This is a genomic window from Pseudarthrobacter sp. MDT1-56, from assembly GCF_059383555.1.
Window position 1 is genome coordinate 1 of the sequence record NZ_JBWZCK010000003.1, and the last position, 115,343, is coordinate 115,343.

93 protein-coding genes, 4 tRNA genes and 1 pseudogene (1 of these 98 running past the window's edge) are annotated in these 115,343 nt (G+C 66.7%); 30 read left to right on the top strand and 68 right to left on the bottom strand.

The window, feature by feature from the left end:
- From AC50YC_RS05025 to AC50YC_RS05070, 10 genes are all read right to left on the bottom strand, one after another.
- A partial coding sequence (locus tag AC50YC_RS05025; protein WP_494952500.1) for a fibronectin type III domain-containing protein occupies window positions 1-847 on the bottom strand: 847 nt, incomplete at its 3' end.
- Window positions 848-1,112: 265 nt separating this feature from the next.
- Window positions 1,113-2,627 (bottom strand): glycosyltransferase, encoded by a 1,515-nt coding sequence (locus AC50YC_RS05030; protein ID WP_494952501.1) that lies wholly within the window; start codon window positions 2,625-2,627, stop codon window positions 1,113-1,115.
- Between the two features lie 16 nt (window positions 2,628-2,643).
- On the bottom strand, window positions 2,644-4,530 hold the full coding sequence (locus AC50YC_RS05035) for a glycosyltransferase (protein ID WP_494952502.1): 1,887 nt from the start codon (window positions 4,528-4,530) through the stop codon (window positions 2,644-2,646).
- Window positions 4,531-4,617: 87 nt separating this feature from the next.
- Complete coding sequence (gene wecC / locus AC50YC_RS05040) at window positions 4,618-5,898, bottom strand: UDP-N-acetyl-D-mannosamine dehydrogenase (protein WP_494952503.1); 1,281 nt, start codon at window positions 5,896-5,898, stop codon at window positions 4,618-4,620.
- Window positions 5,879-7,786 (bottom strand): glycosyltransferase family protein, encoded by a 1,908-nt coding sequence (locus tag AC50YC_RS05045; RefSeq protein ID WP_494952504.1) that lies wholly within the window; start codon window positions 7,784-7,786, stop codon window positions 5,879-5,881. The genes wecC and AC50YC_RS05045 overlap by 20 nt, the downstream gene beginning before the upstream one ends.
- Entirely contained in the window at window positions 7,786-8,673 is an 888-nt protein-coding gene (locus tag AC50YC_RS05050) for an ABC transporter ATP-binding protein (RefSeq protein WP_494952505.1), read from the bottom strand. Before AC50YC_RS05050 ends, AC50YC_RS05045 begins: the two co-directional genes overlap by 1 nt.
- Window positions 8,660-9,547: an ABC transporter permease gene (locus tag AC50YC_RS05055; protein WP_494952506.1), complete on the bottom strand. Its 888-nt coding sequence runs from the start codon at window positions 9,545-9,547 to the stop codon at window positions 8,660-8,662. Before AC50YC_RS05055 ends, AC50YC_RS05050 begins: the two co-directional genes overlap by 14 nt.
- Entirely contained in the window at window positions 9,547-11,121 is a 1,575-nt protein-coding gene (locus tag AC50YC_RS05060; protein ID WP_494952507.1) for a glycosyltransferase family 4 protein, read from the bottom strand. The genes AC50YC_RS05055 and AC50YC_RS05060 overlap by 1 nt, the downstream gene beginning before the upstream one ends.
- Window positions 11,122-11,294: 173 nt before the next feature.
- A complete protein-coding gene (locus AC50YC_RS05065) occupies window positions 11,295-12,557 on the bottom strand; it encodes a glycosyltransferase family 4 protein (RefSeq protein WP_494952508.1) in 1,263 nt (420 codons plus the stop codon).
- Between the two features lie 8 nt (window positions 12,558-12,565).
- On the bottom strand, window positions 12,566-12,991 hold the full coding sequence (locus tag AC50YC_RS05070) for a hypothetical protein (protein ID WP_494952509.1): 426 nt from the start codon (window positions 12,989-12,991) through the stop codon (window positions 12,566-12,568).
- Between the two features lie 413 nt (window positions 12,992-13,404).
- On the opposite strand from AC50YC_RS05070, the gene AC50YC_RS05075 reads away from it, so the two are divergent.
- Window positions 13,405-13,908 carry a DUF3515 family protein gene (locus tag AC50YC_RS05075; protein ID WP_494952510.1) on the top strand — a complete coding sequence of 168 codons (504 nt, stop codon included), beginning with the start codon at window positions 13,405-13,407 and terminating at the stop codon, window positions 13,906-13,908.
- Window positions 13,909-13,911: 3 nt separating this feature from the next.
- On the opposite strand, the gene AC50YC_RS05080 is transcribed toward AC50YC_RS05075, so the two are convergent.
- From AC50YC_RS05080 to murA, 4 genes are read right to left on the bottom strand one after another with little or no spacing between them, the layout of a single operon-like run.
- The gene (locus AC50YC_RS05080; RefSeq protein ID WP_494952511.1) at window positions 13,912-15,057 is read right to left on the bottom strand and encodes a D-alanine--D-alanine ligase family protein; all 1,146 of its coding nucleotides are present in this window, start codon (window positions 15,055-15,057) and stop codon (window positions 13,912-13,914) included.
- A gap of 2 nt (window positions 15,058-15,059) precedes the next feature.
- Complete coding sequence (locus AC50YC_RS05085) at window positions 15,060-16,112, bottom strand: NAD(P)H-dependent glycerol-3-phosphate dehydrogenase (RefSeq protein ID WP_494952512.1); 1,053 nt, start codon at window positions 16,110-16,112, stop codon at window positions 15,060-15,062.
- A complete protein-coding gene (locus AC50YC_RS05090; RefSeq protein ID WP_494952513.1) occupies window positions 16,109-16,903 on the bottom strand; it encodes a lysophospholipid acyltransferase family protein in 795 nt (264 codons plus the stop codon). The genes AC50YC_RS05085 and AC50YC_RS05090 overlap by 4 nt, the downstream gene beginning before the upstream one ends.
- Window positions 16,904-16,913: 10 nt before the next feature.
- A complete protein-coding gene (gene murA / locus AC50YC_RS05095; RefSeq protein WP_354349988.1) occupies window positions 16,914-18,239 on the bottom strand; it encodes a UDP-N-acetylglucosamine 1-carboxyvinyltransferase in 1,326 nt (441 codons plus the stop codon).
- Window positions 18,240-18,728: 489 nt separating this feature from the next.
- Between murA and AC50YC_RS05100 the strand changes: the two genes are divergently transcribed.
- Window positions 18,729-20,825, top strand: a complete 2,097-nt coding sequence (locus tag AC50YC_RS05100; protein ID WP_494952514.1) for a PIG-L family deacetylase — start codon at window positions 18,729-18,731, stop codon at window positions 20,823-20,825.
- Between the two features lie 166 nt (window positions 20,826-20,991).
- Here the strand turns inward: AC50YC_RS05100 and leuD are convergent, their stop codons facing one another.
- Together leuD and leuC are read right to left on the bottom strand one after the other, a co-directional pair.
- A complete protein-coding gene (gene leuD / locus AC50YC_RS05105; protein WP_494952515.1) occupies window positions 20,992-21,594 on the bottom strand; it encodes a 3-isopropylmalate dehydratase small subunit in 603 nt (200 codons plus the stop codon).
- 55 nt (window positions 21,595-21,649) lie between these two features.
- Entirely contained in the window at window positions 21,650-23,104 is a 1,455-nt protein-coding gene (gene leuC, locus AC50YC_RS05110; RefSeq protein WP_494952516.1) for a 3-isopropylmalate dehydratase large subunit, read from the bottom strand.
- Between the two features lie 124 nt (window positions 23,105-23,228).
- On the opposite strand from leuC, the gene AC50YC_RS05115 reads away from it, so the two are divergent.
- Complete coding sequence (locus AC50YC_RS05115; protein WP_056426387.1) at window positions 23,229-23,948, top strand: IclR family transcriptional regulator; 720 nt, start codon at window positions 23,229-23,231, stop codon at window positions 23,946-23,948.
- A gap of 118 nt (window positions 23,949-24,066) precedes the next feature.
- Here AC50YC_RS05115 and AC50YC_RS05120 read toward each other — a convergent pair whose 3' ends face one another.
- Window positions 24,067-25,641: an HNH endonuclease signature motif containing protein gene (locus AC50YC_RS05120; RefSeq protein WP_494952517.1), complete on the bottom strand. Its 1,575-nt coding sequence runs from the start codon at window positions 25,639-25,641 to the stop codon at window positions 24,067-24,069.
- Between the two features lie 109 nt (window positions 25,642-25,750).
- On the opposite strand from AC50YC_RS05120, the gene AC50YC_RS05125 reads away from it, so the two are divergent.
- Window positions 25,751-26,287, top strand: coding sequence for a DUF1697 domain-containing protein (locus AC50YC_RS05125; protein WP_494952518.1), 537 nt, complete (start codon window positions 25,751-25,753; stop codon window positions 26,285-26,287).
- A gap of 69 nt (window positions 26,288-26,356) precedes the next feature.
- Here AC50YC_RS05125 and AC50YC_RS05130 read toward each other — a convergent pair whose 3' ends face one another.
- The 23 genes from AC50YC_RS05130 to AC50YC_RS05240 form a co-directional block, all read right to left on the bottom strand.
- The gene (locus AC50YC_RS05130) at window positions 26,357-27,973 is read right to left on the bottom strand and encodes a GTPase (RefSeq protein ID WP_494952519.1); all 1,617 of its coding nucleotides are present in this window, start codon (window positions 27,971-27,973) and stop codon (window positions 26,357-26,359) included.
- Window positions 27,970-29,715, bottom strand: coding sequence for a dynamin family protein (locus AC50YC_RS05135; RefSeq protein WP_494952520.1), 1,746 nt, complete (start codon window positions 29,713-29,715; stop codon window positions 27,970-27,972). Before AC50YC_RS05135 ends, AC50YC_RS05130 begins: the two co-directional genes overlap by 4 nt.
- Before the next feature lie 95 nt (window positions 29,716-29,810).
- Window positions 29,811-29,886, bottom strand: a tRNA-Glu gene (locus tag AC50YC_RS05140).
- 130 nt (window positions 29,887-30,016) lie between these two features.
- Window positions 30,017-30,088: transfer RNA gene (locus tag AC50YC_RS05145), tRNA-Gln, on the bottom strand.
- A 309-nt stretch (window positions 30,089-30,397) separates the two neighbouring features.
- On the bottom strand, window positions 30,398-31,144 hold the full coding sequence (locus tag AC50YC_RS05150; protein ID WP_494952521.1) for an HAD family hydrolase: 747 nt from the start codon (window positions 31,142-31,144) through the stop codon (window positions 30,398-30,400).
- Window positions 31,145-31,146: 2 nt separating this feature from the next.
- Window positions 31,147-32,679, bottom strand: coding sequence for a glutamate--tRNA ligase (gene gltX, locus AC50YC_RS05155; protein WP_494952522.1), 1,533 nt, complete (start codon window positions 32,677-32,679; stop codon window positions 31,147-31,149).
- Between the two features lie 35 nt (window positions 32,680-32,714).
- Window positions 32,715-32,948 (bottom strand): hypothetical protein, encoded by a 234-nt coding sequence (locus AC50YC_RS05160; RefSeq protein ID WP_494952523.1) that lies wholly within the window; start codon window positions 32,946-32,948, stop codon window positions 32,715-32,717.
- Window positions 32,949-32,966: 18 nt separating this feature from the next.
- The gene (locus tag AC50YC_RS05165) at window positions 32,967-33,743 is read right to left on the bottom strand and encodes a fumarylacetoacetate hydrolase family protein (RefSeq protein WP_494952524.1); all 777 of its coding nucleotides are present in this window, start codon (window positions 33,741-33,743) and stop codon (window positions 32,967-32,969) included.
- Between the two features lie 27 nt (window positions 33,744-33,770).
- On the bottom strand, window positions 33,771-34,544 hold the full coding sequence (locus AC50YC_RS05170; protein WP_494952755.1) for an MBL fold metallo-hydrolase: 774 nt from the start codon (window positions 34,542-34,544) through the stop codon (window positions 33,771-33,773).
- A 66-nt stretch (window positions 34,545-34,610) separates the two neighbouring features.
- Window positions 34,611-34,985 (bottom strand): DUF1304 family protein, encoded by a 375-nt coding sequence (locus AC50YC_RS05175; RefSeq protein ID WP_494952525.1) that lies wholly within the window; start codon window positions 34,983-34,985, stop codon window positions 34,611-34,613.
- Window positions 34,986-35,137: 152 nt separating this feature from the next.
- Complete coding sequence (locus AC50YC_RS05180; protein WP_494952526.1) at window positions 35,138-36,250, bottom strand: branched-chain amino acid aminotransferase; 1,113 nt, start codon at window positions 36,248-36,250, stop codon at window positions 35,138-35,140.
- A gap of 126 nt (window positions 36,251-36,376) precedes the next feature.
- Window positions 36,377-37,429, bottom strand: coding sequence for a 3-isopropylmalate dehydrogenase (locus tag AC50YC_RS05185; RefSeq protein WP_494952527.1), 1,053 nt, complete (start codon window positions 37,427-37,429; stop codon window positions 36,377-36,379).
- Window positions 37,430-37,514: 85 nt separating this feature from the next.
- Window positions 37,515-38,294: a class F sortase gene (locus AC50YC_RS05190; RefSeq protein ID WP_494952528.1), complete on the bottom strand. Its 780-nt coding sequence runs from the start codon at window positions 38,292-38,294 to the stop codon at window positions 37,515-37,517.
- Window positions 38,295-38,382: 88 nt separating this feature from the next.
- Entirely contained in the window at window positions 38,383-39,024 is a 642-nt protein-coding gene (locus tag AC50YC_RS05195) for a hypothetical protein (RefSeq protein ID WP_494952529.1), read from the bottom strand.
- Window positions 39,025-39,469: 445 nt separating this feature from the next.
- Complete coding sequence (gene metG / locus AC50YC_RS05200) at window positions 39,470-41,029, bottom strand: methionine--tRNA ligase (RefSeq protein WP_494952530.1); 1,560 nt, start codon at window positions 41,027-41,029, stop codon at window positions 39,470-39,472.
- Window positions 41,030-41,038: 9 nt separating this feature from the next.
- Window positions 41,039-41,806 carry an ABC transporter ATP-binding protein gene (locus AC50YC_RS05205; RefSeq protein WP_494952531.1) on the bottom strand — a complete coding sequence of 256 codons (768 nt, stop codon included), beginning with the start codon at window positions 41,804-41,806 and terminating at the stop codon, window positions 41,039-41,041.
- Entirely contained in the window at window positions 41,803-44,592 is a 2,790-nt protein-coding gene (locus tag AC50YC_RS05210) for an ABC transporter permease (protein WP_494952532.1), read from the bottom strand. Before AC50YC_RS05210 ends, AC50YC_RS05205 begins: the two co-directional genes overlap by 4 nt.
- A gap of 204 nt (window positions 44,593-44,796) precedes the next feature.
- Window positions 44,797-46,392, bottom strand: a complete 1,596-nt coding sequence (gene serA / locus AC50YC_RS05215) for a phosphoglycerate dehydrogenase (RefSeq protein WP_494952533.1) — start codon at window positions 46,390-46,392, stop codon at window positions 44,797-44,799.
- Window positions 46,393-46,528: 136 nt separating this feature from the next.
- Window positions 46,529-47,554 carry a ketol-acid reductoisomerase gene (gene ilvC / locus AC50YC_RS05220; protein ID WP_354350005.1) on the bottom strand — a complete coding sequence of 342 codons (1,026 nt, stop codon included), beginning with the start codon at window positions 47,552-47,554 and terminating at the stop codon, window positions 46,529-46,531.
- An 83-nt stretch (window positions 47,555-47,637) separates the two neighbouring features.
- Window positions 47,638-48,150: an acetolactate synthase small subunit gene (gene ilvN, locus AC50YC_RS05225; RefSeq protein ID WP_069952167.1), complete on the bottom strand. Its 513-nt coding sequence runs from the start codon at window positions 48,148-48,150 to the stop codon at window positions 47,638-47,640.
- A 2-nt stretch (window positions 48,151-48,152) separates the two neighbouring features.
- Window positions 48,153-50,051: an acetolactate synthase large subunit gene (locus AC50YC_RS05230; protein ID WP_494952534.1), complete on the bottom strand. Its 1,899-nt coding sequence runs from the start codon at window positions 50,049-50,051 to the stop codon at window positions 48,153-48,155.
- Between the two features lie 354 nt (window positions 50,052-50,405).
- On the bottom strand, window positions 50,406-52,127 hold the full coding sequence (ilvD, locus tag AC50YC_RS05235) for a dihydroxy-acid dehydratase (RefSeq protein ID WP_494952535.1): 1,722 nt from the start codon (window positions 52,125-52,127) through the stop codon (window positions 50,406-50,408).
- A 129-nt stretch (window positions 52,128-52,256) separates the two neighbouring features.
- Complete coding sequence (locus AC50YC_RS05240) at window positions 52,257-53,195, bottom strand: LysR family transcriptional regulator (protein ID WP_494952536.1); 939 nt, start codon at window positions 53,193-53,195, stop codon at window positions 52,257-52,259.
- A gap of 104 nt (window positions 53,196-53,299) precedes the next feature.
- Between AC50YC_RS05240 and AC50YC_RS05245 the strand changes: the two genes are divergently transcribed.
- From AC50YC_RS05245 to AC50YC_RS05255, 3 genes are all read left to right on the top strand, one after another.
- Window positions 53,300-54,373, top strand: coding sequence for a sunset domain-containing protein (locus AC50YC_RS05245; protein WP_494952537.1), 1,074 nt, complete (start codon window positions 53,300-53,302; stop codon window positions 54,371-54,373).
- 48 nt (window positions 54,374-54,421) lie between these two features.
- The gene (locus tag AC50YC_RS05250) at window positions 54,422-55,582 is read left to right on the top strand and encodes a PQQ-dependent sugar dehydrogenase (protein WP_494952538.1); all 1,161 of its coding nucleotides are present in this window, start codon (window positions 54,422-54,424) and stop codon (window positions 55,580-55,582) included.
- A 116-nt stretch (window positions 55,583-55,698) separates the two neighbouring features.
- Window positions 55,699-55,774, top strand: a tRNA-Lys gene (locus AC50YC_RS05255).
- Window positions 55,775-56,161: 387 nt separating this feature from the next.
- Here the strand turns inward: AC50YC_RS05255 and AC50YC_RS05260 are convergent.
- Window positions 56,162-57,697: an alkaline phosphatase D family protein gene (locus AC50YC_RS05260; protein ID WP_494952539.1), complete on the bottom strand. Its 1,536-nt coding sequence runs from the start codon at window positions 57,695-57,697 to the stop codon at window positions 56,162-56,164.
- 287 nt (window positions 57,698-57,984) lie between these two features.
- On the opposite strand from AC50YC_RS05260, the pseudogene AC50YC_RS05265 reads away from it, so the two are divergent.
- Window positions 57,985-58,143 (top strand): annotated as a pseudogene (locus tag AC50YC_RS05265) (hypothetical protein); the annotation flags it as partial.
- A 224-nt stretch (window positions 58,144-58,367) separates the two neighbouring features.
- On the opposite strand, the gene AC50YC_RS05270 reads toward AC50YC_RS05265, so the two are convergent.
- Window positions 58,368-59,267 (bottom strand): hypothetical protein, encoded by a 900-nt coding sequence (locus AC50YC_RS05270; RefSeq protein ID WP_494952540.1) that lies wholly within the window; start codon window positions 59,265-59,267, stop codon window positions 58,368-58,370.
- A gap of 402 nt (window positions 59,268-59,669) precedes the next feature.
- Here AC50YC_RS05270 and AC50YC_RS05275 point away from each other — a divergent pair, with 402 nt between their 5' ends.
- Complete coding sequence (locus AC50YC_RS05275) at window positions 59,670-60,212, top strand: hypothetical protein (protein ID WP_494952541.1); 543 nt, start codon at window positions 59,670-59,672, stop codon at window positions 60,210-60,212.
- A 114-nt stretch (window positions 60,213-60,326) separates the two neighbouring features.
- On the opposite strand, the gene AC50YC_RS05280 is transcribed toward AC50YC_RS05275, so the two are convergent.
- Complete coding sequence (locus tag AC50YC_RS05280) at window positions 60,327-60,467, bottom strand: hypothetical protein (RefSeq protein WP_494952542.1); 141 nt, start codon at window positions 60,465-60,467, stop codon at window positions 60,327-60,329.
- Between the two features lie 106 nt (window positions 60,468-60,573).
- Window positions 60,574-61,056: a MarR family winged helix-turn-helix transcriptional regulator gene (locus AC50YC_RS05285; RefSeq protein ID WP_494952756.1), complete on the bottom strand. Its 483-nt coding sequence runs from the start codon at window positions 61,054-61,056 to the stop codon at window positions 60,574-60,576.
- Between the two features lie 117 nt (window positions 61,057-61,173).
- Here AC50YC_RS05285 and bcp point away from each other — a divergent pair, with 117 nt between their 5' ends.
- The 6 genes from bcp (at window position 61,174) to AC50YC_RS05315 (ending at window position 69,736) form a co-directional block, all read left to right on the top strand.
- Window positions 61,174-61,647, top strand: a complete 474-nt coding sequence (bcp, locus tag AC50YC_RS05290; RefSeq protein ID WP_494952543.1) for a thioredoxin-dependent thiol peroxidase — start codon at window positions 61,174-61,176, stop codon at window positions 61,645-61,647.
- Between the two features lie 155 nt (window positions 61,648-61,802).
- Window positions 61,803-61,884: transfer RNA gene (locus AC50YC_RS05295), tRNA-Leu, on the top strand.
- A 294-nt stretch (window positions 61,885-62,178) separates the two neighbouring features.
- On the top strand, window positions 62,179-62,853 hold the full coding sequence (locus AC50YC_RS05300; protein ID WP_494952544.1) for a fasciclin domain-containing protein: 675 nt from the start codon (window positions 62,179-62,181) through the stop codon (window positions 62,851-62,853).
- Between the two features lie 350 nt (window positions 62,854-63,203).
- Window positions 63,204-64,832 (top strand): ABC transporter substrate-binding protein, encoded by a 1,629-nt coding sequence (locus tag AC50YC_RS05305; RefSeq protein WP_494952757.1) that lies wholly within the window; start codon window positions 63,204-63,206, stop codon window positions 64,830-64,832.
- Between the two features lie 79 nt (window positions 64,833-64,911).
- Entirely contained in the window at window positions 64,912-66,417 is a 1,506-nt protein-coding gene (locus AC50YC_RS05310) for a malate:quinone oxidoreductase (RefSeq protein WP_494952545.1), read from the top strand.
- Between the two features lie 70 nt (window positions 66,418-66,487).
- Window positions 66,488-69,736: an efflux RND transporter permease subunit gene (locus tag AC50YC_RS05315; RefSeq protein ID WP_494952546.1), complete on the top strand. Its 3,249-nt coding sequence runs from the start codon at window positions 66,488-66,490 to the stop codon at window positions 69,734-69,736.
- Window positions 69,737-69,761: 25 nt separating this feature from the next.
- On the opposite strand, the gene AC50YC_RS05320 is transcribed toward AC50YC_RS05315, so the two are convergent.
- The 4 genes from AC50YC_RS05320 to AC50YC_RS05335 form a co-directional block, all read right to left on the bottom strand.
- Window positions 69,762-73,994, bottom strand: a complete 4,233-nt coding sequence (locus AC50YC_RS05320) for a Pls/PosA family non-ribosomal peptide synthetase (RefSeq protein ID WP_494952547.1) — start codon at window positions 73,992-73,994, stop codon at window positions 69,762-69,764.
- A 105-nt stretch (window positions 73,995-74,099) separates the two neighbouring features.
- Window positions 74,100-75,497: an aspartate kinase gene (locus AC50YC_RS05325; RefSeq protein WP_494952758.1), complete on the bottom strand. Its 1,398-nt coding sequence runs from the start codon at window positions 75,495-75,497 to the stop codon at window positions 74,100-74,102.
- Window positions 75,498-75,704: 207 nt separating this feature from the next.
- Complete coding sequence (ectB, locus tag AC50YC_RS05330) at window positions 75,705-76,976, bottom strand: diaminobutyrate--2-oxoglutarate transaminase (RefSeq protein ID WP_494952548.1); 1,272 nt, start codon at window positions 76,974-76,976, stop codon at window positions 75,705-75,707.
- A 325-nt stretch (window positions 76,977-77,301) separates the two neighbouring features.
- The gene (locus AC50YC_RS05335; RefSeq protein ID WP_494952549.1) at window positions 77,302-78,318 is read right to left on the bottom strand and encodes a M20/M25/M40 family metallo-hydrolase; all 1,017 of its coding nucleotides are present in this window, start codon (window positions 78,316-78,318) and stop codon (window positions 77,302-77,304) included.
- Window positions 78,319-78,492: 174 nt separating this feature from the next.
- Between AC50YC_RS05335 and AC50YC_RS05340 the strand changes: the two genes are divergently transcribed.
- The 3 genes from AC50YC_RS05340 (at window position 78,493) to AC50YC_RS05350 (ending at window position 81,410) form a co-directional block, all read left to right on the top strand.
- Complete coding sequence (locus AC50YC_RS05340; protein ID WP_494952550.1) at window positions 78,493-79,623, top strand: LLM class flavin-dependent oxidoreductase; 1,131 nt, start codon at window positions 78,493-78,495, stop codon at window positions 79,621-79,623.
- Complete coding sequence (locus AC50YC_RS05345) at window positions 79,623-80,084, top strand: MarR family winged helix-turn-helix transcriptional regulator (RefSeq protein ID WP_494952551.1); 462 nt, start codon at window positions 79,623-79,625, stop codon at window positions 80,082-80,084. Before AC50YC_RS05340 ends, AC50YC_RS05345 begins: the two co-directional genes overlap by 1 nt.
- Before the next feature lie 225 nt (window positions 80,085-80,309).
- Window positions 80,310-81,410 (top strand): helix-turn-helix transcriptional regulator, encoded by a 1,101-nt coding sequence (locus AC50YC_RS05350; protein ID WP_494952552.1) that lies wholly within the window; start codon window positions 80,310-80,312, stop codon window positions 81,408-81,410.
- Here the strand turns inward: AC50YC_RS05350 and AC50YC_RS05355 are convergent.
- From AC50YC_RS05355 to AC50YC_RS05375, 5 genes are all read right to left on the bottom strand, one after another.
- A complete protein-coding gene (locus AC50YC_RS05355; protein ID WP_494952553.1) occupies window positions 81,328-82,293 on the bottom strand; it encodes a carbohydrate kinase family protein in 966 nt (321 codons plus the stop codon). The genes AC50YC_RS05350 and AC50YC_RS05355 overlap by 83 nt on opposite strands.
- Before the next feature lie 24 nt (window positions 82,294-82,317).
- The gene (locus tag AC50YC_RS05360) at window positions 82,318-83,379 is read right to left on the bottom strand and encodes an NAD(P)-dependent alcohol dehydrogenase (protein ID WP_494952554.1); all 1,062 of its coding nucleotides are present in this window, start codon (window positions 83,377-83,379) and stop codon (window positions 82,318-82,320) included.
- Window positions 83,380-83,455: 76 nt separating this feature from the next.
- Complete coding sequence (locus tag AC50YC_RS05365) at window positions 83,456-84,370, bottom strand: carbohydrate ABC transporter permease (RefSeq protein WP_494952555.1); 915 nt, start codon at window positions 84,368-84,370, stop codon at window positions 83,456-83,458.
- Entirely contained in the window at window positions 84,367-85,335 is a 969-nt protein-coding gene (locus AC50YC_RS05370; RefSeq protein WP_494952556.1) for a carbohydrate ABC transporter permease, read from the bottom strand. Before AC50YC_RS05370 ends, AC50YC_RS05365 begins: the two co-directional genes overlap by 4 nt.
- Window positions 85,336-85,358: 23 nt before the next feature.
- Window positions 85,359-86,708, bottom strand: coding sequence for an ABC transporter substrate-binding protein (locus tag AC50YC_RS05375; protein ID WP_494952557.1), 1,350 nt, complete (start codon window positions 86,706-86,708; stop codon window positions 85,359-85,361).
- Between the two features lie 275 nt (window positions 86,709-86,983).
- Here AC50YC_RS05375 and AC50YC_RS05380 point away from each other — a divergent pair, with 275 nt between their 5' ends.
- Complete coding sequence (locus tag AC50YC_RS05380; protein WP_494952558.1) at window positions 86,984-87,907, top strand: AraC family transcriptional regulator; 924 nt, start codon at window positions 86,984-86,986, stop codon at window positions 87,905-87,907.
- A gap of 19 nt (window positions 87,908-87,926) precedes the next feature.
- On the opposite strand, the gene AC50YC_RS05385 is transcribed toward AC50YC_RS05380, so the two are convergent.
- On the bottom strand, window positions 87,927-88,733 hold the full coding sequence (locus tag AC50YC_RS05385; RefSeq protein WP_494952559.1) for a transglutaminase-like domain-containing protein: 807 nt from the start codon (window positions 88,731-88,733) through the stop codon (window positions 87,927-87,929).
- 73 nt (window positions 88,734-88,806) lie between these two features.
- Window positions 88,807-89,637 (bottom strand): hypothetical protein, encoded by an 831-nt coding sequence (locus tag AC50YC_RS05390; RefSeq protein WP_494952560.1) that lies wholly within the window; start codon window positions 89,635-89,637, stop codon window positions 88,807-88,809.
- A gap of 77 nt (window positions 89,638-89,714) precedes the next feature.
- On the opposite strand from AC50YC_RS05390, the gene AC50YC_RS05395 reads away from it, so the two are divergent.
- Both AC50YC_RS05395 and AC50YC_RS05400 read left to right on the top strand, forming a co-directional pair.
- Window positions 89,715-90,389, top strand: coding sequence for a DUF1684 domain-containing protein (locus tag AC50YC_RS05395; protein ID WP_494952561.1), 675 nt, complete (start codon window positions 89,715-89,717; stop codon window positions 90,387-90,389).
- Between the two features lie 4 nt (window positions 90,390-90,393).
- Window positions 90,394-90,894 (top strand): GtrA family protein, encoded by a 501-nt coding sequence (locus tag AC50YC_RS05400; RefSeq protein ID WP_494952562.1) that lies wholly within the window; start codon window positions 90,394-90,396, stop codon window positions 90,892-90,894.
- Between the two features lie 122 nt (window positions 90,895-91,016).
- On the opposite strand, the gene AC50YC_RS05405 is transcribed toward AC50YC_RS05400, so the two are convergent.
- The 6 genes from AC50YC_RS05405 to AC50YC_RS05430 form a co-directional block, all read right to left on the bottom strand.
- Window positions 91,017-92,174, bottom strand: coding sequence for a cysteine desulfurase family protein (locus AC50YC_RS05405; RefSeq protein ID WP_494952563.1), 1,158 nt, complete (start codon window positions 92,172-92,174; stop codon window positions 91,017-91,019).
- Window positions 92,171-93,148, bottom strand: a complete 978-nt coding sequence (gene nadC / locus AC50YC_RS05410) for a carboxylating nicotinate-nucleotide diphosphorylase (RefSeq protein WP_494952564.1) — start codon at window positions 93,146-93,148, stop codon at window positions 92,171-92,173. Before nadC ends, AC50YC_RS05405 begins: the two co-directional genes overlap by 4 nt.
- Window positions 93,145-94,902 carry an L-aspartate oxidase gene (gene nadB / locus AC50YC_RS05415; protein WP_494952565.1) on the bottom strand — a complete coding sequence of 586 codons (1,758 nt, stop codon included), beginning with the start codon at window positions 94,900-94,902 and terminating at the stop codon, window positions 93,145-93,147. Before nadB ends, nadC begins: the two co-directional genes overlap by 4 nt.
- Window positions 94,899-96,212, bottom strand: a complete 1,314-nt coding sequence (nadA, locus tag AC50YC_RS05420; protein ID WP_494952566.1) for a quinolinate synthase NadA — start codon at window positions 96,210-96,212, stop codon at window positions 94,899-94,901. Before nadA ends, nadB begins: the two co-directional genes overlap by 4 nt.
- Window positions 96,209-96,919, bottom strand: a complete 711-nt coding sequence (locus AC50YC_RS05425; RefSeq protein ID WP_494952759.1) for an NUDIX hydrolase — start codon at window positions 96,917-96,919, stop codon at window positions 96,209-96,211. The genes nadA and AC50YC_RS05425 overlap by 4 nt, the downstream gene beginning before the upstream one ends.
- 215 nt (window positions 96,920-97,134) lie before the next feature.
- Window positions 97,135-97,608 carry an Lrp/AsnC family transcriptional regulator gene (locus AC50YC_RS05430; RefSeq protein WP_494952567.1) on the bottom strand — a complete coding sequence of 158 codons (474 nt, stop codon included), beginning with the start codon at window positions 97,606-97,608 and terminating at the stop codon, window positions 97,135-97,137.
- A gap of 176 nt (window positions 97,609-97,784) precedes the next feature.
- On the opposite strand from AC50YC_RS05430, the gene AC50YC_RS05435 reads away from it, so the two are divergent.
- From AC50YC_RS05435 to AC50YC_RS05455, 5 genes are all read left to right on the top strand, one after another.
- Entirely contained in the window at window positions 97,785-99,197 is a 1,413-nt protein-coding gene (locus AC50YC_RS05435) for an amino acid permease (protein ID WP_494952568.1), read from the top strand.
- Between the two features lie 137 nt (window positions 99,198-99,334).
- On the top strand, window positions 99,335-100,423 hold the full coding sequence (locus AC50YC_RS05440) for a thiamine pyrophosphate-dependent enzyme (RefSeq protein ID WP_494952569.1): 1,089 nt from the start codon (window positions 99,335-99,337) through the stop codon (window positions 100,421-100,423).
- The gene (locus AC50YC_RS05445; RefSeq protein WP_494952570.1) at window positions 100,416-101,507 is read left to right on the top strand and encodes an alpha-ketoacid dehydrogenase subunit beta; all 1,092 of its coding nucleotides are present in this window, start codon (window positions 100,416-100,418) and stop codon (window positions 101,505-101,507) included. The genes AC50YC_RS05440 and AC50YC_RS05445 overlap by 8 nt, the downstream gene beginning before the upstream one ends.
- A complete protein-coding gene (locus AC50YC_RS05450; RefSeq protein ID WP_494952571.1) occupies window positions 101,500-101,829 on the top strand; it encodes a biotin/lipoyl-containing protein in 330 nt (109 codons plus the stop codon). The genes AC50YC_RS05445 and AC50YC_RS05450 overlap by 8 nt, the downstream gene beginning before the upstream one ends.
- 4 nt (window positions 101,830-101,833) lie before the next feature.
- A complete protein-coding gene (locus AC50YC_RS05455; protein ID WP_494952572.1) occupies window positions 101,834-102,661 on the top strand; it encodes an alpha/beta fold hydrolase in 828 nt (275 codons plus the stop codon).
- 39 nt (window positions 102,662-102,700) lie between these two features.
- On the opposite strand, the gene AC50YC_RS05460 is transcribed toward AC50YC_RS05455, so the two are convergent.
- Both AC50YC_RS05460 and AC50YC_RS05465 read right to left on the bottom strand, forming a co-directional pair.
- Window positions 102,701-103,108 (bottom strand): hypothetical protein, encoded by a 408-nt coding sequence (locus AC50YC_RS05460; RefSeq protein WP_494952573.1) that lies wholly within the window; start codon window positions 103,106-103,108, stop codon window positions 102,701-102,703.
- 104 nt (window positions 103,109-103,212) lie between these two features.
- Window positions 103,213-104,520, bottom strand: a complete 1,308-nt coding sequence (locus AC50YC_RS05465) for a WXG100 family type VII secretion target (RefSeq protein WP_494952574.1) — start codon at window positions 104,518-104,520, stop codon at window positions 103,213-103,215.
- Between the two features lie 193 nt (window positions 104,521-104,713).
- Here AC50YC_RS05465 and AC50YC_RS05470 point away from each other — a divergent pair, with 193 nt between their 5' ends.
- Entirely contained in the window at window positions 104,714-105,370 is a 657-nt protein-coding gene (locus tag AC50YC_RS05470) for a phosphoribosyltransferase (protein ID WP_494952575.1), read from the top strand.
- Between the two features lie 124 nt (window positions 105,371-105,494).
- Here AC50YC_RS05470 and AC50YC_RS05475 read toward each other — a convergent pair whose 3' ends face one another.
- The 3 genes from AC50YC_RS05475 to AC50YC_RS05485 all read right to left on the bottom strand — a co-directional run bounded on the left by AC50YC_RS05475 (window position 105,495) and on the right by AC50YC_RS05485 (window position 109,123).
- Window positions 105,495-106,850 (bottom strand): MFS transporter, encoded by a 1,356-nt coding sequence (locus tag AC50YC_RS05475; RefSeq protein WP_494952576.1) that lies wholly within the window; start codon window positions 106,848-106,850, stop codon window positions 105,495-105,497.
- Window positions 106,851-107,042: 192 nt separating this feature from the next.
- Entirely contained in the window at window positions 107,043-108,497 is a 1,455-nt protein-coding gene (gene hpaB / locus AC50YC_RS05480) for a 4-hydroxyphenylacetate 3-monooxygenase, oxygenase component (RefSeq protein ID WP_494952577.1), read from the bottom strand.
- Window positions 108,498-108,586: 89 nt separating this feature from the next.
- On the bottom strand, window positions 108,587-109,123 hold the full coding sequence (locus AC50YC_RS05485; RefSeq protein WP_494952578.1) for a flavin reductase family protein: 537 nt from the start codon (window positions 109,121-109,123) through the stop codon (window positions 108,587-108,589).
- 193 nt (window positions 109,124-109,316) lie between these two features.
- Here AC50YC_RS05485 and AC50YC_RS05490 point away from each other — a divergent pair, with 193 nt between their 5' ends.
- The 3 genes from AC50YC_RS05490 (at window position 109,317) to AC50YC_RS05500 (ending at window position 111,942) form a co-directional block, all read left to right on the top strand.
- Complete coding sequence (locus AC50YC_RS05490; protein ID WP_494952579.1) at window positions 109,317-110,033, top strand: IclR family transcriptional regulator; 717 nt, start codon at window positions 109,317-109,319, stop codon at window positions 110,031-110,033.
- 115 nt (window positions 110,034-110,148) lie between these two features.
- A complete protein-coding gene (gene hpaE, locus AC50YC_RS05495; protein WP_494952580.1) occupies window positions 110,149-111,651 on the top strand; it encodes a 5-carboxymethyl-2-hydroxymuconate semialdehyde dehydrogenase in 1,503 nt (500 codons plus the stop codon).
- A gap of 57 nt (window positions 111,652-111,708) precedes the next feature.
- Window positions 111,709-111,942 (top strand): VOC family protein, encoded by a 234-nt coding sequence (locus tag AC50YC_RS05500; RefSeq protein WP_494952581.1) that lies wholly within the window; start codon window positions 111,709-111,711, stop codon window positions 111,940-111,942.
- A 53-nt stretch (window positions 111,943-111,995) separates the two neighbouring features.
- Here AC50YC_RS05500 and AC50YC_RS05505 read toward each other — a convergent pair whose 3' ends face one another.
- Both AC50YC_RS05505 and AC50YC_RS05510 read right to left on the bottom strand, forming a co-directional pair.
- A complete protein-coding gene (locus AC50YC_RS05505; protein WP_494952582.1) occupies window positions 111,996-113,399 on the bottom strand; it encodes an MFS transporter in 1,404 nt (467 codons plus the stop codon).
- A gap of 133 nt (window positions 113,400-113,532) precedes the next feature.
- A protein-coding gene (locus AC50YC_RS05510) for an AAA family ATPase (protein WP_494952583.1) crosses the window boundary here: on the bottom strand, window positions 113,533-115,343 show its 3' portion. Its footprint extends 1,294 nt past the window's final position; only the last 1,811 of its 3,105 coding nucleotides appear in the window; the start codon falls outside the window, past its right edge; the stop codon is at window positions 113,533-113,535.

Here is a 115,343-nt window from a genome sequence, read left to right on the forward strand (position 1 = left end):
TGAACCGGTAATACACCGCATCACTCATATCCGGCTTCGTGTACACCTGCACCCGGTACCGGGGCACATTCGCCGACTTCACCCAGGACAAACTCACCGTCGTATCCGTCTGCCCCGTGCTCTTCAACCCCGTCGGCACCGCATAGGTCGGCGCGGACGAAGTAGATGCGGTGACCGCCGCGGAATAGGCCGTCAGGGACACCAGCCCGTCGGCACTGATCCCCCGCACCCGGAACTTGTACTCCGTACTCTTTACCAGGTTGGGAATCACCACCGCCGAATCAGTGAACCGGTAGTACACCGCATCACTCATATCCGGCTTCGTGTACACCTGCACCCGGTACCGCGGAACATTCGCCGACTTCACCCAGGACAAACTCACCGTCGTGTCCGTCTGCCCCGTGCTCTTCAACCCCGTGGGCACCGCATACGTCGGCGCAATGTAGGCGGGCGCGGCCGCAGTGGACGCGGTGACCGCCGCGGAATAGGCCGTCAGGGACACCAGCCCGTCGGCACTGATCCCCCGCACCCGGAACTTGTACTCCGTGCTTTTCACCAGGTCGGGAATCACCACCGCCGAATCAGTGAACCGGTAGTACACCGCATCACTCATATCCGGCTTCGTGTACACCTGCACCCGGTACCGGGGCACATTCGCCGACTTCACCCAGGACAAACTCACTGTCGTGTCCGTCTGCCCCGTGCTCTTCAACTCCGTCGGCACCGCATACGCGGGATCGTAGGCAACCGCTGCGGGAGCAACCGCAAGGCCGGAGAAGAGCAGGAGCGCTGTCAGTCCCGCGACAGCGGACTTCCGAAGCGCTTGGGTCAAGCCTTTGGTCTGCATCTGACACCCTTAAATAGGGATCACCCTCGCCGGAATCCTGTCCCGAAGTGATCCATCGTCCAACTTCTGACGACGTTTCAGGAAGGACCGGGCAGGTCCTTTCCCATCAACCGTCGGCAGGCAGCCAGATGATGCTATCGACCGCGGGCCCAGAGGAGACGCAGGGAAGGCGCAAATTTTGCGCAGGCTAGTGTGAGCGGGGGGTCAGTCGCGTCTGGCGCAACCCAAACCGGCGTCGGCCAGTCGCGGGCGGATCATGCAGCGCCTAGTGTGAGTCCTTTGAAACAGGGACAGGGGCCGCCCACAGCTTTCGTTCTATCGCGTCCCGCATGGCCGTCCCCCACTTCTTGACGACCATCTCGTCGTTGAAGGCGTGGGCTCTGGCCACCGCAGCCCGGCGCATGTTCCGGACATCTTCCCCGCTCATGGTGCTGAGTTGACGTATCCTCTCCGCCAGCGCCGAGATGTCGCCCGCCTTCACGAGGAATCCATTGACGCCATCCTCGATAATGTCAGCAGGCCCGTAGGGAACGTCGTAGGAGATGGGAATACATCCCGCGCTCATGGCCTCAATCAGAACCAGCCCTTGCCCCTCCAGTTTGCTGGTCAGGAGCGTAAATGAAGCACGCTCGAATTCCTGCCGGGCATCAATGGAGTAACCCCGCAAGGCGACGTGGTCCTCCATGCCGATCGAGTCAATCAGCTTCAAGAGTGCGGCCTGATCTGGTCCTTGGCCGTAGATCTCCAACTTGTACCCAACGTCAGAAGATTTTCCTGCCTCTGCTACGGCGCGGATGGCGTGGTCAAGCCTCTTGCGACCGGTCAAGCTGCCCAGGATGATACCGAGTTCCGGCGTGTGGCCGGCTTCCGGATCCGACACCGTGGGAAGAGATCTGCTGTTCGGGATGACGCAGGTGTTCCGGGGATTATCGAAGACCAGATCCACGTCCTTCTTCTGGTTTTCGGTCAGGAAAACCACGGAGTCGAAGGAACCCAAACGCTCGAACACGTACCGCCGGGTCGGGCTGAGCTCCCCGTACGGGGGAAGGGCACCGCTGGCCATGTGCGAATTGTGCACCAAGTGCATAGTCACGACGTTGTCGCGACGGTAGCGGGTCATGAAATTGGCGGTCGACTTGCTGTCAACAATCATGAAGGACTCGCGGCCTTCGACCACGCAGTCAAGCCAGAAGAGGTAGAGCGGCCAGATCTGGTTCCAGGAAGCCACGGGACGGCCGTCGATACCGCACAGGGTTACCAGCCGCCCGCCCTCGACTCCCCTGACGGAGACGTCGCGGCGATCAGAGGCCACAACAGTTCCCTCCGCGCGGAAATAATCCACTTGGAGGACCGTCTTCCCGTCGGAGGCATACCGGACCCGGCGGCGCAGGACCCCGCCGCTCGATTCGTCCGTTGACTCCTCCGCCGTGCCAATCGCCGAAAATTCGCCGACGACGTTCTTGCCGGGTTTCGCCGATGCCAGCTGGCTTTCCGTGAGCTGGCCCAGTTCTTCCCAGAGGTTTCGCAGCCGCAGCCCCGGTATCAATTCACCGGCAGCTTCAAGCTCGCAACGGATATCACCGTAGTCAAGTGACCAGGCAAAGGTCAGGACGTCCACGGGCACACCTGCCTCCTGGATAAACGCCCGCGAACGGTGCAGGAGGGCATTCGTCATTCCGCCGTACTCCGTGGGTATCCCCCAGGTGATGGCACAGTGATACCCCTCGGGCAGGGACGGGTGGCTGCGGGCCCGGTCATCGCGCACGTCCTGCTTATTCATAACGATCTCCGAAAACTTAGACTGCATTGGCTGTGGATGTGGAGGCTGCGGGCTTCAACGGGCGAAGGCTCAGGTTTCCGTGCACCGTTCCATACACGTCCATCGGTGTGGGGACAGCGGCACGAAAGGGCAGCCGCGACGACACGCGGCGGCCCAGAAGGTGGGTCTCAAGGGTGGCATCCACCACGGATTCACCCAGCGCCCGCATCACGTCCGGGGCGAACCGGAAGACGCTCGAGAACACGCCGTCGGCAGTTTGTCCCGTCAGCTCACCCGACGCCCTGAAGAAGGACTCGGTGCCCCGAATTCTGAGTCGGCACAAGAAACGCGGCGTGGAGGCATCGAGGCTGTCGCTCTCAGCGGTCAACCGGGCGGTTACCCGCAGATCGAGTGCCCCATCAGACCATATTCCCCAGGCAGTGTCCGTTACTGCCACGGAAAGTTCCGGGGCGGGGATGGCCTTCATGGCCGCCGCGGAAGCCAACGCGTCGGACCACATGGAGACGACGGGGGCGTCGGAGAAATCGACGGCCCTGGAAATCGCGGCTTCCCGCATTTCGGCCTTTTGTTCGGCCGGCAATGCCAGGAATGCTGCCACACACTCGGCCAGCGCCTTCTCGTTCCCGTATTCAACGATGTAGCCGTTGACGCCGTGCGTGATGATGGACGACGGGCCGTAGTGGATGTCGTAGGCGATGGGCACACAGCCGGCGGACATGCTCTCCAGAATCACCAGGCCAAACGATTCGGACGAACTCGTCAGCAGCGAAAACGAAGACTCACCGAACACCTTGGCCGGCGAATGGGTGTGGCCCTTCAGCTGGACGAGTGAGGAAACGCCCAGCCGCTGGATGAGGCTTTCCAGCCTGGAACCCTCATCCCCCTCGCCGTAAACGCCCAGGGTCGCGGGTGTCTGGAGCCGGTGGTTCACGTCGGTGATTGCCCGGATGGCGTGATCTATCTGCTTGAGGGGCCGCAGTTGCGCCAGCAAGACCCCGGCAGTCGGGTCGCGGTCACCTTCCACGGGCTGGACGGGCACCGCCCGGCTGTTGGGTATGACATGGATGTTGCCGATGTCCCCAACGCGTGCCCTGATGTCCTCTGCCTGCATCCGGGTCAGGATTGCCACCCCGTCGAAGTTGTCGAAGCGAGGGACGACCACCTCGCCGGAACCCGAGAGCGGCGAGGCCGGCCCGTTTACCGCTGTGGCGAGGTGGGAATCATGGACCATCAGAAAGACGGTCGCCGATGGCCGCCGATAGGTCTTCATGAACGTCGCCGCGTGCTTGTTGTCCACGATGAAGTATGAGTCGTTACCGTCCGTCAGGTGATCCAGCCAGGACCGGTACATGTCCCAGGATGAACGCCACTGCTCCACCGGCAGGCCCTGGGCGTTGCAGAGGGTGAGCGACCTGCCCCCGTGCTGGCCCGGGGTGTCAACGTCGTTGCAGTCCGAAAGGAAGAGTGTCCCGTCCTCCCGCAGGTAGTCCGTCTGCAGCAGCGTGGTGCCGTCAGCGGCAAATCTCTGGGTTCGCCCGCTCGGGCCGCCTTCCACCGTGGTGACAGGCTTTCCCGCCTCACCGAGCGGACGGAAGCCCGCCAGGTCCTCCGCCGGGAGGACGGGGACGTCGCCGGCCAGATGGGCCAGGTCTTCCCAGATGTTGCGGAGAGTGACGCCGTCGGTCAGTTTCCCCTGCTCGGTGAGCGTCTTCCGGATGTCAGGGTAATCCCGGAAATTGTCGAACGTAAGAATTTCCACCGGCGCTCCACCTTCGGCGGCAAAAGCCCGGGAACGGTGCAGCATGGAGTTTGTCCTACCGCCGTGCACCACCGGCACGCTCCAGGTGACGGCAAAATGCTTGCCGGCGGGCAGCCGCGCTGATGTGTCACTTCGGTTCTGCATTAGTCTCCCCTGGGCCGGCCGCTGTCAGCGGCCTGGACCCTCATTTTTCGTTTATTTCAAACACCCGCAGCGGTGGGGGCGCCGTCTTCAGCGCCAGAAACCGCGGGTGTCAATGATCTTCTTGCCCTCAAGGCTCGACGGCTCAATCTCACGGAACTTGTCGTGATCGACCAACAGCACCACGACGTCGGCCGCCTCGACCGCTTTGTCCGTATCCATCAACCGGACGTTGGCACACTCAGCCAACGCCTGCGGCAGCTGATTCTTGTGCGGCGCCGCGACAAGAATATCCGCATCGGGCTGCAACGTGGCCACCCGCCGGACGATCTCCACTGCCGGAGACTCCCGGACGTCGTCGATGTTGGCTTTGAAGGCCAAGCCCAGGCAGGCAATCACCGGACGGCTGAGACCGCTGGCAGCCTTCCGGACCTGTTCCACGACATGACCAGGCTTGCGGTCATTGACTTCGCGGGCAGTGCGGATCAAGTCGGAATTCTCCGGATCCGCGGCCACAATGAACCAGGGGTCCACAGCAATGCAGTGGCCGCCCACGCCGGGGCCGGGTTGAAGGATGTTGACCCGGGGATGATGATTGGCCAGGCGAATGAGCTCCCAGACGTCAATGTCGAGGTTTTCGCTGATGACCGACAGTTCATTCGCAAACGCAATGTTCACATCGCGGTAGGCGTTCTCCACCAGTTTGGACATCTCAGCCGTTGCAGCGTCCGTGAGGTGGATTTCGCCCTGGCAGAACACTCCGTACAGCGCAGCCGCGGCTTCGGCAGCCTCTGCCGTGAGGCCACCCACCACACGGTCGTTCGTCACCAGCTCGATCATGATCCTGCCCGGCAGCACCCGTTCGGGACAGTGCGCCACTAAAAGGGCAGGCTTGCCGTCCAGGCCGTCAAGGCTCAGATCGGGGCGGATCCCCAGAATGAGTTCGGCGAGCCGGCGGGTGCTCCCGGGCGGTGACGTCGATTCCAGGATCACCAGCTCACCACCGCTCAGCTGGGGCGCGATGGCCCGGGCGGCGGCGGCAATGTAGGACATGTCCGCGGACTTGTCGGCATTGAACGGCGTCGGCACGGCCACGATGTAGGCATCCGCGGCGGGAGTCTCGAGTTGGGCTCTAAGCCTTCCCCTGCTGACCGCACCCGCGACGTGGATGCCCAGGTCAGGCTCCACAAACGGCACGTCCCCGTTGTTCACGGCGTCCACGGTGCTCTGGTTTAGATCAACCCCGATGACCTCCAGACCGTTGGTGGCCAGGATAGCCGCTGTGGGAAGCCCGATGTAGCCCAGCCCGACGACGGCGACCGTCCTGATCGTCGCGCCCGTCTCGGCACTTCTAGATGTCAACATGTCCATGTAGCTTTCCGTAGAATTTTATGTCGCCCGAAGCCAGCAGTTCGGCATCTTCTACCTGCCAAGTGTGTCCATCACCGGTGCGTACCTGGAAGTAGTTGAAGCGGTCCGACGAATAGATGACCTTACCGGCGGCATGGACAGAGCGAAGAAATCCGGTGTCCTCGCCGACCGTGACAGGCTGGAACGGGTGGTCCGTGAAGACGTCCCGGCGGGCCATGATGGTCGGTCCCATGACGAAGTCCGTGAACCGGTGCTCCCTGGCCGCAAACCTCAGGATGGCTGCGTTGGACGTCTCAAGGTGCATGTAGTGCGCCTGCTTCCCGACAACGTCCGCCCCCGAATAAGACAAAGCATGAAGCTGGTCGCTCAGGTAGTGCGGGCCGTAGTGGTCGTCGTCGTCCATCTTGGTGAGGACCTGGCCGCTGGAGGCGGCGACACACCTGTTCAGGCACTCCCCCAACGAAACCTCCCGCGGCGCCTCCAGGAGCACCACGTTCCGCAGCCCGGAACGCTCGGAGAGCTCCGCCAGTCGTTCGGTGGATAGCCGGAAGCCGTGGGTGAGCAGCACCAGTTCCAGCTCCACGCCGTGCTGTCCCGCAAGGGTCCGGAAGACATGCTCAAGGTTCTGGGGCCTGATAGTTGGCAACAGCACCGAGAGCGACGGCCGCCGCACACCGGCGTTTAGGCCCGGGAGGGCGTACTGCAGGACGGTCTCCGCCCGGTGGGCGTACGTGTGGCCCGCCCAGATGGCGCGCTGGGCCAGGTGGGCCGTGCGGTCATTCAGCTCCGGATTGGACACCAGCGCGCGGGTAAGGTGTTCGGCTTCCTTGCGGGTGGCGGCAACCGGAACCGCTGCGGGAGGAAAGAACTGCTCCATGGCCAGGCTGGGCGCCGTCACGACCGGAGTTCCGGATGCCGTGATTTCAAAGATGCGCCGGGCACACATGCTGGGCGAGTCAACGACGGAATTGACGTTGAGGAAGACCTTGTATGCCTTGTAGGCGGACAGCGTCTGAGGGTAGCTCAGCGAACCGACGACCCGTGAATCCAGCGGTGCCGGGAACTGGTACTCGGCGTTCCCGCCGAGCTGGCGCGAGAAGATTTCCAAACCCGTTCGCATCCTGGTGGACGCGTCCAGCGCCCCGCCGAGGAGGTAGTCCATCTGTGCCCGGCGCTCGGGATACTTGTGGGCAAAGTACATTCCCGCGAAGGCCACGTCCCTGCTGTGCCGGCCGTGTCCCGGCCTGACGGGGTTGTGGATGGCGGGCTGGGCGGCGAACGGAAGGGACCTGACCCGTTCGTGGCCGAGATCCACCCTGTACTGGGGAATACGGCCGGAATCGGAGGTGAAGACCTGGTCAAAGAGCCGTGCGGCGGGGAGGAAATCGTCATAGTGGGGCGGGTCCTCCTTGTTCCAGAAGACGGTGGCGATGCCCTGCTCCCGGCACCAGCTGACGAGTTCGCGGAACTCGGCACTGGGACCCTTCGGGCCGGCCAGTTTGCCGCGCCACAGTCCCCCGTTTCCCGCCCACGCCGATTCCACGAACAACAGGTCAATAGCGCCGGTTGCCAGGTCACTGCGCCACGTGTGCGGATGGACCGGGATGGTGGACCATTCGTAGCCGAAAGCCAGCGCCGAAAAGTCATCCAGGATCACAGCGGCACGCACATCCGGCCGGGTTGGCTGCTGCTGCGGCAGGTTCGCCGGCAGGAGCGAGAGCCGCCGCTTGTGTCCGCGGCCGGTCCAGGCCGCTTCGACGCCCTGGACGTTGCGCGGCGCGGCGAAGCCCCGTTCAATCCGCTGGCGGGACCGCCAGGACTTGAACTGGGCCGGGCCGCCCCTTCGCAGATGCCACAATCCTGTCCGGATCTCCCGGAGACCCGCCATCAGCCCCGGCTCCGGCGTGAGGACCGCCCGCGGACCTCGGTGGCCACGAGGTTCGCTTTGGCGTCGTCGAGGATCCTGGTGGCCGAAATATTGTTGCCCTTGGAGAGGTGGCGGGTGAACTCCTGGTACGCCTTGATGGCGACCTCCGGCTCACCGTCCATGATCAGGTCGCCCTTGTCCAGCCAGATCACCCGGGTGCACATGTCCTTGATGGTGTCCAGGCTGTGGCTGACCAGGAACACGCAGCCCGCCTGTTCACGGAGTTCATCCATCCGCAGTTTGCTGCGGTCCGCGAACTGGGCGTCACCGGTGTTGAGCGCCTCATCCACCAGGAGGATCTCGGGGTCGACGCTCGCTGCGATGGCAAAGCGGAGGCGCGACGCCATACCGGATGAGTAGGACTTCATCGGCAGGTGGATGGACTTTTCAAGTCCGGACAGTTCCACGATGCTGTTGAACTTTCTGTCCACCTCGGCCCGGCTCATGCCCATGGCGAGGCATCCGAGGATCACGTTCTGGTCGCCGGACAGGTCCTGCACGAGCGCCGCATTCACGCCGAGCATGATGGGGGTGCTGGAGGCATACACGGCACCCTTGGAGGGTCTGGTCTGCCCGCTGATGATCTTCATCAGCGTGCTCTTGCCCGAACCGTTACGGCCGATGATGCCCACGGACTCGCCGCGTTCAACCACGAGCGACAGCCGGTTCAGGGCGTGCACGGTAACCATGTTGGGTTTGCTGACGGCGCGGCGGAAGAGGCGGGGTGTGGCCTCGTCGGCGTCCGTGTCAGAAGCCGCGCTGGATGCCACGCGGTACCGCATTTCCACGCTGTCTACCACCACGCAGGGGTGACCCTCGATGTAAAGCTCCTGGTCATCCGCGTCCATAGGATTCCTCCCCCTTCCAGAAGTAAACCAGGCCCACGCCCAGCGCCCCGAGGGCCCAGGCGGTGAGAATGGCCCAAGACTGCCACTGGGGCACCGTGGCATAGAGAACACAGTCCCGGACGATGTCGATCACGTTGAACAAGGGATTGAGCTTGATGACGGCGAGGATTTCGGGATGGGTGACGAACCGGTCATAGGAGAAGAAGATGGCGGAGCCGTACATCCACGCCCGGAGTGCGAAGGGCAGCAGGTGCGTGACGTCGTGGACTCGGGAGATGATGCGGGCCAGGATGAGTCCCACGCCCAGGTTGAAGAGCGCCTGCAGCATGATGGCCGGTAACACCAGAATCCAGAGCCAGGTGATTTCCTCCCCGGGAGGCAGCACCACCACGATCAGCAGCATAGCGAGGATGAGGGGAACCGCCCGGAGCAGCTCCCGCACGTTGGCGCCGATGGGAAGCGCTGCCCGTGGGAAATTGAATGCCTGAACCACGGATTTGTTGTTCCGGATGGAGCGCGCGCCGGACGTGATGGCACCTGAACTGAACTGGAACACAAAGATGCCCACCACAAGGTAGCCCACGAAGTTCTCGATACCGCGGCTGGTGTTCAACAGCAGCCCGAAGATCAGGAAGTACGTCAGGCCGTTGAAGACGGGGTTCAGCAGCAGCCAGGCGCTGCCCAGGCGGTCGCGGCGCGTTCCGCTTTGAATGCGGGCGCGGGCGTCGTAGAACATGAACTCGCGGAAGTCCCAGAGCCGGACGAGATAATCCAGGAAGGATGGCCGCGAACCGACACGGGTCAGCCGCCGCATGTCCACGGAGAGCGGCTGAACTGCCACCGGCTCCGGGTCTATTGCACTATCTGCGGACACTACTCGTTCTCCTCATGGTCATGGTGCAGCCCAGCGTAGCGGGTGGTCAGGGTCGTGGCGTTGGCCGCCCAGGTCCTCCCGGCCAGCACCGCAGCGCGGCCCGCCTGTCCCAACGCCGCCCGGTAGCCGGCGTCGGAGAGCAGTGTGGAGATCGCCTGGGCGAGCTCACCGGGGTCTTCGGCGGGGGTCAGTAGCCCGGTACCGCCGTCGTCTATTATCTCCCGAAGTGCGGGCAGGTCGCTCCCGACCACTGGCCGGGCACTCGCCAGGGCCTCGACTGGCTTGAGCGGAGTGACCGCACGGGTCACGTCCAGGTCCTTGCGCGGGACCACGAAGACGTCGAGAGCCTGGTGGTACAGGGGGGCGAGGTCCCGCGGTACCCGCCCCGTGAATATTGCCCGGTCCGAGAGTCCCAGGGCGCCGATCTGTTCCTCCAGGGCGGGCCTGGAGACGCCGTCACCGACGATCAGCAGGCGCAGCTGGGGGTGTTCCGGCGCAAGGAGCGCGAAGGCCCTCACGAGGTCATCCAAGCCTTCATAGGCCACAAGACTGCTGACGGTGCCAATGTAGAGTCCGTCCTCCGGCAGTCCCAGCTCGCGGCGGGCGCCGGCCGGATCCAGCGGCGTCTCGAGGAAGGCCCCGCCCACTGCGTTGGGGGCGATGAGGACCTTCTCCTCGGGGATTCCTGCCGCGACAATATTGGCCTTCATGGCATGGCCCAGCGTCACGACGAGATCGGCGTCGCGCATAACGTCGCTTTCCCGTTCCCGGAACAAGCGGTACTTCTGGCTGGCCCGGGCCTGGGGTCCGTGCGTGGCTGCCCACGTGTCCGCCAGCTGCCCGCGGACCTCGTAGACCCAGGGAATCCCCAGGGCCTCAGCCACCGCCCGGACCACAAGACCGTTGACGAAGTGCGTGGTGGTGTGGAGGATGCCGGGCTTGAAGTCCAGCACCACTTTCAGCAATTCCTCGGCCTGTTGCTGCAGGCGCGCGTCCATGGTCGACGCCAGCCCCGACGGGAGCAGGCGTCGGTATTCAACCCCGTCCACGACGTCTCTGCCGTGGGCCAGGAGCTTTCCGACCTGCACGGGGTAGGCGAGGCGGGTGACGGCCAGCACGTCCCAGCCCGCCTCCTGCTGGGCCGCCATGACCGAGTGGGACCGCTGGGCGTAGCCGCTGGCGGTGTGGGGCAGGGAATTGGTCAACAGATGCAGGACCCGGCCGGGTACCGGGGTGAACGCCTGCCGGCTCAAGGAGGGTCCGGCGCCGGTATACACGGCTGCCTCGCCGGCAAGCCGTGCCTGCTGCTGGCGCCCGGCCCGGTTGGACCCATCGAGGACGGCGACGGCGCCGCTGAGGTCCCCGGCATACCAGAGCCTGCGTGCCTGCGCCGACTTGAGGCCCGGCGCATTTCCTGCACCGGCCAGCAGGAGGTCCGAGAGCTCCGGCTGATGGGCTACGAGCGCGATGTCCGCCAGCTTCCTGGCTTTCTCACCGGCGACGTGGCGGTCCGCGGCGAGCCGCAGACGCCGCGAGACGTCGTCGTCGTCGCCGCGCATGAGGGATGCGAGCACCACGGGTACGGCAACGGAACCCCGGGGGGCCGCCAGAACGGCGAGTCGGGCCAGAGGACGAACCACCGGGGACGGCACGCGCCGCGATATTTGGAGGAGAAGCAGCATCGGATCGTCCGTTAGGTGCTGTCCTGCCGTGTGTGCGGCGAGCCGCAAGTTTCTGAGGACCTGGATCATCGGGTGTCTACGGATGCCTTGCCCAGGAGTTCAGCGATGATGTCCACGTACCGGCTGGCCAGCAGCCCATACTCGGCGTGGGTTTTGACCCACTGCCGGCTGTCACCGTTGCGGACAAGCCGCCCCCGGTCGGCGGCCAGTTCACGCCACAAAGCTGCCAGGACCTCCGGGTCGCTGGCCACGATATCGCCGGCATCCGCGTCGGCGATGACACGCGCCGCCTCGCCGCGCACCATGGCGGTCACGTGGCGGCCAACGGCCAGGACTTCATAGGTCTTGGATGGAACGGTGGTTTCGAAGGACTTCCAGTCGTCGCGGAGGGAAACGAGGCAGGTGTCCGCAGACGCGTAGCGTTCCATCATGGCGTCGCCGTGAAGCGGCGCGTGAAAGGTCACCGGGGCTTTCAAGTCCCGGGCGAGCTTCTCCAGGGCCCGGCGCCGCGTCCCGTGTCCGACCATGTGCAGGTGCATCGAGTCGCCCACCAAAGCGCTGGCCCGGATCGCCACCTCCAGCCGCTGGCTCTCGCCGTGGTTCCCGAGGTACAGGGCTTCAAAAACCGGACGCTCCAGGTCCGGTGCATCGAGGACCGGGATGGCGTCCAGATGTAGGCCGTTGCTGATGGTGGCCACCCTGCGGACTCCGCGTGCACGAAGGGTTTCAGCGAAACCCTCGGTCACCGTGACCACGAGGTCTGCCCGGTGCTGGACGAAATCGACGACGTGCTCAACGACGCTTTTGACGCTTCCCTGGACGAGGCGGGCATCGCGCGCAAGGTCGGGCCACGCATCCCGCATTTCGACAATGAGCGGTACTCCACGCAGTTTCGCGAGAGCGTATCCGGCGAGCAGGGACGGCAGCGCCGGCGCGGTGACTATGACGACGTCGGGCTTCCGGAGAAGCAGCCCGGCGGGCACTGAGAGCGCTGCCGAAAAGCACTGGTCCACCAGACGGGCGGCGCGGGAGTTGCCGTGACGAAGATACGGCACCCGGAGGATTTTCTCGGTGAATTGTCCATCCTGCAGCCGGAAGGGCCTGCCCGCCAACCGCCGGGGCAACGCCCGCCGTCCGAAGGGGTAGTGCGCTACGGGCGCCACTACGTCGACGTCCCAGCCGGAGCGCGAGAATTCCTTGATCATGGCGGTCCAGCGTCGCTGGGGCGGGCTGTGCTCCGGCCAGTATGAGTGCGTCAGCAGCGTGATTCGGACCGGGGAGGTTTGTGGTTCAGTGCGGGCAGAGTTGGGCCGGGCGTGTTTTTGCATCCGGGTTCTTACTCTCCGGCCTTCGGGGCGAAGCTGGCGCTCTTCCCGCTGAGGAACCTGTTGTACGCGAACCCGGCGGCGAGCAGAATCAGGACAGTCAGCACCTGGACCGCCAGCGGGCTGCCGGTGGCGACGGCCACGGCGGCCTGGATTTGTGCCTGCATAACGGCCGGAGGCTGAGCGGGCTGGGCAGCGACGGCGGGTGCCGTTGACTGCGCGGGCGCGGGAGTGGGCGACGGCGACTCCGTCGCCTCGGCTGGGGCCTTGTCTGTTTCTGTGATCCCCGGCGCGGGGGGCGGGGTGATCCGGGGAGCGTCCCGCGGAGCGACGACGGCGCCCGGCACCGGGGCCGGTGCGGGTGGGGGCGTCTCTGCGGCCGGCGGCGCGGGGACGGCCGGGGGCTCCGCCGTCACGGGGTCGGAAGGCTGCTCCACTGGATCTGCCGTCTCGGAGGGAGCCGGTGACGGCACGGGCTCCGCCGTCGGCGGCGCCAAAGTGGGCAACACGATTTCCGGCACCGGGCCTGGTGAAGGCTCATCCTGAGCCTGCGCGGCAGGGACCGCCGCCGACAGGGCGAGGGCTACCAGCAGTGCTGTGAGTCCGGTGCGTGCGATGTTGAATTTCAGGCTGCGCGACGTGATGGCCGTCCCTCCCCCAGATACATGAGCTAAACGAGTGTGCGTGGTTCTGGCCAGATAGGACGTCATTGCCGGCAGCGCCCCAGAGTTGCACGATTTTCCCAGTCTACTCGACTGCCGACTCGGGCCGTTCATCTTACGTTCATCCGGCATGCCAGTGAGCGCACCGCCATGCCGCAACGCCGGGCGGGCCGGGATAGGCTTAATCAATGCACCAGTACCGTTTCCAGGCTTCCGCACGTCCACTCCGCCTGCTGGCCACGGCGGCGGCCGCAGGGATCGTGCTGGGCGCCTGCTCTCCGGTGGTCGACGTCCCGCCCGCCACGGACGCGGCGAACGCGGCCTGTGCCCCCATGATGGTGGCGTTGCCGGATGCGATCGGCGAAGCCAAACTCCGAAAGACCAACAGCCAGGGAACCGCGGCCTGGGGCGACCCGTCTCTGGTCATCCTGCGCTGCGGGGTAAATGTTCCGGGGCCGACGACGGACCGCTGCGTCAGCGTGAATGGCGTCGACTGGGTCATCAAGGAGGGCGACCCGGTGTGGACCCTGACCACATTCGGGCGCGAACCCGCCACTGAGATCCTGATGGACCCGGACAAGATCAGTTCCGCCACGGTGCTCGCAGACCTCGCCGCCGCCGCCGCGAAGGTACCGGCGGCGCGGAACTGCGTAGGCCAGGCGGACCTGCAGAACCTGCCGCCGAGCCAGTAGGCCCTAGCGCAGGCCGGTCTTGCGGTGCAGCGCCAGGTAGATCAGTTCGTCGATCAGCTCCGCGTAGCCCAGCCCCGAGGCCTTCCACATCTGCGGGTACATGCTCTTCGGCGTGAACCCGGGCATGGTGTTGATCTCGTTGATGATCAGCTCACCCTCAGGGGTGTAGAAGAAATCGACCCGGCTCAGGCCCTCGGCTCCGACGGCGTCGAATGCGACGGCGGCCAGCTCGCGGACCCGGGCGGTGGCTTCGTCCGGGAGGTCGGCCGGGCAGCTGAGGGCCGCCGCGTCGTCCACGTACTTGGCGTTGAAGTCGTAGAACTCGTGCCCGCCGCCTGCGACGGAAATCTCGCCGGGCATGGACGTCCGGGGAGCGTCGGTCCCCCGGCCTTCCAGCACGGCGCATTCGATCTCGCGGCCGACGATGCCGGCCTCGATGACGAGTTTCGGATCATGCTCGCGGGCGGCCTCGACCGCGGCGTCCAGGCCTTCGAGCGAGTCCACCTTGGAAATGCCCATGGACGAACCTGCCCGCGCGGGCTTGACGAAAACCGGGAAGCCGAGCTGGTCCACGCGCTTGCGCACCGTCTCGGGGTCGTTGCGCCACTGCCGGTCCGTCACGGCGATGTAGGGACCCACGCGGAGCCCGGCGGATTCGAACACCACCTTCATGAAGTGCTTGTCCATGCCCACAGCCGACGCCAGCACACCGGCACCCACGTAACGGGTGTCGGAGAGTTCCAGGAAGCCCTGGACGGTGCCGTCCTCGCCGAACGGACCGTGCAGCAGCGGGAACACCACGTCCACGGCGCCCAGTTCCTGCGGGACCTCGTTCGGGGAGGCCACGATCAGCTGGTGCTCGCCGCCGATTTCGGTCAGCGCCACGGTCCGGGCCGAGGACGCGACCTCGGGCAGGGATGAAGCCGAGAGCGACCAGTCATGGGTGTCCCCGGAGGCCAACACCCACTGGCCGGTCTTGGCGATCCCGATCGGAATGACCTCGTACTTCGTCTGGTCGATCGCGCCAAGGACCCCGGCAGCCGTCACGCAGCTGACGGCGTGTTCGCTGGAGCGGCCGCCAAACAGCACCGCCACCCGGGGCCGTACCTGGCCGGATCGGCCCGCTGTGCTCACGTTTTCTTCAGACACGCTTAGTAATCGCCTTCAGGTTTCAGGTCCCGGGACAGGAGGAGCGGCCCCAGTTGGTCGACGGACAGTTTTCCCGCCAGCACGGCTACGACCGCTGCGGTGATGGGCATCTCGACGCCGAGCTTACCGGCCAGCTCCTGCACGGCCTGGGCGGACTTGATCCCCTCGGCCGTCTGCGTCATTTCGGCGGCGACCTCGTCCAGGGTCAGACCCTTGCCCAGCAGCCGCCCGGCCGTGTGGTTCCGGGACAACGGCGAGGAACAGGTCGCCACGAGGTCGCCGAGGCCGGCGAGCCCGGCCATCGTCTGTGCCTCGCCGCCCAGGGCGAGCGACAGCCGGGAGGTCTCTGCGAGGCCACGCGTGATGACCGAGGCCTTGGTGTTGTCCCCCATCTGCTTGCCTTCGCAAATGCCGACGGCCAGGGCGATGATGTTCTTGACGATCCCGCCGATTTCGACGCCGACGACGTCGCCCGTGGTGTAGGGGCGGAAGTACGGGGCGGTGCAGCTGCGGGCGATCCAGCCGGCCGCAATCGGGTCGGAACAGGCCACGACGGAGGCGGTGGGTTCTTCCCGGGCGATCTCCATGGCCAGGTTGGGTCCGGATACCACCGCGATCCTGTTGGCGGGAATGCCGAGCTCCTCGGAGATGACTTCGCTCATCCGGGCGTCGGAGTGCAGTTCGAGTCCCTTCATGAGGGAAACCACCAATGCGCCGGGCGCCAGGAGGTTCTTCCACTGGCGCAGTTGCGGCCGCAGGGTCTGGGCCGGAACTGCAAGGACAACAAGCTCAGCGCCGGCGAGGACCTCGGCGACGTCCGTGGAAGCGGTGATGCTGGGCGGAAGGGCAATGTCCTTGAGGTATTGCTCGTTCCGGTGCTTCAGGTTGATCTGTTCAACGACTTCTTCACGACGGCCCCAGAGCCGGATGTCGCGTTCGATGCCGGAAGCAGTCGCAGCGTCAGCGAGGATCTTCGCAAACGTGGTCCCCCAGGATCCGGCGCCGAGTACAGCAACTCTCGTGGCCGACAGTCCTCGCGTTTGATCGAATGTCATTCGTCGCTATCCCCAAGTTTCTTTTCTGGTGTTGCAGAACCGCCAGTTTTGCCGCCTCGCTCAATGAAGCGGCCGTGGGTGGACTGGTTGTGGGCCGAAGGGTCCCAGCGGACCAGCGGCGGCTGTCCCCCGCGGAGGGTGGCCAGCAGTTCGGTGATGGCCGCCATGATCACGCTGGTGGCCTCGGCGAGGGTGGCCTTGTCCAGTGGCCGCCCGGCGAAGGCGCTGAGGTCCACCGGATCGCCGACCACCAGCCGCGAGGTCTTCCGCGGGAAGAGGTGGAGCCGTTTGGCATAGCGCGGCAACACCTCGTGGGCGCCCCAGTGAGCCATCGGCACCACCGGGATTCCACTTTCGAGCGCCATCCGCGCGGCACCGGTGTGGCCTTTCATCGGCCACAGCTCGGGGTCCCTGGTCAGCGTGCCCTCGGGGTAGATGATGATGGCTCCGCCCTCGTCCACCACTTCCTTGGCGATCTGCAGCGAGCGGTTGGCGCCCGCCGTCGAGCGCTCCACCGGGATCTGTTTGGTGGCGCGCAGCACGAATCCCAGCACGGGCACCTTGAAGAGTCCAGCCTTGGCCAGGAAGCGCGGCATCCGCTGCTGGTTGTAAAGCATGTGCGCCACAACCAGGGGATCGATTTCGGTGCAGTGATTGGGTGCTGCGATGAAGCCGCCGGCGGGCAGCTTCTCCAGGCCGATCCATTCCTTCCGCATCAGGAGGTTCATGACCGGACGGACAATCGCGGCCACAACAACAAAAGTGATGTGGCTCTTGGCCGACTCATTCACGTGGTACCCGCTACTCGGCCGAGGTGATGTCGAAATCGGCGCCCAGGCCCGCGAGCTTCTCCGTGAAGCGCTCGTAACCGCGGTTGATGATGTCGATGCCGGTGACCCGGGAGGTGCCGTTGGCCGCCAGTGCCGCGATCAGGTGGCTGAATCCGCCGCGCAGATCCGGCACGTCAATGTCGGTGCCGGTCAACTGGGTGGGGCCGGAAATCACGGCTGAATGCAGGAAGTTGCGCTGGCCGAACCGGCAAGGGACACTGCCGAGGCATTCGCGGTGGACCTGGATGTTGGCGCCCATCCGGATCAGCGCCTCGGTGAAGCCAAAGCGGTTCTCGTACACGGTTTCGTGGACAATCGACACACCCTCCGCCTGTGTCAGGGCCACGATGAGCGGCTGCTGCCAGTCCGTCATGAAGCCTGGGTGCACGTCCGTTTCGAGGACCAGCGGGTTGAGCTTGCCGCCCTTGTGGTAGAAGCGGATGCCGTCGTCGCCGATGTCCATCCCGCCGCCGACCTTGCGGTAGGTGTTGAGGAAGGTCATCATGTCGCGCTGGGTGGCGCCCTCGACGAAGATGTCGCCGCGGGTGACCAGCGCCGCGGACGCCCACGAGGCCGACTCGTTGCGGTCCGAAAGGGCGCGGTGGTTGTAGCCGCCGAGGTCCGGGACACCCTCGATCCGAATTGTGCGGTCCGTCTGGACACTGATGATCGCGCCCATCTTCTGCAGCACTGCGATCAGGTCGACGATCTCCGGCTCCGTGGCCGCTCCGGAGAGCTCGGTGATGCCCTCGGCCCTCGTTGCGCTCAGCAGCACCTGCTCGGTGGCGCCGACCGACGGGTACGGCAGAGAGATCTTGGCGCCCTTGAGGCCGCCGGGCGCGGAGATGTGGATGCCGCCGGGGCGCTTCTCCACCACGGCACCGAACTGCCGCAGCACGTTCAGGTGGTAGTCGATCGGGCGGTCACCGATCTTGCAGCCGCCCAGGTCCGGGATGAACGCCTCGCCGATCGCGTGGATCAAGGGACCGCACAGCAGGATCGGAATGCGGGAATCGCCGGCGTGCGCGTCGATCGCCGTGTGGGAGGCGGTCTTGGCGTTGGTCGGATCGAGGGTCAGATCCCCGGTGATGGGGTCCTTCTCGACGGTGACGCCGTGGAGCTGGAGCAGGCTGGTGACAACCTCGACGTCCTTGATCTCAGGGACGTTGCGCAGCACGGATGGCTCGTTGCCCAGCAGGGCGGCCACCATGGCCTTTGGGACCAGATTTTTGGCCCCCCGCACGGTGACGCGGCCAGTCAGCGGGACGCCTCCGCGGATTGTCAGAACACTACTCATATACCGGTTTCCTCACGACTACTCGCCCCCAAATCCTTAGAAAGGCTCCTGCTAAGCATAGGAGCTTGCGTTACCGATCTGAAATACGGGGCGCGCCGGGTCGTCGTCACCGCCGCAGTTCCTGTCGTCGCAAACCATGCGGCGCCAGTCCGCCGCTACCTGCTTTTCTTTGCCCCGAGGCCGAGTAGCCGGCGCCAAAAGACGGGTGCTCGTGCGGACTAATCGGGTATCCCACCTCATGGTGTGAGGTGCCACACGGCCACCATCCTCGACAGTAAGGGCTCGTCAAAGAGCCGGCGGCAACGGGCAGTGCGGTTGTCACCAAAAGCAACTGCGTGACGACCAGTGAGGGTGAGTCAAATGGCATTTCACCGGCCTCGAAGAGGATCCCTGGTCCTGCTTGCGTTCGCGGTAGTGGCCGCGCTCACCGGAAGCATGGCGACCGCACCCGATGCCAACGCTGCTGCCGGGTGCCCTGCGGGAACTGCAATGAACATCGTTGCCCACCAGGATGATGACCTGATATTCCAGAGCCCTTGGCTCCTCTCGGCCATCCGCGACGGGCTGTGCGTGCGCACCGTCTATCTCACGGCCGGCGACGCCAATGACGACGCGGACTACTGGAGCGCGCGCGAGGACGGGGTGAAAGCCGCCTACGCCCACCTCGCCGGGACCGCCGACTCCTGGACCACAGCGGATGCCGGGATCGCCGGCCACCCGATTCCGGTGGCCACCCTGAACGGGGCATCGCAACTCTCGCTGGCCTTCATGCGGCTGCCCGACGGGCACCGCGATGGAAGAGGCGGATCCAACTACGGTTACGAAAGTCTCCAGAAGCTCTACAGCGGAGCGATCAGCACCATCACTGCCGTCAACGACTCATCCTCGTATTCCCTCCTGGCGCTTCAGAACACCCTGCTGGCGTTGATGAACAGCTACCAGCCGGACCAGATTTCCACCCTGGACTTTGCCGGTACCTACGGCGACGGTGACCACAGCGACCACCACTCCGTCGGCTACCTCGTACACGCCGCCCAGCAGCAGTACGCCCTCGCCCACACGATCACCGGCTACCAGGGCTACGGCACCTCCCAACGCCCGTCCAATGTGGTCGATCCCGACCTGACAGCCAAGACCGATGCGTTCCTGGTCTATGCCCAGCATGATTCCAAGACCTGCACCACAGCCCTTGATTGCTCCAACAACTCGATCGGCAAATGGCTTTCCCGCTCCTACACCGTCTCCCCGACCGCAGCGGTGCCGGCTGCCGGCCCCGACCCCGCCAATGTCGCGGCCTCAGCGTCGGTCACCGCCAGCTCCCAGAACACGGCCGCGGGCCAGACCGCCGTGAAAGCCGTCGACGGCGTCATCGCCGGGCACCCCATCGACGCCACCCGGGAATGGGCCACCGTCGGCGGCAAAGCCGGCAGCTACCTCAACCTCGTCTTCCCCGCCGCCGTCACCCTGAACCGGGTCGTGCTCTATGACCGCCCCAACAGCAACGACCAGATCACCGGCGGCACCCTGACCTTCTCCAACGGAACCACCGTCCCGGTACCAGCCCTGGACAACGCCGGCCAGGCAACCAGCATCAGCTTCCCCGACCGCGCCACCACCAGCCTGCGCCTGACCGTCACCACCGTCAGCGGCACCACCAGAAACGTCGGACTTGCCGAACTCCAGGCCTACCCAGGCACCGCGGCCCCCGCCCCCACCGCCAGCAACGTTGCGGCATCGGCGTCGGTCACCGCCAGCTCCCAGAACGACGCGGCGGGACAGACCGCAGTGAAAGCCGTCGACGGCGTCATCGCCGGCCACCCCATCGACGCCACCCGTGAATGGGCCACCGTCGGGGGCAAAGCCGGCAGCTACCTCAACCTCGTCTTCCCCGCCGCCGTTACCCTGAACCGGGTCGTGCTCTACGACCGGCCCAACAGCAACGACCAGATCATCGGCGGCACCCTGACCTTCTCCGACGGCACCACCGTCCCGGTACCCGCTCTGGACAACGCCGGCCAGGCTACCAGCATCAGCTTCCCCGACCGCGCCACCTCCAGCCTGCGCCTCACCGTCACCACCGTCAGCGGCACCACCAAAAACGTGGGGCTCGCCGAACTCCAGGCCTACCCCGGCACGGCAGCCCCCGCGGCGGCCCCAGCCCCCACTGCCAGCAACGTTGCGGCCTCGGCGTCGGTTACCGCCAGTTCCGAGAACACGAGCTCGGGCCAGACCGCCCTGAAGGCTGTTGACGGCGTCATCGCCGGCTATCCGGTCGACGCCACCCGGGAATGGGCCACCGTCGGCGGCAAAGCCGGGAGCTACCTCAATCTCGCATTTGGCACCGCCGTCACCTTGAGCCGGGTGGTGCTCTATGACCGGCCCAACAGCAACGACCAGATCACCGGCGGCACCCTGACCTTCTCCGACGGAACCACCGTCCCGGTACAAGCCCTGGACAACGCCGGCAAGGCCACCAGCATCAGTTTCCCCGTTCGCGCCAGCTCCAGCCTGCGGCTGACCGTCACCACCGTCAGCGGCACCACCAGAAACGTCGGGCTCGCAGAACTCCAGGCCTACGCGAACTGAGGCCCCTCGCCGTCGAGCTGGGCTTGGTGTAAATCGCAGTCTCCGCAGTTGAAAACAAAGCAGTTCAAAACAAAGCAGCTCATAACAAAGCAACGCGGCGTCTCCTGCGGCATGTCCCACTGGGGACGCGCCATAGGAGACCCCGCGTTGCAGTGGGGCGTGCCGGTCAGGACAGCTTGGCCGGAAGAGTCTTGGGCATAAACGCCGGCCGGGTGGCCTCGAAGGCGGTGATGTCTTCCTCGTGTTTGAGGGTCAGTCCAATGTCGTCCAGGCCCTCAAGCAGGCGCCAGCGGGTGTAGTCGTCGATCTCAAACGGCGCAACGATGTTGCCGCACTGGACCGTCTTGGAGAGGAGGTCCACGGTGACCGCGATGCCCGGGGCGTTCTCCAGTTCCTTCCAGATGAGTTCGATGTCATCCTGGGCCAGTTCCGCGGCGAGCAGACCCTGTTTACCGGAGTTTCCTCGGAAGATATCGGCGAAGCGTGAGGACAGCACGGTCTTGAAGCCGTAGTCCTTGAGCGCCCAGACGGCGTGCTCTCGGGAGGACCCGGTGCCGAAGTCAGGCCCGGCCACCAGGACGGAGCCCGCGTTGAACGGCTCCTGGTTCAGGATGAATGCCGGGTCCTTGCGCCAGGCCGCAAAGAGCGCGTCCTCGAAGCCGGTGCGCGTGATGCGCTTGAGGTAGACGGCCGGGATGATCTGGTCGGTGTCGACGTTGCTTTGGCGCAGCGGGACGCCGATGCCGGTGTGGGTGGTGAACTTTTCCATGGCGGATCCTTCTAGGCTGTGTGGATCTGAACAGTGTGGATCTGGGCAGGGCCCACTAGGCTGCGTCGGAACGGACCGCGGCGGACCCGGGCGCGGGGTCCAGGTCCGACGGCGAGCTCAGGGTGCCGCGCACCGCCGTCGCCGCTGCCACCACCGGGGAGACCAGGTGGGTGCGCCCGCCCTTGCCCTGGCGGCCCTCGAAGTTGCGGTTCGAGGTGGAGGCGCACCGCTCCCCCGGTTCCAGCTGGTCCGGGTTCATGCCCAGGCACATGGAGCAGCCGGCGAAGCGCCATTCGGCCCCGAAGTCCTTGAAGACCTTGTCCAGGCCCTCGGCCTCGGCCTCGAGGCGCACGCGGGCGGAGCCGGGAACCACGAGCATCCGGATGTTGGGGTCCTTGGTGCGGCCGCGGATGATGTCCGCGGCGGCGCGGAGGTCCTCCATCCGGGAGTTGGTGCAGGAGCCCAGGAAGACCGTGTCCACCCGGATGTCCTTCATCGGCGTGCCGGCTTCCAGCCCCATGTACTGCAGCGCGCGTTCCGCCGCGGCCTTGGCGTTCTCATCGCCGAAGTCCTCGGGCGAGGGCACCTTGGCGGACAGCGACACGCCCTGGCCGGGGTTGGTCCCCCAGGTCACGAACGGTTCCAGCGTGTCAGCGTCGAGGTCCACCTCGACGTCGAACGTCGCGTCGTCCGCGGAGCGCAGTGTGTTCCAATACTCGACGGCGGCATCCCACTCGGCGCCCTGCGGCGCGTGCGGGCGGCCGAACATGTAGTCGTAGGTGGTCTGGTCCGGTGCGACGAGCCCGGCGCGGGCGCCGGCTTCGATGGACATGTTGCAGATGGTCATCCGGGCTTCCATGGACAGCGCCCGGATCGCGGAGCCGCGGTACTCGAGCACGTAGCCCTGGCCTCCGCCGGTGCCGATCTTGGCGATGACGGCCAGGATGATGTCCTTGGCGGAGACACCGGGGCGCAGGGTGCCCTCGACATTGATGGCCATGGTCTTGAAGGGCTTCAGGGACAGCGTCTGGGTGGCCATCACGTGCTCCACCTCGGAGGTGCCGATGCCCATCGCCAGGGCGCCGAACGCCCCGTGGGTGGAGGTGTGCGAATCGCCGCAGACCACGGTCATGCCGGGCTGGGTGAGGCCCAGCTGCGGGCCCACGACGTGGACAATCCCCTGTTCGGCGTCGCCGAGCGAGTGCAGGCGGACACCAAATTCCTGGCAGTTATTGCGGAGGGTCTGGATCTGCGTGCGGCTGGTCAGATCGGCAATTGGCTTGTCGATGTCCAGCGTGGGAGTGTTGTGGTCCTCAGTGGCGATGGTGAGGTCGGGCCGGCGCAACGGGCGCCCGGCAAGCCGGAGGCCTTCAAAGGCCTGCGGCGAGGTCACCTCATGCACCAGGTGGAGGTCGATGAAGAGAAGGTCTGGCTGCGCGTTGGCTCCTTCGCCGTCGCCTTTGCGCACCACGTGCGCGTCCCAGACTTTCTCGGCCAGTGTCTTTGCCACGGCCATCTCCCTTCACTGCGGTGTTCGTACTTGCCGGCTTGTTCTCTCCACTGAATCAGCACTCCCGCGTAATGCGCCAGCGAGTTGACTTGCATCTCAGATAATGAGACGGCAATATCATTACATGGACAATTCTAGTGGAGTCGGTGTCATCGATAAAGCGGCCCATGTGCTTGACGCACTTGAGGCTGGCCCTACCACTCTGGCGCAGCTTGTCGCAGCCACGGGACTGGCGAGGCCCACCGTGCACCGGCTGGCGCTGGCGCTGGTCCATCACCGGCTGGTCAGCCGCGATATCCAGGGCCGCTTTGTCCTGGGCAGCCGCCTCGTGGAGCTTGCCTCCGCGGCCGGCGAGGACCGCCTGATCGCGTCCGCCGGACCTGTCCTGATGCAGCTGCGCGACGCCACGGGCGAAAGCGCCCAGATCTTCCGCCGGCAGGGTGACTGGCGCGTCTGCGTAGCGTCCGCCGAACGGCCTATCGGCCTGCGCGACACCATTCCGGTAGGCACCCAGTTGTCCATGAAGGCCGGCTCCGCCGCCCAGGTGCTGCTCGCCTGGGAGGACCACGACCGGCTCCTGGAAGGCCTGCAGGCCGCCCGCTTCACCCCCACCGTCCTGGCCGGAGTGCGACGCCGGGGCTGGGGCCAGAGCCTGGGCGAACGTGAGCCGGGGGTCGCCTCCGTGTCGGCGCCCGTGCGCGGTCCGTCCGGCCGGGTGATCGCCGCGGTGTCGATCTCCGGGCCGATCGAACGCCTGACCCGCCAGCCGGGCCGGCTGCACGCCGAAGTGGTCTGCAACGCGGCCCGGGTGCTGACCGAGGCGCTGCGCAAGACCAACGACTAAACCCGTCTCCGGTCGCCATCGGACCGCACCAGGGCTCGGACCCGCGGATCTTCCAGCACATCTTTGACGGCTGGCCCTCCGGTCGCTGGTCGTGATGAAACGGCACGCAACTGGTGGATCAGGCACATTGGATTTGGACGTCCAGGTCCACGTCTTCGTCCGTGCGCAGGAGATGTCCCGACCAGTCGGGTGGATCCCAGTCCTGCTGTTCGCTGGGGTAGTGCCGTCCTGTCGGTGAGGTCCAGCCCGGCGGGCTGTGTTCGCTTGCCCCGGATGGTGTCCAGGCCGTGCCGTGCTTCAGGCGGTGGTGCTTGGGGCAGGGCTGGCCGAGGTTGGTGATCCCGGTGGTGCCGCCGTCGGCCCAGGCCAGGAGATGGTCCGCCTCATTGTCCAGGGAGTGGTTGTTGCAGCCGGGGAACGGACACCTGCCGTCGCGGAGCCGGAGCCAGTGGCGCTGAGCTGTCGTGAGGCGGTAGCTGGTCCGGCCGATTTCCAGCGGAGCCCCGTCCCGCGGATCCGTCAGGACCCGGTAAAAGGAACCCGCACCGTCGGCGACCAGGCGGCGGGCCATCGACGGCGGGATCGGCCCATACCCGTCCAGGACGGCCGGTTCCTCCCCGGCACCGAGGAGGGACAGGACCGGGACGGTGACCAGGACCTGCGCCCGCGGGACCGGCACACCCCCACCCAGGCCGCTGACATCCGTGCCGGTGCCGGTGCCGCCAGCCAGACCGTGTCCTCCCTCGCTTATGCCGCCGATGGTCCCGGTGCCGCCTTCGGCCAGTCCAGTGCTGAGGAGCCAGGTGGCGGCGACGTCGGCGCGGAGCTGGGTCAGAGTGCGGGCCTCCTCCGGGCCCTGCAGGGCGCGGGCGGCGGCGGTGGTCCGCTCCCAGATCCCCGCGGCGGTGTCGGCCGGGAGGTACGCGGAGAGCCAGGCCATCCCGTCCCGGTCCGGGCAGTACTCGACCCGCCGGTCCGCAGCACACTTGGTGTGGCGTTCCTCGATGCTGACCGGGTGGTGGCGTTCCCGCCAAACACGGGCCTTGGCCCGGAACCGTCCCGGGACGAGATCCCCGGCCGGGCACCCCCTGGCCGGGTTCGGCGCGTCCGGGTCCAGGAAGTGCGCCTCCAATGCCGCCGCCCCGGCCGGATCCAGATTGCTGGTCTCGTCCACCATGATCCGGGCATGGGCCCACGAGATTGTCCCGGCCTCCAGGGCCGCCAGGGTCAGCGGCAGCGAAGTCGTCAGGGCCTGGCACTCGGACAAGAAGGCGCCGGCGGCGTGTTCGCTGACCCTCAATGCACACGCGACCTCGGCCACCAACGCCATCTCCCGGACGGCGCGGTCCTGCGGGGACGCCGCCGGCGGCGCCAGCGCCCGGGTCGCCTGCACGTAGTCCGCGGCGAACCTGACCTTCAACGCCGCCGTCCGTGCCTCCCGGCGGGCCACCCCGGCCATCCCCTCCAGGCACGCATCCGCCAGATCCCGCAACGGATCAGCCCACAGCGGATCAGACTCGGCATCGCGGACTGAACCACTGCCCGAAGGATCAGCGTCCCGCAGCCCACCGCTGCCGGGGGCATCAGGACAGTCCGCGCCGGCGCCCGTGAAGGCACCAAGCGCAGCAACGGACGCGGCGACGGCCTCCCAGGCCTGCCTGCTCTCCGGACTCCACGCTGTCCTGCTATCCACACTTTCAGGATCTCAGGAGCCACCGACAAAATTGGAAGATCTCCTGCGTTGCGGCCCGACACCGGAGCTGACCGACAACCGGAGTGGGGTCACGGCATAGGCTGTCCGCATGAGCAGTTATGCGGTGTTCCTGCGCGGGGTCAACGTCGGCGGCATCACCATCAAGATGGCCGAGCTGAAGGCCGCCTTGACGTCACGTCCATTTTCGGGCGTGAAGACGCTTCTGGCCAGTGGAAATGTGGTGCTCTCGAGCGAATTGTCCCCCGCCGGCGTGAAGAAGGAATTTGAGGCGTGCCTCCGCGAGGCCTTCGGCTATGACGCCTGGGTGGTGGTTCTGCCGGCAGACCGGGTGGGCGAACTGGTGGCGGCGTGTCCCTATCCTGCGGACGACGCCTCCACGCACACCTACCTCACGCTCGGCTCGGACGCCGCGGTGCTTGCTCAGTTGTATGAGGCCGGCAGCGCCCTGGACGGTGCGCAGGTGACCGCGCTGGGGCCGGAGGCCCTGGCGTGGCTGGCGCCCGCCGGCGGCACGCTGGACAGCCCGTTCAGCAAGCTGTCCGCGAGGCCGAAGTACAAGTCCGTAACCACCACCCGAAACCTGCGCACCATGATCAAGGTCCGCGACGCCGCTGCGACGGCGTAGGCGCAGCCCGGCTGCAGACGCTGCACTGCTGCAGCCGCGGCACGGTTGCGCGTAGCAGCCCGGTACGGGTCAGCGCGCCGCTGCCTGCAGGGCCTTGTTGAAGGACGCCAGACGGCTGACCTCGAGCGCCACGGGCTCCACCACAAAATCTTCCGCCACGGCCGCGACAGACGCCTTGAGCCGCTTCCGGGCCGCCGCGCCCCGGGCCCGGGCAGCGGCTCCCGCGATGAGCTTCGCCAGGATGGCCAGGACGATCCCGAGCAGCGCGCCGCCGGCGATCAGGACAGTCGGCACGGGCCAGCCCTGCACCAGCGGGACCTCCGGCACGGGAAGCTGCAAATAGCCCAGCGCGGCAAGCACCCCGAGCCAGGCGAATCCACAGAGGGCCGCCAGCAGTGCCAGCCACTGCACAACGTTGAACGGCGTCCACCACCAGGCCTTGCCCGCGGCCTTCAAATCTGTGGACGCGATGGCCTGGTCCAGTGCATCCGGCAACTGCTCGCGGCCCTCACGGGCGGCGCCGCGGATAACGGCCCGCCAGGGCCCGGGGGCGCCGTCGGATGCTGCATCGGCAAATTCCCGGACAGCGGCATCGGTGCGGGCCCGCTCCGGGGCACCGGCAGGCGGCAGCGAGGTGCGGTTCAGTTCGGGCCGGGATCCCTCCCTGCGCAGGTTGAGCCGCCTCAGCGGGTCAGGCCGGAAGCGGACCAGCCAGCGCGTGACGGGCCACCCGGTGCGGCGGGTCGATTCCAGCTGGAATGACCGGACAACGGCTTCCACCACGAGCGGGACGTTGGCCGCACTCGCCAGTTCCTCGGCCAGCCGGCCTTTAGAGGCCGCTTTGACCCCGGCCGCCGCGCCGGCTCCGGAAGCCTCGGCGAGCCGGGCGGAGGCCTGCGTGACGTCGGCCCCGAGGCGCTGCGATTGGGCCTGCCGCTGCGTTGCCACCTGGCGGATGGCGGCCCGGACCTTGTCCACGCAGGTGCCCACGAGGGCGGAGGCGCCAATGACCTGCACTTTGCCCAGCCCGTCCCGCGCCAGGATGCCTTTCAGCGACTCCAGCACCGGGGGAATGTCCCGGTCCGGGAGCCGGTCGATCTGGTTGAGCACCACCAGGGTGACAGCGCCATGGGAGGCGAGTGGGGTGAGGAAATCGTTGTGCACCGCGGCGTCGGCATACTTCTGCGGATCGAGCACCCACACCAGGACATCAACGAGTCCCACCATCCGCTCCACGATCTCGCGGTTGGCGGCATGGGTGGAGTCGAAGTCGGGAAGATCCAGGAGGATCAGGCCGGTGCCGTCGTCGGCGAAACCGGGCACCGGGCTGGCGTGGTGCCGGTTGCGGACTTCCAGCCAGTCCAGCAGCTGCTCGCTGCCCTCGGCGCCCCAGACGCCGGCGAGCGGCTCAGAGGTCGTCGGCCGGCGGGCAGCTGCCGTCGCGATTTCCGCTCCGCTGACAGCATTGAACAGGGACGACTTTCCACTGCCCGTGGCCCCGAAGAATCCGACGACGGTGTGGTCAGCCGAGAGGGAGCGCCGGGAACTGGCCCGGTCCAGCACCTGGAGAACGCCGTCCAGGACGTCGTCCGGGAGCGCCCCTTCGGCCAGTTCCCGGGCCTCGTTCAGGGCCTCAAGGCGGCGGTCCAGCCGGGTGGCCTCGGCGGCGGCACCATGGCGGCTCACGAGGTGGCCGCCAGCCGGTGCAGCGCCGCGGCATGGCCGGAGAGCACCGCCGGGGTGACCCCGCCGGAAATCTCGAGCCGGGCCAGGAATCGCTGCTGTTCAGCCTCAAGCAGCTTCTGGCAGCGGGCATGGAGATCCTCGCGGGCCGTCTTGGCGAGCCGGCGCACTGCGTCCTCGCCGAACACCGCTTCCAGCAGCCGCTGCCCGGCGACGGCAGTGCCCCCGGCGACGCCGACCTCCAACCCGGTGAGTCCGGCTGTCATGGAGAACACCACGATCATCAGGGCGGCGCCGAGGCCGTTGATGCCAAAGGACAGCCAGCGGGCCTGGGTGCGCTTGCCCTGGCCCTCGGTCCGGATCAGCTCCATAAGGCTCCCCTGCCAGGCCCGGATCTCGGCAGCAGCCTTCTCGGCGAAGCCGTCGGAGGTTCCGGAAAGGTCGTCGCTGCCCAGCAGTTGGCGGCCGGCCGGATCGGAGCGCCAGCGACCGTCCGTATCTTCGGCCGCGTTGGCGGCCTCATCGATAATGACGGCCTGCAGGCCGGTTTCGATCGCCGTCTCCACCCGCACCGCCGGTGCCGGTTCGCCCCGGAAGAAGGCACCGACCCGGTCTCGGAAGCGGCCAATGTTCTGCTCCATGGCCCGGAAGAACTCGCCGGTGCCTACGAAGTCCTGCCAGCGGGCAAGGACCTCGCCCCGCAGCAGGGCGCCATCCCGAGTAGCCTCCAGGATCCTGGCCACGGCGTCCCGGTAAGCGTCCCGGGCATCCCCGGCCAGGACGTCGGCGGCGTGTTCCTGGTCTCCGGCGGCCTTCGCCACCACCTCGACGCGGCTCCCGAGGGCCTTGACAGTCCCGTTGAGCGTCCGGCGGGCGATGTCCGCGCGACCGGCGGCGTCCGCGGCGAGCTCCTGCAGCCAGAACCGCAACGGTTCCACGGCGGCGGGAGGAAGCATCCCCATCCCATCCAGTGCCACCTCCGGGACGACGAAAAGGCGGGCTTCACCCAGGCCCTCCCTGCCGAGCATCGACTGCAGGTCGGCACTGACCTCGGCCTCGGCGGCGGCGGGCACCCGGTCCAGGACCACGGCCACCATGATGTCCCGGGAGGCCGCGTCCAGCAGCAGGCGCCACGGAACGGCGTCGGCATAGCGGTTGGCGGTGGTGACGAACACCCACAAGTCGGCGGCAGCCAGCAACTGCCCGGCGAGCTTGCGGTTGTCGGCGGAAATCGAGTCGACGTCGGGAGCGTCCAGCAGCGCGATTCCCTGCGGCACGGCTGGATCGCCGACCAGTACCAGGGACGTGATCGCGCTAGGGTCAGGCGTGGGACCGGCCTGGCTGGCGGGCAGCGGCTCGCGGTTCACCGTGCCGCGGATCCGGCTCAGGCTCGGCAGGACCCGCTGGTCCTCGAACCAGCGCCCGTCGGCGGGATGGTGCAGCAGGATGGGCTGGCGCGTGGTGGGCCGGATGGCACCGGCCCGGGTGACAGCGTGCCCGACGAGTCCGTTCACGAGGGTCGATTTTCCGGCGCCGGTGGAACCGCCCACTACGGCCAGCAGGGGCGCGTCCAGGCTCCGGTAGCGCGGCAGGATGTAATCCTCGAGCTGGGCAAGGGCGTTGCGGATGTCCCGCCGGGCGTCGTCCGAGCCGGGCAGGGCCAGGGGCAGTGCGGTGGCAGCCAGGTCGCGGTGGACGGCTTCCAGCAGTTCAACGGCCTGGCCGGTGGTTTCGTCGGAGCTCACCGCAACATCATGCCAGTTCCGGGCCGTGCCGGTTCAGCGGCGCGGGGTGCGGACAACGAAAAACGGCCCCGGGCTGATGCCCGGGACCGTTTCATTGGTGACCCCAGCGGGATTCGAACCCGCGTTACCGCCGTGAGAGGGCAGCGTACTAGGCCGCTATACGATGGGGCCGCGTACTCTCCAGAACAGCATTTCTGCCATTCACGCTAAGCGATTATTTCATACACTCAGCAAGTGTTTCAAATCGGCGAACCGGTCTGAAACCCCTGATCAGCCGCGTAAATACGCGGATTTTTCAGAGCTGGGATACCAGGACTCGAACCTAGAATGACGGTACCAGAAACCGTAGTGTTGCCAATTACACCATATCCCAATGGAACTTTCGGGCCGGATTCGTGGGTCTAAACCCGCGCTCCCGGCGCCTCAGCACGAGTAATTACTTTACCCGAGAGTTTTCGTCTGCACAAATCGAGCCGTCCGGCCCTCCGGATGAGTGCACCCCGTCGGCCGCGGCGGGCTCCCATCGTTGCGGGGGGCAGAAAATCCCCGCGGATCCGCCGCCGCGGCCAGGACCGCAACCCGGAACGGGGTGCGCCGACGGTCCTCCGCCATGGCCGAGCCGGCAGTTTGCGTGCCGACTGCCGGCGTTATCTGCATCACAGCCACGGGGTGTGCCCTGGAGTCAGGCCAGCAGCTCCAGCAGGGAACCAATCTCGCGGCCGGCAAAACCCGGGGCCGGCTCCCCGCCGCGGTTGAGCCAGACGCCCAGGAGTCCGGCCGCCGTCGAGCCGTCAGCGTCGAGGAGGCGGTTGTCCCCCACATAGAGCGTTTCGCCGGGGCCGGTGCCAAGGCGTCGGACGCCCTCCAGGTAGATGGCCGGATCCGGCTTGGCCGCACCGACAGTGTCTGTGCCCACCAGCACGCTGATCCGTTCCAGTCCGGCGGCGTCCAGCTTGACCCGCTGGTAGTCGTGGACGTTGTTGCTCACGGCACCGTAGGGGATGCCGGCGGCATCGAGGGCGTCCAGCATCGGGGTGACGTCGTCGAAGGCACGGATGTAGCCGTGCTGCCGGCTGGCGTAGGAGCTGACCCAGTGGTGGGCCACCTCGCCTTCCTCCAGCTCCACGCCGAAGTGCCCCAGGGCGGCCCGGCCGCGGAGCAGGCGCTGTTCATTGAAGCTCAGTTCACCGGCCAGGTATCGGTCGTAGAAGTGCGTGGTCTCGCGGGTGAAGATCCGCCCGAACTTCTCCCACCCGGCCTGGTCCAGGCCGGGCAGGAGGTGTTCGCTGACGTCGCGCAGTGCCGCCGTCATGGCGAACTCGAGGTCCACCAGGGTGTCGTCAATGTCAAACAGCACGCCGCGGATACTGCCCAGGCTGGCGGCCAGGGCGCTGGTCCTGACGTTGTTCTGCGCTGAGGGCGAGCTCATGATCAGCCGCGGAAGGCGCGCAGCCGGGCCAGGGACGAGTCCTTGCCCAGGATCACCATGGATTCGAACAGCGGCGGGGAGATCCGGCGGCCGGAGATGGCCGTGCGGACCGGGCCGAAGGCCAGCCGCGGCTTGACGCCGAGGCCCTCGACGAGGGCTTCCTTGAGCGCGGCCTGGATGCTCTCGGCATTCCAGTCGGCAAGGGGCTCCAGGGCGGCCAGGGCGGCGTCGAGCACCTCCGTGAGATTCTCCGGTAGCCCCTTGCGGGCGTCGTCCGCGACGTCGATCGCGTCGTCGTTCTTGAACAGGAAGGCGAGCATTTCGGGGGCCTCGCCCAGCAGCGAGATGCGCTCCTGGATCAGCGGGGCCGCCTCGGCGAGGATCTCCTCCTGGCGCGCGGTCAGGGTGTCGCCGACAAACCCGGCGGTGCGCAGGTACGGAACCAGGCGGCCGCGGAAGTCCTCGGCGTCGAGCATCCGGATGTGCGTGCCGTTGATGGCCTCGGCCTTCTTGATGTCAAAGCGGGCAGGGTTGGCGAGTACGTCGTTGACGTCGAAGTGCTCGATCAGCTGGTCCACGGTAAAGATGTCCTCATCGGCGGAGAGGCTCCAGCCGAGCAGCGAGAGGTAGTTGAGCAGGCCCTCCGGGATGAAGCCGCGGTCCCGGAGCAGGAACAGGTTGGACTGCGGGTCCCGCTTGGAGAGCTTCTTGTTGCCCTCGCCCATGACGTACGGCAGGTGGCCGAAGACCGGCAGGTAGCTGGCTACGCCGATGTCCATCAGCGCGCGGATCAGCACCACCTGGCGCGGTGTGGAGGAGAGCAGGTCCTCGCCGCGGAGCACGTGGGTGATGCCCATCAGCGCATCGTCGACGGGGTTGACCAGGGTGTACAGCGGGGATCCGTCGGCGCGGACGATCACGTAGTCCGGGATACTGCCGGCCTTGAAGGTGATCTCGCCGCGGACCATGTCGGTGAAGGTGACGTCCTCATCGGGCATCCGCACGCGGAGCACGGGCTGGCGGCCCTCGGCCTTGAAAGCGGCCAGCTGCTCCTCGGAAAGTTCGCGGTCGAAGTTGTCATAGCCCAGCTTGGGGTCGCGGCCCGCCGCTCGGTGGCGCGCCTCCACTTCCTCCGGGGAGGAGTAGCACTCGTAGGCGTAGCCGGCCTCGATCAGCTTGGCGACGACGTCCTTGTACAGGTCGAGGCGCTGCGACTGGCGGTACGGCTCGTGCGGCCCTCCGACCTCCACGCCTTCCTCCCAGGTGATGCCGAGCCATTTGAGGGCCTCGAGAAGCTGCTGGTAGCTCTCCTCCGAGTCCCTTGCCACGTCCGTGTCCTCGATGCGGAACACGAAGGTGCCCTTCGTGTGGCGGGCGTGGGCCCAGTTGAACAGCGCCGTGCGGATCAGGCCGACGTGCGGGGTTCCGGTGGGCGAGGGGCAGAACCGGACACGGACGGGGGTGTCGGCTGTGACTTCGCTGGTCACACTGGGGGCGGAGCTGGAGACGGCGTCGGGCGCTGAAGGAGTAGTCATAGTGACTCCAACTTTACCGCCTGCCGCCAGAGGCTTTACCGCTTGCGGCCGCGCGACGGTTGCGGGCGGGACAGCGCCTTCCACAGGTAAAAGCCTGCCAACACCAGGCCCGCCGCAACGAACGCCAGCGCCAGCCAGAGCGGCCCGTCCAGCCAGTTGACGGCGCGTGCCGCCATCGAGAACGTGCCGATCGAGCCGAGGGCAAAGAGCAGGAAGGAACGGCGGCTCCGGGAACCCTGCAGCGCGCGAATCAACCCACGAAAAATCATCAAGTGCTTCTCCGGTCCCTAGCGGCGGACTACCGGGTTGGAGAGGCGGCCGATGCCCTCGATCTCGACCTCGAAGCGGTCACCGGCCTGGACGAGGCCAACGCCGGCCGGGGTACCGGTCATGATGACATCGCCGGGCAGCAGGGTGAAGGCCTGCGAGACGATGGAGACGAGTTCGCGGACGCCGCGGATCATCTGGCTGGTGCTCCCGTCCTGTCGCAGCTCGCCGTTGAGGCGGCCCTGGATCTGCAGGTCCTCGGTGTTCAGTTCGGTCTCGATCCAGGGGCCCAGGGGCGCGGAGGTGTCAAAGCCCTTGGCCCGGGCCCACTGCAGGTCCGTCTTCTGGACGTCGCGGGCGGTGAGGTCATTGCCGCAGGTGTAGCCGAAGATGACGTCGTCGACGCGCTCCTCGGGGACGTCCTTGCAGATCCGGCCGATCACCACGCACAGTTCGGCTTCGAAGGACACTTCCTCGGAGAACTCCGGCAGGACGATCGGATCGTTGGGCCCGATCACGGAGGTATTGGGCTTGAGGAAGAGCAACGGCTGCTTGGGGACCTCATTGCCGAGTTCCCGGGCGTGTTCCACGAAGTTGCGGCCGACGCCGATGACCTTGCTCCGCGGGATGATCGGGGCCAGCAGGCGCACATCCTCCAGCTTGTGCCGCACGGCGGTTCGTTCCACGCCGTGGAAGAAAGGGTCGCCGTTGATGACAGTGACTTCCTCACTGCCGGGCTCACCTTCAACAATGCCGTAGAGGGGATCAGAATCGACAACAAACCGGGCGATACGCATGGCTCCAAGCGTACCGTCTCCGGCGGGCTAGGACGTGCCGCTGTCCAGGCGCAGGTAGTGCAGCTGGGCGGCCACGGAGAGTTCAGCCGCGGGCCGCACGGCGGGATCGACGGCGGCGTACACGGCGTCGGCCACATCGGCCACCCCGGCCCCGGATCCGAGGGTTTCGAGGGCGGACCGGATTTGCCCGAGGCGGTCCTCGCGGTGGTCCCGGTAGGCGCGGACGATCGTGTCCAGGGCGGGCAGTATGGGTCCGTGGGCCGGGAGGACAGTCGCGGGGCCCAGGCGTTCCAGCCGGTCCAGTGAGGCCAGATAGTCACCCAGGGTGCCGTCCGGATAGTCCAGGACCGTGGTACCGAGGCCCAGAATCGTGTCGCCGGTGAGGACAGAGCCTCCGGCGCCGTCCTGCGGCAGGTGGAAACAGACGGAGTCTGAGGTATGGCCCGGCGTCGCCAGGACGCGGATCTCGGCCCCGGCGGCGTGGATCACTTCGCCGTCCGCGAGGGGGCTTCCCCCGTGGCAGTGCGCCGGGTCCTTGGCGCGCACCGGCGCTCCGGTCAGCTCGGCGAACCTGGCGGCGGCCGCGGTATGGTCCGCATGCCGGTGCGTAATCAGGATGAGCTCGACGGCGCCGGCCTGGGCCAGTTCCTGCAGGTGCGGCTCATCCAGCGGGCCGGGATCCACCACGACGGTGCCGGCCGCTCCGGGGGCCGCAATCACGTAGGAGTTTGTCCCGTGCAGGCTCATCGGCCCCGGGTTGGGGGCCAGCCTGAAGCGGGTCAGCTCTGTGCTGCGCACCATGGCGCGGGGGTCGTCAGGGATCACAGTTCCATCTTCCCACCGAAGCGGCACCCGCACGAGCGGGCGTCACACGAGCAACAGTCCTGCGATGACCGCCGGCAGGAGGGCCTCGGCGAGGGCACTCGCCCACAGCCGCCGCTCCGACAGCACCAGAATGATGCCAAGCAGCACGTGGCCCAGGCTCGTGAACAGCAGCAGCACCCGCCCGGCAGCCGGCTCCGCCCCGGTGAGCATGAGGGCGCCAACGATCGCGCCCACTCCCCAGATCATGTTGTAGAACCCAAGGTTGAACGTCCACATCCGAACGGCGTCCGTGTCCTCCGGTTTGATCAGGAACAGCCGGTGCAAGCGCTGGTCCCGGAAGAAGAACGACTCGAGGATTCCCACGAGGATTAGCACCACCCCGAAAATGACACCCAGAACCTGAATGAGTCCAGTCATGCGCAGTATTGTGCCCCCTGATCCGGGGTGCGGCTAGGGGCTTCCGGCCGGTCGCGCCTGGCCATTTTTGCGTGGCGTCTAAAGACGACGGCGGCCCGCACCGGGAGGTGGGCGCCGCCGTCGAACGCTGACTCGGGCTGAGTCGCTGCCGCCTAGGCCAGGCGGGTCAGCCAGCCGTGGGTGTCCTCGATGGTTCCGGTCTGGATGCCCAGGAGTTGCTCGCGGATGGCCATGGTGGTCTCCCCCGCCGTCGCGTCCTCGGAGCCGATGAATTCGGTGTCGTCCTTGAGCACGCCGATCGGGGTGATCACGGCGGCCGTGCCGCAGGCGAAGACCTCGGCGATCTCGCCGGAGGCCACTCCATCGCGCCACTCAGCCAGGGTGATCTTGCGTTCGGTGACCTCGCGGCCCATGTCCTTGGCAACCTGGATGACGGACATCCTGGTGATGCCCTCCAGGATGGTTCCGCTCAGCGCGGGGGTGACCAGTGAGCCGTCCTTCATCACGAAGAACACGTTCATGCCGCCGAGCTCTTCCACGGCGTTGTCATTGAACTGGTCGAGGAAGAGCACCTGCTTGCAGCCGTGCGCCTCGGCTTCCTGCTGCGCGATCAGGGATGCGGCGTAGTTGCCGCCGCACTTCGCGGCGCCGGTGCCGCCGCGGCCGGCGCGGGCGTATTCGCGGGAGATCCAGATGGAGACCGGCTTGAGCTCGCCGCCGAAGTAATTTCCGGCCGGGGACGCGATGACGCGGAAAGACACTTCGCGGGCGGCGCGGACACCGAGGAAGGCTTCGGTGGCGATCATAAACGGCCGCAGGTACAGGGCCTCGCCGTCGCCGGAGGGGACCCATTCCTTGTCCGCCGCGACGAGTTCGCGGATGGCGCCCAGGAAGTACTCCTCCGGCAGCTCAGGGAGCGCCAGGCGGCGGGCGGATTTGTTCAGGCGGGCGGCGTTGGCCTCGGGGCGGAACGTCCAGATGGAGCCGTCGGCGTGGCGGTAGGCCTTGAGCCCTTCGAAGATTTCCTGACCGTAGTGGAGCACCGCGGCGGAGGGGTCCAGCGAGATGGGACCGTAGGCCTCAACACGGGCATCGTGCCAGCCCCCCTTGCCCTCGGCGTCGACGCTGTAGTCGACGACGGCAGTGTGGTCGGTGAAATAGTTGCCGAAACCCGGGTTCGCCAGGATGGCAGCACGTTCTTCAGCGGACTTCGGGGTTGCCGAAAGATGCTGGGTGAATTCGACGCCATGGGCAGTCTGAGTCATGGTTCCTCCACGGTCGGCTGCCTGGCGTGTGAACGTGGTTCAGCCTCGGACCACGGCAGCATATTGGTGATTCGAAACAAGCTTACGCCCGTTGGCGGAGCCGCCGGCCCCGAGTTGGAGAGGCGCCTACAGTGCGGCGGCGATGGCGTCGCCGATCGCGCTGGTGCTGCGGACCGCGGTGCCGCGGCCCGCGACGTCGGCAACCACGGCCGCTTCGATCTTGCGGGCGGCGCCGCCGTAGCCGAGGTGGTCCAGGAGGAGCGCGGCGGAGAGGATGGTCGCCGTCGGATCCGCCTTCTGCTGGCCGGCGATGTCAGGCGCTGAGCCGTGGACCGGTTCGAACATTGACGGCGCGGTGCGTTCCATGTTGATGTTTCCGGATGCGGCGAGGCCGATGCCTCCGGTGATCGCGGCGGCAAGGTCGGTGATGATGTCGCCGAAGAGGTTGTCCGTGACGATCACGTCGAAGCGCGCCGGATCGGTGACCATAAAGATCGTGGCGGCATCGATGTGCAGGTAGTCGTGGGTAACCTCGGGGAACTCCTGGGCCACAGCCTCCACGGTGCGCTTCCAGAGGTGGCCGGCGAAGACCAGGACGTTGTGCTTGTGCACCAACGTGAGCTTCTTGCGCGGGCGGCCGTTGGCGCGGCGGAAAGCATCCCGGACCACGCGTTCCACGCCGTGGGCCGTGTTGAGCGAGACCTCGGTGGCGACCTCGTGCGGGGTCCCGGCGCGCAGTGTGCCGCCGTTGCCCACGTAGGGGCCCTCGGTGCCTTCGCGGACCACGATGAAGTCGATGTCACCGGGGTTCGCGAGCGGGCTGCTGACACCCGGGTAGAGGCGGGACGGGCGCAGGTTAACGAAGTGGTCCAGGCTGAAGCGCAGCTTGAGCAGCAGTTCACGCTCGATGATGCCGGAGGGGATCCGGGTGTCGCCCGGGGCTGCCCCGACCGCACCGAAGAGGATGGCGTCGCGGGTACGGAGATCGGCGAGGGTTCCCTCCGGCAGGGTCTCCCCCGTTTCGAGCCAGTGCTGCGCGCCGAGCTTGTAGTAGGTCTGCTCCAGCACAATGCCCTCGGCGGCGGCAGCCTTCTCAAGGACCTTCACGGCCTCGGCGGTGACCTCGGGGCCAATGCCGTCGCCGGGAATAACGGCCAGATCAATCGTGGATGCGCTCATGTTTTCAGCGTAGCCAAGAGATCCACATGCTGGTCAAGTTGTCTCATTATTCGAACAGGCGAGTCTCCCCGTTACGGCTCCGAGGTCAGGGCCCCCGGGCCGGCGTGGCAACCACCACGACGTTCTTTCCCCAAGGATCCTCCGTATAGCAGCTGATCAGCACCACGCGGTTCGGGACGGCTTCCCAGACGGGGCTGTCCTTGAGGGTGGACTTTGTGTACGTGGTGACTGACTCCACGGCGTAGCGGATTACGCCCGCCTCCGTGGCCACGGTGAATTCGTCCCCCGGTGCGGCGTCCGAGCTCAAACGGTTGAACGGTGCGTCCAGCCCTTCCCAGCTATGGCCGATGACGTAGGTGGTGTTATCGGAGCCGGCCCCGGGGGTTCCGAAGGGCGTGAGCCAGTATCCGTCCATTGTCTCCGGCGGCACAATGCTCCGGCGTTCAGCGGCGCCGCTCCCCGGCTCCAGGGGGTGAACCACCACGTCCATGCCCGCCGCCGGGAAGGTGATGCGTTGCGGGACGGAAGCCGCGCGACCCTGCGCCGCGGGCTCCGGAACGGCGGGCGCGGGTACTGCAGGCGGGGCGGCGGGGTCCCCGGCCGGAAGCAGCGCCGCACTCCCCTCGGCCGGGGCAGCGGAGGGAGACGTGGCCGACGGCGGCGCGGAGGTTCCGGTCAGGGACGCCGCCTCCGCCGGCTCCAGGCCGTGAGCCGCCGGCGAGTGCCCGGGCCCGGTTGCTGCGTAGAACAGCCAGGCGGCGAGGAGTCCCAGCACACAGGCGGCCAGCAGCAGCCTGTCCCTGGGGCTGAGCGCCAGTCCACGGATACCGCGCGCCCGGCGGCGGACCTGGCGGTGACTGCTCATGGGGCCTCCTGTTGACGTGCCTGCGCTCGGGAATCGGAACATCCGGGCGGGCGCTGCGACCGCAGCACCCGCCCGGTACTGCTTCTTCTTAGCCCTCGCTGTTCCCGGCGCGCCGTCCGCCCTGCCAAAGCACCATGGCCGCCACGGCGGTGAACACGCCGGTCAGCGCCATCAGCCAGACTGGAACGCCGGTGTCCGGAGTACGTCCCACGGCAGTCTGGACGTTGTAGCCGACATTCGTCTTCGGGGCGGCAGCTGCGGATTTAACAGCCGGGACGGCCGCTTTCGGGGCCAGGACGGCGGGTGCCGGTGTGGTGGCCGAGACGGGCGTTGAGTCCGCTCCCGGGGTTTCATCGACCGGATCCGGGGTTTCCTCGACCGGCGAGTCCACCGGAGGATCAACGGGCGGGTCGACCGGCGGGTCAACCGGAGGAACGACGACGGCGACGGCGAGGCAGTTGTTGGCCAGCAGCGCGAGATTGGCGGCAGTCAGGTTTTGGCCATTGGGGTAAATGTCCCCGTCGTTGGCCGGCACGATGTCGAGCGTGTCATCCGCGTGTGCCCGCAGCGCGTTGAGGTTGATCGTCTCCATAACAAACGGGTTCCCTGCCGCGCTTGTTGCATGGCAGATCGTAATCTTCTTCTCCTCGGCGGGAGCCGCGTTGGCAGTGGCCGCGGCAGACATGATCCCCAGCCCCACAACCCCCAGTGTGGCAATTGCTTTTTTCATGTGTCCGTCGCTCCGTCCAGTCAGATGTACAAACTGGCTTGTCCGCGCGGAGTAACCATCATCGAGACCCAGGAACAATCACCATTTGAGACCTCCAACAGCGAATTGATTGGTGACAGTTACTCCCCAGCGGTGTCGTCAGTTCGCTTGCCTTTTCAGGCTAGGCGGGACGCCCCGGCCGGGTCGTGAGTAGGGGGTACCCGTCTAATCGATGGACTAATACCCAGTTTCCGCGTCGGGTACTCAGTCCTGGGGTGATTAACTACCTGCCGGTAGCTTGCGGCCGCGGCCGGGGCGCCCGACGGGACGTTAACCCGGCTTAACTACTTGGAAAAGTCGCCCGACCCCCGCGAGTAGAACGCGAACGCTCCCCCACCCTGTTTCCAGGCTGAGGGAGCGTTGAGCGGAGAGCCGCCGGGTCTGCTGGAGCGTTGGGCAGCGGCGGTCAGGCCTCCGCAGGCTCCTCGTACTTCGGGAAGACGGGCGCGGGGGCGGGCAGCGACGTTCCGGCTGCGATCGGGGTGCCGAGGGCGGCGAACTCGCGTGCGTCCTCTTCCGGCTGGCCCAGCGTGTCCAGGATGGCCGCCGTCGCCGCCGGCATGACCGGCTGGGCGAGGATGGCCACGATCCGCAGCACCTCGAGGGTGACGTACAGGACGGTGTTCATACGTTCGACGTCGGTCTTCCGCAGCACCCAGGGCGCCTGCTCGGCGAAATACGCATTCGTGTCGCCCAGGACGTTCCAGATCGCTTCCAGGGCGCGGCTGAACTCCTGCTTTTCAAACGCGGCGCGGGAAATGCCCAGCAGCCCGTTCGCCTGGCCCAGCAGCGCGGCGTCCTCCGCGGTGAAACCCGCGGGGACGGGGACGGCGCCGCCGCAGTTCTTCGCGACCATGGAGAGCGAACGCTGGGCCAGGTTGCCGAAGTTGTTGGCGAGGTCCGCGTTCATCCGGCCCACCACGGCGTCGTGGCTGTAGGAGCCGTCAGCGCCGAAGGGCACCTCGCGGAGCAGGAAAAAGCGCACCTGGTCCAGGCCGTACTGGGCAACCCAGTCCGCCGGAGCCACCACATTGCCAAGCGACTTGGACATTTTCACGCCCTGGTTGTGCAGGAAGCCGTGGATCATGACGCGCTTGGGCAGTTCCAGCCCGGCCGACATCAGGAAGGCCGGCCAGTAGACGGCGTGGAACCGGGAGATGTCCTTGCCGATCACGTGGACGTCCGCCGGCCAGTACTTCCGGAAGGACTCCGACTCGGTGTCGGGGAAGCCGACGCCGGTCAGGTAGTTGGTCAGTGCATCGACCCAGACGTACATAACGTGGTCCGGGTTCCCCGGGACGGGGACGCCCCAGTCGAAGGAGGTGCGGCTGATCGACAGGTCCTCGAGGCCGCCCTTGACGAAGCTGACCACCTCGTTGAAACGGTTGTGCGGGGCGCCGAAGGACGGGTGGTCCGCGTAGAGGGCCAGCAGCCTGTCCTGGTAGGAAGAGAGCTTGAAGAAGTAGCTCTCCTCTTCGGTCCAGGTCACCTCGGTGCCGGTTTCGGACGCGTAGCGCAGCCCGTCGGCCTGCACCTCGGTTTCGTCCTCAACGAAGTACCGCTCGTCGCGGACCGAATACCAGCCGGCGTACTTGGAGAGGTAGATGTCGCCGTTGGCTTCCATCCGCTGCCAGAGCGCCTTGGCCGCCTCGTAGTGGTCCGGGTCCGTGGTGCGGATGAAGCGGCTCAGGGAGATGCCGAGGTCATCGCTCATCTGGCGGAAGGCGGCGGAGTTGCGGTCGGCGAGCTCCTTGACCGGGATGCCTTCCTTTTCCGCCGTCTGCTGCATCTTGAGGCCGTGCTCATCCGTGCCCGTCATAAAGAAAACGTCGTAGCCGTCCAGGCGCTTGAAGCGCGCCATGGCGTCGGTGGCGATGACCTCGTAGGCGTGGCCGATGTGCGGCACGCCATTGGGGTAACTGATGGCCGTGGTGATGTAGAACGGGGTTTTTTCAGAAGTTGTCACAGCTTTAACCTAAATCAGTTCGGTGAGGGTATCGCTCTGGCGGACAAGTTCGTGGTCATGTGAAGCCACCAGCACGGCGATGCCGTCCGAGGTGGTGTCCTTGAGGATGCTGATGATGCGGTTGGCCGAGGCACGGTCGAGGCTGGCGGTCGGCTCGTCGACGATCAGCACGCGCGTGCCGAGGATCAGGGCCCGGGCGATCGCCACGCGCTGGCGTTCACCGCCGGAGAGCTGGGCCGGGCGGTGGCGCATGCGCCTGCCCAGGCCGACAAGGTCAAGGAGGTCTTTGGCCATATCGCGGCGCTGGTCCACTTCGCCGTCGGGCACGGCGGGCAGCAGCACGTTCTCGAGCGCGCTCATGCCGTCGATCAGGGCACCGCCCTGGTCGACGTAGCCGATCAGGGCACGGCGGCGGTCGGCAATTTCGTCGTCGCCCATGGTCTCGAGCGAATCGCCCTCCCAGAACACCCGGCCCGACGTCGGTAGCGTCAGTCCCGCGCCGACCGTCAGGATGCTGGTCTTGCCCGAGCCACTGCGGCCGGCGACGCAGTGCATCTCCCCGGCGTGGAGCGTCAGGTTGAAATCATCCACCACGTTGACGGCCTCGGCGCCGCCCTTGCCGCCGCCATAGTGGATCGTGATGTTGCTGAGCTCCAGCGGGGTGGCGTGGTCCGTGGCCTTCACGATCGTGTTGGCGCGCGTCTGGTGGGCACCGCGGCGGGTGCTCTCCGTCATCCGCTCGTGAGCCTCACGGTCAAGGTTCAGGTCGTTGTTCATCGGACCACTTTCGTTGCAATTGGAATCCAGCAAAGTACAGCCACGAGCCCGGCGATGGCGGCCCAGAGCGCGGCATAGGGGGCGAGGAGGAGACCGACGCCCAGGGCGCCCAGGACGCCCAGCGGCAGCGCGACCGTCCCCACCATGGCATTTTCGAAGAACCGGACCTGGCCCAGCATGTCCGGGTTCCAGCCCATGGCCTGCAGCGTGCCCAGGTACTGGCGCTTGGCCTGGAGTTCGAACCGGCCGGTGACCATGGTCAGCAGCAGGCCGACGGCCACGCCGGACAGACCAAGAATGATGCTCGGCAGCGCGATGGACGTGGCAGCCAGTCCGCTGAGCGCGCTCGCTCCCGCGGCCCGGGGAATGTCGATCAGCAGGGCTACCATTCCGCCGACCGCGGCGGCGAAGACGCCGACGGCGACGGCCAGGGAAATGGTGTTGAACTTGTTGGTGCTCAGCTGCCGGTTGGCGAAGGTCAGCGGGGAGTCCACGGCGATGAGCCGTTCATCGTGCTGCGGCTCCTGGTCCACCACGTCGCGGTGGCGGAGCTGCTGGGCGGCGAAGAAAGCCGCCCCCGCGTAGAGCGCCAGCACGGCGGCCGAGACGATTGCCGTGGCCGGGTTCCAGCTGAGCAGGCTGAGGACGATTCCGGCGGTGGCCAGCAGCGCCGCGCCGACACCAAACTCGGCAAGCACCCAGGACCGGATCCGGCCTTGGGTCCAGCCCATGGCGCGCAGGGTTCCGGCCTCGCTGCGGCGCTTGCGGACGTAGCTGACAGTGGAGGCGCCGGTGAGCAGGGCGGCCCCGCAAAGCGTCAGGAAGAGCAGGGTCAGGTTGGTGCTGGTGAGGGAACCGGAGACGGCGTCCGCGGCGTCCTGGCGGACCCACGATTGCTGCACGGTGCCGAGCGGGGATTCCTTGCCGGCGTCGTCCTTGGAGTAGCCGGGGACAAAGATGCTGGCGTCCTCGCGGGCCGAGCCGGCCACAACCGTTGCCTGCAGGCCCATGTCCCGGATTTCGTTGGCGAGCTTCTCCACCTCGGGCTGCGCCTCTTTCCAGCTGCCGGGCACCTTGGCCCGGACCCGGACGGCGTCGATCACCGAGGCGTTGTCCTCGTAGCCGCGGGCGGCGGCGAGGCCGTAGTAGTCGGTGATGGCGCCGGCGGACTGGCTGGCCAGCCCCGTGGCGCTCAGCGAGGGCTTGAGCTCGGTGTCTTCGACGTCCTTGCCGGAGGCGTCCTTGGTGAGTGTGAATGGCGTGGGATCATATCCGCCCAGGGGCAGCCGGTTGACGTCGCCGGCCACCTCCTTGACCTGCTCGGCGTCGAACGTTCCGTAGACCATGGCGAGCGGTGTGGCGAGCTTCTTGCCGGTCTCGAGGTCTTCGCGGTAGGCACGCTCGTCCACGGGCTTGCGCTGCGTCTGGTCCACGGGGGCGCCGCTGGCCGATTTCTCCGGGAGGCGGTTCACGGTGACCCATTCGCCGGGGGTGGCGCTCTTGTCCACGGCGCCGTTGCCGGCGGTCTCGCCATCCTGGTACTTCGGGGCGGCGGCGAAGTCGGTGCTCCAGGTCGCGGGGTTGTAGAGGCCCTGGCTGAAGCTTCCGGTGTCACCGAGCAGTTGCGTCAGGTCCTTGGACCCGGGCCAGGCAAGGGCGAACGGGGACTTGGAGACGAACGGAAGGTAGTCCTTGTCCAGCGAGCGGGACACGGTCCCGACGTCTTTGACGACGTTGCCGGAAGCGTCAATTTCCTCGATCTTGACCGAGTATTTAAGGTCAAGGGACGTGCCGGAGCGGACGATCAGCGGGATCGCCTGGGAGTTCTCGGTCAGCTGGCCGTCGCGCTTGGCCTGCTGGTACTGGCTCATCAGCGGGGCCCAGTACTTGAGCTTGACGCCGAGGAAATCGGGGCCTTCCTTGAGTTCGTCCATGCCGATGCCGGTGGTGAAGAGGCTTTCGAAGTGGCGGCCTATCGCGCCGGCGTTGCGGGCGTCGGCGGGCGGTGCCTTCTCCAGCGGGGCGAGGAAGTCGCCGGCGCTGCCCAGCAGGGCACGCTCGGCGATGGGGTCGACGGCGACGACGGATTCCGTCACCTGCGGAGCGAGCGGCAGGGAGACGGAGAGGTTGAATAGATTGTGCTCGGAGCCGCCGGCCGGGGCCGGGAACTTGATGCCGGTCTCCGCCTCCGGGCCCGCGATGCGGACGTTCTTGCCGCCGGCGACCTGCTCTTCAATGAGCTCGGCCTTGCCAAGGGATCCTTCGGCCATGGTGTTGAACAGCGTGTGATCGGACTGGCCGTCGGAGCTGACGGCGCTGGCGGTGAGCCGGTAGTTCTTCGGCGTGTCGGAGAGGACCGATTCCGCGGCCGGCCATTTGCTCGGATCAGTGGCGCTGGGGTCCCCCGCGGTGCCGGCGAGCCCGGCGTTGAAGCCGAGGTAGTCGGTGGCATCCAGGCGCGGGGACTCGAGGTTCTGGGTGACGCGGGAGACGAGGCTGATGGGGGCTGCCACGGAGGTGCCGGCGAGCTTGCGGAGGGCGTCCAGCTGGTCGAAGCTGATCCCGCCCTGGCCGGTGGCGATGTCCGGCTGCATGAGTCCGCCGTTGTCGTCGGCCTTTGCCTGGACAAGAATGTCGTAGAGCCCGCGGGAGTTCTGGTCGACCGTCCGATTCAACGCGGCCTGCGACTGTCCCTGCACGAGGACCGACAGGCACATGGCCGCGATCAAAATGGACGCGGTCAGCAAAAGCACTCGGCTTCTGATGAACCTCTGGACGGCGTTCATTGGGCTCCTGAAAGCTGGATTGCGTGCGCACACCTAAGTTCATTCCATGCGGAAGTGAAGGCGTCCCCTGCCGGGTGTGCAAAAGTAAAGGCCGGGCTGCCGGCCGGATCCGAAATTCGGACGTAGCCATTGTACGCAGACCAGCCATGTGTTCGCGGACACCGGCGGCGGTCAGATCCGCCGCCGGTGTCCGCGGAGAAGACGTCAGTCCTCGAGGTCGACTTCGCGCACCATGTCAGCGCCGATTCCGGCCTTGATGGCGTCCAGGACCTGCTGCGGGACGGAGCTGTCGATGGTCAGCAGGGCGAGCACCTGGCCGCCTTCATCCTGCCGTGCAACCTGCATTCCGGCGATGTTGATGTTGTTCATGCCCAGGATGTGGCCGATGGTGCCGATCACGCCGGGGCGGTCCGAGTAGGCGACCACAACGAGGTGTTCGCTGATCGGGATCTCCACCTCGAAGCCGTTGATCCCGACGAGCTTCTGGACCTGCTTGGGCCCCGTCAGGGTTCCTGCGACGGAGATCTGCGTGCCGTCGCTGAGGGCGCCGCGCAGGGTCAGGACGTTGCGGTAGGACTCGGTCTCCGGGGTCGTGATGAGGCGGACGTTGATGCCGCGCTGCTCGGCGATCACGGGGGCGTTGACGTAGGAGACCTGCTCGGTCACGATGTCGGCGAAGATGCCCTTGAGTGCGGCGAGCTCGAGCACCTTGACGTCGAGGGAGGAGATTTCCCCGGCGACCTCGACGTCGAACTGGGTGAGCGAGGCGTGCGTCATGGCGGTGAAGATGCGGCCCAGCTTCTCCATCAGCGGGATGCCCGGGCGGACGTCCGGGGCGATCACGCCGCCGGCGACGTTGACCGCGTCGGGAACCAGCTCCCCGGCGAGGGCCAGGCGGACGGACTTGGCCACGGAGACCCCGGCCTTTTCCTGCGCTTCGTCGGTGGACGCGCCCAGGTGCGGGGTGACCACCACGTTGTCGAGCTTGAAGAACGGCAGGTCGGTACTGGGTTCCTTGACGAAGACGTCGACGCCGGCGCCGGCAATTTCGCCGGACTCCAGGGCTGTGTACAGCGCCTCCTCGTCGACGAGGCCGCCGCGGGCGACGTTGACGACGTACGCGGTGCTCTTCATCTTCTTGAAGGACTCGGCGCCGAGCATGCCGACGGTCTCCGGCGTCTTGGGCATGTGGATGCTGATGAAGTCCGACTGCGCGAGCAGTTCATCCAGGGTCACCAGCTGCACGCCGAGCTGGGCGGCGCGGGCCGAGGTGATGTAGGGGTCGTAGGCGAGGATCTTGGTGTCGAAGCCCTTCAGGCGGGCGGCGACGAGGGCGCCGATCCGGCCCAGGCCGATGATGCCGATCTTCTTCTCGAAGAGTTCGATGCCGGTGTACTTGGAGCGCTTCCACTCGCCGTCCTTGAGCGCGGCGCTGGCCTGCGGGATGTGGCGGGCGAGGCTCAGGATGTGGCCGACCGTGAGTTCCGCGGCGGAGACGATGTTCGAGGTGGGGGCGTTCACCACCATGACACCGGCCTGCGTGGCGGCCTTGATGTCGACGTTGTCCAGGCCCACGCCGGCGCGGGCGATCACCTTGAGGTTCTTCGCGGCGGCGATGGCTTCGGCGTCCAGCTGGGTGGCGGAGCGGACCAGGATCGCGTCGACGTCGGCGATCGCAGAGAGCAGCTGGGAACGGTCGGCGCCGTCGGTCTGCCGGATTTCAAAGTCCGGGCCAAGGGCCTCGATCGTGGCGGGCGAAAGTTCCTCAGCGAGGAGTACTACAGGTTTGGTGCTTGTCACCGGTGACCTCTTTAGCTCTCTTGTATATCAGGTGGGGATTTTGGTGCAACGGGGTGGCGCGGATGGTGCGGGTGGTGCTCAACAGCAGGGAAGCCGGACCCCAGAAATGGTGTCCGGCTTCCCTGCCGGTCAGTGCCTAGCGGGCTACTGAGCCTTCGGTGTAGTCGTCTTCGTTCTTGATCCAGGAGAACAGCTTGCGCAGTTCGCGGCCGGTGGCCTCGATCGGGTGGTCCTCACCCTTCTTGCGCAGCGCCTTGAACTCGGGGGCTCCGGCGTCCTGGTCGTCAATGAAGCGCTTGGCGAAGGTGCCGTCCTGGATGTCCGCCAGGACAGCCTTCATGTTTTCCTTCACGTCCGGGGTGATCACCCGCGGGCCGGAGACGTAGTCGCCGTATTCAGCGGTGTCGGAGACGCTCCAGCGCTGCTTGGCGATACCGCCCTCCACCATGAGGTCAACGATGAGCTTGAGCTCGTGCAGCACCTCGAAGTAGGCAACCTCGGGCTTGTAGCCGGCTTCGGTGAGGACCTCGAAGCCGTACTGGATCAGCTGGGAGGCGCCGCCGCAGAGGACAGCCTGCTCGCCGAACAGGTCCGTTTCGGTCTCTTCGGTGAAGGTGGTCTCGATGACGCCCGCACGGGTGCCGCCGATGGCCTTGGCGTAGGACAGGGCCAGTTCCTTGGCCTTGCCGGACGGGTTCTGCTCGACGGCGATCAGGTCCGGCACGCCGCGGCCGGCTTCGAACTCGCGGCGGACGATGTGGCCCGGGCCCTTGGGGGCAACGAGGGCGACGTCGACGTCTGCCGGGGGCTTGATGTAGCCGTAGCGGATGTTGAAGCCGTGGCCGAAGAACAGGGCGTCGCCCGGCTGCAGGTTCGGGGCGATGTCCTCTGCGTAGACGTGGCGCTGGACCTGGTCCGGGGTGAGGACCATGATCAGGTCGGCTTCGGCGACGGCGTCCGCGACGTTCAGGACGCGCAGGCCCTCGGCTTCGGCCTTGGCGCGGGACTTGGAGCCTTCCTTGAGGCCGACGCGGACGTCAACACCGGAATCGCGCAGGCTGAGGGCGTGGGCGTGGCCCTGGGAGCCGTAACCGATGACGGCGACGGTGCGGCCCTGGATGATCGACAGGTCGGCGTCGTCGTCGTAAAACATTTCAGTCACTGGGGTGTCTCCTTTTGAGTGGATTCGTAGGTGGTGCTTGTCGGTAAAAATCTGTCTGAAGCTGGTGGTGCTGCGGCAGTGCCTTACGCGCTGCGCAGGGCCCTGTCGCTCATGGAGCGGGATCCCCGCCCAACGGCCAGAGTGCCGGACTGCACGATTTCGCGGATGCCAAAGGGCTCGAGCACTGAGAGCAGTGCGGTGAGCTTTTCGGGGTGGCCCGTTGCCTCAATGACCACGGACTCTGTGGAGACGTCGACCACTGATGCGCGGAACAGGTCTGCAGCCTGGGTGACCTGCAGCCGTGTTGCGGCATCCGCACGTACCTTGACCAGGATGTGGTCGCGCTGTACGGAAGATTCGGAGGTGAGCTCAACGATTTTGATCACGTTCACCAGCTTGTTCAGCTGCTTGGTGATCTGTTCGATCAGCTCACCGTCGGCGTCGACGACGACGGTCATCCGGGACATGCCCGGAACTTCCGTCGGCCCGACTGCCAGGGAGTTGATGTTGAAGGCCCGGCGCGCGAAAAGGCTGGCGACGCGGGTCAGTACACCGGGCTTGTCTTCGACCAGAACAGACAATGTGTGGCGGGTCATGTTCAGTCCTCCTCTTCCCATTCCGGGGTCATGTTGCGGGCAACCTGGATCTGGTCATTGCTGACTCCGGAGGGGACCATCGGCCACACCATGGAGTTGGGGCTCACGACGAAGTCAATGACCACGGGGCGGTCGTTGATCTCCAGGGCCTTCTGGATGGTGGCGTCGATGTCCTCGTCGCGGTCGCAGCGGAACGAGGCGCAGCCGTAGGCGTCCGCCAGCTTGACGAAGTCCGGGATCCGGACGGTGTCGTGGCCTGTGTTGAGGTCAGTGTTCGAGTAGCGGCCCTCGTAGAACAGGGTTTGCCACTGCCGCACCATGCCCAGCGAGGAGTTGTTGATGATGGCAACCTTGATCGGGATCTTGTTGATCGCGCAGGTGGCCAGTTCCTGGTTGGTCATCTGGAAGCAGCCGTCGCCGTCGATGGCCCACACTACGCGGTCCGGGTTGCCCACTTTGGCGCCCATGGCGGCCGGTACGGCGTAGCCCATGGTGCCGGCCCCGCCGGAGTTCAGCCACGCGTGCGGGCGTTCGTACTTGATGAACTGCGAGGCCCACATCTGGTGCTGTCCCACGCCGGCGACGTACACGCCTTCGGGGCCGGTGAGGGCGCCGATGCGTTCGATCACGCGCTGCGGGGCGCTGAGGCCGTCGTCGGGTTCGGTCCAGCCCAGCGGGTAGGTCTCCTTGAGGTTGTTCAGGAAAGCCCACCAGTTGGTGTAGTCCGGGGTGCCGGAGACGGCGAACAGCGCGCGCAGGGCCTCGCTGAGTTCCGGGATGATCTCCTTGACGGAGCCCACGATCGGCACGTCGGCGGTACGGTTCTTGGAGATTTCGGCCGGGTCGATGTCCGCGTGGATGACCTTGGCGTTCGGGGCGAAGGACTTCAGGACTCCGGTCACCCGGTCGTCGAAGCGGGCACCGAGCGTGATCAGCAGGTCCGACTGCTGCAGCGCGGTCACGGCGGAGACCGTGCCGTGCATGCCTGGCATCCCGACATGCTGCGGGTGCGAGTCCGGGAAGACTCCGCGGGCCATCAGGGTGGTGACCACGGGGACCCCGGAGAGTTCAGCGAGCTCCAGCAGTTCCGCCGAGGCGTGCGCCTTGACGACGCCGCCGCCTACGTAGAGCACGGGCTTGCTGGCTGCCGCGATAAGCCGGGCGGCCTCGCGGACCTGCTTGTTGTGGCCCCGGAGCACGGGGTGGTAGCCGGGCAGGTCGATCTTGGGCGGCCAGGAGAAAGTCATCTGACCCTGCTGGGCGTCCTTGGCGACGTCGACCAGGACGGGACCCGGGCGGCCGGTCGAGGCCAGGTGGAACGCCTCGGCCATGACGTGGGGGATGTCGTTGGGGTCGGTTACCAGGAAGGAGTGCTTCGTGATCGGCATGGTGATGCCGACGATGTCCGCTTCCTGGAAGGCATCGGTGCCGATGACTCCACTGGAGACCTGGCCTGTGATGGCCACCATCGGCACGGAGTCCATGTGGGCATCCATGATGGCAGTGACGAGGTTGGTGGCACCCGGACCCGAGGTGGCGATGCAGACGCCGACCCGTCCGGTGACCATGGCGTAGCCTTGCGCGGCGTGGCCGGCTCCCTGTTCGTGACGGACCAGAACGTGGTTCATTCGGGAAGCCATCAAGGGGTCATAGGTGGGCAGGATTGCGCCACCGGGCAAACCAAAAATATCCTCCACGCCGAGTTCTTCGAGTGAGCGGACAATTGCTTGTGAACCGGTCATCACCGTCGGGGGTACGACGTTGTTCGGCCCAAGGACAGGAGAGACGGCAGCAGTGTCCACGCCGGCGTCAGCCGGACGCTCGACGCGTTCCGAAGCCTTGGTGGCTCCAGCGGACTTAGTGGCCATCAGCGAGGGGCTGATCGGCGATCCTTTGCTCATCGGACTCTTCCTTTGTGGATCTTCGGTTGGATCTTCAGTGATCGTGAAACGGCTGGTGCTCAGTGATGCTGGTGTACCGGTGGTGCTGAAATAAAAAAACCCCTCAGCCTGGCGGCTCTTCGAGGGGTTTGCGCGTGACGGTTCGTTACCAGTGGAGGCTATGGAGCCACGCGCTTGGTAAGTACGACGGAGACACCTGCAGTGGCGCCAGCGGTAACGAATGCGATCATGCGTTCAGTTTTCCCTCTTAGTGAGACGCGTGTCAACGAGCCTGCGTCCTGTCTCACTATCTGGACTTCATTGTCCATAATCTGGTCCACAGGAGCGGCTAAGGCCGCCCCTGCGGACCAGGAATCACCCGCAGTAGGCGCCGGTTGAGGCGCTGTGGACGAGCTTGGCGTACTTGGCGAGCACACCCTTGGTGAACTTGGCCGGGATTGGCTCCCAGCCGACCTTGCGGGATTCGAGCTCCGCCTCGTCAACCAGGAGGTCGAAGCTGCGGGCAGCGATGTCCACGCGAATCCGGTCGCCGTCCTGAACGAAGGCGATGGGGCCGCCGTCGACGGCCTCCGGGGCGACGTGGCCGATGCAGAGGCCGGTGGTTCCGCCGGAGAAGCGCCCGTCGGTCAGCAGCAGCACGTCCTTGCCCAGGCCGGCACCCTTGATGGCGCCGGTGATGGCGAGCATTTCGCGCATCCCCGGTCCGCCCTTGGGGCCCTCGTAGCGGATGACGACGACATCGCCGGCCTTGATCTGGCCCTTGTCGAGCGCATCCAGCGCACCCTGCTCGCGTTCGAAGACGCGGGCGGTGCCCTCGAAGACGTCGGCGTCAAAGCCGGCGCTCTTCACAACGGCACCCTCGGGAGCCATCGTTCCGTGCAGGATGGTGATGCCGCCGGTCTTGTGGATCGGGTTGTCCATGGCCCGGAGGATCTTGCCGTCCAGGTCCGGCGGGTTGATGGCCGCCAGGTTCTCCGCGACGGTCTTGCCCGTGACGGTGAGGCAGTCGCCGTGCAGCAGGCCGGCGTCGAGCAGCGCCCGCATGATGACCGGCACGCCGCCGATCTTGTCAACGTCGGTCATGACGTAGCGGCCGAACGGCTTCAGGTCCCCCAGGTGCGGGATCTTGTCGCCGACGCGGTTGAAGTCATCCAGCGTCAGCTCGACCTCGGCCTCGCGGGCGATTGCGAGCAGGTGCAGCACGGCGTTCGTGGAGCCGCCGAAGGCCATGGTCACGGCGATCGCATTCTCGAACGCCTTCTTGGTCATGATGTCGCGGGCGGTGATGCCCTTGCGCAGGAGGTTGACCACCGCTTCACCGGACTTGCGGGCAAACTCGTCACGGCGGCGGTCGGCCGAGGGCGGGGCGGCCGAGCCGGGCAGGGACATGCCAAGCGCCTCGCCGATGCAGGCCATGGTGTTGGCGGTGTACATGCCGCCGCAGGCGCCTTCGCCCGGGCAGATGGCCTTTTCGATGCGGGTCAGGTCTTCGAGGCTCATCTTGCCGGCGGCACAGGCGCCCACGGCTTCGAAGGCGTCGATGAGGGTGACTTCCTTTTCGGAGCCGTCCTCAAGCTTGACCCAGCCGGGCATGATGGAGCCGGCGTAGAGGAAGACGGCGGCGAGGTCCAGGCGCGCGGCTGCCATGAGCATGCCGGGGAGGGACTTGTCGCAGCCGGCCAGCAGCACGGAACCGTCGATGCGCTCGGCCTGCATGACGGTTTCCACGGAGTCGGCGATGACTTCGCGGGACACCAGGGAGAAGTGCATGCCCTCGTGTCCCATGGAGATGCCGTCCGAGACGGAGATGGTGCCGAACTGCATGGGGAACCCGCCGCCGGCGTGCACGCCTTCCTTGGCGCCCTGGGCAAGCCGGTTCAGGGAAAGGTTGCAGGGAGTGATTTCGTTCCAGGAGCTGGCCACACCAATCTGCGGCTTGGCGAAGTCGTCGTCGCCCATGCCGACCGCCCGGAACATCCCGCGCGCGGGCGCGGCGTGGATTCCGTCGGTGACGACCCGGCTGCGGGGCTTGATGTCCGGTTTGGTGTCTGTCGCTGTTTGGGTGTCCTCACTCATGGGTCAAAGTCTAGGGCTCCGTCGCGGGGCCCAACGACCCGGAAGGGTCCATTAAGCGTAAAACCGGGATTGTTGCGACCAAATAGTGGACTTCCGTCTCACTTGGTGGACAAGTACTCGCAGGGCGGGTCAATTCAGGTGAGCGGCGTCACGCAGTTCCGGGGCTTCGGCGACGGACTGCGCTTCGGCTTTGAGCAGGGTGAGCACCTGCTGGATGGTGGTCCGGGCGGCCACGTCGGGCCGGGCGAGGGCGACAATGCTGCGGCTGGCCTTGACCCCGGCCAGCGGGCGCAGCACGAAGCCGCGGCCCTGGTTTTTCAGTGCCGTGTAGCGCGGCAGCAGGCTCAGGCCGTGCCCGGCGCTGACCAGGGCCTCAAGGACCCGCAGGTCGGGAAAGGTCTGGGCGCGGACCGCAGGTGAATCGGCCTGCACTTCGATCTGGCGGAGCACGGTGTCGAAGGGGAACCCCTCGGGAACTCCCATCCACGGGAAGCCGATGACGTCCTCCGCCCGCAGCGTTGCCTTACCCGCGAGCGCATGTCCCTCGGGGATGGCGACGTCGAGGGGCTCGTCAAGGAGCGGCACGACCGTCAGTCCCAGCCGGGCGAAGACGTCCGGCCCGTCGACGCTGTGCGCCAGCACGATGTCATAGTCTGACGTCAGGCCCGCGAATCCGGCGACGTTGGGGTCCTCGAAGTGAGCCTGGAAGCGGAGACCGTCAATCGATTTGACGCGGTGCAGGAGCCCGGGGAGGAACATCTCGGCGGCGCTCGGGAAGAACGCGGCTCTGACGTGGGTCTGCCAGCCGCGCCGGTACGTGTCGATGGTGGCCTCCGCGCGGGCCATGGCGGTGGAGACCTCGGCAGCCGCTCCCGCCATCGCGAGTCCAGCCTCGGTCAGGCGCACTCCCCGGCCGGACTTCTCCACCAGCACGACCCCCAGCTCCTCCTGCAGGGTCTTGAGCTGCTGCGAGACGGCGGAGGGCGTCACCTTCATGGCCTCCGCCGTGGCGCCGACCGTGCCGCGGTCGGCGAGCTCGCGGAGAATGCGCAGTCTCTTGAAATCCATGAGGAGAGGCTACAGGGCGGCGACTTGGAGGCTGGACAGCCCCCTTGACGCAGACGTACGGTCAAGCGACGGCAACCTTGCCTCATGGACTGAAAGGCTCTGCTATGGATTGGATAATCTGGCTCGTCGTCATCGTGGCGATTGTCGCGATCGTCTGGTGGCTGCTTAGCCGCAACAGCTCCCGCGGCAGCTCCGGCTCCGCTGGCACCGGGACCGCCGCCACCCACGATTCCACCCCGCCCCACGTGCACGACGCCGACCACGATGCCGGCCACCGCGGCGCCCTTTCCGGCGGCGGGTCTGCCGCTTCAGCGTCGGCAGCGGGCCTCGCCTGGATGCCGACGGCTGCCGGTTTCAACCAGGCCGAACCCGAAGCCGAACCGGAGCCCAAGCCCGACCCCGTCGCGGCCGCCGAGGATGAAGCAGCCGCTGAGGCGCGTGCTGCGGCGCGCACGGCGGCGGCACGCCCTTCACCCACCCCCGCAGCCGAGCCCGCCGCAGAGCCGGCAGATGAGGCGGCCCCGGCCGGGGCGAGCCCGGAGTGGGAAACGCAGTGGTCCGAGACACCGCCGGCCGAGACGCATGCCGAGCTCCATCAGAAGCCCGGTTCCGGCAGCCATGGCGACCACACGGCGACGGCCGCCGCAGGCGGTGCGGCCGCAGCGGCAGGCGTCCCGGTGCACCACCCTGAATACACCGAGCCACACGCCCCCACCCTCCCCGGCGCCGAATCCGCCGCGGCCGAGACTGAGCCTGCTCCCGGCGTTGACGCGACGGCCGAATCAGGCCGGACCGGCGAGCCGGCAACACCGACGGCGCCGGCAGCGGCAGCGGAGCAGGCAGCGGCACCGGCGCAGGCAGCGGCTGGAGCCAGCCTTGCCGAGGCCGAGACCCGGCAGACGGCCATGTCCTCGGCTTCGTCCGAGACGGCAGTGGGCCACACGGCCGAACCCTCCGGGCACCTCGCCGTCGACCAGCCGTATGGCGAGGGATCGGCAGCACCGGCCCCCGATGGCAGCGGTCCCGAGGGCTTCACAGTCAAGGGCAGCGCCTCCTCGATGGTCTACCACGAAGAGACCAGCCCGGCCTTCGAGGAAACCCTCGCCGAGGTCTGGTTCCTGTCCGCGGCGCACGCCGAGGCTGCGGGCTTCCGGCCGCCGCGACGGACACGGCAGTAGCCCGGTGAACGGCCTGCTGGGAAACGGGGAACGGAAGCCGGGGCACCGATGATGAGGACGAGGGCAGGACGATGGGCGGGCCTCCCCGTTGCCGTCGCGGTCGTGCTGAGCGGCTGCACCCCGGGCGCCGGGGGCGGCAGTTCCACACCCGCCGCCACCGCTCCCCCGGCCAGCGGCAGCACCGCGACAACCCCGGCCCCGGAGGGGTCCGCCCTCACCGGGAACCGGCCGGGCGTCGACCAGCCGACCGTGGTCGAAAAGATCGACGCCGGGCTGCAGGTGCCATGGTCCACGGTTTTCCTGCCGGACGGCACAGCCGTCATTTCCGAACGCGAGACCGCCCGGCTCCGGGCCATCGCTCCGGGCTCAGGCAATGGCAAGGCCGGCACGATCGGAAAGGTGCCCGACGTCGTCGCCGACCGCGAGGGCGGGCTGTTGGGGCTGGCGCTGTCCCCGGACTTCGCGAGGGACCGGTACCTTTACGCCTACTTCACCTCCGCGAGTGACAACCGGATCGCCCGGCTACGGCTCGAGGAACGTGCCGGAAAGTTGGAGCTGGGGCCGTCAGAGGTCATCTTCAAGGGAATCCCCAAGGCATCCACGCACAACGGCGGGCGGATCCGGTTCGGGCCGGACGGCCACCTGTACGTCGGCACCGGTGATTCGCAGCGCCGCGGGCAGCCCCAGGACGTGAACGCCCTCGGGGGCAAGATCCTGCGCATCACGCCCGAGGGGCGCCCTGCGCCGGGCAATCCCTTCCCGGACAATCCGGTGTACAGCCTGGGCCACCGCAACGTCCAGGGGCTCGCCTGGGACAGCGCCGGCCGGCTGTGGGCGAGCGAATTCGGGCCCGACGTCGACGACGAGCTGAACCTGATCGTGCCCGGCGGCAACTACGGCTGGCCGGAGGTCACGGGCGCCCCGAACCGCACCGGGTTCCTCGACGCGAAGGTGGTGTGGCCATCGACGTCGGAGTCCTCTCCCAGCGGCCTTGAAATCGTCGGCAACACGGCATACCTCGGCGCGCTTCGCGGCCAGAGGCTGTGGGCAGTCCCCCTGAACGGCGAATTCGCCGGGGATCCTGTGGGCTATTTCACACGGATGTACGGCAGGATCCGAAACGTCTCGCTGGCTCCGGACGGCCGCCTGTGGGTGCTCAGTAACAACAAAAACCCTGATTTTGTGCTGGTTTTGCAGCTGCCGGAGTAAGCCACGGGCCGCCGCCCGGCCCGATTTCACAGTCCGCCCAAACTCGTGTAGAGTTTCATGTCGTTGCGGAGAACAACGCGGGAACAAAAAGACCGCGGGGAACGAAAACAACAGATGCACCTCTAGCTCAACTGGCAGAGCAATTGACTCTTAATCAATGGGTTCCGGGTTCGAGTCCCGGGGGGTGCACCACCAAAGAAACCCCGTCTTCACTGGCCACAAGCCATGAAGGCGGGGTTTTGTTTTGCCCGGATCCAACCCAAAGGGCTATTTACTGGCTGTTTATTCCGACGTTCTTCCGCCGATGAGCAACCGATGTAGTGACGCCAGATAGCGAGCAGCTCCACTTTAGGATCTGCTCGGCACTCCGCGGACCGGCTCCTCCTCCACACGATTCAAACCCATGAAGCGTTCGACACCCTCCTGTCGAGGGGAGCGCTGGTGCCGACCAGAGGAACAGAGCCCATGGGACTGGGCGAGAAGATCGAGGCCGCGGACCGTGCAGGCGTTTGGCGCCTAAAGGGATTCGGAATCCGGGGGCGGCCTGTGTCGTCAGCAGCCGCCCCCACACTGCCGGGCTCAGGCTCGCCGGGCCCCGGGCTGGCCGTTCCGGACCACGAAGGAAGCGTCGACGACGGCCGGCGAAGTGGTGTCTGCGGCCGACGCCACCACGAGGTAATCGCTGCGGAACTCGTCCGGGGTTACGGTGCAGCGGGTCCAGCCTCGCTTGTCGGGGTTGATGTAGCGGGTGTGCGGGTTGGCTGGCAGCCCATTCTTGATTGCCTGGGCCCAGCCGCAGCCGGAACTGATGGAGGTTCCGACGAACTCTGCGGCGACCACCTTCGAGCCCGGGTCCGCGTGGTCGAGCAGGACATCGTTGACGAACGCGGAGTGCCAGTCGCCGCTCAGGATCACGGGGTTGGCCGGGTTCTGCTGGTTGATGAAGTTGGTAAGGCGGTTGCGCGAGACGACGTAGCCGTCCCACTGGTCGTGGTTGACCGACAGGGTCTCGGACGGGTCGTAGTCGTACTGGGCCATCATGGTCTGCTGGGCGATGACGTTCCATCGGGCGGACGATGAGGCAAGTCCCTGGAAGAGCCACTGTTCCTGCGCATCACCCATGAGGGTGCGTGAGGGGTCGTAGACGTCGGGGTGCTGTGGGCCGCCCGGGAAGTTATCGGTCACCTGGTCCGAGCGGTACTGGCGCGTGTCCAGGACGTGGAATCTGGCCAGGTTGCCATAGTCCAGTCCCCGGTACAGGACCATGTCCGGGCCTGTGGGCCGTTGCGGGCGACGAAGCGGAAGGTGCTCGTAGTAGGCCTGGAAAGCGTTGGCGCGCAGCTGGAGGAAACGCTGCGGGTCATTGGAAGCCTCGTTGTCGGCCTGGGACACACCGTCAGCCCAGTTGTTCTCGATTTCATGGTCATCGAAGGTCACGACGAAAGGGAACCTCGCGTGCGCGGCCTGCAGGTCGGGCGAGCTCTTGTACTTGGCCTGGTTGTTGCGGAAGTCGGCCAGCGTCTCGTGGTTTTTGCCCTCATAGGTGTAGTCCCCCACGTGCACGACAAGGTCGAGGTCCTCCTGCGCCATGGTGCGGTAAGCGGCGTAGCGGCCACCGGCCCACGACTGGCATGAGGCCAATCCGAACGTGATCCGCCCCGGATCCGATCCGGCCGCCGGCGCTGTGCGGGTATGCCCGACCGGGCTTTCCTCCCTACCGACGCGGAAACGGAACCAGTAGTCCGCAGACGGGCGCAGCCCGTCGACCTCGGCGTGCACGGAGTGGGCCAGTTCGGGGGTGGCGCTCTCACTACCTGCCTTGACGACAGTGCGGAATTCCGGGTCGGCGGCAACCTGCCAGTTGACCTGGACCTTGTACGGGGGCATGCCGCCCAGTCCGTCTGCCGCCAGGGGCTCGGGTGCCAGCCGGGTCCACAACACGATGCCGTCAGGGGTGGGGTCACCCGATGCGACGCCCAGGGTGAAAGGGTTCTGCGGAAAGTGGGGTTCAGCCCAGGCGGGGGCCGTAGAGAAGCCGTAAATGGCTGCAGTCGCGGCCGCGCCCCCGGACAGGGCGAGGAAACGGCGGCGGGACGTAGCAAAGGTACGGGACAAGTTGTCTCCTGAGGGGGTTGGGCTGATACGCAGCCCATTCAGCCAGCGGGAACTGTGAGGACTGTGAACCCTTAGTGAACGCGCTACGAACCTTGGCGGGAGTCTTGGGCCGGTACCTTTCAGGACGGGTTAGCAGCACGACCTCCTCCCCGCGTCTGCGTAACGGGCTGTTCCCTTGTTCGGCCCTGCTCCGTCAGTCCTGGTTCATTTCGGCGCGGCCCCTACCGCGCTGTCCCTGTCCCTGTCCCCGTCCCTCCGAGGCGGCCACGACGTTCAACAATGAACGCGTGGGCTTCACCATCCAGACCGGCGACCTCATCGACAAGAACAAGGAGAGCTTCGACCAGATCCTTCCCGTGTGGGAGCAGTTCCAAGGTCCACGGCACCACTTGCTGGGCAACCACGACTTCCCCATGTACACCGACGAAGTCGAGACCTTTCTCGGGATGCCAAACCAGTACTACGACTTCAGTCGGGACGGCTTCCGGTTCGTTGCCCTCGACACCAACGACATCAGCACCTACGCGAACGCTCCTGAGTCCCCCAAGCACGCACTGGCGGAGACCATCCTGGCCTCCAAGGTGTGGGAGGGCGACAGCCACGCCCAGTCCTGGAACGGCGGAGTCGGCGAGGAGCAGATACTTCGGACAACTCCGGGGACGCGGGCCTTTTACTCCTGCCGGATCCTGCGCATCAAGGCGGAGATCCATCCGGTCTTGAGGCGCGGTGCGAGCCACGACTCGAGCTCGCCGGCGCTCCACGACGGCGCCCGCACCAGGATGACTTCACGGTCCTCCCGAAAGGCCTCGAGGACGCCGCCCTCGCGGGATAGCTTGCGGACCAGCCCGTCGACCTTGAGTGAGTAGACATGGGCGATTTCGTCGCTCAGCCCGATCTCGAAGTCGTACCCGCCGGGCTCGTCGCGGACTTCCTCGATCTCAAACGGTGGCTCCGGCTCCGCAGTCTCGGCGGTGCCGCCGTCGACGTCATTTAGACGGTCGATGAGTCGCCGTGCGTACGCTGCCATCGCGTCGTCCGGCGACGCCAGGGCACTGCGGAGGGCCGCGCGTGCGCTTACCACGGGGAGCCCGGGCAGGAAGTTGTGGTCCGCACCTTTGCCGCTGACCAGGACCGGGTGGTTGTTGTAGGCGTAGCGCTCGTGGCTATGGCGCGCGACCTCCCAGCGCGCTGACGGCACACGCTCCTGGACCACTTCAGCGAGGTAGGACACCAAGCCGTCCAGGAGCGTCAGGGACTCCAAGGAAAGGGTCCGCTCATTTTCTGCTGTAAACCATTCCCAGGAAGGCCATCTTTCCCGTGGCACGGAGTTGGGGTCGGTAGCGCCGGGGGCGTCCTGGCGCGCGAAACGCGACAGCATCCAACGCCACAAGGGAACGAGGCTCTCGGGTGTGCCGTCAAGGAAGACTGCCGGGTCCTGGTCGTCGGCCACCAGGAGTTCGCGGAGCCGCTCCAGGGCCGGGCCGCGTTCGTCGAGATACTCCTGGAGAGCCGCGGCGGCCCTGGCGTCGCTAAAGTCGCGATAGTTAATCATGAAATCCCCCAATGTCATTCTCGAAGCCTACACAGCAGGAGCGGTGAGAGACGGCCTCTGCCCGTTCAAGCACGCCGTCCCGATTGCTCCGGTATGACGCCCTATGGCCCAGCGGATACGATCCATCACGGGCTGACGGTACCTGTTGCGGCGGTCAATCGCTGGAACCGGACTGAGGTGTCATTGCGTTGTCAGCGTCGCCCAGCGTGCGCTCGAAATCGACCCCGTGAGCGTCTGCAGAAGAGGCCTGTGGCGCTGCCCGCGTACCCGGAATATTGGGCACCCGTCGCCCAGGAGATCACCTAACTGACCTCCTCACCATGGGTTCCGGGTCGAGACCCGGGGGTGCACCACCAAAGAAACCCCGTCTTCACGGGGACATTGGCTTGCTAGGCAGTGAACGGACCGTAGACTCGGCGCATGTCTGGTCCTGGGGGAACACGAACAGTCCGCCGCACTGCGGCATTCATTGGCGGCGTACTGCTGGCCGGAGGCCTGGCCGCCTGCGCCTATGAGGACGTGGTTGATCCGCAGCCGACGTCGGCCAAACGAAGCTACCGGCCTGCGCCCACAGTCCCCGCGAAGGACAAGGACGTTCTGGGCGTTGAAGCGCGCAACTACACAGAACTGCATCAGCGCCTGGCAAAGGCCCCAGGGTCAGTCCTCTTGGCCGACGCCGGCCCGGCTGACGGGCCCGGGGTCGGCTTCAGCAAAGCCGCAACCGTACTGACAGCCGGTCCTCACACGGTGTCCGCAGCATGTGTGGGCACCTCTCAGGCCCAGATTTTCCTTTCCCAAGATGCTGCCGGGACCGAACCGTTATCGCTGGTCTTCGATTGCTCAGGACTCCAGACCCAGGTTGTCCAACTGCAACGAGGGTACGTCAGTGCCCACCTGACCCGCCACGATCCGACGGGCGCATGGACCGGGGCAGTCGCCGGCGTCAAAATCACGGTCCCTTGAGTTGTGAGCCCGCGGGCTGGAGACGCGGAAGTCTCTTGCGCACGCCACGGAACGGGCCGCCCGCCCGGGGGCAGCGGGCGCGACTAAGGCCCAGCGAAGGGGTGGCCCGAAGGGTTAGGAGTTCCGCCGGACCGCAGCAGCCAACTGGAAGTGGATGGGCAGTGCCAGCTGCACCGGTGATGCCCCGACCGGCTCATCGAGCAGCTCATTAATCGAGGTCTGCCCTTCGAGTTGAACAGTCGGTTTCGGATCCATTCCTTGAGCCTATGCGCAGGCGGCGTCTGCTTCGCTGAGGGACACGGGAACGCCTGGACCGGAAGGTGGGAGTTCCGGGCAGCTCCGGCGCAGGCTGGTCCGTGGCCTAGTTGGCCTCGTTGGCCTCGACCGGCATATTCGGTTCCACAGCGGTGACAATCGCCTTCACGTCGGTCGAGGAAATCCTGGTTGCCAGTTCCCTGACAACAGCTTGGAGTTCCTGCCGCAGGACATCGGGGTCGATGGAGGCGGCAGCGAGCACGGAGCGTTCCATGTCCGCGGCTTCAGCAACTGCTTCGCGGCCGCGGTCAGTCAGGGACACCACGTGGCTGCGGCGGTCGGAGGCGCTACGCTGCCGGGAAATGTGGCCGTGTGCTTCCAGCCGGCTGAGCGTCTTCCCCATGGTCTGCGCCTGTACACGCACCAATTGGGCAAGTTGCGCCTGGGTCATGGGTCCGTTGACAGAGAGCACTTCCATGGCGATGACCCCGGCATGGGTCAGGCCAATGGCCCCCAATTTTTCGTTCCAGGAGTGTTCAACAAGGCGTGCTGCCGTGGACAATAGGCGCCCAGTGGGCCAGCGATCCATATCAGGCATACCAACGAGTATAGCGAGCCTAGGATTCGGCGCCGCCACCGACGCTCATTAAGCTTAGTATCTCGCCAATAAAGACCACTTGGCGGCCACCCCACGAAGGAGCACAAGTTGCCTGAACGACTCATCCCCGGTGATACGGCGCCGGCTTTTACGCTGAAGAGCCCGGACGGGAAGGACGTCTCCCTCGAGGACTTCCGTGGCCGCAGCACCGTCGTCTACTTCTACCCGGCGGCTTCCACCCCTGGGTGCACAAAACAGGCCTGCGATTTCCGGGATTCCCTGGCGTCCCTGCAGCAGGCAGGCTACGAGGTGGTGGGCATTTCCCCTGATCCAGTGGACAAGCTCGCCAGGTTCGCGGCCGCGGAAGGACTGACCTTCCCCCTCCTGTCGGATCCGGACCACACCGTCGCCGAGGCCTACGCGGCCTGGGGCGAGAAGAAAAACTACGGCAAAACGTACGAAGGTCTCATCCGGTCCACGGTGGTCGTCGGCCCCGACGGGAAGGTCGCGGTCGCGCAATATAACGTCCGGGCCACCGGGCATGTCGCAAAGCTCCGCCGGGACCTCAAGGTCGACTCATAGGCGCCTGACCGGACTATGGTGTGACGACCTCCCGCCGTCGGCGGTGGCCCGCCGGAGCGCGGCGGGACGAAGCACCGTGGCTTATGGTGCGAAATGTACAATGGAGGCTGGCATCCGCCGCAACCGTCCCTGGACGTGTTCGGTGAAGGTGCTGCGCGCGAGTGGTGAAATTGGCAGACACGCAGGATTTAGGTTCCTGTGCCTTCGGGCGTGGGGGTTCAAATCCCCCCTTGCGCACACTCAGGAGCCCCGGTCTACGGACCGGGGCTCCTGTCCTTTAACCGGCTCCTCATCCAATCCAACCAAGACGCACCGGGCCGCTTTCCCGGTGGAAGCCGCTCAAATCCGGGCATTTTGGCTGCACATCAAACGCGCAAAAATGAATTTTCATCCTCCACCCATCCGTTTCCCCGGACCCCGCGAATACCCATTGAGACACCACCAAGGGTCGGTGCCCAACAAGTCGGAAAAGGGCCAAAGCGGTAATTATTCGCCGCTGGCAACGATCGGCACAACAAAGGAGAAACCGAAATGCAGACCATCAAGCGCACGACTCTTTCCGTTGCAGGAATCGCTGCTGCAGCCATGCTCAGCCTCACTGCCTGTGGCGGATCCACCACCACGGCGCCCGCCTCCTCGGCTCCGGCCGCCACGCCGATGGAATCAAGCATGGCACCGTCGCCGTCAACCAGCTCGGCAGCTGCCATGGACCCGGCCGCCAACCTCGTCGGTGCAGGCTGCGCAGCCTACGCCGAGCAGGTTCCCTCCGGCGCCGGCTCCGTCTCCGGGATGGCCCTTGACCCGGTAGCGGTCGCGGCGTCCAACAACCCGATCCTCACCACCCTCACCGCTGCGGTGTCCGGCAAGCTCAACCCCAAAGTCGACCTGGTGGACACCCTGAACGGCAGCGAGTTCACGGTCTTCGCACCGACTGATGACGCCTTCGCCAAGATCGACGCCGCCACGATCGAAACGCTGAAGACGGACGATGCCCTGCTCAGCAAGATCCTGACCTACCACGTTGTTCCCGGCAAGATCAGCCCGGACGAGATCGTCGGCACGCACGCCACGGTCCAGGGCGGATCCGTGACCGTCACCGGCACCAAGGACGCCCTCATGGTCGACGACGCCAACGTCGTCTGCGGCGGCGTCATGACCGCCAACGCCACTGTCTACATGGTGGACTCAGTCCTGATGCCCAAGTAGGCAGCACCAAGCGCTCCTGCTGCGGTTCCAGCCTGACTCACTGGGCCAACTAGGAGAAACGAAGGCCCGCACCGTTGGTGCGGGCCTTCGCTTGTCTGCCGCCCGGGTAGCCCTGGGTACGGCCTCCGGGGGCCCAGCCTGGCTCACAGCGAGCGTCCGGGCCGGTCAACTACAATGGCCCTGTTCCGCAGCCGGCGGTCCATCCAGTCCCCCGAGGTGATACCCGAGTGCCCAGAAGTACAGCGTCCAGCCGCATCGCGCGCGCCAGCGATCCCAGTCCAGCGCGGGCCGGCGGAGCGCGGACCCGTGCTGCACGCCGCGTCACAGCCGGATTCGCTGCTGTGCTCCTGATGCTGCCGCTGGCCGCCTGCACCGGAACCCCCGGACCGGGACCCGGCTCCGCCAGTCCCACTGATACCGCTGCCAGCCCCACCGATGCCGCCCCCACCGCCGTCTTCACCTTCGGCACCGCCTCGCAGCCGCTAGGGCTGGACCCCGCCGTCGTATCCGACATTGAGTCCTATCGGATCACCCGCCAGGTCCTGGAGGGACTCGTCGGTGTGGACCAGACCACCGGAGAGCCCACGCCGCTGCTGGCCACCGAATGGACGGCGAGCGACGATGGCCGCGCCTACACGTTCAAGCTCCGCGAGAACGTGGCCTTCCAGGACGGGACCCCCTTCGATGCTTCGGCCGTCTGCAGCAATTTTGACCGCTGGTTCAACTTCCCCGAGACGCTGCGCCAGCAGGCTCCGGGCACGACCTTCAAGGGCGTCTTCAAGGCCCACGCCGACCAGGCGTCGCTTTCCATCTACAAGGGCTGCGCCGCCCCTGCCCCGGACAATGTGACGATCGAACTGACCCAGCCCTTCACCGGGTTCCTGCAGGCCCTTACGCTCCCCGCCTTCGCCATCTCCTCCCCCCAGGCCCTCGCGTCCCAAAACGCCGACGAATTGAACCAGAGCCGCGACGGCCAGCCCGTCTCCGCCTACGGGCTCCACCCGGTGGGAACCGGCCCCTACGTTTTTACTTCCTGGGAATCGGACAACATCACGCTCGGCAGCAACAAGGACTACTGGGGGGACAAGGGCCAGATCGGGACGATCAACTTTGTCACCTACGATCACACCCAGACCCGGATGCAGGCCCTCCTCGACGGCAAGATCGATGCCTACGACGCCGTGACCGTGGGCAACTTCGACCAGCTCGTAAAGCGGGGCCAGCAGATCATCCAGCGGGATCCCTTCTCCGTCATGTATCTGGGAATGAACCAGGAAGTGCCCATCCTGCAGGACCTCAAGGTCCGCCAGGCCATCGAAATGGCCCTGGACAAGGACACCCTGATCCGCAGGTTCTTCATCGACAACACCGCCCAAGCGACGCAGTTCGTTCCGCCCAAGCTCAGCGGCTTCAACAACAACGCCCCGTCCCTGGGCCACAATCCGGCCAAGGCCAAGGAACTGCTCACCGAGGCTGGCTACCAGGGCGAGGAACTGAAGTTCTACTATCCGCTGAACGTCACCCGGCCCTACCTCCCGACGCCGGAAAAGGTCTACGCCGAAATCAGCAAGCAGCTGACCGCCGTCGGACTCAACATCAAGCCGGTGCCGGTCGAATGGTCCGAAGGCTACCTCCAGAAGGTCACATCCCCCGGCGACCACGCCCTGCATCTGCTGGGCTGGAACGGTTCCTACGCCGACCCTGACAACTTCGTCGGCCCGCTCTTCGGCGAGAACACCGGCGAGTTCGGCTACCAGGACCCGCAGGTCTTCTCCAAGATCGCCCGGGCGCGCGGCCTGCCGGACGGCGCGGAGCGGACGGAGCAGTACCAGACCATCAACGCCCAAATCGCCGCCACGGTCCCGGCCGTGCCGATCGCCTTCCCGATCTCGGCCCTGGCCCTTTCGGACCGCGTCCTGAAGTACCCCGCGTCGCCCGTACTGAATGAAGTTTTCACAAAGGTCGAACTAAAGCCTTGACGGACGGAGCCAATTTCAGTATGCGGTGGGTCCGGGGATATTCTGTGACAGCCAGACCCGCTGCTATCGGAGACTGATTGTGACTTTCATTTCAAAGACCCAACATGCCGACGTCGTCCTGATTGGCGGCGGCATCATGAGCGCCACGCTCGGTGCTTTCCTGAAGCAGCTCGAGCCGAACTGGACGATTTCCCTGTTCGAGAAGCTGGATGAGCCGGGTCTGGAGAGTTCCGGCCCCTGGAACAACGCCGGCACCGGACACGCCGCGCTGTGTGAGCTTAATTACTCCCCCGCAGCCAAAGACGGCTCGGTGGATCCCGCCAAGGCGCTCCTCATCAACGAGCAGTTCCAGCTGTCCCGCCAGTTCTGGTCCCACCTCGTCACGAACGGCATGATCGGCTCCCCCAAGGGCTTCATCAACACCGTTCCGCACATGAGCTTTGTGATCGGCGAGGACAACACCAAGTTCCTGCGCACCCGCTACGAGGCTCTTAAGCCGAACCCCCTGTTCCGCTCCATGGAGTACTCCGAGGACCACGCCCAGATCGCCAAGTGGGCCCCGCTGATCGTCAAGGGCCGCGATCCGAAGCAGCGGATCGCCGCCACCCGCGCTGCGGAGGGGACCGACGTCGACTTCGGTGCGCTGACCCGTGAGCTGACCACTTACCTCGGGAACAACGGTGTGGAGGTCAACTACGGCCACAACGTCTCCGGCATCAAGCGCGCCTCCGACGGCGGCTGGGACCTCACGCTCAAGCACCCCCGGTCCGGCGAGCACGGCTCCATCCACGCGAAGTTTGTCTTTGTGGGCGCCGGCGGCGGAGCCCTGCACCTGCTGCAGGCCTCCGGGATTCCGGAAAGCAAGGGCTACGGCGGTTTCCCGGTCTCCGGCCAGTTCTTCCGCTGCACCGACGAGACGCTCGCCGGCCAGCACAGCGCCAAGGTCTACGGCCAGGCCTCCGTGGGCGCCCCGCCCATGTCAGTCCCCCACTTGGACACCCGCTTCGTCAACGGCAAGCGCTCCCTGCTGTTCGGTCCCTACGCCGGCTTCTCCACGAACTTCCTGAAGAACGGCTCCTATTTGGACCTGCCACGGTCCATCCGGCCTTCGAACATCATCCCGATGCTGGCCGTGGGCAAGGACAATATGGACCTGACCGCCTACCTGATCAAGGAAGTCGCCAAGCGGCACGGCGCCAAGGTCGAGGCCCTGCGCGAGTACTACCCCGCGGCGCAGGACGGCGACTGGGAACTCATCACCGCCGGCCAGCGTGTACAGATCATCAAGAAGGACCCGAAGAAGGGCGGCGTGCTTCAGTTCGGCACTGAAGTCATCGCCGGCCGCGACGGATCCATCGGCGCCCTGCTCGGCGCGTCACCCGGCGCGTCCACGGCGGTGCCGATCATGATCGAGCTGCTCCAGAAGTCCTTCCCGAAGCAGTTCAAGGGCTGGCAGCCCAGGTTCAAGGATATGATGCCCGGCTACGGCGTCAAGCTCAATGAGAACCCGGACCTCGCCGCCCAGCTTGAAGCCGATACGGCCAAGGCACTGCAGCTGGAACCGGTCAGCGCCTCGCGCAACTGACGCCCGCTCCGGGTTGCGGCCGGTTTGATCCCTTGGAAGCAAGTCCGTCAACCCATCAGGAGACCTTGAGATGTTCCGTCTCGCAAAGCTGTCGCTGGCCAACCGGGCCCTGATCGCGCTGGTGACCGTCTTCGCCTCGGTCTTCGGCGTGATCACGATGTCCTCGCTCAAGCAGGAGCTCATCCCGTCCATCGAGTTCCCGCAGATCACGGTGCTCACGTCAATGCCGGGTGCCTCGCCCGAGGTCGTGGACAAGCAGATCAGCAGCCCGCTGGAGACGGCCCTCAAGGGGGTGGAGGGTCTGGAATCGACGTCGTCCACCTCGCGCAACGGCGTCTCCCAGATCAGCATGATGTTCACCTATGGTTCGAACCTGGACCGTGCCCGGAACCAGATCGACCGTGCTATCTCCAACGCCAAACGGTCGCTGCCGGACGACGTCCAGCCGCAGGCAATCGCCGGCAGCATCAGCGATTTCCCGATCGTTTTCCTTGCGGTCTCCTCGGACAAGCCGCTCAGCGAATTGAACGCCGATCTGGCCCGGCTCACGGTTCCGCGGCTGCAAAAGCTCGACGGCGTCCGCGGCGCCGAGGTGACCGGCGGCGCCACACAGCACATCAAGATCCTCCCCCGCCCCGAGGCGATGGCGGCCTCCGGTGCGAGCATCCAGGCCATCCGCGAGGCGCTCAGCAACAACGGGGCGCTCGTTCCGGCCGGCACCATCGAAGAGCAGGGCAAGACGCTGTCGCTGCAGATCGGCAGCCCGGTCGACTCGCTCGATGCCATCAACGCGCTGCCGCTGGGCGGCAACAAAAACGCCGCGACCATCGGCAGCGTGGCGGACGTCAGCATCGCCGAGGACGCCCGCACCTCCATCACCCGGACCAACGGCCAGGAAACGCTGGCCCTGTCCGTCACCAAAAAGCCCGAAGGTGACACCGTCGGCATCTCCAACGCGGTGAAGGACTCCATCCCCGAGCTTGAGGCCGAACTCGGCTCCAATGCCCGGTTCACGCCCATCTTCGACCAGGCACCGTTCATCGAGAAGTCCATCAAGGACCTCACGACAGAGGGCCTGCTGGGACTGGGCTTCGCCGTCGCGGTGATCCTGGTGTTCCTGATGTCCGTCCGCGCCACCCTGGTCACGGCCGTCTCCATCCCGCTGTCCCTGCTGATCACGTTCATCGGGCTGTCGGCCACCGGCTACTCTCTGAACATCCTGACCCTCGGCGCGCTCACCATCGCGATCGGCCGCGTGGTGGACGACTCGATTGTGGTCATCGAAAACATCAAGCGGCATCTGAGCTACGGCGAGGCGAAGATCACCGCGATCCAGACCTCCATCCGGGAAGTCGCCGGTGCCATCACGGCCTCGACCCTCACCACCGTGGCCGTCTTCCTGCCGATCGCCTTCGTGGCCGGCCTGGCCGGTGAGCTGTTCCGGCCGTTCGCGCTGACCGTCACCATCGCGCTGCTGTCCTCGCTGCTGGTCTCCCTGACCATCGTTCCGGTGCTGGCGTACTGGTTCCTGCGGAACCCCGCCGACCAGGCGGGCACAGCCCGGGAAGGCTCTGCCCGGGAGATTGCGGCGAAGGCCCACGAGGCAGAGCAGCGCACCGTCCTGCAGCGCGGCTACCTCCCGGTCCTGACCAAGACCCAGAAGCATCCGGTGGTGACCCTGATCGCGGCCGTGCTGGTCCTGGGCGGTACCGCCGCCATGACCCCGCTGCTGGCCACCGACCTGCTGGGCAACTCCGGCGAAAACAGTATGACGGTCAGGCAGGCGCTTCCCGCCGGCACCAGCCTGGCCGAAGCCAGTGCCTCGGCTATCAAGGTCGAGGAAGTGCTGCGGGAGATCGAGGGCGTCAAGGACGTCCAGGTCACCACCGGCAACGCCCAGACCGGTTTCTCCGCGCTGCTGTCGTCCGGGGCGTCGAACTCCAGCTTCACGGTGGTGACGGAGGAAAAGGCGAACCAGGGCAAACTCAAGGACACCGTCCGCAGTGAGCTTGCCAGGATCCCTGATTCCGGCAAGATCACCGTGGGCTCGCAGCAGGGCGGCTTCGGCACGTCCTCGACCGTGGACATCACCCTCAAAGCTGCCACCACCGCCGACCTCCGGACCGCGAGCGACGCCATGGTCAAAGCCATGGAGGGCGTCCCCGGCTCCTCCGAGGTGGCCACCAACCTGGCCGCCAGCCAGCCGGTAGTGCAGGTCAAAGTGGACCGGGCCAAAGCCGTCGCCGCAGGCCTGAGCGAGGAACAGGTGGCCGGCGTCCTCGCCTCCACCATCAGCCCCGTCCCGGCCGGAACCGTGCGGATCGACACGAACGACTACCCGGTCCGCATTGGCGAAGGCACCCGCTTCACCAGCATCGATGCCGTCCGGCAGACCCCGCTGCCGACGGCGGCCGGTCCCGTGCCGCTGGTCAGCATCGCTTCCGTGGAGCAGGTCGATGTCCCCGTATCCATCACCGCCAGCAACGGCCAGCGGACCGCCCGCGTGTCCGTCACGCCGTCGGGCGCCAACCTCGGCGCGCTGAGCACCGAAGTGCAGGCGCGGCTGGACACCGTCCAGCTGCCGCCGGGCGTCACGGCAGAGATCGGTGGCGCCACGACCCAGCAGGCTGAATCCTTCGGCCAGCTCGGCCTCGCCCTGCTCGCCGCCATCGCGATTGTCTATGTCATCATGGTGGCCGCGTTCAAGTCGCTGATCCAGCCGCTGATCCTGCTCGTCTCGGTGCCGTTCGCGGCCACCGGCGCTATCGGGCTGCTGCTCATCACCGGCGTGCCGCTGGGCCTGCCCTCACTGATTGGCATGCTGATGCTGGTGGGCATCGTGGTGACGAACGCCATTGTGCTGATCGACCTCATCAACCAGTACCGCGAGCCGCGCAACGGCGAACCCGGGATGAGCGTGGCGGACGCGATCACACACGGCGCCCGCCAGCGCCTCCGGCCGATCCTGATGACGGCGCTGGCCACCGTCTTCGCGCTCACGCCGATGGCCCTGGGCCTGACCGGCGGCGGCGGCTTCATCTCGCAGCCGCTCGCCATCGTGGTGATCGGCGGCCTGATCTCCTCCACGGCCCTCACCCTGGTACTCGTGCCCGTGCTGTACCGCCTCGTGGAGGGACGGCGCGAGCGGAAGGCCCTGGCCAAGGCCGGGCCGGGTGCCGCTTCCGGTCCGGATGCCGGAGCGGATGCCGGTTCCCGGGGGGCCCGTTCCCGTGGCCGCCGGGCCGCCCCCGGGGCCGTCCCCGACGACTTCCCGGATGACGTTTCCGACGACGCACGGGTCCCGTCGGGCTCGCATTAGCAGGCGCTGGTCCGCGGGAAACGCGTCAGATCCGGACCGCCTTGTGGCGGCGCGGGGCGTGCGTGCTGTGTGCCGCCCTCGCCGGTGCATGGGATCTACCGGCCATCGCCGTTACTGCCCGGTGGCGGGGCCCGGCGAGGGGGGCCGGGCGCTGGTCACGCGGTGAGCTCACTTCGCGTGCCGGGTTGCCGACATACGTGGCGTTTTCCGGGACGTCTTCGCCTTTCATCAGGAACGCGTCGGCCTCAAGGGTCGAGCCGTCGCCCATCGTCACCCCGTAGTGGACAAAGGCCTCCACACCTACGGTGCAGCGGTTGCCGAGGACAATTCGGCCGGATTTGAAGGTTCCGTCCTCCAGGGAATGGCCCTGGATCACGGTTCCTTCATTGAGGGCACAGTCATCACCGATCGTTACCAGTGTCTTTTCCGGAATGCCACAGCCTGCATCGTAGAGCCGCTTGCCCACTTTGATACCCAACATTCTCATGAACATGGATTTGAAGGGAGTCCCGCCGAAGGGGGCTCCGGTCAAAAGCTTCCAGAGCCGTTCGTGCTGCCAGAAGTAGTGGTCGTAGATCGAGCAATACTCAGGCTTCAGGCGGCGGAAACCCATGACCGAGCGCTCAACCAGTATGGAGAAGAACGTGCTGAAAAGCATGAAGCCGAGCATTGCGGCGGAAACCGCGAGCACACCGATGTAGCCGTGCGCCGACACGGCGACAGCACCGGCGAGCGCAGCGACGTACACCAGGAACCAACGCAGGGTCAGGAACAGCGCCATGCTCCGGATGTTGTACCGGTTCTTCGCCGGGAGGAGCCGGTCCTTCGCCTCCTCAAGCTTGCTTTCATCGAACTGCGCATCCCGCTGCACAGACCGGGGAATCTCGAACGGGGGCGAGCCCAGCAGACCGACGCCCGACCGGGTGGGACCATCGATCGGAACCATCACCTTCGTGCCCAGAAGGCAGTTCTCACCGACCTTGGCGCCAATCGGGAAGGTGATGTCGTTGCCCAGGAAGTTGCGGCCTGCGACGCTGACACGTGAGAGCCGGAACGATGTGCTCGAGAAGTCTGCGTTCATCATGTTCAGACCGTCCGAGGCCATCGTTCCCGATCCCACGGTGCTCAGGAACGGCGACTCGTGAGCCACTGCCGGACCGAAGTTTGAACCGGTCTGCACGACCTTTCCCAGGTCGTAGCCCAGGGCCTGGAGGTAGTGCACGATGTAGGAACTGTCGCCGAAGAGGTTCTTGTAGATGCCGGCGTTGGAGATGCCCGCCATCATCCGCTGGAGCGAATAGTGCACCCCGTACAGCGGATAGACCTTGTCCTGCGTGAGGAAGAGGTTCAGCAGACGCGGAACGGTGAGGACAAAGATGAGGCCACTAAACAGCCCGGCGATGAACACGACCAGGGTATAAGCCGCTGCATCGACAAAGAACTCGAAGACACCCAACTGCAGGTGCCCGGTATCCAGATAGGAAGGCAGCAGCGCGGCCAGCCCGAGGACACCGACCGGGACGACGAGGACAAGGCGGTTGAACAACTGGAGCAGGCTGAAGATAACCCGCCGGCGGGTGCTGCAGTTCGCGTCGGGCACCCGCCGGAATTGCGTGGTGGTCCGTTCTGCGGGGGAACCGTGCCAGCTTTGTCCGTCGGGTACCGCCTGGAATGTCTGCAGTGCCGAGGCATGTCCCAGCTGGGTGTCATCCCCCATCGACGTGCCAATGTCGAAAGTGGTCTTCTCCGACACCAGGACGTTCCGGCCCAAGGTCACCGGACCCATTTCGAGGACGCCCGGGCGTGCCCGGTAGCAGAGGAAGAAGGAGTTCTTATGGATGACTGTGTTGTCGCCGATGGTGAGCAGGTCGGTGCACACCGGCACCGTCCGGGAAAAGATCACCACACCTTTGCCGATCTTTGCCCCCAGGAGCCGCAGGTACAGCACGTAGATCGGTGATCCCGCAAACAGCGCAAGGGGATTGGCCCGCGTCAGGGTTTTGACGACCCAGAAACGGAGGTAGGCCATGCTCCAGATGGGAATCAGCCCCGGCTTCCATCTCCCCACCAGCACCCATTTCACGAGAATAGGGGTCAGGGACAGGATCAGGAAGGTGGCGATCCCGAAGCCCACGGATCGCAGCCACATGTCGAGGGGTGTAGTTCCCCCGGACACCCATTGGAAGCCGAAAACTATCAGCCACGCGGCGTACATGGTGTAGCCCAGGAATACCAGCAACTGGATGGCACCACAGAGGACGTATTGGAAGGAGCTGACGCGGGGCAACGGTGCGGGGGGTACAAGGTCAACCCCAGGCGTGGCCGGAATCAGTTCAGCCTCAATGCGCCTGGCCTGGAGACACTCGGCCAGCTGACGCACCGTGGCGTGCTGATAAACGTCCTGCATGGCCGCTGGCGGCAGCCCGGTTTCTTTTCTGAGGCGGGCACAGAAGTGGGCCATCAGCAACGAGTCGGCGCCCAGGTCGTTGAAGAAGTGCGCGTCCGTGGACACCTTCTCCAGACCGAGCACGACACCAAGCTGCTCCGCCAGGGCCTCCTCGGCCTCCGTGGCCGGGGCGGTATAGGTCCCGTTGCCGGCCAGGCTGAGCCGGTGCGTCGGCTTGGGCAAACGCTTCCTGTCCACCTTGCCGCTGGCCATCATCGGCATGGACTCCAGCTGTTCGAAATAGCCGGGAACCATATAACCGGGCAGCCGGGTGCGGAGCATCTGCCGGATCTCCCCGGCGTCGATGCTCGCGACGTCCTGGCGGATGGTGTAGTAGGCGGCCAGTTCAACGGATCCGCCCTCAGGTTCAAAGGTTTGGACCACTGCCGCCGCGATCCCTGGAAGCTGCAGCAGAAACGATTCGATTTCGGTCAGCTCAATGCGATACCCGCGGATTTTGACCTGAGTGTCGATCCGCCCAAAGTATTCGATCTCCCCCGCGACGTTTATCCGGCCCAGGTCCCCGGTACGGTAAATCCGGCCGGAGGGATTGTTCCCGATCCCGAGGAAATCCGGAATGAACGCCCGCTCGGTCAGATCCGGCCGGTTGACGTAGCCCCGTGCCAGGCCCACCCCTGCGAGTCCTATTTCCCCCGATTCACCGGCCGGCAATGCGCGGGATTCGTTTGGGTCCAGAATGACGGCCGAGTAGGTGGGCAGGGGCACTCCCAGCGACACCGGCCTGTCCGGGTCAAGGAGGGCCCATGTGGCCGTGACGGTCGCTTCGGTGGGCCCGTAGACATTCAGGAAGCGGCGCCCGGGGCGATGCCAGCGGATCACGAGATCCCGGGGGCACGCCTCACCGGAGACCAGCAGGAACCTCAGGCCGGGCAGGTCCTCATCAAGGGTCGCCAGCAGGGTCGGAACACAGCACAGGGCCGTGATGCTCTTCTCCTGCAAGTATTCACCCAGCTCGGCCCCCAGCAGGCTGGGTCCGCCCGGCTTGGGCACCAGGGTGGCCCCTGCCATCCAGGAGACCCAGATTTCCTCCACCGAAAAATCAAAGGCGATCGTCATTCCCTGGTAGACCCGGTCCGAGGACTCAATGCCGTAATACGCGGACGCCACACGGACAAAATTGCAGATGCTCGCCTGGTCTACGGCCACGCCCTTCGGCCGTCCAGTCGACCCCGAGGTGTAGATAATGTAAGCCAGTTCATCAATTTTCCCGCCCATCTCCACTCCGTCCAACCGGGAGGAGTCTTCCGCGTCGACGTGCACCTGCACGTGGTCAAGGCAGACCGTCTGGGCCGCGACCTCGGGCAGCAGGTCCTTGAGATGCGACAAGGACAGAACCACCGCGACATCGGCGTCCTCGACAATGTACTTGAGGCGGTCAGGGGGGAAGCCCGGGTCCAGGGGCACGTATGCCGCGTGGATCTTAAGCGCCGCAAGCATGGCCACGTAGGCGCGCCACGGCTGATCGAACAGCAGCGCAATGCGGTCCCCGGGCCGGGCTCCGCAGGCGAGGAGGTGACGCGCCAGCTGATTCGCACGCGCATCCAGCTCCAGGTAACTCAAGACCACGTCCCCCGCGTCCACGGCAATCTGGGCGCCCAGTCCTTCGTCACGCAACCGGTCGCAGCGATCCTCGAACAGCTGGTCCAGCCGCTCGCCCTGCTGCCAGCGCGCGGCCTGGTCCGTCGTGGCCGAAGTCAGGACTGTTCCCTCCACCGCACCGTCCGTAAAGATCTTGCCGCGCAACTCATCGGGGGCAGCGACGCCACTTTGGACTTTCACCTTTTTGCTCATGGATTGCCTCTTTCGCATGACGTGACGTGTGGCAGACTAACTGCTGATTTCCCTCGAAACTCAGATCTGACGGCTGTGCCGTTCACTGGATCATCCGCCGTGCTATCAGCTGCCCCGCGATGCGGGACTGGCTGCGAAACCCCGAAGGTCGTAACCCCAGCGGACGTCGCCGGCCAAGGCACGGTGGTGGGCCGACGGCGGGACGGCCCCTGCCGCGTCCCCGGCCACCGGGGCCATGCCGAACGCCAGCCGGACGACGCGCTCAGCGTCCGCGAGACGCTCGGCGCGGGTGATGGCCGCTACGTAGGTCTCCGATATTTCGACCAGATCAACGTCGATCCCTGCTTCTGAGAGGGTCCACAGGAAGGTGCAGACGACATCCGGCGAAGACCGCATGCCCACGCCGGTGACTGACACCCGGCCGACTTCACCCCGGTGCTGCAGGCCCTGGAATCCTATGGTTCCTTGGGCAGCACCCAGCACGGCGAGGGCGGGAGACGCCTCCGGCGCCGGGAGGATCAGGGCAACGTCGGAACGTCTGGACCCTGAGTTTGCCGCGCTTTGGACAATTGTCTGGACGTTCACCCCCGAACGCGACAGCACCTGGAACAGTGTCGCCATGCTGTCGGGTTCATCCGGAACTCCGATGACGATGACTTTCGCGGCGGAGTTGACTCCACCGACTCCGGTCACTACGGGTTGCTCCCGCACCGGCTTGCGGAAGGGGTGGCGGTCAAGGCCAGGAAGAATCAGGGTGCCCGGCGCCGACACGAACGAGGACCTCACATGGATGGGAATGCCAAACCGACGGGCATACTCAACACACCTCAGATGCAGTACCTTGCATCCCGAGGCCGCGAACTCGAGCATTACCTCGCTCGAGAGAACGCCGATTTTGCGGGCCCTCGGGACAACGCGCGGGTCCGCGGTATAGACGCCGTCCACATCCGTGTAAATCTCGCAGATCCCGGCACCCAGTGCCGCGGCCAGGGCTACGGCGGTCAAATCAGAGCCGCCCCGGCCCAGGGTCGTGACTTTCTTCCCTTTCTTCGTCCGGCCCTGAAATCCCGCAACGATCGGCACTTCCCCGCGGGCCAGGCAGGTGCGGATGCGGTCGGGTCGGACGTCGGTAATTTGTGCCTTGCCGTGCACGCTGTCGGTGATGAGGCCGGCCATACTGCCGGTGAAGGTGACGGGTGCCTGGCCAAGATCTGCCAGGGCGATGGCCAAAAGTGCCGACGATACGAGTTCGCCGGTGCTCAGCAGGGCATCGAGGTCGCTGGGGCGCGGTCGGGTGGAAACTTCGGCGGCCAGGTCGCACAGCTCATCGGTCGTGTCCCCCATGGCAGACACCACTGCAACTACCTGGTATCCGTTCTCCCGTGTTCTGGCTATCCTTTGGGCAGCCCGAAGGATTCCGGAAGCGTCTGCCAGTGACGAGCCTCCGAACTTCTGCACGACTACGCACCCTTGAGGAATCGTGTTGTCCCTTTCGTCTAGCACGAGCCGAGACCCAACGGTCCAGCCGGCGTCGCCGGCCGTCGCCCCGGGAATCCCGGTGCCGCCTTCGATCCAGCTGAGAAATGCCGCCACTCTGCGGGTGCTGCGCTGAGTCCAACTTGGTTGGCCGCTGCTTCTTGGGTGCTCATTTGCCGTTCCTAAAAATCTGATCGGTCGCTCGTAGCTGCCTAATGCCCTCTGCTACTTGTCCTACGCAATGGACTTCACCGCGACCTTCCCGCCGGCCACAGACTCGGCGGCCTCGGCAAGGATGTCGAGTCCCCTCGACAACTCTTCGGCGTCGATGGTGAGCGCCGGCATCGTTTTAATGACCTCGCCCTCGGGCCCGGAGGTTTCCACCAACAGTCCGCGGGCGAACGATTCGGCCGCGATCTTCCCTGCCGTTTGGTGGTCGGGATAGTAGATGCCCGCAAGCAGGCCACGTCCCCGGACCCGGGCACCTTCGGTTCCCGCGGCAATCTGCGTCAACCCCTCGTGCAGCTGCGAGGTGAGGCCCTCGACTTTCGCTTCAAGGGTCCGGTCCCCCCAGTAACGCTCCAGGGCAGCCGTGCCCGTGACAAACGCCGGGTTGTGTCCGCGGAAGGTTCCGTTGTGCTCGCCCGGCTTCCAGATGTCATGCTCCGGTTTGAAAAGCGTCAACGACAAGGGCAGCCCGAAGCCGGAAATGGATTTCGACAGGCAAACGATATCGGGGATGATGCCGGCATCCTCGAAGCTGAAGAAGGTGCCGGTGCGTCCGCAGCCGGCCTGGACGTCGTCGACAATGAGCAGGATGCCGTGCTGGCGGCACAGTTCCGCCAGGCCTTGGAGCCAGGAGGCACGTGCTGCCCGGAGCCCGCCCTCTCCCTGTACGGTTTCGACGATGACGGCGGCCGGTTTGTCGACGCCGGAGCCGCTGTCTTCCAGGGCGTGGCGGAGCCACAGAAAGTCCGCCGTCTGGCCGTCAAAGAATCCGTCATAGGGCATGCTGGATGTGTTCGTTAGCGGAACCCCGGCCCCCGCCCGCTTCATGGAATTGCCCGTCACCGCCAGGGATCCAAGAGTCATCCCGTGGAATGCATTCGTAAAACTGAGGATATGGGATCGACCGGTGACTTTTCGAGCGAGCTTCAAGGCCGCTTCCACCGAGTTAGTCCCCGTGGGCCCGGGAAACATGACTTTATAGTCATACTGCCGGGGCTTCAGGATCAGCTCGTGGAATGTTTCCAGAAAGCGCCGTTTGGCGACTGTTTTCATGTCGAGGGAATGAACGATAGCCCCGGAAAGGAGGTATTCCACGAGCGGTCGAAGCAGCTCAGGATTGTTGTGTCCGTAGTTCAGTGCTCCGGCGCCGGAAAAGAAATCAAGATAATCCCTGCCGTCCTCGCTGTAGAGAGTGCTGCCGGACGCGCGGTCAAAGACCGCATCCCAGGTGCGGCAGTACGTGCGGACTTCTGACTCAAGGATTTCAAATATGTCCATCAGTACTTTTCCTTAGTTCTATTCCCCGGCCCAGTAACGGCTCAGACATCCGGAAATCGGTCACGGGAAAATTGAGTACTGCGGCGCCATGCCGTAGTCAGGAGGCGTGACCGGTATTGATTCCAAGCTAGGGAACGCCGCTAACTTACGGATCCGTAGGCCGTACTCGAATAGTTGATGGATATCCGGCCCGGTCTACTTAGCTGTACTTAGACGGCAAGACGTTCGAATCAAGTAGTCCGGGATCCGCCCCGTCGCACAGCTCCCCCGGGCCAACTTTCGCGCAGCGGGGTGGGCCTTTCCCTGTTGTCCAAGGAGCCGGGAGTCAGCCCCGCGGGGCCAGTGCGTAGGTGGCGGTGGCGTAGGCCAGGGCGGCGGACATATCCTTGAGCAGCTCCGCGTTGGTGTTGCTGATGGTGTCGCAGGCCTCGTGGTAGCAGGAATCGAGGTCCTTGCCGGCCACCCCGCCATAGGCCTGCATCTGGGCTTTGGTCTTGGTTTTCACGTCGCCGCTGAACAGCCCGCCGGCGGGAATTCCGGCCTGCAGGAAGGCCTCGTAATCGGAGCCGCCGTCGAAGGGTGTGGTCTCCGCCGGCAGCGAGTTCTCCTCGAAGAACCGGAAAAAGACCTCCTCGATCTGTTTCGAACCGGACGGCCCGGCCTGTTTGAAATCCGAACCGTTGCCGTCGTGAATGGACCGCACCCCGTTCGGGGAGGCCAGCATGTCCACGTTCAGATTCGCCGCGGTCTGATCCTTCTCGGCCCGGCTCAGCTCGTCGACGTAGTGCTGGGAACCGTAGAGGCCGTCCTCCTCGGCGCCCCAGAACGCAAACCGGACCCGGTTGACCGGGGTGATCCCGCTGTCCTTCAGCCAGGCGGCGATCTCCAGCATGGCCGCGACCCCGCTGGCGTTGTCATTGATCCCCGGCCCCTCACGCACGGAGTCCAGGTGGCCGCCCACCACCACGGTGTTCTCGGCGCTGCCCCCAGTGTCGGCGAGGATGTTGAAGCTCTTCACCTGCTTGCGGTTCTTGCCCTCGCCCCGGAAGGTGAAGGTCTGCCGGACCGGTGTGTACCCGGCGGCGCGCAGCTGCTCCTCGACGTAGCGGGCGGATTCCTCGTACCCGGAGGTGCCCGAGGCGCGGCTGCCATCGTTGTCATCAGCGATGCGCTGCAGCGCCTCGAGGTGTTTCACCACGCCGCGGCCCTGAAACTCCTCCAGCACCGCGCGCGCGTCCACCCCAGCCGCAGGCTCCAGCCGCGAGGCCGTGCATCCCGATACCACGAGACTGATCGCCAGCAGGATTGCGGCGGCCGCAGCCTTTCCGAGCCTTCTCATCATGTGGGCGCCCTCCAGGATATGAAGATAACGCCGAAGCTCCTCCAGGGAAAGACCCGCACAGGTGGGGAATATCCGGACCCGGGGGGCGTTATACCGTTCGATAGATGCAAATGCATGCATATCAGCTATAGTTGAAACAGCTCCCGGAAGTACCCGGCCACGGAAAGGCACATCATGCAGATCGGCGTATTCAGCGTCAGCGATATCACCACCGACCCCACCACGGGCCGCACGCCCACGGAGCACGAACGGATCAAGGCGTCCGTGGCGATCGCCAAGAAGGTCGAGGAAATCGGCATGGATGTCTACGCCATTGGCGAGCACCACAACCGGCCTTTCTTCTCCTCCTCCCCCACCACCACTCTTGCCTACATCGCCGCCCAGACGGAGCGCATTATCCTGTCCACGGCCACCACGCTGATCACCACGAATGATCCGGTGAAGATCGCCGAGGACTTCGCCATGCTCCAGCACCTGGCCGACGGACGTGTGGACCTGGTCCTGGGCCGCGGCAACACCGCCCCCGTGTACCCCTGGTTCGGCAAGAACATCCAGGACGGGATCGAACTCGCGATCGAGAACTACAGCCTGCTGCGCCGCCTCTGGGATGAGGACACCGTCAACTGGTCCGGAAAGCACCGCACGCCGCTGCAGAACTTCACCTCCACCCCGCGCCCGCTCGACGGCGTCGCCCCCTTCGTGTGGCACGGTTCGATCCGCACGCCGCAGATCGCGGAAGTCGCTGCCTACTACGGCGATGGCTTCTTCGCGAACAACATCTTCTGGCCCAAGGAGCACTACCAGCAGCTGATCGGCCTCTACCGCGAACGCTACGAGCACTACGGCCACGGCAAGGCGGACCAGGCGATTGTGGGCCTCGGCGGACAGTTCTTCATGCGGAAAAACTCGCAGGACGCCGTCAAGGAGTTCCGTCCCTACTTCGACAACGCCCCGGTCTACGGCCACGGCCCGTCGCTCGAGGACTTTACCTCGCAGACCCCGCTGACCGTCGGCAGCCCGCAGGAAGTCATCGAGAAGACGCTGACCTTCCGTGAATACTTTGGCGACTACCAGCGGCAGCTGTTCCTGATCGACCACGCCGGCCTGCCGCTGAAGACCGTGCTGGAACAGCTGGACCTGTTCGGCGACGAGGTCCTGCCGGTCCTGCGCAAGGAATACGCCGACAAGACCCCGGCCCACGTCCCCGAACCCCCCACCCACGCCGGCCGCGTCGCCGCATCCCTGGCCGCCGCCGGTCAGTCCGCCAGCGAAGCCGCCAGCCACGACCGCACCCAGAGCGTGTGATGTCCAGCAAAACAACCGAGTCGCCAGTGCGCCTGGCCGCGGAAACCTGGGAATCCCTGTTCCGCGCCCAGGTGGCGGTCATGCGCCGGCTGCAGGCCGGCCCCGCCTTCAAAACCCTGGCACTGAACGAGTACGACGTGCTGTTTACGCTCTCGCGCTGTCCGTCGGGCTGGTTACGCCAGAACGAGCTCAATGACCACGTGCTGCTGAGCCAGTCCAGCCTGAGCCGGCTGGTGGAGCGCCTCGAAAAGCGCGGCCTGGTGGAGCGCATGCCGGCTCCCGACGACGGCCGCGGCGTCCTGGTCAAACTCACCGAAGCGGGCTGGGAGCTGCAGAAGCAGATCGGCCGGGAGCACGTCCGCGACATCGCCGCCCTGGTGGTTCCTGCGCTGACGGCGGCCGAGCAGCAGGAACTGCTGCGCCTCACCGGGAAGCTGCGGGCCTCGGTGGCAGCGCGCTGACCCAGGGGGCCCGGCGGCGGAGTACAAGTCACGGCCGGCAGCCTGGGCTACGACGATGCCGACGGCCCCGGCCAGCCCCGGCAGGAAGCGGTGATGTTTGGAACGCGTCTATTTCGCCTGCTTACCGTTCAAGGAAACGCTGTCCGGGCCCCGTGGCAGGCCGTGGCTATACAGGCCCTGACAGGGACTCCCTGGGAGTCGGCTGCCGGACATACCGTAGGGTGCATGGACAACCGGAATGAGATTCGCCAGTTCCTCACCCGGAGAGCGAGGCTCACGCCCGAGCAAGCAGGCCTGCCGAACTCCGGCGGTGTCCGCCGCGTCCCCGGCCTGCGCCGCGAAGAGGTCGCGTTGCTGGCAGGCATGAGCGTCGAGTATTACACCCGGGTGGAACGCGGAAGCCTCGCCGGCGTCTCGGACGCTGTGTTGGAGGCAATCTCGCGGGCGCTCAAACTGAACGAAGCGGAACGCGAACACCTGTTCAACCTCGCCCGCGCGGCCGGACCCGCCACCCGGACACGGCGACAGCCCGCCCAGAGCATCCACGAGAGCGTGCAGCGCATCCTCGACGGCCTCACGGGCATTCCCGCCTTCGTGCGCAACGGCCGCCTGGACATCGTCGCCATCAACGATCTGGGCCGCGCCCTGTACTCCGACGCGTTTGCGGACCCAGTACGGCCCATGAACTTCGCCCGGTTCGCTTTCCTCAACCCGCGCTCCGAATCCCTGTATCCGGACTGGGACCAGGCCGCCGACACAGCCGTCGCCATGCTCCATACCGAGGCTGGACGGAACCCGTTCGACAAGGCCCTGACGGACCTCATTGGGGAACTATCCACGCGGAGTGAGGAATTCCGCCAACGATGGGCACAGCACAACGTCCGCCTGCACCAGAGCGGCACCAAGACCTTCCGACACCATGTCGTCGGCGACTTGGAAGTGCACTACGACGCCCTCGAGCTGCCGGCCGCGCCCGGCCTGACCATGATGACCTACAGCGCCGAGCCCGGCTCCCGGTCCGAGGATGGCCTTCGGCTGCTGGGCCGCGACCCAAGCAAACGAGGAGCCCGCCAAACCGGTCCCCGGAACCGGAACAGCCACACGAAATGGAGACGAACCCGCCCGCGGGGCCGGGACGGGCCGCCGGTCACGGACTCCACTGAGGTGAACGGCCCACGGCGTTCGCCAGCCATTCAGGAGGCGACGTCGTCCCGCTGCCCCCGGTTGCCGCCTGTCCCGGTGTTCAGATGCTGCTGGTCGTTGGCATGGTCAGCGGGCCGAGGTCGTCCTTCCGGGGCGGATTTGCGCCTTGCCGGGAGCAGGTGACCGCCGCCGCGCGGTTGGCATGGGCGGCCACAGCCTGCAGCTGCTCCGGTGTCAGGTCTTCCAGCCGACGTCTGCCGCCCGTGCCGAGGGCACCTAACTGGGAGAGCCCGGAGATGAGGCCGGCCATGAAGGAGTCACCGGCGCCCACCGTGTCGGCCACAGTGATGGGTTCAGCTGCCATTTCCACCCTCCCGCGACGGGACACGATGACAGGTCCGGAGGCTCCCCGCGTCAGGGCTACGAGGGCCGGGCCGAGTCCCAGCCAGGCTTCCAGGGTTTCCTCCGGGGTCCGGTCTGGGTAGAGCCAGCGGAGGTCTTCATCACTGGCTTTGACGACGTCGCTGGCTGCGACAAAGCGTTCTGACTGTCGGCGTGCTGCGGCCGCATCGGGGCTGATGGCTGGCCGGCAGTTGGGATCGTAACTGATCGTCGCATACTCGCCGGCCGCCTTGACGAGTGCAAGTGTGGCGTGGTCCCCCGGTGGCAGCACGGTAGCGATCGAACCGGTATGGACATGGGTGGAATCCCGGATTGCTGCCAGGGCCGGCAGGGATGCCCCGTTGAGTTCCCAGGTGATGGCGAACGTGTAGTCGGCGGCACCGTCCGGCCCCAGCGTGGCGAGGGCCGTCGACGTCGGCGCGGTTCCGCCGTTGATCACGTGGACACCGTTTGACCGCAGGTGCTCTTCGATCATCAGCCCATGCCGGTCATCGGCGAAGTGGGTCACCAGGCTCGTGTGCAGGCCCAGGCGCGCCGCCCCCACGGCCACGTTGAGGGGGCTTCCGCCCGGGTGGACCTGGATCGCCTCCGACCGCCCGGGATCGCTGATGATGTCGACGAGGGACTCGCCGATGACGACCATCGTGGTTTCATGTGCTGGCATGGCTGGCTCCTTGGCGTCTTCTGGTCAGCGGCCCGGGTAGACCACGGCTTTGAGCTGTCCGGGCTGCTTGCCGGCTTTGAGTGCGTCTTCGGAGCCAGCCAGGGAGAACCTGCCGGTGACCAGAATGTCCAGGTCCACCGTGCCGTTCGCGATGAGCTGGATGGCCAGCGGCCAGGTGTTGGTGTAGCGGAAGACACCGGAGAGCCAGATTTCCCGGTTCTGGATGTAGGAGACGGGCAGTTCGACGTCGTCGGCCCCGAGCCCGACCAGGATGACTTTCCCTGCCGGTCCGACGGCCTTGATGCCGGAGCGGACGGCCTGCGGGGCGCCTGAGGCATCGATGAAGGCGTCGACGTCGAGCCCTTCGCCACTGTCCGTCCTGGCGTTCAGTGCGTGGGTGGCGCCGTGTTCCATGGCGAAGGCCAGGCGGTCGTCGGCGATGTCCGTGATGTAGATTTCGGCGGCGCCGTAGGCGCGGGCGGCCTGGGCTGCGATGATGCCGATCGGGCCTGCGCCGGCGATCAGGACTCGGCTGCCCGGCTTGATCCCGGCGCGCTCGCAGGCCCAGAGGCCGACGGAGAGGGGTTCAATGAGGGCGGCCGCCTCATCGCTGACGCTGTCCGGGATGTCGTAGGCGAAGTCGCTCTGGATGCTCACGTACTCGGCGAAGGCGCCGTCGATCGGCGGGGTGGCGTAGAACTCGATGTCGGGGCACAGGTTGTACCGGCCGGCCTTGCACTGCTTGCAGGTGCGGCAGGGCCGCTGGGGTTCGACGGCGACCCGCTTGCCGAGGCGGGCGGGGTCTACGGCACTTCCGACGGCGGCGATCCGTCCGGAGAGCTCATGGCCCAGGATGAGCGGGTGGTCCACGACGTAGTCGCCGATCCTGCCGTGTTCGTAGTAGTGGACGTCGCTGCCGCAGACGCCGACGGCGGCGACCTGCACCAGGACCTGGTCCGCCTCCAGCTGCGGGACGGCCAGGGTTTCCATCGCCATGTCGCCCTGGCGCTTGAGGACGGCGGCCCGCATCGTGGCGGGGACTTCCGGGGGTCCGGGGGTGCGGGACTGTGCGGTTGACGTTGTCATCGGAGTATTCCTTTGTCCTAATACAGATCGGAGGGACTGGGCTGCTGGAAGAGACTGGGCTGGCTTTCGGACGGCGCTATTTGACGGCGCCCAGGGAGAGGCCCTGGACGAGTTTGTCCTGGGCGGCGAAGCCGGCGAACAGCACCGGCAGGGAGACCACGACGGCGGCCGCGCAGACCTTGGCGAGGAACAGGCCCTGGCCTGAGACGAAGCCGGTGAGGAAGACCGGGGCGGTGCCGGCGACGACGCCGGTGAGGACCCGGGCCAGGAGAAGTTCGTTCCAGCTGAAGATGAAGCAGATCAGGGCGGTGGCGGCGATGCCGGGCATCGCTACCGGGGCGACGACCTTCCGGAGCGTGAGCAGCAGGCCCGCGCCGTCGATCTGGGCGGCCTCCAGCATTTCGACCGGCACTTCCTCGAGGAAGGAGCGCATCATCCACACGGCGATGGGCAGGTTCATCGAGGTATACATCAGGACCAGGAACCAGATGTTGTCCAGCGCGCCGATGTTCTTGGCGACGAGGTAGAGCGGCAGGACCGCGGCCACGACGGGCATCATCTTGATGGAGAGGAAGAAGAACATCACGTCGGACCACTTCTTCACCGGCCGGATGGACAGCGCGTACGCGGCCGGGATGGCCAGCAGCAGCACCAGGATGGTGGAGAAGATCGAGGCGGTAGCGGAGTTGATCAGCGACGGCCACGGGCTGACCCCGGACGTTGCCCCGAAGAACTCCTGGTACGCGTCCAGAGTGAGGGGTGCGGCGATGGACGGCGGGTTGGTCGCGGCGTCGGTTTCCGAGTGGAAGGACGTCAGGATCATCCACAGGACCGGTACGGCGAACAGCAGGGCCAGCAGCCAGGCCGCGATCCCGGCGGCCGTGTTGTTCCGGGTGGGGTCCATGCGGGACTTGCCGCGGCGCTGTGACCCGGTGGTGGCGTTCGGGCCGGGGACGGATGCCCGGGGCTCGGTGGGGGTGAGCGTGCTCATCGTGCTGCCTCCTTCTTGAAGAGCGAGAATACGGTGCGGAGTGCGAAGGTCGCCACGATGATGGTGCCGATGACCACCACGACCCCGGCGGCGGACGCCAGACCGTATTCGTTGGCGTAGTAGAACGTCTCGTAGATGGCGTAGGGCAGGTTGGCCGTGCCCAGGCCGCCGGAGGTGAGAGTGAAGACAGCGTCAAAATTCTGCACGATGTAGATGGCTCCAAGCAGCCCGCCGAGTTCGAGGTACTGCCGCAGGTGCGGCAGGGTGAGGTGGTGGAAGATCGCCCAGGGAGTGGCGCCGTCCATTTGGGCGGCTTCGACGGTGTCCATGGGTCGGGACTGCAGGCCGGCGAGCAGGATGAGCATCATGAACGGGGTCCACTGCCAGACCAGGGAGATGATGATGGCCAGCAGGGGCGCCGAGGTCAGCAGGTCAGTCTGTGGCGGGGTGTCGCTGCCGAAGAGCGACCAGAGCCAGGTGAGGGTGCCGTTGATCAGGCCGTAGACGGGGTTGAGGATGGCGTGCTTCCAGATGAGCGCCGCAGCCACCGGCACCACGAGGAAGGGTGCGATCAGCAGGGTCCGGGCCAGTCCGCGGCCGATGAACTTCTTGTCCAGGAGCAGGGCGAGTCCGAGGCCGAGGACCAGGCTGATCAGGACCACGGAGACAGTCATGACGATGGTGGTGGCGATGGACTGCTGAAAGTAGGGATCGGTGAGGACCTGGACGTAGTTCTCGAACCCGGCAAATCCGGTTGTGTCCGGGCTCATGCCGTTCCAGTTCATAAACGAGATGACCAGGGTCACCACGAACGGTAGCTGGGTGACGATGATGAGGAAGATCAGGGCCGGCAGCAGCGGTGCACGCCGTACCCAGGCCACAGCCCGTTCCCGCGCCCTGGCATCCCTGGAAGGTTTGGCTGTGGTGCTCCCGTGCCGGGAGAAGCGCGCCGTTGCGTTTGTCATGATGTTCTCCTGCGGTTGGGTTGTTACTTCTTGTACTTGTCGCCGACTTTTTGTGCGGCTTCCTGGCCCTTGGCCAGCGCGTCGGCGACAGTACCCTGCCCGGCGATGGCGGAGCTGACACCCTGGGACACCCTGGTGCCCAGGGCCGCGAACTCGGGAATCCCGACAAACTGGATGCCCACCGCCGGACGCGGCTGGACACCGGGGTTGGTCGGATCGGCGTTCTCAATGGCGAAGCGTTCGGCCTTGAAGAACGGTGCGGCCTGCTGGAACTCGGTGTTCTCGTAGGTCGAGATGCGCTTGCCCGACGGGACCTTGGACCAGCCGAGCTTGGATGCGACCAGTTCCTCGTACTTCTTCGAACTCGCCCAGGCGATGAACTTCCCGGCGGCGTCCTGCTTCTTGGAGGCCGCCTGCACGGCCCAGGACCAGGTCCAGAGCCAGCCGGAGGACTTGGTCTCCTTCACCGGGGCCTGGGCGTAGCCGATTTTGCCCTTCACCGGGGAAGCCTCGGCTTCCAGGGCACCGGCCGCGGAGGTGGCGTCGTACCACATGGCGACCTTGCCCTGACTCACGTTGTTCAGGCACTCGGTGAACCCGGCCTGGGCGGCCCCCGCCGGACCGTGGTCCCGGACCAGCTTGGTGTAGAACTCGACTGCCTCGGTGAACTCCGGGGCGTTGACCAACGCGTTCCACTCCTTGTCGAACCAGGTTCCGCCGAAGGTGTTCACCACCGTCGTCAGCGGCGCGAAAACCTGGCCCCAGCCGGGCTGTCCGCGCAGGCAGATCCCCTTCATGCCCGGGGCGGCGCCGTCAGCCTGGGCGGCCAGGGCGGCGACCTCGTCCCAGGTCGGCTTATCCGGCATCGTCAGTCCCTTGGCGTCGAAAATGTCTTTCCGGTACATCAGGAAGGAGGATTCGCCGTAAAACGGTTCGCCGTAGAGCTTGCCGTCCTTGCCGGTCAGTGACGCCGTGTAGGCCGGCAGGATGTCCGCCTGGTTGAACTCGGGATCCTTGGCCACATGGTCCAGCGGCGCCAGCCAGCCGTTGGCGGAATAGAACGGGATCTCGTAGTTGGACAGCGACGCGACGTCGTACTGGCCGGCCTGGCTTGAGAATTCCTGGCTGATCTTGGCACGGACGTCATTTTCGGGCAGGACGGTGTAGTTGACCCTGATACCGGTTTCCCTGGTGAAGTTCTCGGCGGTGAGCCGCTGCAGGTCCTCCATCTGGGGGTTGTTGACCATCAGGACATTGATGGCGTTCGGGTCTCCGGCGGAGTTGCCGCCGCCGGCACCTGCACAGGCTGAGGCGCTGAGCGCCACGCAGAGGGCTCCTGCGGCCAATGCAGCGACGCGTGTTTTTGCGCGCATTCAAGGACTCCTTTGTTCTTTCAGGGGATGCAATGCGACCTGCACTCCGACTGCTGTTTCGGGGTGCGGCGCCGGGAGCGGGACCGGGGCCGGAAGCCGGGGTGCCTCGCTGGTGTTCCTTAACATTAGGCCTGTGGGGTAGGGCACAACTAGCGCCGTGGTTGCCAGCGTCTGATACTAATTTTCCTATCCGGGCCGCAGCCGGACGCTACTCTAGGAGAAGGCAGTCAAGGAAGCTGTCTATATTTCATAACCCGAACGCAGGGAGGACCACGATGGGCACGGCGGACTCCAGCGACGGCGCAACAGCCCGGCTGGCAGAACGACTGCTGGGCATGCGCGCCAACCGTGAGGTCATCCCGGAGGATCCGAACCATTCAGTCCGGTGGCACGAGCACGACTATCCAAGCCCGGTGGCGCGTTGGAACTATCATCCTGAATACGAACTCCACCTGATCCGGAAAGGCACCGGAAAGTTCATTGTCGGAGACCACATCGGCACGTTCGAGGCCGGGCACGTGGCTCTGGTGGGACCCGGGCTGCCGCACGACTGGGTCAGCGACCTTGAGCCGGGAGAAGTCCTCAAGGGCAGGGACGCCCTCATCCAGTTCGACGGAAAATGGGTTGAACAGGCTGCATCGATCATCCCGGAAATGGCCGAGGTCAAACCCCTCCTGGAACAGTCCTCACGCGGGATCGAATTCCTGGGAGAAACAGCCGAGTCGGCAGCCGCGTCCATCGACGCGATGGGCACATCGACTGGCCTGGAGCGGCTGCATCACCTCTTTGAGCTCCTCACAATTCTCGCCCGTGCACCGCAGGAGGAACGACGCTACCTGGCCGACGAATGGTTCAGGCCCCAACTGGACGGCCAGGCCGCGGCCGTGGTGGATATCGTCCTCGAATACGTCTTCAAAAACCACGCCGGCAGCGTCAAAATGTCCGGGGCTGCAGCGCTGGTCGGAATGTCAGAGCCGACGTTTTCGAAATACTTCAAGCGGGCCACCGGCCAGAACTTCAGTGACCTGGTCCGCAAACTTCGGCTCGCAAATGCACGGCGCCTGCTGGAACACAGCGACAAAGCCGTCTCCGACATCTGCTACGAAGTCGGCTTCACGAACCTCTCCAACTTCAACCGGCACTTCCTTAACGACGCTGGCGTTACACCTCGCCACTACCGCCAACGCGTCCAGGGGTGATCCTGCTCCAGGAGCGTCCCTACTGGAGGGTGACCAGCTTCGCCGGATCCTCGTCCGGCAGGTCGCCGTCGACGATGGCGGTGACGGCGAGCTGGGTCAGCGACAGGCTGCCGCCCACCGTCGACAGGAACGCGGTGTCCGAGGAATCCCGGCCGGCGGTGATCCGCAGCATGCTTTCGCGCGGCGCCAGGCCCGTGGGGTCGATGACGTACCAGGCACCGTTGATATAGGCCTCGGCCACCGCGTGGAAGTCCATCGGGCTCAGCCCCGGGGCGTACACCGCTGCCAGCCGGGCGGGAATATCCTTGGCGCGCAGCAGCGAGATCGCCAGGTGGGCGAAGTCGCGGCAGACTCCGCGGCGGTGCAGCAGGGTCTCGACGGCCCCATCGGTTCCCCGGGAGGATCCGCTGATGTAGCGCAGCTCGCTGAAGACCCAATTGCGAACCGCGTGCACCAGTTCGGCGCCCTGCAGGCCGCCGAATTCTGCGTAGGCCGTCGGCAGAAGCCGGTCGGACTCGGCGTAGCGGCTCGGCCGGACGTAGCGGATGAGTTCCATCCGCCGGGGTTCCTCCGGCAGTGCGAAGCCGGTGACGGTGGCGGTGTACTCCACGTGCACCTCGGTGGGTTCAGCGAATTCCATGTAGTGGAAGCGCCCGCCGTGGTGGTCGGAGAGTTCGGTGAGCGGGACGTCGTCGCCGCCGGAGGTCACGGTCAGGGTCTCCACGAAGCCGCTGTAGCCCGAGTTGCGTGCCACGGACACCGCCAGGGCGACCTTTGTGTCGGCCACGGTCTTGAAGGCCATGCGGGCGGCTACAGAGCGTTCCATGTATCTCCGGGGTGTGAGTTAACAGCGGGTGAAGCCACCGCTCCCGGCCCGGGTGTGTGCGGGCGGTGCGGGACTAGTTCTTGATCTCCAGAGACATTAGCATCCGCTGGACGTTGGCGAATTCCGAGCCTTCGTTGACGTATGCGGCCGCCTGGTCGAGGGTGTCAAAAGCCCGGGCCGGGGCGACCTTCTGGTCCGGGGCGAACGCCTTCAGCTCCGTCAGGTCAGCGAAGGAATAGTCCCCCCGGCCCCCGGGGCCGCGGACCAGGTTCTGCAGCACGCAGGACTGTCCTTCCGTGCCGCCGACGACGTTGGTGATGCCGTAGGAGCCGAAATATTTGTAGCCCTGGATGACCCGGTACACCACCCGCGGGTCGATGGTGCCTTCGCCGCCGCGGTGCGGCAGTTCGACCGGGACACTGCTGACGACGACGTACGGTTTCGCGGCGTCGTCCGCGCAGGCCGGGGCGGGCAGGGGCTGGAGCCCGGTCTGCAAGGTGGCGAGGTAGCGGCCCTTGCCGTCCTTGACCTCGATCTTGAGGGCTCCGGGCAGGGTTCCCTCCCCGGGGGTCACCGACTGGGCGATCCACTCCTGCGGGAGCTCGAAACTGACGGTCTTCGCAGGATCGGTGAACACCTTCCAGGCCGCCGCCGTCGAGCCGGTTTCCGCGGCGCCGGAGGTGGTAGGACCCGGCGAGGCGCCCGGTGTCGCGCTGCCCGTGGGCGGGCCGGTCGGGGAACCTGCCACGCTGGCGCTGGTGACCGGGGTGCCGCCGGCCGTCCAGCCGGGGGCGTCCCTGCCTTCGCTGGTGCAGCCGGACAGTGCGGCGCCGGCGAGCGCCAGGGCGGCGGCGATCCGGAGGCCGCGGGCCGGCGTCCGCCCGGAGGTATCTGTCCCAGTCATGGTGCCATCGTAGTGGGGCCCGGGACCCGCCGCCGGAGGCGCGGTTCCCCGCAGGGAAAGCGGGATACGCTGGGGACATGGCGGATCAAGTTTTTGGCACGACGGATTTCGGAGCCCAGGACAGCGTGGCGGACATCTCCGCCGTGGACATCGCGGACTGGCGGCTCCGGACCTTTGCGTTGTACGCCAACGTGCGGAAGATCGCGGCCGAGGACCCAGCCGAGGCGCACTCCTACTGGCGCCAGGAGCGGGACCGGATGTTCGGCACGCACCCTGCTTCGCCACTCACTGCGGCCGCCAAGTCCAGCTTCGGCGGACTGAAGACGGCGGACTACGATCCGATCTACCGTTTCCACATCCCGCTGACGAGCGAGGGTGCCGGACGGGAAATGAATGTCGAAACCGGCACCGACGGCCTGGTCCGGTTTGTCCGGCTGGGAACCTTCGACCTGCCGGAACTGGGCCAGCTCGCCGTGTGGAAGATCCACGGCTACGGCGGCGGCCTCTTTGTGCCGTTCCGTGATGCGACGGCCGGGCAGCCCGGCGGCAGCTACGGTGCGGGCCGCTACCTGCTTGACACGATCAAGGGTGCTTTCCACGGCGTGCACGGGTCCGGCCCGGAGGCCGAGTTCGTCGTTGACTTCAACTTCGCCTACAACCCGTCCTGCGCCTACAACGAGGCGTGGGCATGCCCCCTCGCCGGCCCCTCCAACCGCTTGGCCGTGGAGATCCCTGTAGGCGAGCTGTACTGAGCGGATGGATGCCCAGCTCCAGCAGCACTCCCCTGCGCCCGCCCATGCGCCCGCCGCTGCCTCAGGCCGGGCTCCTGCCCGCCGCCATTGCGGCGTCCTCCGCTATCCACTGGTCCGGCAGCTGCTGAGGTTCACCGCCGTCGGCGTCGTCTGCACGGCAACGTCGCTGGCGCTCTATGCCTTCCTCCGCCCGTACCTCGGTTCGCAGCCGGCCAATGCGACGGCCCTCATCCTCACGTCACTGATGAACACGGCCCTGAACCGGCGGCTGACCTTCAAGATCAGCGAACGCCACCGGATGAAGCGCGACCATCTCAACGGCCTGATCGTCATCCTGGTGGCGCTGCTGATCACCGGCGGCAGCCTCGGCGTCCTGCACTGGATCAACCCCCAGTCCACCGTCGCCGATGAGCTGTGGACCACCACTATCGCCGGCTTCGCGGCCACGGCCGTGCGTTTCACCCTGCTGCGGCACTGGATCTTCCGCCGCGCCCGGCACCGCTAAGGCTGTCAGCACCGTGCCGCACCACTCCGAAACCTATCCTCTCCGAAACCCCGGCTTGCGCTGTCAGATAACGTGCTTTGGAGCGCCCTGGAACAGCATTAAGTGATAGGGCAACCCGGGGGTCAGGGGGTGCCGAGGGCCTTGACGCTGCCGACGGCGGTGCGGACCGCGGCCGCCGCCTCCTGCAGCTCCCCCGCTGTGATGGTCGAGTCGAAGCTGAAGCGGACCGCGGTCTGGGCCATGGCGTCGTCGATGCCCATCGCCCGCAACACCGGGGACGGCTCGTCCGAACCCGCAGCGCACGCCGAGCCGCTGGAACAGATGACTCCCAGCCGTTCGAGCTCCAGCAGGACCGATTCGCCGCTGGTCCCCGGGAAGCAGAATGAGGCGACCGAGGGCAGCCGCTCGCTCGGATGGCCGGTGAGGACCGCGCCCGGAACCTGGGTCTGCACCGAGCGGATGAAGTCATCACGCAGCGCGGCGACGTGTGCCGCGCGGTCCCCTTGTGAGTTCCGGGCGAGCGTGAGCGCCGTCGCCAGGGCTACGGCCCCGGCCACGTTCTCGGTCCCCGACCGGCGGCCGCGTTCCTGCCCGCCGCCGTGGATCACCGGTTCCAGCCGGGTCCGGCTGCGCACGAAGAGTGCCCCGCTGCCTTTGGGCGCCCCCAGTTTGTGTCCGGAGATGCTCAGGGCATCCACACCCAGTACTGCGGTGTCGAGCGGAAGCCAGCCGGCGGCCTGGACGGCGTCGGTGTGGAACGGGATTCGCTGCGAGCGGGCCAGCGCGGCCAGCCGGGTGATCGGCTGCACCGTGCCCACCTCATTGTTGGCGTACATGATGCTGACCAGGGCGGTCTCCGGCCGGAGCACGGCGGCGAGGGCTTCCCCGGTGACGCGGCCGTAGGCGTCCACCGGCACCACATCGACGGCGAAACCGTGCACACGCTCCAGGTAGCGGGCTGACTCCTCCACGGCGGGATGTTCGACGGCGCTGATCACCACGCGGTCCAGCCGCGGGTCCGCCGCCCGGCGGGCCAGGGCGATGCCCTTGACAGCGAGGTTGTCCGCTTCCGTTCCCCCGGAGGTGAAGACCACCTCGCCCGGGCGGCAGCCCAGAGCCATCGCCGTCGCTGCCCGTGCCCCGGCGAGCGCCGTGGCAGCCGCGTCGCCGAGCGAGTGGTGGCTCGAGGGGTTCCCGAACTCCCCCGACAGGAACGGCCACATCGCTTCGAGCACCTCGCGGCGGACCGGTGTGGTGGCCGCGGCGTCGAGGAAGATCATGGCGCCGCCTGGCCGGCCTGTTCGCTCTGCCCGAGGCCGGGTGCTCGGCCCTGTCCGGTCCCGAGGCCCAGCTCAATGTCGAGTCCCAGGTCCAGGGCGGTGACGCTGTGGGTGAGTCCGCCGATCGAGATGACGTCCACCCCGGTGCCGGCGATGCCCGCCACGGTGGCCAGGTTGACGTTGCCGCTGGCCTCGACCCGGGCGCGGCCGGCCACCAGCGCCACCCCGGCGGCCAGCTCGGCCAGGCTGAAGTTGTCCAGCATGATGGTGTCCACCCCGGCGGCCAGCACCGGTCCGATCTGCTCCATGCTGTCCACCTCCACTTCGAAGTGCGTGGTGTGCCCGAGCCGCGTCCTGGCCTCCCGCAGCACCGTGGTGAGCTTCGACGGGTCTCCCCCGGTCAGGACGGCCAGGTGGTTGTCCTTGGCCAGCACCGCGTCCGAGAGGCCGAAGCGGTGGTTGGCTCCGCCGCCGCACCGGACGGCGTACCGCTCCAGCACCCGCAGACCCGGCGTGGTCTTCCGGGTGTCGGTGATGCGCGCCCCGGTGCCGTCCACGAGGGCGACGAATTCCGCCGTCCTGGTGGCGATGGCGCTCATCCGCTGGACCAGGTTCAGGGCGACCCGTTCGGCGAGCAGCACGGCGCGGGCGTTCCCGCTGACCCTCGCGAGCGCGGTGCCGGCGGCAAAGGCGGCACCGTCGGCCACCAGGAGTTCGACGGCGGCGTCCGGGTCCGTGAGCTTCATCGCCGCTGCGAACACCTCCCCGCCGCTGAGCACGCCGGGGACGCGGGCGGCCAGGACCGCCGTCGCGCGAGCGTCCGCCGGGATGAGCGTCTGCGAAGTGATGTCACCGTACGGCGCATCCTCCAGCAGGGCCGCCCGCAGCACAGCGTCGACGGCGGCGGCGGGCAGGGTTCCGGCGAGCGCCGGCACCGGGAGGGCGTCAGGCCGGGCTGCGGCGGGTGCTGTCATGACGAGATCCTTTGTTTCGAACGGGACGAGGTGGCATGCCGCTGGGCGAGCGTGCCCGCCGGCGGGGTTGAGCGGGCAGGGGCCGCGAGCAGCGGAGGGCAGGCGGCCGCCCCTGCGGTGGCGGGGGCTGCGTCGGCACGGTAGTGGGCACCCACCGAACCGGTCCGCTTCAGCGCTGCCGCCACGAGCAGCCGGGCGGCCAGCAGCAGGTTCCGGTCCTCGTGGCCGGACTGGTCAAGGCTCTCCCCCGGGTCCGGAAACCCGGAGGCGGCCGTGCAGGCCGCCGCCCATTCCGCGAGCCGGATGGCGGCGGCGTCGAGTTCGGCTCCGGTGCGCATCACCCCGGCCGCGCCGGTCATCAGGCGCCGCAGGGCGTCCCGGCTGAACGGGACACTTAGCTGCCCCGCCGCGGCAGCGGGAAGTTCGTCCCTGGCACCGGTGGCGGATGCCGCCGGACCGGGTTCTGCATCCGCCCCGCTGAGGAATGCCTCCACCGCACGGCGGCCGAAGACCAGCCCCTCCAGGAGGGAATTGCTCGCCAGCCGGTTGGCGCCCTGCGCGCCCGTGCACGCGACTTCACCGGCTGCGTACAGTCCCGGCACGGACGTTCGCCCCCGGAGGTCGGTGGCCACACCGCCCATCCAGTAGTGGGCCGCCGGGGACACCGGAAGCGTCTGCGTGGTCCAGTCGTAGCCGGCGGCGCGGGTGGCCGCGGTGATGGTGGGGAAGCGCCGGGCCAGGAATCCCGGGCCGCGGGCGGCCTCGATTCCCCGGGCGTCCAGCAAGACGGGGCTGCCCGCCGGTGCGCCGGTCGCGGCGAGGTGCAGGGCGATGCTGCGGGACACGACATCGCGCGGGGCAAGCTCGGCGTCCGGGTGGTAGTCGGGCATAAAACGGTAGCCGGCGGCGTCGAGCAGGAGGGCTCCTTCGCCGCGGACCGCCTCGGAAATGAGCAGCGCCGGCGGACCCCCGGGGATCTCATCCGCCGCGAGCGTGGTGGGGTGGAACTGGAAGAACTCCAGGTCCCGGACGGCCGCCCCCGCCCGCCAGGCCAGGGCCAGGCCGTCGGCAGTGGCGACGCAGGGGTTGCTGGTCCGGGCGAAGAGCCGTCCCGCACCGCCGGTGGCCAGAAGCACTGCGTCGGCGTCCAGCTGCCGGAGCTGCCCGTTGGCCAGGTAGGCGACACCGGTGACCCGGGCGGCGCCCGACGGGTCACTGTTGGGGTGTTCGGTGAGCAGGTCCGTGACGAAGGCACCGGTCTCCACCCGCAACCGGCCCTGGACGGCGCGGTCCAGGGCGGCGGCGACCAGGGCGCGGGTGATGCACGCCCCCGTCGCGTCCCCGCCGGCGTGCAGGATGCGGGCGGCGGAGTGTGCCGCCTCGAGGCCGAGTGCCGGGCCTCCGCCGGGTCCGGCGTCGAAGTGCACACCGTAGCGGCCCAGGCCGGCGATGTCCCGGACGGCCTCGGTGCACAGGGCCCGGACGGCCTCCGGGTCGTTGAGCCCGGCGCCGGCGGCGAGGGTGTCGGCGATGTGGGCCGCCACGGAATCGCCCGGCGCCGCCTCACCCGGCGTGAGCACGGCCGAGACGCCGCCCTGGGCGTAGAAGGTGTTGCTCTGCTCCATGGCTCCCTTGCTCAGGAGCACCACCTCGCAGGCGGGCCCGCCGTCCCGGACCGCGTCGGATGCGAGCAGCGCGGCGTACAGTCCGGCAATGCCGCTGCCCACGACCACTAAACGCGGCGGCCTGGTCACGGCCGCGCCGCCAGCATCCGCTCGAGGGCAACCCGTGCCGGGGCGGCGACGGCGTGCTCCACCTCGATGCGGTTGACCACCTCGCCCCGGACCAGCGCTTCCAGGACCCAGGCGAGGTAGCCGGGGTGGATGCGGTACATCGTGGAGCAGGGGCAGATCACCGGGTCCAGGCAGAAGATGGTGTGCTGCGGGTTTTCCGCGGCCAGCCGGTTGACGAGGTTGATCTCGGTGCCGACGGCGAAGGTGGTGGGCTCGGTCGCGGCGGCGATGGCCTTGCGGATGAAGTCCGTGGAGCCTGCGGAATCAGCGGCGTCCACCACTTCCATGGGGCATTCCGGGTGCACAATCACCTGGACGCCCGGGAACTCGGCGCGGGCCTTCTCGATCTGGCCCACGTTGAAACGCTTGTGGACCGAGCAGAAGCCGTGCCAGAGGATGACCCGGGAGTCCTCGAGGGTCTGCTCGTCGTTGCCGCCGAGGTCCTTGCGCGGGTTCCACATCGGCATCTGCTCCAGCGGCACCCCCATGGCCTTGGCGGTGTTGCGTCCCAGGTGCTGGTCCGGGAAGAACAGCACCCGCTGGCCGCGCTCGAACGCCCATTCCAGGACCGTGGCGGCGTTGGAGGAGGTGCACACGATGCCGCCGTGCTCGCCGCAGAAACCCTTGAGGGCGGCGGAGGAGTTCATGTAGGTGACCGGGATGACCGGGACCCGGCCCTCGGCGTCGGGCTCGGTGCCGAACAGTTCCTCGAGCTGTTCCCAGCACTCGGTCACGGAGTCGATGTCCGCCATGTCCGCCATCGAGCAGCCGGCGGCGAGGTTGGGCAGGATCACGGCCTGGTCCGGCCGGGACAGGATGTCCGCGGTCTCGGCCATGAAGTGCACGCCGCAGAAGATGATGGCCTCGGCGTCCGGGCGGGTCAGCGCGGCGTTGGCCAGCTGGAAGGAGTCCCCCACGAAGTCGGCGTATTCCACCACCTCGTCACGCTGGTAGAAGTGGCCCAGCACCACGGCGCGGTCCCCGAGAGCCGCCTTGGCGGCCCGGATCCGCGCGTCGAGTTCGGCGTCGCTGGCAAGCTTGTACTCCTCCGGAAGCTGGCCCTGCCGGGGGGTCGACGCCGGGGCGACGTCCGCGACGGAGGCGCCGGGACCGTAGGCGGGCACACCGGCGAGGGCCTCGGCGAGATCATAGTCCCAGGGCCCCCGGGCGAGAGCCGGGCTGCAGGTGGATGCGGCCGTTGCAATGGCCTCGGCGCTGCTGGCGGCCTGTTCGCGCGTGATCAGCTGGATGGCCGTGTTGACGCTGCTCATGGTGTGCTCCTGTTGTCTGGTTCAAGGCCTGGGCGGCCGGTGAAGCGGTAGAGGCGGGGCGGGCGGTGTTTGCCGCCCTGAAGGTACTGGTCGGTTTCTTCGATTTCGGGCGTGGCCTTGACCTGCCGGCGGAAGTTGGCCGGGTCCAGCTCGCGGTCCAGGACGGCCTCGTAGACCTCCCGGACCTGGGCCAGGGTGAAGAACTCGCCGAGCAGGTGGTACGCGATGGAGCCGTAGGCCATTTTGTTGCGCAGACGCCAGAGCGCGTAGTCAATGATCGCGTTGTGGTCGAAGGCCAGGCCGCCCAGCCGGTCCGCGCGGAACCACCGGACGTTCTCGGATTCGTCCGCGAGAGCGGCCTCGGTGGGCTGCACCAGCGCCCAGTACACAATGGAGACGACGCGCTGGGTGGGCGAGCGGTGCAGGCCGCCGAAGGCGTAGAGCTGTTCGAGGTAGCTGGGCGCCAGGCCGGTGGTCTCCTGCAGGTTCCGCGAGGCGGCATCCTGAAGGGACTCGGAGTGGGTCAGCGGGCCCCCGGGCAGGGCCCACATTCCCTTGAACGGCTCGCGGATCCGGCGCACCAGAGGGATCCAGAGCGTGGGGCGTCCGGAACGCTCACTGGGGCGGAGGGCGAAAATCACCGTGGAGATAGCCAGCGTCGGCGGCGCGAGCTGTCGCTCGGAGACGTTGGCAGCTGTTGTGTAGATGGAGACTCACCCCGCAATCGCAGGCTCCGGGCGGTCTTTTGGGACTGCACGGATGGTCCGGCCGACCGCCGGAGTAGTTATAGTCAAATTGACTAGAACTAATTCTACGACGTCGGACGCCGGGCGCAAAATGTTTCAGCTCACATCGGGCGGGCCAGGCGTCTAGCGGGCGGGCGTGGGGTGGGGCCGGCAGGTGGGCCGGGCTGCGGCCCGGCTCACCGTCCCGCGGCGGCGGCTTCCAGCAGCGGGAGGGTGCGTCCCTGGAAGTGCGTGTTGAGGACAATCACCGAAGACGAGCGAAGCACCGTCCGGGTGGCAATCATGGCATCCAGTACCCGCTGCAGGTCCGGGTTGGAGCGGGCCGCAATGCGGGCCATCAAATCCGAGCTGCCGGAGACGGTGTGGATTTCGATCAGTTCGGGGATCGCCGCGAGGGCCTCGACCACCGCGTCATGGCCCAGGTCCTGGTTGATCGTCAGGGAGCAGAACGCCACGACCGGAAAACCGAAGTGTGCCGGATCCGGCTGCGGGACCCACGATCCGATGACGCCGCTGTCCTGCATCCGGTCCAGCCGCGACTGCACGGTGGCGCGGGCAACCTTGAGCACACGGGACGCTTCCAACACCGAGGCCCGGGGTGCATCGGTGAAGAATCGGACAATCTTCGCGTCCAGGGCATCAACATCCATCAGATATTCGTCCTTTCGACGTATTCGTATCACAAACTGCTGCGGATCATCCGTTACTGACTAACAAACCGTCTCCATGCTCTCACGGCCGGCGCTCGAAGACCCCGCTTGGTAGCGGTAAATTCAATAGGTCCCATAAGGACCCAAAGATCCAAACCACACGAAGGTTCGCCAGCATGACAATGAAGTCCACCGCGGAGCGCCCCGGCCTGAAACTCGGCCACAGCATGAAGCCACGCCAACTCACCATGATGGGCCTCGGCAGCGCCATCGGCGCCGGCCTGTTCCTTGGCTCGGGGGCCGGAGTCCAGGCCGCCGGGCCCGCCGTCCTCATCTCCTACCTCGTCGCCGGAACCCTGATCATCCTTGTGATGTGGGCCCTGGGTGAAATGGCCGCGGCCAACCCCAACAGCGGCGCGTTTTCCGTCTACGCCGCCAAAGCCATGGGCAGGACCGCCGGAGCCACCGTGGGCTGGCTCTGGTGGCTCCAGCTGGTGGTGGTCATCGCCGCCGAGGCCCTCGGCGCCGCCGCCCTGCTGTTCACGGTCTGGCCGGTCATTCCCGTCTGGGCCCTGTCGCTGATTTTTATGGTCGTGTTCACGGCGATCAACCTCGCCGGGGTGAAGAATTTCGGCGAGTTCGAGTTCTGGTTCGCCATCCTCAAGGTGGCCGCCATCCTGCTGTTCCTGGGCATCGGGACGGCCCTGCTGCTGGGCTGGCTGCCGGACGTCGAGTCCCCCGGCCTCAGCAACTTCACCGCCGATTTCGCCCCCGCCGGCCTGGGCGGCATCGCCACCGCGCTCTTTGTCGTGATCTTCGCGTTCGGCGGCACCGAGATTGTCAGTGTGGCCGCCGCCGAGACCGAGAACCCCCAGCACAGCGTGGGCCTGGCGATCCGCACCGTCGTGTGGCGGATCCTGATCTTCTACATCGGCTCGGTGTTCGTCATCGCCGCGGTCCTTCCCTACACCTCGGAAGCCCTCGCCTCGCCGTTCGCCGGCGTCCTGGACGTCGCCGGCATCCCCGGTGCCGGTGCCGCCATCACGCTGGTGGCCGTCGTCGCGCTCCTCTCGGCCCTGAATGCGAACCTCTACGGCGCGTCCCGGATGGTCTTCTCGCTGTCCGAACGCGGCGAGGCCCCCCGCTTCCTGTCGAAGATCAACAAGGCCCGGGTGCCGGTGCTCGCCGTCGGCGTTTCCGTGGCGTTCGGCTTCCTGGCCGCCGTAATGGAGCTGCTCTTCCCGGAGAAGATCCTGCCGGCGCTGTTCCAGCTGGTCGGCTCGACCTGCCTGATGGTCTGGGGCTCCGCGCTCGTGTCCCAGCTGATCCTCCGCCGCCGCGCCGACCGCGACGGCACCGTCCTGCCGCTGCGGATGAAGGGTTTCCCGGGACTGACGATCTTCGGACTGGTGCTCCTGTCCCTGATCTTCGCCGTCGGTTTCAGCAGCCCTGACAGCAGCAAGCAGCTCGTCAGCACCATCGTCCTGGTGGCCGGCATTGCCGCGGCCTGCTGGATCGGTGCCCGGCTCACGCGCAACCGCAGCACGGCACCAGCCGAGCAGGCCGGGCACGCCGACGCCGGGAAGTAACAGGACCAGGCCGCGCAACTGGCCAGACTGCACAAACTGTCAAGCTTCACCCCAGTTCTGCTGACACTCTTGTGCAGTCTGGTCAGTGATTCAGCAGCTGATTGCACAGCGCATAGCGGGTGACTAGGGTCACAGCCATGGACACTCTTCCCGTGGCTTCCGGCGATGCCGCCGAACCGCTCACTCCCGCCCAGCTCCGCGAGCTCTATTCGCTGATGGTGGCGGTCCGCCACCTCGATACCTCGGCCATCGCCTGGCAGCGCCAGGGCATCATCCCCGGCTACGCGCCCGAACTCGGCCAGGAGGCCGCCCAGGTGGGCAGCGGCTATGCCGTGGACACCACCCGGGACTTCGTTTTCCCCACCTACCGCGAGATGGGCGTGGCCCGCACCATGGGCGTGGACATGGTGGCGTACATGGCCACCCACAAGGCCACCTGGCACGGCGGCCTCTATGACCCGCAGGAGTCCCGGCTCGCCCCGATCCAGGCCGTCGTGGCCGGCTCCGTCCTGCACGCTGTCGGATGGGCCCACGGCCAGACGCTGGCCGCCGGCACCGCCGGATCAAACACAGCAGACACAGCAAACTCAGCAAGCACCGACGGCAAACTCGGCGTCGCGCTCACCTACTTCGGTGACGGCGCCTCCTCCCAGGGCGATGTCCACGAGGCCCTGAACTTCGCCGCAGTCATGAAGGCCCCCGTGGTGTTCTTTGTCCAGAACAACGGCTGGGCGATCTCGGTTCCCACCGAACGCCAGGTGGCCGGCGGCTCCGTCGCCGCCCGCGCCGCCGGCTACGGCATGCCGGCCCTGCAGATCGACGGCGACGACGTCGTCGCCGTCGTTGAGGCCACCCGCCGCGCCTTCGCGCACGCTCGGGCCGGGAACGGGCCCGTGCTCATCGAGGCCATGACCTACCGCCGCGGCCCGCACTCCACCTCGGATGATCCGGGACGCTACCGTTCGCTCGATGAGGAGCGCGACGGCGCCGGCGCCGATCCGCTGGAGCGCCTCCGGCAGCGTCTGCTCGCCGACGGCATTGCCGACGAGGCGTTTTTCGCCGAGGCCCTCGCCGCGGCCAAAGCCGAGGAGGAACAGATCCGCACCGGCATCCAGGAGCTGGGCTCCCGCCCCGGCACCGAAATGTTTGACCTGGTCTTCCAGGAAACCACCCCTGCCCTGCAGGCCCAGGCCGCCAACTGGCGCGAGGAGTCTGAACATGTCTAACTCGATTCTCGAAGGCGCGAGCGCCACTGCCAAGAGCACCGCCGAGAGCACCGCCGAGAGCACCGCCACCAGCGCAGAGAGCCCGGCAGCCACCACCGTGATGTCCATGCAGCAGGCCCTCAACCGGGCCCTCGACGAGGTGCTCGCCGAAAACCCGAAGACCTTGATCTTCGGGGAGGACTGCGGACGGCTCGGCGGTGTCTTCCGCATCACCGACGGCCTGCAGGCCAAACACGGCGAACAGCGCGTCTTTGACACGCCGCTGGCAGAATCCGGCATCCTCGGCATGTCCGTGGGCCTGGCCATGGCCGGCTTCCACCCCATCCCGGAGGTCCAGTTCGACGGCTTCGCCTACCCAGCCATCAACCAGATCGTCTGCCAGATCGCACGGATGAACTACCGCAGCCGCGGCACCATGCCGATGCCCATCACGCTGCGGGTTCCCAGCTTCGGCGGCATCCGCGCCCCCGAACACCACGGCGAAAGCCTCGAGGCACTCTTCGCCCACGTGCCCGGCCTCAAGGTGGTCTCGCCGTCGAACCCGCACGAGGCCTACCACCTGCTCAAGTACGCCGCGACGCGGCCGGACCCGGTGATCTTCATGGAGCCGAAGTCGCGTTACTGGCAGAAGGGCGAGGTGGACGTCACCAGCCACGATGCAGCCGGCGGCTCCCCCACCGGCGCGAAGGTCATGCGCGAAGGCCGGCACCTCACCCTCGTCGCGTGGGGCGCCATGGTGGCCCGCTGCCTCCAGGTGGCCGAACTCGCCGCCGAGGACGGGATCGACATCGAGGTCCTTGACCTGCGCTGGCTCAAGCCGATCGACGCCGCGGCGCTGGCCGCCTCCGTGCGCAAGACGCGCCGCGCCGTCGTCGTCCACGAAGCGCCGCTCACCTCCGGCCTGGGCGCCGAGGTGGCCCAGCTGATCACCCAAAGCTGCTTTGACACGCTCAGGGCACCGGTGGAGCGGGTTACCGGCTTCGATGTCCCGTACCCTTCGGGGGACCTGGAAGACGAATACATCCCGAACATTGACCGGATCCTCTTCGGGATCCAGCGAGTATTGGAGTACAAACGTGGCTGAAATTTCCTTCCCGCTCCCGGATCTCGGCGAGGGCCTGATCGAGGCAACCGTGCTGGAATGGCTCGTGGCCCCGGGCGACCAGGTGGAGCGCAACCAGCCCCTCGTTGAGGTGGAAACCACCAAGTCAGCCGCTGAATTGCCCAGTCCGCAGGCAGGTAAAGTGGTGCGTATCCACGGCGGGCCCGGTGACAAGATCAATGTCGGCGAGCCCCTGATTGTGTTTGAGGTGCCGGACAACACCGCCGGCATTGTGGGCACGGTCCCGAAGGAAGAGGCACCGAAGCGCCGGGTCCGCCTGAGCGCCGTACTTGATGAGGACTGACACCATGAGCGGCAGACACACCGGCGAACAGCATTCCCATACCGTCGAGGGCACCGACCCGCAGCTGTACGTCGGGGTGCACGAGCCCGGGTCCGACGCCGGACTGCGCCCGGTGCTGCTGCTGCACGGCTTCTCTTCCTCCTCCAAGCTCAACTGGGAGGACACCGGCTGGCTCACCGCCCTGCTGGAGGCCGGCCGCCGCGTCATCACGGTAGACCTGCCCGGCCACGGCCGCAGCGGCGCCCCCGAGGACATGGACTCCTACACGCCCAGCAGGATCCGCGCGGATCTGCTGCAGATCGCGTTCGACGCCGGCGTCCGCCCCCTGCGTGACGGTGACCCGTCCAGCGGACTGGACCTGGTTGGCTACTCGCTCGGCTCCCGGCTGGCCTGGGAGTTCGGCGCCACCCAGCACGAGCTGGTGCACCGGCTGGTCCTGGGCGGGCCCAACGTCGCCGATCCGCTGGCCGACTTCGACCTCGTTGCCGCGCAGCGCTATCTGGCTGACGGCACGCCGATCGCCGACGCGTCCACCGCCGGACTGCTGAAGATGGCCCAGATGCTCCCCAGCAACAACATCTTCTCACTGCTGTCCCTCGTGGAGGCCATCAAGAGCGAGCCGTTCGACCCCGCCGAGGCCGTGCCGCACATGCCGATGCTGCTGGTGGCCGGGGAGAAGGACGATCGCGCCGCGTCGATGCCGGAACTCGCGGCCCTGGGCGCGACGGCGGGCGCCATGGTCGAGCAGCTCGTCCTGCCCGGCCGGAACCACACCAACGCCATCACCAGCCGCGCGTTCAAGCAGGGGGCCATCAGTTTCCTGGGCGTCTGATCTCCGGCGCCTCACTACAACGCGGGACCTGGTTGGGTTCTAGTAATCGACACCCGGCTTGGGCTTTCCCTCCATCTGGAAGCATGCCGAGGAGGACAGGACGTTGAGCGCGTTCCGCTCCGGGCTGAACTCGATCGAGTGCCGGTAACCTTCCTCACTCACGATCACCAGTTCCGGGTCGCCGTTGACGCTCGTTTTGTCCCTGACGGTCCAGCCGCTCCTGGCGGACCAGTCAGCTTTGATCTGCTCCAGCAGCGCCGCGCCGTCGGCGTCGTCGCTGAGGACGATATCCAGTGTCCCCGGCCAGTAGTAGCCGCCGGCCTCACACTCGAAGAGGGCGCGGGAGGTCTCGGTCTGCTTCGTCGTCGATACAGCCGCGGAGGGGACCACCGACAGCAGCTCGTCCTGCTGCGCGCGGGTGGACTGTTTGGCGGTGGCAAGATCCATGCTGGGGCTCCGGGGTTCGGTAGCGGGTGCGCAGGCTGCCAGTGAGGCTGCCAGGCAGAGGACTGATACGGCGTAGGACAATCGTGCGGGACGTCTGGCGGTGTTCATTTGCGGCCCCCAAAGACCACGCGGGCAATGTCCTCGCGGGCCTCACGGTTCTTGGCATCCTGAGCGCTGGCGATCAGGCTGTGGTTGTCGATCTTGGCCATCGGGTCCGTCGTGATCTTCACCGGACCGACCTGATAGTTCCTCGCAGGGTCATCGTAGATGTGCTTCGTAAACGCCGGATCCTCCAGCGGGTAGTTCTCACCCACCAGGCCCAGCCGCTGCGCGGTGGCCAGCGCGTCAAAGTCATAAGCGAAATGGTGGTACTCGGTCGCCGGATCGGCCTTCCATCCGTCCGGCATCCAGGCGCCCGAAAGGGAGACCTGCTGGTCGTAATGTGTCCCGTGCATTTCAGACGACGCTACCGCAGCTTCGCCCCAGCTGTGGGACACCGCCACCGTCCGGGCGCCGGGCGGGTTCTGCGCGGCGAGACCTTCTTCGAAGTCCGCCAGCTTCCGGCCAGCCTGCTCCCCGAAGGTCTTGTCCGCCGACTGCACGAACGTCTGGTCCTGGGGAAACTCACTGTTCTTGTAGACAAAGGCCGCCGTGCTGCCGTCCGGATCCCACTGCTGCAGGAACGCTGCCATTTTCTGGGCTGTTCCGTCATAGAAGTCACCTGCCGTGGCAAACGTTCCCGGAACATAGGTCAGGACTGTCGTGGTGTTTCCGTCGTAGTCGCCGATCATCTCAATGAGATTACCCTTCGCAGGATCGTAGGCCACGAGATCGATGCTTCCCTCCACTGTGTGCTTCAGGTACTCGGCTTCCTCCGTCCAGCCTTTTCCGTCCTGCTCCAGGATGGCCAGACGGCCTGCGGCGGCCACGCGGTTCGCTTCGATCCTGGCCGCGACAGGGAGTCCGTCGGTGTTGCCGGCCGCAAAGGGATAGAGCCGGGCAAATTCGGCCTGCTGGCTGGCGCTGAGTCCGTTCCACCACTCGAGGACTTGCCGGGGGGACATGGATCCCAGCTCGGCCGGTGTGGCGAGCTCAGCCGTAGGCGCGGCCACACCGGGTGAAGAGGACGGACCGCCGGCGGCTACGCTGGCCCTTTCCTGCTGGTCAGCGTTGGCCGTGAGCTCGCGCTGCATCTTTTCCAGCAGCTGGACGGCCCGAATCATGGAACGCGAATGGCTGGTTTCCCAGTCCGTTCTGAACGTTCGGGCGTCGTTCCCCTGCCAGTGCCTCGACGCGGCAAGCTCCGAGGCCAGCCGGCGGTGAAGGCCGCTGAGGGTCAGGGCGCTGCTTCCGGCCTGCGACGCCAGCATGCGCAGCTGCGCCACGTCCGCGCCGTAAAAGCCTCCGGCCATGGATTCTCCCAAGTCATTTACACGTAGACGGGTCGGCCGGCACGGCCAACCCGTGGACATGCTACAGCCGTTTTTCCATTCGATGGATGGTTAGAACTCCCCAGCCCCACTCCAGGCAACCATCTCGCGCAGCTACCCGACCGGACGTAGGCTGGCCGCAGCAGAAGGGGCCGGAACCGGAAGAGGGGTCTCCATGGGCATGCGCTTCACCGACCGCGAGCAGGCAGGCAGGCTCCTGGCCGCCGCGCTCCCCCAGTTTCGCGGACGCCCGGACGCTGTGGTGCTGGGGCTCGCGCGCGGCGGTGTAACGGTTGCCGCCGAGGCCGCTGCAGCACTTCAGCTGCCCTGGGACGTGCTTCCGGTCCGCAAGCTGGGGATCCCCGGGCACCGGGAAACAGCCTTCGGTGCGCTGGCCGCGGTCAACGACCGGGTGGTGCGGGTACTGAACCGGCCCGTCGTGGACGAGCTCCTCGAGCTGGGGATTCCGCAGTCCGCGCTCGATGAGGTTGTGAGGTCCGAGCAGGCGGAACTCGAGCGCCGCAGCGGAGCCGACCCGGGGCCGAGGCTGCCGCTGGCAGGCAAGACCGTGATCGTGACCGACGACGGGATGGCCACCGGAGCGACGATGCGGGCCGCTCTCGAGGCGGTGCGGGCGGCCGGCGCGGCAACCGTCGTCGTCGCGGTTCCGGTTGCCTCCCTGGAGGCACAGGCGTCCCTGCAGCAGCTCGCCGACGCCGTCGTCAGCCTCTTCATCCCCGGCCACTTCCGCGCCGTCGGCAGCTATTACCGCGCCTTCCGGCAGGTGCGGGACGACGACGTCGTCCGGCTGCTGGGCGCCCGGGCCGGCTGAACAGCAACGCTGGGTCAGCGGCGGCCCATGCGGAGGTGACGGATGGACGCGGAGTGCCCGCCCTGGGTTAAAGACGGGAGGGGCACGGACCTTGCGGCCCGCACCCCTCCTGGCTTGACTGTTGCTAGTGCCTTGCCGCGTCATCCGTTGCGCCGTGGCTGACGCCGAGCGGGCGGCCCTTGGTTTCCCCGGCCAGCAGGACGCCGACGGCAGAGATAACGCAGAGGATCATGATGTAGATGCCGATGGAACCGGTCCAGCCGGTGCCCTGCAGCAGGGCCTCAGCGATGGTGGCCGCGAACGCACCACCCAGGATGGCGCCGAAGGCGTAGCCGATCGAGATGCCCGAGTAGCGCACGTTCGCCGGGAACATCTCGGCGTACATCGCGGACATCGGGCCGTAGGACAGGCCCAGGCCGATGGTCAGGACGAACAGCGCGACTCCGTAGAGCAGGATGTTCTTGGTATCGATCAGGGCGAACATCGGGATCATCCAGGCGAAGACGATGCCGTAGCCGATCAGGAAGGTCTTGACGCGGCCGATCTTGTCCGACAGCCAGCCGCCGACCAGGGTGAAGATCAGCCAGCCGAAGGAAGCCAGCGTGGTGGCCAGCAGGATCTGGGCGACGGGCATCTTCAGGGACTTGGTGGCGTAGGAGATGAAGAACGCGATCAGCAGGTAGCCGGCAGCGTTGTTGCCGATGAAGATCATCGTCGAGTAGAGGACGGCCTTCTTGTGCTTGCGGATGAGCTCTCCGAGCGGAGCCTTGCTCTCTTCCTTGCGGTCCTGCATCTCCTTGAAGACGGGGCTCTCGGCCACAGCGCGGCGGATCAGGTAGCCGACGACGATCAGCACGATGGAGAGCAGGAACGGCACACGCCAGCCCCAGGAGGCGAAGTCTTCCTTGGACATGCTGGTGTTGAGGAAGTACAGGAGGCCGGTGGCGAGGATCATACCGACCGGAACACCGATCTGCGGGTACGCGCCGAATAGGCCGCGCTTGCTCTTGGGAGCGTGCTCGACGGCCATCAGGGCGGCGCCGCCCCATTCGCCGCCGGCGGAGAAGCCCTGGATGACGCGGAGGAGGATCAGCAGGACCGGCGCCCAGACGCCGATCTGGGCGTAGGTCGGCAGCATGCCGATCAGCGCCGTCGCGGCACCCATCATGATGAGGGTGAAGACCAGCATGGCCTTGCGTCCGAGGCGGTCACCCAGGTGGCCGGCGACGATGGCGCCGAGCGGGCGGAACAGGAAGCTGATGCCGATGAGGGCGAAGGACAGGATCTGCGCCAGGCCGGGGTTGGACGCGTTTAACGGCGCCAGGAACAGCGGGGACAGCAGCGTTGCCGTCAGCTGGGCGAAGATGAAGAAGTCGTACCACTCGATGGTGGTCCCGACCAGGGTGCCCGCGAGGACCTTGCGTTCCTCATGCTTGCTGCTGGGGCCCGCCTCAGAATCGACACTTGAAGTTGCGGTCATTGGAACTCCGTTGCTGGGGGCAGAGGTACTGCCCGGGGTGGGTGCGATGGAATAACTGAATGCCTCTAGCATTTACTGATCGAACGGTCAGTTAGTATTCAGAATCTTACTATGGATTGTGTGATAGGGCACACATCTTGGGAAAAAAGCTTTGCCGCCACCAAAAAAGACGGCAAAGTCCCTCTCCGGCGCTCAGTCGGTGCGGTTCAGGAACTCCCTGACCCGGGCCCGGACGGGCCCGCGGTCGTAGCTGTTCACCATCGCGCCGGCCATCCGGACCGGATCGCCGAAGAAGAAATATTCGTACAGCGACTGCCTGCCGGAGAATCCGGAGACTGAGGCGTCGAAGGCCAGCTTGAACAGCCGGACGCGCTCCGGGCCGGTCAGCGACTTGCCTTGCAGGTACATCTCGATGTCGGCGCGGGCGTCGCTGTTGACGTCCGCTTCGCCCGGGAGCGCCATCAGGCCGGAGGCGGAGAACTTGCGGATGATCTGCGGGAAGCGCTGGGCGACTTTCGGGTACCAGTTGCGCGCGGCATTCAGCGTGGACCACTTCGGCAGCATCACACCGGCCTCGTTGAGCTCCGCATCCGCCTCGGAGGCCCGGACCAGCGCGCGGCCGATTTCGACGTCGACAATCAGTTCCGCGATGTCCTCCTGGATGTGCTGGAATCCGTCGATGCCGATCGAGTCGGCGAGTTCGGAGGCCAGGCCGAGGAAGAACTCGCTTTTGGCGATGGTGCGGGTGACCACCTGGTGGGTCATGAGCGCGCCGGCGCCGGTTCCGGAGTAGAAGCCGTTGCACAGCTGCGGGTTGCCGAGCATGAAGATGCGCTCGTTGGGAACGAAGACATGGTCGAAGATTGCGACGGCGTCCATTTCCTCATACCGGGAGGCGAGCGGCTCGTCGTGGGTGCTGCCGCCGTTGTACAGCGAGGTGCGGCACAGGTAGCGCAGGCCCGGCGCGTCGTTGGGGATGGCGAAGGCGTAGGAGTACGGGGCGTCCTCCGGCGTGCCGCGGAGCACCGTGGAGGGGAAGACGAGCAGCTCGTCCGCGATCGGGGCGATGGTGGCCAGCATCCGGGCGCCGTGGATGACGATGCCGTCCTCACGCTCTTCGACAATCCGGGCCGACAGCTGGCCGCCAAGCTGTTCGGAGCCGGAGACGGAGCGGTTGACCTGGGGCGGGATCAGGGTGTGGGTGGCGAGGATGTCGTTTTCCCGGGCCCACTCATAGTAGTTGCGGATATTCTCGCCGAACTTGGGATCGGCCTGGGAAAACCACTTCCCGGCCGTGCTGAGGGCGGTGAGCGAGGAGTTCATGTAGTCGCCGGAACGGCCCAGGAATCCGTTGGAGGACTCGGCCCAGGTTGAAATGGCACGGCGGCGGCGTTTGAGGTCCTCGACGGTCTTCGGCACCAGGAATGACGCGTTGACAAGGTCACCGCTGGTGGGCGAGGTGTACGTCAGGGCGTTCTGGTATTTCGGGTCATGCTGCATGTCGAAGAGCTTGGCGTAGGAACGCGCCACGTTGCGGAACGCAGGGTGCTCGGCGATCTTTTCGCTGACAACCTCACCGTCGATCACCACGTGGGGCGTCATGGCGTTGAGTTTGTCCAGGTATTGCTGTCCGGTACGGATACCCATTGTGGTTTCTCCAGTCATCGTTGAGCTGAGTCGAAAGCGGGTGCGGAGGTCTCAGCCGGGCCCCTGTGGGGCCGGGCGCTGCGGGGGCCTCACAGCAGGTCCTCCATGCCCAGCTGGCTCTCCGGGATGGTGGTGAAGGTGCTGTTCGCGTAGGCCAGCGCATCGCCGTTGCGGTAGTTGAAGTCCACGACCTCACCGATATAGAGGGTGTGGTCCCCGCCGTCGTACGCCGCCCAGGGCTTGCACTCAAAGTAGGCAAGCACATGGGAGAGCCGCGGGGACGTTCCACCCTCCACCCAGAGCGGCTCCGGTCCGGGACGGCCGGCAAAGTGCAGCGCGAGGTGCTGCTGCTCCGCGCCCAGGATGTTGACCGTGAAGGGCCGGCCGGCGAGCTCGTCGTGGGCCTTCGCGGCGCGGGCGATGCTCACAAGCACCAGGGGCGGCTCCATGGACACGGAGGTGAAGGAATTGACGGTGATACCGTGGCGCTTCGTGGCACCGTCAAAGGTCACGATCGCCACGCCGGTGGCGAACCGGCCCAGGCTGCCGCGGAAGGAGTGGTTCCGGGCCCCGGACGTGCGGCCCGGAACAACCGGGACCGGCCCGGTGCGGGGCTTGGCAATCATCACTGATCCCTTGCGTTGGGTGACGGCTGTCTGCTGGGCTTGCGTTTTGTCTTGCCAGGGGTGCATTTTATCCCTGCAAGTTCTATAATCGAACAAGTAGTTCCCATATAGAACGCTAACGCACTGTGAGGCGGAGCACAAGGGCCGAACGGCGCCGCCAGGTTCCCCCGCCGCCCGGATCTAGGATGGACACATGACCCCGACCGCCGGCAGCGCCCAGGCTTCCCCGTCCCAAACGTTGTCTCGCGGCATCCGCGCCCTGGAAATCCTGGCCGACGCCCAGCACCCGCTCACCATCGCCGAACTGGCCGACGCCATGGGGGTGCACCGCTCCGTGGCCTACCGCATCCTCCGCACTCTTGAAGACCATTCCCTGCTGGTGCGCGACGACGGCGGCCGGGTCCAGCCCGGCCCGGGCCTCGCCGTCCTGGCCAGGGGGGTCTCACGGAACCTGCAGACGGCAGCGCTGCCGGAGCTCACCCAGCTCGCCAATGCGCTGACAATGAGCGCTTTCGTTGCCGTCTGGGACCACGCGGAATGCGTCACGCTGGTCACCGTGGATCCGCGCCACACCGGCGCCACTGTGGTCCAGCATCCCGGCTCCCGGCATCCGATCAGCGCCGGCGCCCCCGGCATCGCGATCCAGTCGGCGCTGTCTGAAGAGGAATGGGCCGCCGCCGCACCCGGCATCCCCTACCGGGCCGAAGCGGCCGAGGCGCGCCGCCGCGGTTATGCCGCCAGCCATGACGAGGTCATCTCGGGCGTCTCCTCGCTGGCCGTACCGATCCGGGTTCCCGGCGGCCGGCCGGCGGCTCTCGCCGTTGTGTATATCCGCGCCGCGCAGGACCCAGGGGAGGTCGCAGCGGCCCTGGCCGCGAGTGCCCGGCGCATCGAGAGCCAGCTGGGCTGACAGCGACGGGGTACTCCCCGCCGCCCGCGGAGCTCGTTCCGGGGAATGCTTGACAAGCAGGCCGGTCTCAGGCAGTTTGTATCGTATACGATTTCATACTCAATGAGGAGATGTGATGGCTGAGCACTACCTTCCAGACGACCTTCCGACACGGATTCGCCACTACATCGACGGCGAATTCGTCGATTCCATCAGCGGCAGGACCTTCGATGTCCTGGACCCGGTCTCCAACGAAACCTACGCCACCGCCGCCGCGGGCCAGAAAGAGGACATCGACCTCGCCGTCGCCGCCGCCCGCAAGGCCTTCACCACCGGCCCGTGGCCGCGGATGAAGCCGCGCGAACGCGCCCGCATCCTGAACAAAATCGCCGACGCCGTCGAAGCCCAGGAGACCCGGCTGGCCCAACTGGAGACCTTCGACACCGGCCTGCCCATCACCCAGGCCAAGGGCCAGGCCCTGCGCGCGGCGGAAAATTTCCGGTTCTTCGCGGACCTGATCGTGGCCCAGTTCGACGACGCCATGAAGGTCCCCGGCGCGCAGATCAACTACGTCAACCGCAAGCCGATCGGCGTCGCCGGCCTCATCACGCCCTGGAACACCCCGTTTATGCTGGAGTCCTGGAAGCTGGCGCCCGCGCTGGCCACCGGCAACACCGTAGTGCTCAAGCCGGCCGAGTTCACGCCGCTCTCCGCCTCGCTCTGGGCGCAGATCTTCAAGGACGCCGGACTGCCCGACGGGGTCTTCAACCTGGTCAACGGCCTCGGCGAGGAAGCCGGTGACGCCCTCGTCAAACACCCGGACGTTCCCCTGATCTCCTTCACCGGCGAAACCACCACCGGCAAGACCATCTTCCGCAACGCCGCGGAGAACCTCAAAGGCCTGTCCATGGAACTGGGTGGCAAGAGCCCGGCCATCGTGTTCGCCGACGCCGACGTCGACGCCGCGATCGACTCCACCCTGTTCGGTGTCTTCTCTCTCAACGGCGAACGCTGCACCGCCGGCTCCCGCATCCTCGTCCACCAGGACATCTACGAGGAATTCTGCGAGAAGTACGCCGCCCGCGCGAAGAACATCGTGGTCGGCGACCCGCACGACCCGAAGACCGAGGTCGGCGCCCTGGTCCACCCGGAGCACTACGCCAAGGTGGCCTCCTACGTGGAGATCGGCAAGACCGAAGGCCGGCTGCTGGCCGGCGGCGGCCGCCCGGATCACCTCCCGACCGGCAATTACATCGCGCCCACCGTCTTCGCCGACGTCGCCCCGGACGCGCGGATCTTCCAGGAGGAGATCTTCGGCCCCGTCGTCGCGATCACGCCGTTCGCGGACGACGCCGAGGCGCTGGCCCTGGCGAACAACACCCGGTACGGGCTGGCCGGCTATGTCTGGACCAACGACCTGACCCGGGCGCACAACTTCTCGCAGAACCTCGAAGCCGGCATGGTCTGGCTCAACAGCCACAACGTCCGCGACCTCCGCACGCCCTTCGGCGGGGTCAAGTCTTCCGGTCTGGGGCACGAGGGCGGTTACCGCTCCATCGACTTCTACACCGACCAGCAGGCCGTCCACATCACCCTCGGCACCGTGCACACCCCGAAGTTCGGTGCCTCGGCGCAGTAGCGCGCCTTGCCCCTGGCTCCCCATCTGCTGCCCCACACTCAATGAGGAGTCCGGATCATGGCCAACGACATCATCACCCCGACCGTTCCGGCACCGGATATCGTCCGCTGCGCGTACATGGACCTGGTGGTCACCGACCTCGCCAAGTCCCGCGAGTTCTACGTGGACATGCTCGGCCTGCACGTCACCTACGAGGACGAGGACGCCATCTGGTACACCGAGGCCTCCCCGGTCCTGGACCTCGACGGGAACCCGCAGCCCGTCGTCGTCCCCCGTTGCCCTATCACTTAGGGCCCTTCTCAGGCGCTCAGAGCACCCACAAGTGATAGGGCATCCGGGGTTCGTCAGCCGACGGACGCCGTCCTGTTCCGCAGCCGGAGCACGACGGCGGCCGCCGCTCCCAGCAGGAACAGTGCCGTGGCGGCGCACACCGGCACCAGGAACGCCGTCGAGTAGCCCTGGTGCTGCGCAAGCTGTCCCGCGATGGATGAGCCGATCGCGGTGCCGGCCACGATGCCGCTGGCCAGCGCGGTCATGACCGTGCCCAGTTTTCCCGCCGGGGCTACGAGTCCGCCGATCGCAAAGACCGTGACCATCAGTGGCCCCACCGGGAGGCCCAGGACCAGGAGCACAAGGATCATGGGCAGCGCCGTCGAGGGCAGCAACAGCAGCAACGCCAGTCCTGCCATCAGCGCCGCGCAGGCCAGCCAGCGGGCGTTGGCCGTGAACCGCTGGGGCCAGTAGGCCACCGACAGGGCCGCCGCGGCCGAACTCAGCCCCATCACCGCGTAGAGCAGGCCGGCCAGGTCGGAGGTGGCGAAGCTGGCGGAGAAGGAACTCAGCGAGGTCTGGGTGGAGCCGAAGAACGTGCCCATGCAGACCATGGCCAGCACGGGGAGGGCGACGGCGGCGAAGGCGCCCGCGCGCTGTCCGGCCGGGAGGGACGCCCGGCGCTTTTTCTCACGGGCGGCACCGGCCACGGTCCGCGCAGGCGTTCGGACGACCACATGATGCGTGGGGTGCACGGCGAAGGCCGGTACGAGTGTGATGGTCAGCGCCGCGGCGAGGGCGAGCGGCAGCCACGGTGCGGCCAGACTGGCGAGGATTCCCACCAGTGCCGGGCCCAGGACAAAGGTCAGTTCGTCGGCGGTGCTTTCGTAGGACAGTGCCGTGTCCAGGTCTGCGGGGTCGGCGTTGCGTCCGCCGCGGGCGGTCAGTGCCATCCAGCGGACCCGGGCCAGCGGTCCCACCTGCGGGCAGCTGGCACCGGCAACGAAGGCGGCTACCAGGACCGGGAGGGCGGCCGCCAGGTCCTCTCCGCCGGGGATCAGGTAGACGGCGAGGATCAGTGCGATGACGGCGACGGTGTTGAAGGCGGCGGCAAGGACCAGCACGGGGCGCTGGCCCCGACGGTCTGCCAGTGCGCCGATGACGGGGGCGCCGAGCGCCGAGCCGATGCCTACGGCGCCGGCTGACACGCCACCGACTGCGATGGATCCGGTGACGGCAGTAACCAGGGTGAGGGCTCCGACAGTGAGCATGGCGAGCGGGAGCCGGGCGAAGAGCCCGATCGGGATGAAGCTTCGGCCGGCCAGCAGCGGCAGGCGGGCATACCGCCCGCGTGCCGGCGGTTCCGGCGGTGCCGGGGCGGGTTCCGGCGCAGGGGTACGCCCGGTAAGGGCATCAGCGTCTTCAGGACGATGGGGCGCCGCGGAAACGGGCGCCTGGGAGGGCGTTGAAAGGGTCATGATTCCGGGTTCGTTCAATGGTGCGCATCGTCCCTCCTCCCGATGCGCGCGACCCGGTAACGCTCCAATTGTAGCGGCACGGGTACCTGTTGGCCCAGGACCGCCGGCTGTGGCGGCCAGGCCTACGGGCGGATCAGACCGGGGCGTCGTCGGAAATGTGCAGGGTGGACCCGTTGCGTCCCTTGACCACCTGGAGTTGCGTGCCGATGCGCTGTTTCATTTCCCCCACGTGGCTCACCAGGCCGACGACGCGGCCGCCGTCACGGAGCCCCTCCAGCGCATCCATGACCTGTTCGAGGGCCTGTTCGTCGAGGCTGCCGAAGCCCTCGTCCACGAACAGCGTCTCGATGTCCACCCCGCCGGATTCCTGCTGCACCACATCCGCCAGCCCAAGGGCCAGAGCAAGCGAAGCCATGAAGGACTCTCCACCGGAGAGCGTAGCGGTGTCGCGCCGCTGGCCGGTCCACTGGTCCACCACCTCCAGGCCGAGCCCGGATTTCGCGCCGCGGGCCGCCTTGGCGTCCGTGTGCTGCAGGGTGTAACGGCCGTCGCTCATCCCGATCAGCCGCTCCGAGGCCGCCACTGCCACTTGTTCAAGCCTCGCGGCGAGCACATAGCTGTTCAGGCTCATACGGTAGTTGTTGTCTCCCGCGCCGCGGGCCGCGTCGGCGACGGCGGTCAGCAGCTGCGCCCGTTCGCGCGGTTCCCGTCCGGACTCCGCAAGCTGCGCGTAGTTGGCGCCGATGGCACCCAGCGTCCGCACGGATTTTTCCGCCAGGCCGGCTGCGAGGTCCGCGTCCCGGGCTGAGCGTTCCGCCGCCGCGGCGCCTGCGCGGAGCTGCTCCACGAGCCCCTCGGCGAGGGGCCCCTGAGCTTCGAGCTCGTGTGTGGCCAGCACAAGTTCCTCGCTGGCGAAGAGTTCCTCGATCCGGGCCGCTTCGTCTTGCCCGGCGCGGACGGCGGTTTCCAGTGCCGCGGCGTCCGCGGCCGGAAGCAGCACGGCGCGGGCGGCATCCGCTGATTCGAAGCCGGCGTCCGGAAGCGCCAGCTCCAGCTGCAGCCGGGCCTCCGCGGCACGGGTGGCGGCCTGTTCCAGCCGCGACCGCGCCGCATCGGCGCGTTCCAGTACGGCGGCGGTGCCATCCAGCGCCGCGATGCGATCGGCCAGGACCGCGTGACCCGCCCGGAGGTTCCCGAGGGCCAGCTCGAGGGCATCGGCCTGCTCCTGGACTTCCGTGCGGGCGGATTCGGTCTGGGCGATGTTTGCCGCCGTGGCCGCCTGGTCCCGTTCGGTGCCGGCGATCTCCTCTGCCAGTTCGGTGTGCCGTGTGCGGTTGGCGGCAAGTTCTGCCGCGCCGCGGCGTGCCTCGGCGGCACGTTCCCTGGCCAGGGCGGCCTCAAGGGTGGCGTCCTCCGGCGCGGTGTTCCCTCCCTGGGCCGCCAGCACGGCCACGTCCTGCTGGGCATCGGAGAGTTCGCGGTCGAGCGCTGCCAGGGCGGCCTCCGCAACTTCGCAGGCCTGCTGCGCGGTTTCCTCGGCTTCGGCCACGGTCAGGGCGGAGGCAGCGGCCGGGGCAGGGGCCGGGTGTGCGGGACTGCCACACACGGCACACGGCTCGCCGGGCCGCAGCTGGGACGCGAGTTCCGCGGCGGCGTTGGCCAGCCGTTCCTCGCGGAGATCGAGCCAGCGCTGGCGCCGGTCCTGGTACTCCTCCCGGGCGAGGCCGTGGCGTCCGGCGACGGCTCCGCAGTTCCTCTCGGCCGCGGCGTAGCGCCGGACCAGGACCAGCAGTTCCTCCGCGGCGGTTGCTTCCTTCGTCCGCAACTGCACCTCGGCGGCGAGTTCTTCGAGCGGACGCAACCCGGCGAGCAGTGCATCGGATTCCTGGCGCAGGGCGGCCAGGACAGCAGCCCCGGTTGTCCGTCCTTCTTCCAGCTTCGCCA

What these genes read in the sequence shown, in the direction of transcription:
- AC50YC_RS05340 (WP_494952550.1), top strand. Translation starts at nt 78,493, where the DNA reads ATGCAGATCGGCGTATTCAGCGTCAGCGATATCACCACCGACCCCACC.
- AC50YC_RS05245 (WP_494952537.1), top strand. Translation starts at nt 53,300, where the DNA reads ATGGATTGGATAATCTGGCTCGTCGTCATCGTGGCGATTGTCGCGATC.
- AC50YC_RS05230 (WP_494952534.1), bottom strand. Translation starts at nt 50,051, where the DNA reads ATGAGCAAAGGATCGCCGATCAGCCCCTCGCTGATGGCCACTAAGTCC.
- AC50YC_RS05500 (WP_494952581.1), top strand. Translation starts at nt 111,709, where the DNA reads ATGGCCAACGACATCATCACCCCGACCGTTCCGGCACCGGATATCGTC.
- AC50YC_RS05210 (WP_494952532.1), bottom strand. Translation starts at nt 44,592, where the DNA reads ATGAACGCCGTCCAGAGGTTCATCAGAAGCCGAGTGCTTTTGCTGACC.
- AC50YC_RS05315 (WP_494952546.1), top strand. Translation starts at nt 66,488, where the DNA reads ATGTTCCGTCTCGCAAAGCTGTCGCTGGCCAACCGGGCCCTGATCGCG.
- ectB (WP_494952548.1), bottom strand. Translation starts at nt 76,976, where the DNA reads ATGGACATATTTGAAATCCTTGAGTCAGAAGTCCGCACGTACTGCCGC.
- AC50YC_RS05085 (WP_494952512.1), bottom strand. Translation starts at nt 16,112, where the DNA reads ATGACATTCGATCAAACGCGAGGACTGTCGGCCACGAGAGTTGCTGTA.
- AC50YC_RS05470 (WP_494952575.1), top strand. Translation starts at nt 104,714, where the DNA reads ATGGGCATGCGCTTCACCGACCGCGAGCAGGCAGGCAGGCTCCTGGCC.
- AC50YC_RS05030 (WP_494952501.1), bottom strand. Translation starts at nt 2,627, where the DNA reads ATGAATAAGCAGGACGTGCGCGATGACCGGGCCCGCAGCCACCCGTCC.
- AC50YC_RS05250 (WP_494952538.1), top strand. Translation starts at nt 54,422, where the DNA reads ATGATGAGGACGAGGGCAGGACGATGGGCGGGCCTCCCCGTTGCCGTC.
- AC50YC_RS05190 (WP_494952528.1), bottom strand. Translation starts at nt 38,294, where the DNA reads ATGAGCAGTCACCGCCAGGTCCGCCGCCGGGCGCGCGGTATCCGTGGA.
- murA (WP_354349988.1), bottom strand. Translation starts at nt 18,239, where the DNA reads ATGAGTAGTGTTCTGACAATCCGCGGAGGCGTCCCGCTGACTGGCCGC.
- AC50YC_RS05465 (WP_494952574.1), bottom strand. Translation starts at nt 104,520, where the DNA reads ATGGCCGGAGGCTTTTACGGCGCGGACGTGGCGCAGCTGCGCATGCTG.
- AC50YC_RS05180 (WP_494952526.1), bottom strand. Translation starts at nt 36,250, where the DNA reads ATGACTCAGACTGCCCATGGCGTCGAATTCACCCAGCATCTTTCGGCA.
- AC50YC_RS05280 (WP_494952542.1), bottom strand. Translation starts at nt 60,467, where the DNA reads ATGGATCCGAAACCGACTGTTCAACTCGAAGGGCAGACCTCGATTAAT.
- AC50YC_RS05405 (WP_494952563.1), bottom strand. Translation starts at nt 92,174, where the DNA reads ATGATCTTCCTCGACGCCGCGGCCACCACACCGGTCCGCCGCGAGGTG.
- AC50YC_RS05170 (WP_494952755.1), bottom strand. Translation starts at nt 34,544, where the DNA reads ATGGTGCGCAGCACAGAGCTGACCCGCTTCAGGCTGGCCCCCAACCCG.
- AC50YC_RS05335 (WP_494952549.1), bottom strand. Translation starts at nt 78,318, where the DNA reads ATGATGAGAAGGCTCGGAAAGGCTGCGGCCGCCGCAATCCTGCTGGCG.
- AC50YC_RS05065 (WP_494952508.1), bottom strand. Translation starts at nt 12,557, where the DNA reads ATGCAAAAACACGCCCGGCCCAACTCTGCCCGCACTGAACCACAAACC.
- AC50YC_RS05370 (WP_494952556.1), bottom strand. Translation starts at nt 85,335, where the DNA reads ATGACAAACGCAACGGCGCGCTTCTCCCGGCACGGGAGCACCACAGCC.
- AC50YC_RS05115 (WP_056426387.1), top strand. Translation starts at nt 23,229, where the DNA reads ATGGACAATTCTAGTGGAGTCGGTGTCATCGATAAAGCGGCCCATGTG.
- ilvD (WP_494952535.1), bottom strand. Translation starts at nt 52,127, where the DNA reads ATGAGTGAGGACACCCAAACAGCGACAGACACCAAACCGGACATCAAG.
- wecC (WP_494952503.1), bottom strand. Translation starts at nt 5,898, where the DNA reads ATGGACATGTTGACATCTAGAAGTGCCGAGACGGGCGCGACGATCAGG.
- AC50YC_RS05075 (WP_494952510.1), top strand. Translation starts at nt 13,405, where the DNA reads ATGCACCAGTACCGTTTCCAGGCTTCCGCACGTCCACTCCGCCTGCTG.
- hpaE (WP_494952580.1), top strand. Translation starts at nt 110,149, where the DNA reads ATGGCTGAGCACTACCTTCCAGACGACCTTCCGACACGGATTCGCCAC.
- AC50YC_RS05350 (WP_494952552.1), top strand. Translation starts at nt 80,310, where the DNA reads ATGGACAACCGGAATGAGATTCGCCAGTTCCTCACCCGGAGAGCGAGG.
- AC50YC_RS05300 (WP_494952544.1), top strand. Translation starts at nt 62,179, where the DNA reads ATGCAGACCATCAAGCGCACGACTCTTTCCGTTGCAGGAATCGCTGCT.
- AC50YC_RS05455 (WP_494952572.1), top strand. Translation starts at nt 101,834, where the DNA reads ATGAGCGGCAGACACACCGGCGAACAGCATTCCCATACCGTCGAGGGC.
- AC50YC_RS05375 (WP_494952557.1), bottom strand. Translation starts at nt 86,708, where the DNA reads ATGCGCGCAAAAACACGCGTCGCTGCATTGGCCGCAGGAGCCCTCTGC.
- hpaB (WP_494952577.1), bottom strand. Translation starts at nt 108,497, where the DNA reads ATGGGTATCCGTACCGGACAGCAATACCTGGACAAACTCAACGCCATG.
- AC50YC_RS05185 (WP_494952527.1), bottom strand. Translation starts at nt 37,429, where the DNA reads ATGAGCGCATCCACGATTGATCTGGCCGTTATTCCCGGCGACGGCATT.
- AC50YC_RS05195 (WP_494952529.1), bottom strand. Translation starts at nt 39,024, where the DNA reads ATGAAAAAAGCAATTGCCACACTGGGGGTTGTGGGGCTGGGGATCATG.
- AC50YC_RS05400 (WP_494952562.1), top strand. Translation starts at nt 90,394, where the DNA reads ATGGATGCCCAGCTCCAGCAGCACTCCCCTGCGCCCGCCCATGCGCCC.
- AC50YC_RS05440 (WP_494952569.1), top strand. Translation starts at nt 99,335, where the DNA reads ATGGACACTCTTCCCGTGGCTTCCGGCGATGCCGCCGAACCGCTCACT.
- AC50YC_RS05355 (WP_494952553.1), bottom strand. Translation starts at nt 82,293, where the DNA reads ATGCCAGCACATGAAACCACGATGGTCGTCATCGGCGAGTCCCTCGTC.
- ilvN (WP_069952167.1), bottom strand. Translation starts at nt 48,150, where the DNA reads ATGACCCGCCACACATTGTCTGTTCTGGTCGAAGACAAGCCCGGTGTA.
- AC50YC_RS05505 (WP_494952582.1), bottom strand. Translation starts at nt 113,399, where the DNA reads ATGACCCTTTCAACGCCCTCCCAGGCGCCCGTTTCCGCGGCGCCCCAT.
- AC50YC_RS05365 (WP_494952555.1), bottom strand. Translation starts at nt 84,370, where the DNA reads ATGAGCACGCTCACCCCCACCGAGCCCCGGGCATCCGTCCCCGGCCCG.
- leuD (WP_494952515.1), bottom strand. Translation starts at nt 21,594, where the DNA reads ATGGAAAAGTTCACCACCCACACCGGCATCGGCGTCCCGCTGCGCCAA.
- nadA (WP_494952566.1), bottom strand. Translation starts at nt 96,212, where the DNA reads ATGAGCAGCGTCAACACGGCCATCCAGCTGATCACGCGCGAACAGGCC.
- AC50YC_RS05435 (WP_494952568.1), top strand. Translation starts at nt 97,785, where the DNA reads ATGACAATGAAGTCCACCGCGGAGCGCCCCGGCCTGAAACTCGGCCAC.
- AC50YC_RS05360 (WP_494952554.1), bottom strand. Translation starts at nt 83,379, where the DNA reads ATGACAACGTCAACCGCACAGTCCCGCACCCCCGGACCCCCGGAAGTC.
- AC50YC_RS05320 (WP_494952547.1), bottom strand. Translation starts at nt 73,994, where the DNA reads ATGAGCAAAAAGGTGAAAGTCCAAAGTGGCGTCGCTGCCCCCGATGAG.
- AC50YC_RS05165 (WP_494952524.1), bottom strand. Translation starts at nt 33,743, where the DNA reads ATGCGTATCGCCCGGTTTGTTGTCGATTCTGATCCCCTCTACGGCATT.
- AC50YC_RS05125 (WP_494952518.1), top strand. Translation starts at nt 25,751, where the DNA reads ATGAGCAGTTATGCGGTGTTCCTGCGCGGGGTCAACGTCGGCGGCATC.
- AC50YC_RS05175 (WP_494952525.1), bottom strand. Translation starts at nt 34,985, where the DNA reads ATGACTGGACTCATTCAGGTTCTGGGTGTCATTTTCGGGGTGGTGCTA.
- AC50YC_RS05285 (WP_494952756.1), bottom strand. Translation starts at nt 61,056, where the DNA reads ATGGATCGCTGGCCCACTGGGCGCCTATTGTCCACGGCAGCACGCCTT.
- AC50YC_RS05240 (WP_494952536.1), bottom strand. Translation starts at nt 53,195, where the DNA reads ATGGATTTCAAGAGACTGCGCATTCTCCGCGAGCTCGCCGACCGCGGC.
- AC50YC_RS05035 (WP_494952502.1), bottom strand. Translation starts at nt 4,530, where the DNA reads ATGCAGAACCGAAGTGACACATCAGCGCGGCTGCCCGCCGGCAAGCAT.
- AC50YC_RS05460 (WP_494952573.1), bottom strand. Translation starts at nt 103,108, where the DNA reads ATGGATCTTGCCACCGCCAAACAGTCCACCCGCGCGCAGCAGGACGAG.
- AC50YC_RS05395 (WP_494952561.1), top strand. Translation starts at nt 89,715, where the DNA reads ATGGCGGATCAAGTTTTTGGCACGACGGATTTCGGAGCCCAGGACAGC.
- AC50YC_RS05385 (WP_494952559.1), bottom strand. Translation starts at nt 88,733, where the DNA reads ATGGAACGCTCTGTAGCCGCCCGCATGGCCTTCAAGACCGTGGCCGAC.
- AC50YC_RS05305 (WP_494952757.1), top strand. Translation starts at nt 63,204, where the DNA reads ATGCTGCCGCTGGCCGCCTGCACCGGAACCCCCGGACCGGGACCCGGC.
- AC50YC_RS05100 (WP_494952514.1), top strand. Translation starts at nt 18,729, where the DNA reads ATGAACATCGTTGCCCACCAGGATGATGACCTGATATTCCAGAGCCCT.
- AC50YC_RS05485 (WP_494952578.1), bottom strand. Translation starts at nt 109,123, where the DNA reads ATGATTGCCAAGCCCCGCACCGGGCCGGTCCCGGTTGTTCCGGGCCGC.
- AC50YC_RS05490 (WP_494952579.1), top strand. Translation starts at nt 109,317, where the DNA reads ATGACCCCGACCGCCGGCAGCGCCCAGGCTTCCCCGTCCCAAACGTTG.
- AC50YC_RS05045 (WP_494952504.1), bottom strand. Translation starts at nt 7,786, where the DNA reads ATGGCGGGTCTCCGGGAGATCCGGACAGGATTGTGGCATCTGCGAAGG.
- AC50YC_RS05475 (WP_494952576.1), bottom strand. Translation starts at nt 106,850, where the DNA reads ATGACCGCAACTTCAAGTGTCGATTCTGAGGCGGGCCCCAGCAGCAAG.
- AC50YC_RS05390 (WP_494952560.1), bottom strand. Translation starts at nt 89,637, where the DNA reads ATGACTGGGACAGATACCTCCGGGCGGACGCCGGCCCGCGGCCTCCGG.
- AC50YC_RS05150 (WP_494952521.1), bottom strand. Translation starts at nt 31,144, where the DNA reads ATGAGCTCGCCCTCAGCGCAGAACAACGTCAGGACCAGCGCCCTGGCC.
- AC50YC_RS05050 (WP_494952505.1), bottom strand. Translation starts at nt 8,673, where the DNA reads ATGGACGCGGATGACCAGGAGCTTTACATCGAGGGTCACCCCTGCGTG.
- AC50YC_RS05205 (WP_494952531.1), bottom strand. Translation starts at nt 41,806, where the DNA reads ATGAACAACGACCTGAACCTTGACCGTGAGGCTCACGAGCGGATGACG.
- AC50YC_RS05270 (WP_494952540.1), bottom strand. Translation starts at nt 59,267, where the DNA reads ATGACATTGGGGGATTTCATGATTAACTATCGCGACTTTAGCGACGCC.
- gltX (WP_494952522.1), bottom strand. Translation starts at nt 32,679, where the DNA reads ATGACTACTCCTTCAGCGCCCGACGCCGTCTCCAGCTCCGCCCCCAGT.
- AC50YC_RS05445 (WP_494952570.1), top strand. Translation starts at nt 100,416, where the DNA reads ATGTCTAACTCGATTCTCGAAGGCGCGAGCGCCACTGCCAAGAGCACC.
- nadC (WP_494952564.1), bottom strand. Translation starts at nt 93,148, where the DNA reads ATGACAGCACCCGCCGCAGCCCGGCCTGACGCCCTCCCGGTGCCGGCG.
- AC50YC_RS05275 (WP_494952541.1), top strand. Translation starts at nt 59,670, where the DNA reads ATGTCTGGTCCTGGGGGAACACGAACAGTCCGCCGCACTGCGGCATTC.
- AC50YC_RS05345 (WP_494952551.1), top strand. Translation starts at nt 79,623, where the DNA reads ATGTCCAGCAAAACAACCGAGTCGCCAGTGCGCCTGGCCGCGGAAACC.
- AC50YC_RS05380 (WP_494952558.1), top strand. Translation starts at nt 86,984, where the DNA reads ATGGGCACGGCGGACTCCAGCGACGGCGCAACAGCCCGGCTGGCAGAA.
- AC50YC_RS05160 (WP_494952523.1), bottom strand. Translation starts at nt 32,948, where the DNA reads ATGATTTTTCGTGGGTTGATTCGCGCGCTGCAGGGTTCCCGGAGCCGC.
- AC50YC_RS05430 (WP_494952567.1), bottom strand. Translation starts at nt 97,608, where the DNA reads ATGGATGTTGATGCCCTGGACGCGAAGATTGTCCGATTCTTCACCGAT.